84 protein-coding genes, 1 tRNA gene, 5 pseudogenes and 1 riboswitch are annotated in these 86,350 nt (G+C 43.6%); of the genes and pseudogenes, 48 read left to right on the forward strand and 42 right to left on the reverse strand.

What is annotated here, in order from left to right:
* Positions 1–444: transposase (locus tag BLW34_RS05240; protein ID WP_143037872.1), on the forward strand; the 444-nt coding region annotated here is incomplete at its 5' end.
* A gap of 61 nt (positions 445–505) precedes the next feature.
* On the opposite strand, the gene BLW34_RS05245 is transcribed toward BLW34_RS05240, so the two are convergent.
* From BLW34_RS05245 to BLW34_RS05270, 6 genes are all read right to left on the reverse strand, one after another.
* Entirely contained in the window at positions 506–1,240 is a 735-nt protein-coding gene (locus tag BLW34_RS05245) for an ABC transporter ATP-binding protein (protein WP_090576583.1), read from the reverse strand.
* A complete protein-coding gene (locus BLW34_RS05250; RefSeq protein ID WP_090576586.1) occupies positions 1,240–2,397 on the reverse strand; it encodes an efflux RND transporter periplasmic adaptor subunit in 1,158 nt (385 codons plus the stop codon). The genes BLW34_RS05245 and BLW34_RS05250 overlap by 1 nt, the downstream gene beginning before the upstream one ends.
* 95 nt (positions 2,398–2,492) lie before the next feature.
* Complete coding sequence (locus tag BLW34_RS05255; protein WP_090576589.1) at positions 2,493–4,007, reverse strand: M48 family metalloprotease; 1,515 nt, start codon at positions 4,005–4,007, stop codon at positions 2,493–2,495.
* A 345-nt stretch (positions 4,008–4,352) separates the two neighbouring features.
* Positions 4,353–5,729: a phosphomannomutase/phosphoglucomutase gene (locus tag BLW34_RS05260; RefSeq protein WP_090576592.1), complete on the reverse strand. Its 1,377-nt coding sequence runs from the start codon at positions 5,727–5,729 to the stop codon at positions 4,353–4,355.
* Positions 5,730–5,849: 120 nt separating this feature from the next.
* On the reverse strand, positions 5,850–6,053 hold the full coding sequence (locus BLW34_RS05265) for a zinc-finger domain-containing protein (protein ID WP_090540648.1): 204 nt from the start codon (positions 6,051–6,053) through the stop codon (positions 5,850–5,852).
* Positions 6,054–6,074: 21 nt separating this feature from the next.
* On the reverse strand, positions 6,075–6,995 hold the full coding sequence (locus tag BLW34_RS05270) for a branched-chain amino acid transaminase (RefSeq protein WP_090540650.1): 921 nt from the start codon (positions 6,993–6,995) through the stop codon (positions 6,075–6,077).
* Positions 6,996–7,356: 361 nt separating this feature from the next.
* On the opposite strand from BLW34_RS05270, the gene BLW34_RS05275 reads away from it, so the two are divergent.
* Both BLW34_RS05275 and icd read left to right on the forward strand, forming a co-directional pair.
* On the forward strand, positions 7,357–7,875 hold the full coding sequence (locus tag BLW34_RS05275) for a retropepsin-like aspartic protease family protein (RefSeq protein WP_256203604.1): 519 nt from the start codon (positions 7,357–7,359) through the stop codon (positions 7,873–7,875).
* A gap of 90 nt (positions 7,876–7,965) precedes the next feature.
* On the forward strand, positions 7,966–9,216 hold the full coding sequence (icd, locus tag BLW34_RS05280; protein WP_090576595.1) for an NADP-dependent isocitrate dehydrogenase: 1,251 nt from the start codon (positions 7,966–7,968) through the stop codon (positions 9,214–9,216).
* A 150-nt stretch (positions 9,217–9,366) separates the two neighbouring features.
* Here the strand turns inward: icd and BLW34_RS05285 are convergent, their stop codons facing one another.
* Positions 9,367–9,570, reverse strand: coding sequence for a cold-shock protein (locus BLW34_RS05285; protein ID WP_011112285.1), 204 nt, complete (start codon positions 9,568–9,570; stop codon positions 9,367–9,369).
* A gap of 297 nt (positions 9,571–9,867) precedes the next feature.
* On the opposite strand from BLW34_RS05285, the gene clpS reads away from it, so the two are divergent.
* The 5 genes from clpS (at position 9,868) to ribD (ending at position 15,894) form a co-directional block, all read left to right on the forward strand.
* Positions 9,868–10,176, forward strand: a complete 309-nt coding sequence (clpS, locus tag BLW34_RS05290; protein ID WP_090540655.1) for an ATP-dependent Clp protease adapter ClpS — start codon at positions 9,868–9,870, stop codon at positions 10,174–10,176.
* Position 10,177: 1 nt separating this feature from the next.
* Positions 10,178–12,442, forward strand: coding sequence for an ATP-dependent Clp protease ATP-binding subunit ClpA (gene clpA, locus BLW34_RS05295; RefSeq protein ID WP_090576598.1), 2,265 nt, complete (start codon positions 10,178–10,180; stop codon positions 12,440–12,442).
* A 416-nt stretch (positions 12,443–12,858) separates the two neighbouring features.
* Positions 12,859–14,109: a serine hydroxymethyltransferase gene (gene glyA, locus BLW34_RS05300; RefSeq protein WP_090540661.1), complete on the forward strand. Its 1,251-nt coding sequence runs from the start codon at positions 12,859–12,861 to the stop codon at positions 14,107–14,109.
* A 114-nt stretch (positions 14,110–14,223) separates the two neighbouring features.
* A complete protein-coding gene (nrdR, locus tag BLW34_RS05305; RefSeq protein ID WP_090540663.1) occupies positions 14,224–14,679 on the forward strand; it encodes a transcriptional regulator NrdR in 456 nt (151 codons plus the stop codon).
* 87 nt (positions 14,680–14,766) lie between these two features.
* Positions 14,767–15,894, forward strand: a complete 1,128-nt coding sequence (gene ribD, locus BLW34_RS05310; RefSeq protein WP_371263913.1) for a bifunctional diaminohydroxyphosphoribosylaminopyrimidine deaminase/5-amino-6-(5-phosphoribosylamino)uracil reductase RibD — start codon at positions 14,767–14,769, stop codon at positions 15,892–15,894.
* On the opposite strand, the gene BLW34_RS05315 is transcribed toward ribD, so the two are convergent.
* The 3 genes from BLW34_RS05315 to mpl all read right to left on the reverse strand — a co-directional run bounded on the left by BLW34_RS05315 (position 15,891) and on the right by mpl (position 19,306).
* On the reverse strand, positions 15,891–16,430 hold the full coding sequence (locus tag BLW34_RS05315; protein ID WP_090540665.1) for a response regulator transcription factor: 540 nt from the start codon (positions 16,428–16,430) through the stop codon (positions 15,891–15,893). The two genes, ribD and BLW34_RS05315, sit on opposite strands and share 4 nt — an antisense overlap.
* 44 nt (positions 16,431–16,474) lie before the next feature.
* Positions 16,475–17,755: an ATP-binding protein gene (locus BLW34_RS05320; RefSeq protein ID WP_090576601.1), complete on the reverse strand. Its 1,281-nt coding sequence runs from the start codon at positions 17,753–17,755 to the stop codon at positions 16,475–16,477.
* Positions 17,756–17,923: 168 nt separating this feature from the next.
* Entirely contained in the window at positions 17,924–19,306 is a 1,383-nt protein-coding gene (mpl, locus tag BLW34_RS05325) for a UDP-N-acetylmuramate:L-alanyl-gamma-D-glutamyl-meso-diaminopimelate ligase (RefSeq protein ID WP_090576604.1), read from the reverse strand.
* Between the two features lie 553 nt (positions 19,307–19,859).
* Between mpl and BLW34_RS05330 the strand changes: the two genes are divergently transcribed.
* The 4 genes from BLW34_RS05330 (at position 19,860) to BLW34_RS05345 (ending at position 22,309) form a co-directional block, all read left to right on the forward strand.
* A complete protein-coding gene (locus BLW34_RS05330; RefSeq protein ID WP_090576606.1) occupies positions 19,860–21,020 on the forward strand; it encodes an NAD(P)/FAD-dependent oxidoreductase in 1,161 nt (386 codons plus the stop codon).
* Positions 21,021–21,046: 26 nt separating this feature from the next.
* Positions 21,047–21,517, forward strand: a complete 471-nt coding sequence (locus BLW34_RS05335) for an SRPBCC family protein (RefSeq protein WP_090576611.1) — start codon at positions 21,047–21,049, stop codon at positions 21,515–21,517.
* 92 nt (positions 21,518–21,609) lie between these two features.
* Positions 21,610–22,062 (forward strand): PAS domain-containing protein, encoded by a 453-nt coding sequence (locus BLW34_RS05340; RefSeq protein WP_090540678.1) that lies wholly within the window; start codon positions 21,610–21,612, stop codon positions 22,060–22,062.
* A 159-nt stretch (positions 22,063–22,221) separates the two neighbouring features.
* A tRNA-Ser gene (locus tag BLW34_RS05345) sits at positions 22,222–22,309 on the forward strand.
* Positions 22,310–23,011: 702 nt separating this feature from the next.
* Here the strand turns inward: BLW34_RS05345 and BLW34_RS05360 are convergent.
* The 3 genes and pseudogenes from BLW34_RS05360 to BLW34_RS05370 all read right to left on the reverse strand — a co-directional run bounded on the left by BLW34_RS05360 (position 23,012) and on the right by BLW34_RS05370 (position 24,594).
* Positions 23,012–23,569 carry a hypothetical protein gene (locus BLW34_RS05360; protein WP_090576617.1) on the reverse strand — a complete coding sequence of 186 codons (558 nt, stop codon included), beginning with the start codon at positions 23,567–23,569 and terminating at the stop codon, positions 23,012–23,014.
* A gap of 390 nt (positions 23,570–23,959) precedes the next feature.
* Positions 23,960–24,064 (reverse strand): annotated as a pseudogene (locus BLW34_RS16790) (response regulator); the annotation flags it as partial.
* A gap of 83 nt (positions 24,065–24,147) precedes the next feature.
* Positions 24,148–24,594, reverse strand: coding sequence for a phosphate-starvation-inducible PsiE family protein (locus BLW34_RS05370; protein WP_090540679.1), 447 nt, complete (start codon positions 24,592–24,594; stop codon positions 24,148–24,150).
* Positions 24,595–24,908: 314 nt separating this feature from the next.
* Between BLW34_RS05370 and BLW34_RS05375 the strand changes: the two genes are divergently transcribed.
* The 9 genes and pseudogenes from BLW34_RS05375 to BLW34_RS05415 form a co-directional block, all read left to right on the forward strand.
* Positions 24,909–25,631 (forward strand): DUF3450 domain-containing protein, encoded by a 723-nt coding sequence (locus BLW34_RS05375; RefSeq protein ID WP_256203606.1) that lies wholly within the window; start codon positions 24,909–24,911, stop codon positions 25,629–25,631.
* A gap of 14 nt (positions 25,632–25,645) precedes the next feature.
* On the forward strand, positions 25,646–27,145 hold the full coding sequence (locus BLW34_RS05380; protein WP_256203607.1) for a MotA/TolQ/ExbB proton channel family protein: 1,500 nt from the start codon (positions 25,646–25,648) through the stop codon (positions 27,143–27,145).
* A gap of 26 nt (positions 27,146–27,171) precedes the next feature.
* The gene (locus tag BLW34_RS05385; RefSeq protein ID WP_090576770.1) at positions 27,172–27,789 is read left to right on the forward strand and encodes a MotA/TolQ/ExbB proton channel family protein; all 618 of its coding nucleotides are present in this window, start codon (positions 27,172–27,174) and stop codon (positions 27,787–27,789) included.
* A 6-nt stretch (positions 27,790–27,795) separates the two neighbouring features.
* Entirely contained in the window at positions 27,796–28,200 is a 405-nt protein-coding gene (locus BLW34_RS05390) for an ExbD/TolR family protein (RefSeq protein WP_090576625.1), read from the forward strand.
* Positions 28,201–28,207: 7 nt separating this feature from the next.
* A complete protein-coding gene (locus BLW34_RS05395; RefSeq protein WP_090540686.1) occupies positions 28,208–28,846 on the forward strand; it encodes an energy transducer TonB in 639 nt (212 codons plus the stop codon).
* A 27-nt stretch (positions 28,847–28,873) separates the two neighbouring features.
* Positions 28,874–30,043: a tetratricopeptide repeat protein gene (locus BLW34_RS05400; RefSeq protein ID WP_090576628.1), complete on the forward strand. Its 1,170-nt coding sequence runs from the start codon at positions 28,874–28,876 to the stop codon at positions 30,041–30,043.
* 317 nt (positions 30,044–30,360) lie between these two features.
* On the forward strand, positions 30,361–33,564 hold the full coding sequence (locus tag BLW34_RS05405; protein WP_256203608.1) for a TonB-dependent receptor: 3,204 nt from the start codon (positions 30,361–30,363) through the stop codon (positions 33,562–33,564).
* A gap of 241 nt (positions 33,565–33,805) precedes the next feature.
* Positions 33,806–35,407 carry a hypothetical protein gene (locus tag BLW34_RS05410; protein WP_090576631.1) on the forward strand — a complete coding sequence of 534 codons (1,602 nt, stop codon included), beginning with the start codon at positions 33,806–33,808 and terminating at the stop codon, positions 35,405–35,407.
* A gap of 381 nt (positions 35,408–35,788) precedes the next feature.
* A pseudogene (locus BLW34_RS05415) lies at positions 35,789–36,115 on the forward strand (IS5/IS1182 family transposase); the annotation flags it as partial.
* Positions 36,116–36,179: 64 nt separating this feature from the next.
* On the opposite strand, the gene BLW34_RS05420 reads toward BLW34_RS05415, so the two are convergent.
* From BLW34_RS05420 to BLW34_RS05445, 5 genes and pseudogenes are all read right to left on the reverse strand, one after another.
* Positions 36,180–37,196, reverse strand: coding sequence for a glycosyltransferase family 4 protein (locus BLW34_RS05420; RefSeq protein ID WP_090576637.1), 1,017 nt, complete (start codon positions 37,194–37,196; stop codon positions 36,180–36,182).
* Positions 37,193–38,116 (reverse strand): UDP-2,3-diacylglucosamine diphosphatase, encoded by a 924-nt coding sequence (locus BLW34_RS05425; protein ID WP_090576640.1) that lies wholly within the window; start codon positions 38,114–38,116, stop codon positions 37,193–37,195. The genes BLW34_RS05420 and BLW34_RS05425 overlap by 4 nt, the downstream gene beginning before the upstream one ends.
* 2 nt (positions 38,117–38,118) lie before the next feature.
* On the reverse strand, positions 38,119–38,955 hold the full coding sequence (locus BLW34_RS05430; protein WP_090576643.1) for a GNAT family N-acetyltransferase: 837 nt from the start codon (positions 38,953–38,955) through the stop codon (positions 38,119–38,121).
* 562 nt (positions 38,956–39,517) lie between these two features.
* Positions 39,518–40,206 (reverse strand): annotated as a pseudogene (locus BLW34_RS16795) (IS5 family transposase); the annotation flags it as partial.
* 159 nt (positions 40,207–40,365) lie between these two features.
* The gene (locus tag BLW34_RS05445; RefSeq protein WP_090576776.1) at positions 40,366–41,211 is read right to left on the reverse strand and encodes a cytochrome C assembly family protein; all 846 of its coding nucleotides are present in this window, start codon (positions 41,209–41,211) and stop codon (positions 40,366–40,368) included.
* Between the two features lie 122 nt (positions 41,212–41,333).
* Between BLW34_RS05445 and ffh the strand changes: the two genes are divergently transcribed.
* Positions 41,334–42,683, forward strand: a complete 1,350-nt coding sequence (gene ffh / locus BLW34_RS05450) for a signal recognition particle protein (RefSeq protein ID WP_090576649.1) — start codon at positions 41,334–41,336, stop codon at positions 42,681–42,683.
* A 41-nt stretch (positions 42,684–42,724) separates the two neighbouring features.
* Here the strand turns inward: ffh and BLW34_RS05455 are convergent, their stop codons facing one another.
* Genes BLW34_RS05455 through coaBC form a run of 3 tightly spaced genes read right to left on the reverse strand, consistent with a single transcriptional unit; the run spans position 42,725 to position 44,833 of the window.
* Positions 42,725–43,174: a DUF192 domain-containing protein gene (locus tag BLW34_RS05455; protein WP_090576653.1), complete on the reverse strand. Its 450-nt coding sequence runs from the start codon at positions 43,172–43,174 to the stop codon at positions 42,725–42,727.
* Entirely contained in the window at positions 43,168–43,617 is a 450-nt protein-coding gene (dut, locus tag BLW34_RS05460; RefSeq protein ID WP_090576657.1) for a dUTP diphosphatase, read from the reverse strand. The genes BLW34_RS05455 and dut overlap by 7 nt, the downstream gene beginning before the upstream one ends.
* A gap of 10 nt (positions 43,618–43,627) precedes the next feature.
* Positions 43,628–44,833 carry a bifunctional phosphopantothenoylcysteine decarboxylase/phosphopantothenate--cysteine ligase CoaBC gene (gene coaBC, locus BLW34_RS05465; RefSeq protein WP_090576660.1) on the reverse strand — a complete coding sequence of 402 codons (1,206 nt, stop codon included), beginning with the start codon at positions 44,831–44,833 and terminating at the stop codon, positions 43,628–43,630.
* Between the two features lie 150 nt (positions 44,834–44,983).
* Between coaBC and radC the strand changes: the two genes are divergently transcribed.
* From radC to rpmG, 3 genes are all read left to right on the forward strand, one after another.
* Positions 44,984–45,658, forward strand: coding sequence for a RadC family protein (radC, locus tag BLW34_RS05470; protein WP_090540711.1), 675 nt, complete (start codon positions 44,984–44,986; stop codon positions 45,656–45,658).
* Between the two features lie 63 nt (positions 45,659–45,721).
* On the forward strand, positions 45,722–45,958 hold the full coding sequence (gene rpmB, locus BLW34_RS05475) for a 50S ribosomal protein L28 (protein WP_090540713.1): 237 nt from the start codon (positions 45,722–45,724) through the stop codon (positions 45,956–45,958).
* Between the two features lie 45 nt (positions 45,959–46,003).
* Positions 46,004–46,159, forward strand: a complete 156-nt coding sequence (rpmG, locus tag BLW34_RS05480; RefSeq protein WP_090540716.1) for a 50S ribosomal protein L33 — start codon at positions 46,004–46,006, stop codon at positions 46,157–46,159.
* Positions 46,160–46,475: 316 nt separating this feature from the next.
* On the opposite strand, the gene BLW34_RS05485 is transcribed toward rpmG, so the two are convergent.
* Both BLW34_RS05485 and tsaE read right to left on the reverse strand, forming a co-directional pair.
* The gene (locus BLW34_RS05485) at positions 46,476–47,813 is read right to left on the reverse strand and encodes an N-acetylmuramoyl-L-alanine amidase (RefSeq protein ID WP_090576663.1); all 1,338 of its coding nucleotides are present in this window, start codon (positions 47,811–47,813) and stop codon (positions 46,476–46,478) included.
* Entirely contained in the window at positions 47,795–48,283 is a 489-nt protein-coding gene (gene tsaE, locus BLW34_RS05490; RefSeq protein ID WP_256203609.1) for a tRNA (adenosine(37)-N6)-threonylcarbamoyltransferase complex ATPase subunit type 1 TsaE, read from the reverse strand. The genes BLW34_RS05485 and tsaE overlap by 19 nt, the downstream gene beginning before the upstream one ends.
* Here tsaE and queG point away from each other — a divergent pair.
* Positions 48,278–49,360, forward strand: a complete 1,083-nt coding sequence (gene queG, locus BLW34_RS05495) for a tRNA epoxyqueuosine(34) reductase QueG (protein WP_090576666.1) — start codon at positions 48,278–48,280, stop codon at positions 49,358–49,360. The genes tsaE and queG overlap by 6 nt on opposite strands.
* Positions 49,361–49,460: 100 nt before the next feature.
* On the opposite strand, the gene BLW34_RS05500 is transcribed toward queG, so the two are convergent.
* Both BLW34_RS05500 and BLW34_RS05505 read right to left on the reverse strand, forming a co-directional pair.
* A complete protein-coding gene (locus tag BLW34_RS05500) occupies positions 49,461–49,823 on the reverse strand; it encodes an exosortase system-associated protein, TIGR04073 family (RefSeq protein ID WP_090576669.1) in 363 nt (120 codons plus the stop codon).
* A gap of 159 nt (positions 49,824–49,982) precedes the next feature.
* Positions 49,983–51,677 (reverse strand): glutamine--tRNA ligase/YqeY domain fusion protein, encoded by a 1,695-nt coding sequence (locus BLW34_RS05505; RefSeq protein WP_090576673.1) that lies wholly within the window; start codon positions 51,675–51,677, stop codon positions 49,983–49,985.
* A gap of 175 nt (positions 51,678–51,852) precedes the next feature.
* On the opposite strand from BLW34_RS05505, the gene lysS reads away from it, so the two are divergent.
* Positions 51,853–53,367 (forward strand): lysine--tRNA ligase, encoded by a 1,515-nt coding sequence (gene lysS, locus BLW34_RS05510; RefSeq protein ID WP_090576676.1) that lies wholly within the window; start codon positions 51,853–51,855, stop codon positions 53,365–53,367.
* A 665-nt stretch (positions 53,368–54,032) separates the two neighbouring features.
* Positions 54,033–54,179 (forward strand): hypothetical protein, encoded by a 147-nt coding sequence (locus BLW34_RS17340; protein ID WP_371263916.1) that lies wholly within the window; start codon positions 54,033–54,035, stop codon positions 54,177–54,179.
* On the opposite strand, the pseudogene BLW34_RS16800 reads toward BLW34_RS17340, so the two are convergent.
* The 8 genes and pseudogenes from BLW34_RS16800 to BLW34_RS05555 form a co-directional block, all read right to left on the reverse strand.
* Positions 54,121–54,681 (reverse strand): annotated as a pseudogene (locus tag BLW34_RS16800) (transposase); the annotation flags it as partial. The gene BLW34_RS17340 and the pseudogene BLW34_RS16800 sit on opposite strands and share 59 nt — an antisense overlap.
* A 189-nt stretch (positions 54,682–54,870) precedes the next feature.
* The gene (locus tag BLW34_RS05525) at positions 54,871–56,043 is read right to left on the reverse strand and encodes an alkaline phosphatase PhoX (protein ID WP_090576685.1); all 1,173 of its coding nucleotides are present in this window, start codon (positions 56,041–56,043) and stop codon (positions 54,871–54,873) included.
* Positions 56,044–56,055: 12 nt separating this feature from the next.
* On the reverse strand, positions 56,056–56,748 hold the full coding sequence (gene pgl, locus BLW34_RS05530) for a 6-phosphogluconolactonase (protein ID WP_256203612.1): 693 nt from the start codon (positions 56,746–56,748) through the stop codon (positions 56,056–56,058).
* Positions 56,730–57,371 carry an HAD family hydrolase gene (locus BLW34_RS05535; protein WP_090576691.1) on the reverse strand — a complete coding sequence of 214 codons (642 nt, stop codon included), beginning with the start codon at positions 57,369–57,371 and terminating at the stop codon, positions 56,730–56,732. The genes pgl and BLW34_RS05535 overlap by 19 nt, the downstream gene beginning before the upstream one ends.
* Positions 57,372–57,373: 2 nt before the next feature.
* A complete protein-coding gene (locus BLW34_RS05540) occupies positions 57,374–58,318 on the reverse strand; it encodes an NAD-dependent epimerase/dehydratase family protein (protein WP_090576694.1) in 945 nt (314 codons plus the stop codon).
* Positions 58,308–59,246: a phosphoglycerate dehydrogenase gene (locus BLW34_RS05545; RefSeq protein ID WP_090576696.1), complete on the reverse strand. Its 939-nt coding sequence runs from the start codon at positions 59,244–59,246 to the stop codon at positions 58,308–58,310. The genes BLW34_RS05540 and BLW34_RS05545 overlap by 11 nt, the downstream gene beginning before the upstream one ends.
* On the reverse strand, positions 59,243–60,004 hold the full coding sequence (locus BLW34_RS05550) for an HpcH/HpaI aldolase family protein (protein WP_090576699.1): 762 nt from the start codon (positions 60,002–60,004) through the stop codon (positions 59,243–59,245). Before BLW34_RS05550 ends, BLW34_RS05545 begins: the two co-directional genes overlap by 4 nt.
* A 19-nt stretch (positions 60,005–60,023) precedes the next feature.
* Positions 60,024–60,773: a 3-deoxy-manno-octulosonate cytidylyltransferase gene (locus BLW34_RS05555; RefSeq protein ID WP_090576702.1), complete on the reverse strand. Its 750-nt coding sequence runs from the start codon at positions 60,771–60,773 to the stop codon at positions 60,024–60,026.
* Between the two features lie 295 nt (positions 60,774–61,068).
* Here BLW34_RS05555 and BLW34_RS05560 point away from each other — a divergent pair, with 295 nt between their 5' ends.
* The 8 genes from BLW34_RS05560 to BLW34_RS05595 all read left to right on the forward strand — a co-directional run bounded on the left by BLW34_RS05560 (position 61,069) and on the right by BLW34_RS05595 (position 67,973).
* On the forward strand, positions 61,069–62,334 hold the full coding sequence (locus BLW34_RS05560; RefSeq protein ID WP_090576705.1) for a hypothetical protein: 1,266 nt from the start codon (positions 61,069–61,071) through the stop codon (positions 62,332–62,334).
* Positions 62,335–62,377: 43 nt separating this feature from the next.
* Complete coding sequence (locus tag BLW34_RS05565) at positions 62,378–63,181, forward strand: FkbM family methyltransferase (RefSeq protein WP_090576708.1); 804 nt, start codon at positions 62,378–62,380, stop codon at positions 63,179–63,181.
* Positions 63,182–63,219: 38 nt separating this feature from the next.
* On the forward strand, positions 63,220–64,488 hold the full coding sequence (locus tag BLW34_RS05570; protein ID WP_090576711.1) for a hypothetical protein: 1,269 nt from the start codon (positions 63,220–63,222) through the stop codon (positions 64,486–64,488).
* 122 nt (positions 64,489–64,610) lie between these two features.
* Positions 64,611–65,858 carry an O-antigen ligase family protein gene (locus tag BLW34_RS05575; protein ID WP_256203615.1) on the forward strand — a complete coding sequence of 416 codons (1,248 nt, stop codon included), beginning with the start codon at positions 64,611–64,613 and terminating at the stop codon, positions 65,856–65,858.
* A 62-nt stretch (positions 65,859–65,920) separates the two neighbouring features.
* Positions 65,921–66,613 carry an O-methyltransferase gene (locus BLW34_RS05580; RefSeq protein WP_371263914.1) on the forward strand — a complete coding sequence of 231 codons (693 nt, stop codon included), beginning with the start codon at positions 65,921–65,923 and terminating at the stop codon, positions 66,611–66,613.
* Between the two features lie 113 nt (positions 66,614–66,726).
* Positions 66,727–66,984: a DUF2024 family protein gene (locus BLW34_RS05585; protein ID WP_090540748.1), complete on the forward strand. Its 258-nt coding sequence runs from the start codon at positions 66,727–66,729 to the stop codon at positions 66,982–66,984.
* Between the two features lie 49 nt (positions 66,985–67,033).
* Complete coding sequence (locus BLW34_RS05590; RefSeq protein WP_090540750.1) at positions 67,034–67,549, forward strand: invasion associated locus B family protein; 516 nt, start codon at positions 67,034–67,036, stop codon at positions 67,547–67,549.
* A 79-nt stretch (positions 67,550–67,628) separates the two neighbouring features.
* On the forward strand, positions 67,629–67,973 hold the full coding sequence (locus BLW34_RS05595) for an arsenate reductase family protein (protein WP_090576715.1): 345 nt from the start codon (positions 67,629–67,631) through the stop codon (positions 67,971–67,973).
* A gap of 82 nt (positions 67,974–68,055) precedes the next feature.
* Here the strand turns inward: BLW34_RS05595 and rplS are convergent, their stop codons facing one another.
* From rplS to rpsP, 4 genes are read right to left on the reverse strand one after another with little or no spacing between them, the layout of a single operon-like run.
* Positions 68,056–68,442 (reverse strand): 50S ribosomal protein L19, encoded by a 387-nt coding sequence (rplS, locus tag BLW34_RS05600; RefSeq protein ID WP_090576718.1) that lies wholly within the window; start codon positions 68,440–68,442, stop codon positions 68,056–68,058.
* Between the two features lie 26 nt (positions 68,443–68,468).
* Entirely contained in the window at positions 68,469–69,245 is a 777-nt protein-coding gene (gene trmD, locus BLW34_RS05605) for a tRNA (guanosine(37)-N1)-methyltransferase TrmD (protein ID WP_090576720.1), read from the reverse strand.
* A 15-nt stretch (positions 69,246–69,260) separates the two neighbouring features.
* On the reverse strand, positions 69,261–69,833 hold the full coding sequence (gene rimM / locus BLW34_RS05610; protein ID WP_371263915.1) for a ribosome maturation factor RimM: 573 nt from the start codon (positions 69,831–69,833) through the stop codon (positions 69,261–69,263).
* A complete protein-coding gene (rpsP, locus tag BLW34_RS05615; protein WP_090576726.1) occupies positions 69,799–70,065 on the reverse strand; it encodes a 30S ribosomal protein S16 in 267 nt (88 codons plus the stop codon). The genes rimM and rpsP overlap by 35 nt, the downstream gene beginning before the upstream one ends.
* Positions 70,066–70,262: 197 nt before the next feature.
* On the opposite strand from rpsP, the pseudogene BLW34_RS16805 reads away from it, so the two are divergent.
* The 9 genes and pseudogenes from BLW34_RS16805 to BLW34_RS05655 form a co-directional block, all read left to right on the forward strand.
* Positions 70,263–70,514, forward strand: a pseudogene (locus BLW34_RS16805) (4Fe-4S dicluster domain-containing protein); the annotation flags it as partial.
* A 45-nt stretch (positions 70,515–70,559) separates the two neighbouring features.
* Positions 70,560–71,552 (forward strand): (Fe-S)-binding protein, encoded by a 993-nt coding sequence (locus tag BLW34_RS05620; RefSeq protein ID WP_256203616.1) that lies wholly within the window; start codon positions 70,560–70,562, stop codon positions 71,550–71,552.
* A gap of 41 nt (positions 71,553–71,593) precedes the next feature.
* Positions 71,594–72,220: a 2-polyprenyl-3-methyl-6-methoxy-1,4-benzoquinone monooxygenase gene (gene coq7, locus BLW34_RS05625; protein ID WP_090576785.1), complete on the forward strand. Its 627-nt coding sequence runs from the start codon at positions 71,594–71,596 to the stop codon at positions 72,218–72,220.
* Positions 72,221–72,324: 104 nt separating this feature from the next.
* Entirely contained in the window at positions 72,325–72,885 is a 561-nt protein-coding gene (locus tag BLW34_RS05630; RefSeq protein ID WP_090576732.1) for a YqgE/AlgH family protein, read from the forward strand.
* Positions 72,878–73,396, forward strand: coding sequence for a Holliday junction resolvase RuvX (ruvX, locus tag BLW34_RS05635; RefSeq protein WP_090576735.1), 519 nt, complete (start codon positions 72,878–72,880; stop codon positions 73,394–73,396). The genes BLW34_RS05630 and ruvX overlap by 8 nt, the downstream gene beginning before the upstream one ends.
* Complete coding sequence (pyrR, locus tag BLW34_RS05640) at positions 73,383–73,892, forward strand: bifunctional pyr operon transcriptional regulator/uracil phosphoribosyltransferase PyrR (RefSeq protein WP_090576738.1); 510 nt, start codon at positions 73,383–73,385, stop codon at positions 73,890–73,892. The genes ruvX and pyrR overlap by 14 nt, the downstream gene beginning before the upstream one ends.
* Positions 73,889–74,839 (forward strand): aspartate carbamoyltransferase catalytic subunit, encoded by a 951-nt coding sequence (locus BLW34_RS05645; protein WP_090576742.1) that lies wholly within the window; start codon positions 73,889–73,891, stop codon positions 74,837–74,839. Before pyrR ends, BLW34_RS05645 begins: the two co-directional genes overlap by 4 nt.
* 68 nt (positions 74,840–74,907) lie before the next feature.
* A complete protein-coding gene (locus BLW34_RS05650) occupies positions 74,908–76,182 on the forward strand; it encodes a dihydroorotase (protein ID WP_090576788.1) in 1,275 nt (424 codons plus the stop codon).
* Between the two features lie 196 nt (positions 76,183–76,378).
* The gene (locus BLW34_RS05655) at positions 76,379–78,481 is read left to right on the forward strand and encodes a M3 family metallopeptidase (protein ID WP_177165967.1); all 2,103 of its coding nucleotides are present in this window, start codon (positions 76,379–76,381) and stop codon (positions 78,479–78,481) included.
* A gap of 80 nt (positions 78,482–78,561) precedes the next feature.
* Here BLW34_RS05655 and BLW34_RS05660 read toward each other — a convergent pair whose 3' ends face one another.
* Complete coding sequence (locus BLW34_RS05660) at positions 78,562–79,152, reverse strand: PEP-CTERM sorting domain-containing protein (protein WP_090576748.1); 591 nt, start codon at positions 79,150–79,152, stop codon at positions 78,562–78,564.
* Between the two features lie 230 nt (positions 79,153–79,382).
* Positions 79,383–81,227, reverse strand: a complete 1,845-nt coding sequence (locus tag BLW34_RS05665; RefSeq protein ID WP_090576750.1) for a S8 family serine peptidase — start codon at positions 81,225–81,227, stop codon at positions 79,383–79,385.
* 95 nt (positions 81,228–81,322) lie between these two features.
* Positions 81,323–81,404: riboswitch (cyclic di-GMP riboswitch) on the reverse strand.
* 211 nt (positions 81,405–81,615) lie between these two features.
* Here BLW34_RS05665 and BLW34_RS05670 point away from each other — a divergent pair.
* On the forward strand, positions 81,616–82,413 hold the full coding sequence (locus BLW34_RS05670; RefSeq protein WP_090576753.1) for an MlaA family lipoprotein: 798 nt from the start codon (positions 81,616–81,618) through the stop codon (positions 82,411–82,413).
* 104 nt (positions 82,414–82,517) lie between these two features.
* On the opposite strand, the gene htpX is transcribed toward BLW34_RS05670, so the two are convergent.
* Positions 82,518–83,402 carry a protease HtpX gene (gene htpX / locus BLW34_RS05675; RefSeq protein ID WP_090576756.1) on the reverse strand — a complete coding sequence of 295 codons (885 nt, stop codon included), beginning with the start codon at positions 83,400–83,402 and terminating at the stop codon, positions 82,518–82,520.
* Between the two features lie 228 nt (positions 83,403–83,630).
* On the opposite strand from htpX, the gene BLW34_RS05680 reads away from it, so the two are divergent.
* Together BLW34_RS05680 and BLW34_RS05685 are read left to right on the forward strand one after the other, a co-directional pair.
* Positions 83,631–83,798 (forward strand): rubredoxin, encoded by a 168-nt coding sequence (locus BLW34_RS05680; RefSeq protein WP_090540778.1) that lies wholly within the window; start codon positions 83,631–83,633, stop codon positions 83,796–83,798.
* Entirely contained in the window at positions 83,795–84,949 is a 1,155-nt protein-coding gene (locus tag BLW34_RS05685) for an NAD(P)/FAD-dependent oxidoreductase (protein ID WP_090576758.1), read from the forward strand. Before BLW34_RS05680 ends, BLW34_RS05685 begins: the two co-directional genes overlap by 4 nt.
* A gap of 250 nt (positions 84,950–85,199) precedes the next feature.
* Here the strand turns inward: BLW34_RS05685 and BLW34_RS05690 are convergent, their stop codons facing one another.
* Both BLW34_RS05690 and BLW34_RS05695 read right to left on the reverse strand, forming a co-directional pair.
* The gene (locus BLW34_RS05690; protein WP_090576761.1) at positions 85,200–85,811 is read right to left on the reverse strand and encodes an exopolysaccharide biosynthesis protein; all 612 of its coding nucleotides are present in this window, start codon (positions 85,809–85,811) and stop codon (positions 85,200–85,202) included.
* A gap of 242 nt (positions 85,812–86,053) precedes the next feature.
* Positions 86,054–86,350, reverse strand: a 297-nt coding sequence (locus BLW34_RS05695; RefSeq protein WP_143037873.1) for a transposase, incomplete at its 5' end; no start/stop codon positions are given.

An 86,350-nucleotide genomic window follows, 5' to 3' on the forward strand; every position in this document is an offset into this window, starting at 1 on the left:
TTGAAAACACTCAAATGTGCCGTGCGCGTGGTTTGGATCTATCGAAGATCACAATGGGTTGCACTCTTTACCACCGACCTCGATCTCACCGTCGCGCAGATTATCGGATACTACGGCGCACGCTGGAAAATCGAAGCCGGCTTCAAAGAGATCAAGCAGGAAATCGGTAGCTCAAGAAGCCAAACCCGAAACTACCATGCCGTTACCAACTATCTCAACTTCTGCATGATGGCCGCCACCGTAACCTGGATATACGCCGATTACCTTGATAAAACACCGCAGCGTTGTTACGTTGTTAACAATCGAAGTCACTTTGCCTTTTCCGATGTCAGAAAACTGATTACTCAGGCTGCGCTCAATAAAGATTTTATGAGCTTTTGCCCTAAACCAGATAAACCCATACAAAATTCTTTTATCGATGCATTATTGCGTATAGTTGCTTAAGGAAAAATGTAAAGTTTAGATCAAAACGGTGAAACTTCAGATTATTATGAGATGACGTAAATCAAAGGGGGCCTTTGTTTTTATCTTGGATGATGCGGCCATCTTTTAATCGAATCGTGCGGTTGGCATAGGAGGCGATATCATCTTCATGAGTTACCAGGATAATCGTTATGCCCTGACCGCCATTAAGTTGTTTGAATAATGTCATGATTTCATGGCTGGTTTGTGTATCAAGATTGCCAGTTGGTTCATCAGCCAGAATAAGCTGGGGTTGATTAACCAATGCCCGGCTGATTGCGACTCGCTGTTGCTGTCCTCCAGAAAGTTGATTAGGATAATGTAGCGTAAATTGCCCCAGGCCTGTTTGTTGTAATAATGTCAGCGCATGTTCACGGCTTTCGTTGCGGCTCATACCGGCATACAGTAATGGTATTGCCACATTATCCAAGGCTGTCATGCGCTTAAGCAAATTAAAACCCTGAAATACGAAGCCTATGCCGTGATTTCGTACGCGTGCCAGTTCATCATTAGATAGATATGCTACATTGCGGCCAGCTAACCAATAATTGCCACTCGTAGGTGTATCAAGACAACCCAGAATATTCATTAAAGTAGATTTACCTGAGCCAGATTGCCCCATAATGGCAATGAATTCTCCAGAATAAATTTCAAGGTTGATATCAAATAGCACCTGATGGAAAACCGGCTGATTTGCATGGCGATCTAGGCGATAAGCCTTGCACAAATCTTCCGCTCGAATCAATGGTTGATTTGGAATGTTGTCTATGCCCGGCATTAGAACATCCTGAATCTAAAATTGCTCGTAGATGATTCATTTTGTTTTTTACTTGCAGTATCACTGATAATCAACTCATCCCCTTCTTTTAGATCACCTGAAATCATTTCAGTGAAATTTCCATCTGTGATCCCGGTGACAACATTTATCGGTATGGCTGCCTTGTTTCCAAGGCGGTAGAGGAGGGGCTGGTGGGATTGTCTGGCAGAGGATCTGATGGATACAGATATTTCGTTACTTGGCTTATAACGAAGCGCTGCATTAGGTATCCGAAGGACAGCGTTTTTTTGGTTGACGATGAAACGAACATTCGCTGTCATGCCCGGTAATAGAGTTTCATCGTCATTGATGACAGTTGCAACCACGTTGTAGGTAACTACATTTTCCTGGATAGTAGGATTCATGCGTATTTGTTTAACAAAAGCAGTGAATTCTCGTTCCTTAAATGCATCTACCGTAAAAGAGAGTTCCTGATCAGCGTGTATCTGACCAATATCGGCCTCGGCAACGCTGATATTAATTTGCATTTGCCGTAAATCACGGGCGATCTGGAACAAGGTGGGTGTCTGGAAACTAGCCGCAACAGTTTGACCAACATTCACATCGCGTGCGACAACTATCCCGGAAATTGGTGACCGGATAACACTGTAATTCAGATTAGCGCGATCACGTTCAACATTAGCTTTGCTGATAGCTACCTGAGCATGTGCAATATCCAGTTGTTGTTCGATTTCATCCAGAGCTTCATTGGAAATGAATCCTTTTTGTAAAAGAATGCGACTACGAGTAACCTTACTGGTCACATTTTTTAAAGTTGCCTGGGCGCTCTTAAAATTAGCCTCAGATTGTTGTAATTGCGCTTTGAGAAGCGCTGGATCAAGTTCAGCTAATATTTGACTTGTTATTACCTGATCATTGAAGTCTACATATATTTTGGAGACGGTACCTGACACTTGCGTCCCTACATTGACAAGCTCAAGTGGGGTCAGCGTTCCATTTGCCGAAATAATTTGAGCAATGTCTCCACGATCAACTATTCTGGTTCGATACTCTTCTTTTTCAGATGCTAGTTTTTGATTGGTATATCCATAAATTGCCCCAAATACCAGAATGATTAGCAAAATAATCGATTTATTTTTGAGATTAAGGCGTGACATCTGGAGGTGGACCAAGTCTTATTTAAACATGAAGTTATTAAGGTGCCATCATTTAGATGACTGATTTTAAGTATTACAGCAGGGTTTAACTGAAATCACTGCTTTTTCTCACTAGCAGCAGCAAATTCCTTGAGCTGTCTCAGGCGTGCTTCTATACTGGACAATTGATAAAAATTACCATTATCTTTACGTAAAGCAATCTCTAGCTGCTCTATTGCAGCGCGATATTTTCCTTCTTGGACATAGACCTCTGCCTGAGCACGATGTTGGAGCATGTGGTTCCCAAGCGCAGAGTGACATTGTGCTTCCAGCCGATAAAGATTGATGTCATCGTGAATAATTTGTGACTGTTTATTGATGAATTCAAGAGCAGCTTTCGCATTTTGGTGGTTTAGTAAGGCTGTTATATAATCGTAAATCAGTGCGCGGTGTTGGGGGTATGTATTTAATGCAGTTTGGTAAATTTTAAATGCATCTTGAATTTGTTTGTTGGCCAGTTTAACTCGTGCGGCAAGTGCTTCGATCATGGCACCTGATTGTAAATATTCGCTCTCAACCAAGACGGGGTTGCCCAAACTGTGATTCTTGAGTAGGCTGATAGAATGATCAGACTGCATTACTCGGTACAGTTCGTTTAATTCCTTATCTGCACGTTTGTACTGCTTATCGCGCAATAGCGCATAAGTTAGGCCATAGCGTTCCGCAATTTCATTGGCGTAACGTTTATCTTGTAGGCGTGAATTAAATTCCATTACTCTATCTGTAGAGTTCCCCTGGAGGGCTTTTAGCTTAGCTCGAACTAGGTGGAAATCGATGCTGTCAGCAACTTGGCGATAAGATAATTCTCGTGTGCGATTCTCAATATCTGCTATGCGCTCATAAGTAAGCGGGTGCGTTCTCAGATAAGAGGGGGCTCCATTTTCATAATATCGCCCAGCATTTTGTAAACGCTCAAAGAAGGCTGACATTCCATGAGGATCGAATCCTGCTTTATTTAAAATATTAAAACCGATTCGATCCGCTTCCTTTTCATGTTTACGTGTAAAGTTCAGCTGGGATTGAATGGCGCCGGCTTGTGCAGTCGCAAGCACTGCTTGTCCTGCTTGAGGATTCGAGCGAGACGCGAGAATAGCTAAAGCAAGTGCAGCGATGGAAGCAAAAAGGCCAATATATTGCGGTCCAGAAAGCATTCTTGCCAGATGTTTCTGAGTGACGTGAGCAATTTCATGCGCCATAACCCCCGCTAATTCAGATTCACTTTGTGCGGCAATGATCAGACCGCTGTTGAATCCCATAAATCCGCCCGGTAAAGCAAATGCATTGATGGAAGGATCCTGCAGGGCAAAGAACTCGAATGATTGATCGGGTTTTGCTTCATTTGATGATGAAATGAGCCTATTACCTAAATTATTGAGGTAACCTGCTATTTCAGCATCATTCAGATAACTGGGATCTGCGCGAATTTGGCGCATAATCTGCAAACCGATCTGTCGTTCTTGGTGGGTTGTAATTGTGGCTTGTGATATATCGCCAAGATCTGGAAGTTCGTTTGCGAAAATATTTGCAGGAAATAGTAATGATAATACGATAATCAAGTAGTAAAGTTTCATGCCAATTTGATGATTGTTCGCAAATCAAGTTCCCCTATTATGTAGTAACGTATGATTGTTCAGGGGAAAATGATTTCCTTTAGTTGCACCTAGGTTATAGCATGATTCGCCAGCCTGATCGGTTGAGTTGGAGAACAATCTAAAGAATTGTCCTTGCTGTATGATTGAAATAGGAACAGCTTTTCTGGTGAGTGTAATGACAAATGGCCTTACTGGTAGCTTGTAAAAAAATTCTACTCAGGCATCAGCTTAAGAGCTGCTACATTTTTATTTGAAATTACCAGCAGCCACTACCTTTTTTGGTAGTAATTTGCAGTAGGTATATCAATAGGTCTAATCAGATTCTTAGAAAGGTAATATAGCGTCTGGTTTGAACTGCAGAATGATATTACGAAAGTCTTGCTGTATGCGTTGCAGTGCTATCGTATCATCTGCTTCAAAGCGTAAAACTACGACAGGGGTTGTATTCGATGCGCGTATCAGACCGAATCCATCCTTGTATTCAACCCTTAATCCATCAGTGGTGATCACTCGTTCTGGGTTATCGAAGTGTGCATTTTTCTGAAGCTGTTCTATCAATGCGTGATTTTCGCCTTCTTTTAGTTTGATTTGTAATTCTGATGTATTAAGAGCATCTGGGAGAGCATGCAATGTAGCATTAATGTCATCTTGATTGCTTAATAACTCTAATAATCGTGCTGCGGCATAAAGGGCATCGTCAAAGCCATACCAGCGTTCCTTGAAGAAGATGTGGCCGCTCATTTCTCCTGCTAATAGCGCACCTGTTTCTTTCAGTTTTCCCTTAATGAATGAATGCCCGGTTTTCCACATGATCGGCTTACCGCCATGTTGCTCGATCCATGTAACTAAATTGCGCGTGCATTTAACATCGAAGATAATTTGCCCTCCTGGGTTTCTAGTCAATATATCGGCAGCAAATAACATCAGCTGGCGATCGGGATAAATAATACTCCCATCTTTGGTTACCAGGCCAAGTCGATCGCCATCACCATCGAAGGCAAAACCAATTTCTGCATCAGTAGTTTTTAGAGCATAAATGACGTCCTGAAGATTCTTGGGTACTGATGGATCGGGGTGGTGATTGGGAAATGTTCCATCGACTTCACAAAATAGTTCGATCACTTCACAGCCCATATTCCGATAGAGTATTGGCGCAAAAGCTCCAGTTACCCCATTGCCGCAATCGACAACGATTTTTATTGGGCGAGTCAATTTGACATCGCTGATAATACGCTGGAAATAGGTTGGAGTAATAACGTGTGTTTTGTAATTACCCTCGCCATACATCAGGTTGTTGTTTTCTATGCGAATACGTAATGCCTGAATTGTCTCAGCTGCTAACGTTTCGCCACCCAGAACTATCTTCAGGCCATTGTAATCCGGTGGGTTATGACTACCTGTGATCATTACGCCAGTATAGTTGCATAGCTGATGTGCTGCGAAATAAAGCATCGGTGTGGGTACCGCGCCTACATCTATGACTTGAAGGCCACTTTTTTGCAATCCTTTTGTCAATGCTTGTGTCAGGGAAGGACTAGATAGTCTGCCATCCCGGCCTATCGCAATAGAATCGAGTTTGCGCTCACGCGCTTCAGAACCAATGGCGTGACCAATCTTTTCAGCTACGTCATTGGTTAGCACGGTGTCTACGATACCTCGGATATCGTACGCTTTAAAAATTTCGCGTGGAACTTTATTCATGACGTAATAACTTGATGGCTCGGGATATTTAAAAGCAGATCAGAATGAAATTATCTATTCGAATTGACCGCGCTCAGTATTTTAATTGTTAATTGATCAGGAATAGGCTTGTTGATTGATTCAATGATGTTCTGCTTTTGCGCCACCTTTCAAGATGTAACGCGTGCCACAATAAGGGCATAGTGCTTCACCGGTGGCTTCGATGGGTAAAAAAACACGTGGATGACTATTCCATAGGCGCATAGACGATATGGGGCAATGCAAAGGTAAATCGTCATCGGTGATTTCAATTTGTCGCTGATTGAGGGTGGTTGGGTTATTCATGAAATGCTCCATTAAACTAGGTCAAACATGGTGTAGCCAATCGGCATGATTGGTTGCTTTACCGTTGACACAATCGAAAAACAAAGCTTGTAGTCGCTGAGTAATTGGGCCACGTTTACCATTGCCAATGATACGATTATCGAGCTCTCGAATAGGAGTGACCTCTGCCGCTGTTCCTGTAAAGAATGCTTCGTCCGCACAATAAACTTCATCTCTGGTAATGCGTTTTTCAATTACAGGAATATTTATTTCTTGTGCTAGCTCGATTACTGAACTGCGTGTGATGCCTTCAAGGCAAGAGGTCAAATCAGGTGTGTAAAGCTTACCTTGTTTGATGATAAAAATATTTTCTCCAGAGCCCTCAGCAACATACCCATCTACATCCAGGAGTAATGCTTCATGATAGCCATCCTGTGCAACTTCCTGGTGCGCTAAGATGGAATTGGTGTAGGTAGACACTGATTTCGCACGACACATATTAATGTTCACGTGATGGCGGCAAAATGAGGATGTTTTAACACGAATACCATTTTCTAAACTATCTGCTCCTAAATAGGTGCCCCATGGCCAGGCGGCAATTGCGACATGAACAGATAGATTTTTAGCAGATAATCCCATTGCTTCTGGGCCATAAAAAACGATAGGGCGAATATAACCAGATTCAAGATGATTCTGTTTAACTACTTCTTTTTGCGCTTGCATCAGTGTGGCTTTGTCAAAAGGTATAGCCATTCTGAAAATATGCGCTGAATTAAACAGGCGGTCAGTATGTTCAGTTAAACGGAAAATGGCCGGTCCCTTACTTGTTAGATAAGCACGTAAGCCTTCGAATATGCCCATTCCATAATGTAGCGTATGAGTAAGTACATGCGTGGTAGCATCTCGCCAAGGAACCATTTTTCCATCGTACCAGATTACACCATCGCGGTTTGCCATTGACATTAAAGGGCTCCCGATAAAAGTTCAAAAACTACATTCTAGCGTATTTTTTAGCAAGCTATGAAAGCTTGGGCTGATTAACTGGCATTTCTTACTTCATATAAGTCATTAAAACTCTATTTGATAAGTATTACAGATTTCATTATTAATTATGAATAAATCATCTAACTCAATTTTCATTATAGAAATCAAGGAGAATTCTGAAGAGACGAATACCTAAGTAAAAAAGAAAGTAATAGATTTTGATTTAAAATGTAATGTATCTGATGAGTGAGTACACAGGAAATTAATTAGGAATAGGGATCTGCTTATTTTTTATGGTTTTTTTGTTTAGCCGGACTATTTTCAGGAAGTACATGATTTAATGATGCGCAATTATATTCCTTGGGGCTATGTTACTGCGTTGGTGATCTGGGTAATCCTTTTTAGCATAGCCTATTTATTTTTTGAGAACTGGCTAGAACCCAAAATTGCTGTGATTCAAGATAATCGAGCGGGCAGTGAAGTTGTGATCTCTAGATCATGGGATGGACATTATTATGTTCGAGGAGAAATCAATGGTTATCCTGTCGATTTTATGGTAGATACAGGGGCAAGTATGGTTTCTATTAGCTATGATTTGGCGCGCGCTGCAAATTTACCAACTGGCAGGCCCGCAAGTTTCTCGACCGCTGGGGGTAAATTTATGGGTGAGATTGTATCGGGACAAGATATCAAGATAGGCGGTATTTTGGCAAAGGGGCTGAGTATAAGTGTAGGTATGCAAGGAGAAATGGGTTTGCTTGGGCAGAATTTCTTGCGCAGAGTGGAAGTTGTTCAGTCTGGGGACAGAATGGTACTGCGAGTTAGGATTAATCAGGCAAGGATTGGATTGAATGAATAGCAATTAAATGAGTATCTGTCATGAATTTACTCGACCATTCAAGGTTAAATTACAATATATTTTATAACTCACTAGTTTATTGGAGATTCTATGTTTCAACATATAAAAGTGCCCCCTAACGGCAAGAAGATTCTTGTCAATAGTGATCTCTCGTTAGTTATACCTGATCACCCAATTATTCCATTTATTGAGGGAGATGGGATAGGAATCGATATTACACCTGTGATGATAAAAGTTGTCGATGCGGCAGTAAATAAAGCGTATGGCGATAGGCGCAAGATTTTCTGGATGGAGATCTATGCTGGAGAAAAATCAACCAAACTGTATGGTGAGAATGTTTGGTTACCAGATGAGACATTACAGGCTGCAAGAGAATATGTGGTTTCTATCAAGGGCCCTTTGACAACACCGGTAAGCGGCGGAATCCGCTCTATTAATGTAGCACTACGCCAATTGCTTGATTTATATGTCTGCTTGCGTCCTGTTCGTTATTTCGAGGGTGTGCCTAGTCCGGTAAAAAATCCGGAGAAAGTCGATATGGTTATTTTTCGTGAGAATTCAGAAGATATTTACGCAGGGATAGAATGGGAAGCTGAATCTGCATCTGCAAAGAAAGTGATCGACTTCCTGGTAAAAGATATGCAAGTAAAAAGCATTCGCTTTCCTCAATCCTCTGGTATTGGTGTCAAGCCTGTATCAAAGGAAGGAACTGAGCGGTTAGTGCGAAAAGCGATACAGTATGCGATCGACAATAAACGTACATCGGTAACCTTAGTGCATAAGGGTAACATTATGAAATTTACCGAAGGAGCTTTTAAGAATTGGGGTTATAACGTGGCTATGAAAGAATTCGGTGCTGAATTGCTAAATGAAGGGCCATGGATGAAATTACCCAAGGATAAGGGTGGAATTGTAATAAAAGACGTTATCGCCGATGCTTTTCTGCAGCAAATTTTATTGCGCCCTGCTGAGTATGATGTGATTGCTACGCTAAATTTAAACGGTGATTACATTTCCGATGCTCTAGCCGCGCAGGTTGGAGGCATTGGCATCGCGCCTGGAGCGAATTTAAGTGATTCAGTTGCGATATTTGAAGCGACGCATGGTACAGCTCCTAAATATGCTGGTAAAGATCAAGTTAATCCAGGATCAATTATTCTTTCAGCCGAAATGATGTTAAGGCATATTGGCTGGAATGAGGCTGCTGATATGATTATTAAATCAATGGAGAGAACTATCAAAGATAAGATAGTAACTTATGATTTTGCGCGGCAAATGAAAGAAGCAACTGAGGTTACGTGCTCAAAATTTGGAGATGCAATTATAGAAAGAATGAGCTAGAAGAACGAAACAGTGAGTTGTATTTAAATATCTTTCTCCCATCGTCAACTTGAGGCTGGCGATGGGTATTTTCAACGATTAAAGTAAACAGCTAACTTCTATATTGCCAACTGCCTCTTTAAAAGGATAGTCCTTGTGTATTGCAATGTCTTAGGCAGACTGAATGTTTGATGCTTGCTTTCCTTTGGGCCCTTGAGTAACTTCAAAGCTCACTTTCTGGCCTTCCTTGAGAGTTTTAAAACCGGTCATATTGATTGCTGAGAAATGTGCAAATAAATCTTCGCTACCATCATCAGGTGTTATAAAACCAAACCCTTTGGAATCATTGAACCATTTTACTGTACCTGTTGCCATTTTTACTTCCTATAAAAAACTGGGCCGGAAACCCTAAAACTATTTGAATTTCAAGACCGCAAACGGCTCTAACCAGTACTGCAGAGAACTTGAAGCCAAACGCCAGTTGGTGTTTTACGCAAATTTTTGGCTTAAGTCAAGCCATCGTGTAAATTTTAAGATAGTTTTTTTGCTGTGAAGTAAAATGATTCGTTTAAGGCGCTTGAAAATTTTGTCGTAATCGTCAAATATGATAAAGAAGAAATAATTTGTTTTGTTGCTCGTGCTTTTCTTTTTTTAAATTATATTAGGTAAGTCATGGTAACAAAGAATCGTGAAAATGGAGTGCTAGAGGAAAGTAAAAGTAAGATTAAGTTACCCCCCTTATATAAAGTTATGTTATTAAATGATGATTTTACTCCTATGGATTTTGTAGTGATGGTGCTACAAACTTTTTTCTTTATGGATCAAGAAAAAGCAACTCAAATTATGCTTAAGATTCATACTGAAGGGATGGGTGTTTGTGGTATTTATCCCAGTGATATAGCAATGACCAAAGTTCAGCAGGTAAATGAATTTTCTAGACAAAACCAGCACCCATTAATGTGTGTTATGGAGAAAAGCTAACATGATCGCACAAGAATTAGAAGTAAGTTTACATATGGCATTTGTGGAATCACGACAGAAGCGTCATGAATTCATCACAATAGAACATTTACTGCTCGCCTTGCTTGATAATCCTAGTGCAGCAGAAGTGTTGATTGCTTGCGCGATTGATATTGAGGATTTGCGAGTTTTACTTCAGGATCATATTAACCGCCATACTCCTATTGTAAGTGGTAATGGAGAAGTAGACACTCAACCTACGCTCGGTTTTCAACGTGTGATTCAGCGCGCAATACTACATGTTCAATCATCCGGAAAAAAAGAAGTTACCGGTGCCAATGTTTTAGTAGCAATTTTTGGTGAAAAAGACTCTCACGCAGTGTATTTCCTACAGCAGAAGGGTGTAACACGATTAGATGTAGTGAACTATATTTCGCATAAGATCTGTAAAGCGTCACAGAATAATGACTCTAATAAGATTGAAGATGAAAATGATAGCGAGCAACAACAAAATTCTGGTAATTCGCTAGAGAGTTATACTATTAATCTTAACAATTTAGCAATTGCAAATCGAATTGATCCTCTGATTGGACGTGAGAGAGAGGTGGAGCGAGTCATACAAACGTTATGTCGTCGCAGAAAGAACAATCCATTGCTGGTGGGTGAGGCTGGTGTTGGTAAAACAGCTATTGCAGAGGGGTTGGCAAGGCGGATTACTGAAGGTGACGTGCCAGAAGTTCTGACACATCATCAGGTTTATGCTCTAGATATGGGTGCATTGTTAGCTGGCACGAAGTATCGGGGGGATTTTGAGCAGCGTTTCAAGGCAGTACTAAAACAGTTGGTTGATAATCCAAAAGCTATCCTATTTATAGATGAAATTCATACTTTGATCGGTGCAGGTGCCGCATCAGGTGGCACATTGGATGCTTCCAATTTACTAAAACCCATGCTAAGTGCCGGTCGCTTAAAGTGTATTGGAGCTACTACTTATAACGAATATAGAGGAATTTTCGAGAAAGACCATGCATTATCGCGGCGCTTCCAGAAGATTGAAGTTTCTGAGCCGAGTATTGATGAGACAGTGGCTATTCTGCGTGGCCTGAAATCTCGTTATGAAAAGCATCATAATGTCAAATATACTGCGGTAGCGTTAACAGCTGCTGCAGAATTGTCAGCTCGTTTCATTGGTGATCGGCATTTGCCGGACAAAGCAATTGATGTAATTGACGAAGCGGGTGCGGCACAACGTATTTTGCCAAAATCGAAACAGCGTAGAGTTATCGGTAAACATGAGATCGAAGATATTATTGCTAAGATCGCTCGGGTGCCTTCACAAAGTATTTCAAGTGATGATCGTAATAAACTGAAAACGCTCGACCGCGATTTGAAATCTATTGTTTTCGGGCAAGATGCAGCAGTTGATGCGCTTGCAGCGGCTATTAAGATGTCCAGAAGTGGCTTGGGAAATTCGCAAAAACCTATTGGCTCTTTCCTCTTTTCTGGTCCAACAGGGGTAGGGAAAACTGAGGTGGCGCGTCAACTTGCCTATACTCTGGGCGTGCCTTTGCATCGTTTTGATATGTCTGAGTATATGGAACGCCATGCGGTATCAAGGTTGATTGGGGCCCCTCCTGGGTATGTTGGTTTTGAGCAAGGAGGGCTACTGACTGAGACGATTATAAAGCAACCTCACTCAGTCTTGCTGCTTGATGAAATAGAGAAAGCGCATACAGATATATTCAATGTTCTATTGCAAGTAATGGATCATGGTACATTGACAGATAATAACGGGCGTAAGGCAGATTTCCGCAATGTGATTATCATTATGACGACAAACGCAGGGGCTGAGTCATTGACTAAATCCACTATTGGATTTGCCAAGTCTGTCAGAACAGGTGATGAAATGATTGAAATTAAACGCATGTTCACTCCTGAGTTTCGTAACCGATTAGATGCAATGATTTCTTTTGCACCATTGAGCAAAGAAATCATTCTGCGTATTACTGATAAGTTCTTAATGCAATTGGAGGCACAATTACAGGAGAAAAAAGTAGAAGCTGCCTTTACTGATAATTTACGTAACTACCTAGCTGAACATGGATTTGATCCACTTATGGGTGCACGACCAATGGCACGTCTTATACAGGATACGATTCGTAGTGCTTTAGCAGATGAATTACTTTTTGGACGACTCTGCAATGGAGGGAAGGTGACAGTAGATATCAATAGTGATGGAAAGGTCATGCTTCAATTCAATGATAATGAGAGCAAAGTTCTTTGCTGAAGGATTTTCCTGGAAGATGTGTTAAATATTTCTGGAGAATAAATGTGACGCGGAACTGTTTCAGCTAAATTACTTGTTGTTAGAGAAATTACTGAGAGTCAACAGGAATCTCTTGTTGTAACAAAAGTCTGATGCAATATTACCGATAAAGATTATTTGGAGCTACACTGATTTTTATATAAGGTCTTAATTACATTTTTAATGTATTTGTTTGATGGTATTACAAATACTTTTTTGGTGTACTTAAGATCTTATGGTCTTCTTTCTTAGTAATTTTACCTGATGACTAGAGTATTGCAGGTACCCTCAGTTTATGCTCATTACCTTTATGTAGTTTCACTTTGTATGCTGCTACCATTCTAAATGGTAGAATGCATAATTTAAATATCTAAATTTTCCAAAGAGTAAATGCTGTCATGTTTTCCTATAAAAAAACGATAGAAAGTGTCGATCCAGATTTGTGGCAAGCAATTAAAGGTGAGATGCAACGACAGGAAGATCATATTGAATTGATTGCTTCTGAGAACTATGCGAGTCCCGCAGTCCTCCAAGCACAAGGATCAGTTCTTACTAATAAATATGCAGAGGGCTATCCCGGCAAACGTTATTATGGTGGTTGCAAGTATGTCGATAAAGTGGAACAACTTGCTATTGATCGTTTAAAAGCGTTATTTAATGCTGAATATGTCAATGTGCAGCCACATTCTGGTTCCCAGGCTAATGCGGCAGTATATTTATCTGCACTAAAACCTGGTGATACCCTTTTAGGGATGTCTCTTGCACATGGCGGGCATTTAACTCACGGCGCTTCAGTTAATCTGAGTGGTAAGATTTTCAATTCTGTGGCTTATGGACTTGACCCTGAAACTGAAGAAATTAATTACCATGAAGTGGAACGATTGGCGCATGAACATCGACCGAGAATGATTGTTGCTGGCGCTTCCTCTTATGCGCGAGTCATAAATTGGAAACATTTCCGTAAAATAGCAGACGAGGTCGGCGCCTATTTATTTGTAGATATGGCGCATTATGCAGGACTAATTGCTGCTGGCTTTTATCCCAATCCAGTAGGTGTTGCTGATTTTGTCACCAGTACTACCCATAAAACACTGCGCGGTCCACGAGGCGGCGTTATTATGGCCAAGCAGGAGTTTGAGAAAGCGCTTAATTCAGCAGTTTTTCCACAAACCCAGGGTGGCCCGCTCATGCACGTCATAGCAGCCAAGGCAGTGGCTTTTAAAGAGGCAGCTAGTAAGGAGTTCAGAGACTATCAGCAGCGAGTTATCGAGAATGCGCGAGTCATGGCAAAGGTGCTGCAAAATCGTGGCTTGCGCATCGTTTCTGGACACACTGATTGTCATATGTTCTTGGTGGATGTTCGCGCCAAAAATTTGACAGGCAGGGAGGCTGAAGAAGCCTTGGAAGCCGCTCATATAACTGTTAACAAGAATGCTATTCCAAACGATCCTCAGAAACCCTTTGTAACGAGTGGCATACGAATTGGCACGCCAGCAGTAACAACACGTGGTTTCAAAGAAATTGAATCTGAGCAATTGGCAAATTTAGTTGCGGATGTGTTGGACTCTCCGAATGATTCGGCGGTTCTAGCCCGCGTCGCTCAAGATGCGAAGATATTGTGTGCAAAATATCCAGTATATGTAAACTGATATGTTCGAGTAGTTATAGATCTATTGGACTGCTGCTTGATAATATCTATATAGATTTGTTTTGGGATAGTAAAAGAAGCTAATTTAGTTAACCAGTTTAGCTGGTGTTAAATAATGAGATGTCCTTTCTGTAACGCTGAAGATACTAGTGTAATTAATTCTCGCGTCAGTGAAGAGGGGGGGCGTGTTCGTCGACGGCGGCATTGTACAGCTTGTGGCAAGCGCTTCACTACCTATGAAACAGTAGAGCTACGTTTGCCGCAAGTAGTCAAGAAAAATGGTAATCGTGTAGAGTTCAATCGAAATAAGCTTCTCACAAGTTTCTTGCGTGCGCTGCATAAACGCCCCGTTCCAACTGAATATGTGGATGCAGCCATTGATCGTATTGTTCAGAAGCTGCTGAGTTTGGGAGTGCGGGAAATATCTTCGCGTAGTATTGGTGAGCTAGTCATGCAGGAGCTTTATAAGCTTGATAAGGTAGCTTATATACGTTTTGCATCTGTATACAAGAGTTTCAAGGATGTTGGCGACTTTCAGGAAGTAATCAGGGAAGTTCAGAATTTACCTTAAAACTAATCTTGAGAAATGCAAATTTAATTCTTCAAAGATCAAGCACGCTAGTGCTATTAAAGCAGCATACATATTCAGGGCCTGTTTGTGCTCGAAGATTCCCCAATTTTTTCATCAACTGATTACACCTTTATGTCTCAAGCATTAAAGCTTGCGGAAAAGGGTTTATATACAACGAGTCCAAATCCCCGTGTAGGTTGTGTCATTGTTAAAAATAATCGAGTAATAGGCAGTGGGTGGCATGAACGCGCCGGTCAACCTCATGCTGAAATCAATGCGCTGAATTCTGCGGGCGTTGAAACAAAAAATGCTACTGTTTATGTGACATTGGAGCCGTGCAGTCATTATGGGCGTACTCCTCCTTGTGCCCAGGCTCTAATCAATGCGGGTGTGGCTAAGGTCATTATAGCAATGCTGGATCCTAATCCTTTGGTAGCGGGAAGTGGTGTAACAATGTTAAGGCAGGCGGGAATTATAGTGCAGGCCGGTTTGTTAGAGGAGCAAGCAAGGGTGCTCAACATTGGCTTTATTTCTCGCATGATTCGCCATCGACCTTGGGTGAGATTGAAAATTGCTGCAAGTCTGGATGGAAAGACAGCGTTGAAGAATGGCGAGAGTCAATGGATTACCAGCGAAGCAGCCCGTTTGGACGGACATCGATTACGCGCTATTTCTTGTGCAATTTTAACGGGCATTGGTACAGTAAAGAAGGATGATCCGCGATTGACGATTCGCTATATCGAGACATCTCGACAACCATTGCGTGTCGTAATTGATAGCCGACTCGAAATATCAGTCAATGCAAGGCTATTGCAGGGTGAAAAGATATTGATTTTTTCAGCTCAGCGAAATGAAAGCAGAATAAAGTCTCTGGAAGAAAAAGGGGCGGATATAATCATTATGCCGGGTGTTGGCGGCAAAGTAGATCTGACTCAAATGATGGTTAAATTAACCGATTTTGAGATCAACGAAGTGCTTGTAGAGTCAGGGAGTACTTTAGGCGGTGCCATGGTGCAAGAAGGATTAGTCGATGAGCTAGTTATCTATCTTGCGCCTTATGTACTTGGAGACAAAGCACAGGGAATGCTAAGTTTACCAATGCTAACCAAGCTATCCCATAAGCGTAAACTCGAAATAACCGACCTTCGTGTGATTGGAGAAGACATTCGGGTAACCGCGAGATTCTCGAGTATGAATAGCATGACCAACCCCTAAACAGGCTTCTTGGCAAGCTTACGTTGCAGCGTTCTGCGGTGCATGTTTAAAATTCTTGCGGTAACTGAAATATTATTATTATTTTCAGCCAGGATACGATGAATATATTCCCATTCCAATCGTCCAACTGATAGTGGATGTGCGCTTATCGGGACGTCAATATCACCTGTGATACGTTCAAAAGCCGCCATGATGTCATTAACGTCAACTGGTTTGGCTAGATAATGCGTTGCACCAAGCTTGATTGCTTCGACTGCTGTAGCGATACTGGCATAACCAGTCAGCATGACGATACGAGTTCCAGGATCTAATTTTTTTATTTTATTAACGAGTATTAACCCCGACTCATCTGATAGTTTGAGATCAATAATCGCATATTCAGGCATTAGAGATTCAGATTTTTCCAAGGCGGATGCGATGGTGTGGGTGCAAGCGACATCAAATCCTCGTTTTGTCATTGCCTTGGCGAGTACATCGCAGAAAATGGGATCATCATCGACAATGAGTAAACTTGGATGTTCTATACATTCATTCATGAGAGATTCATCTTTTTTTCTGAGCAAGCGTAAGTTATATATAACTAGGTAGCTTTTGATATCAAAGGGAGTGTAACATTTATGCAAGCGCCGCCATCTGGATGATTAAACAAACGTACATTCCCCCCAAAACGTTCAATATTTGCGTTTGCGAGGAATAAGCCGATTCCAAATCCTTGACCAGGTGCTTTATTAGTAAAAAATGCTTCTCCTGCCCGTTGGGCAGCTTCTCCAGTCAGGCCTTCACCATCATCGTGGATTTCTAGATTCAGAGTGTATTGATCCCAATTACTTTTGATTTTGACTTGATCGGTAGAAGCATCCGCAGCATTATTCAGTAAATTCAGAATGGATTGACTCAGTAATTGTGTATTCATGATAAGAGGTGCAGGTTGCGCGCCATGCCACTGATAGCTGAATTTGGTTGAAGGGCGAATGAGCTGCCATTTGTCCAGCACCTGCTTTAGAAAATAATCAACGGACTGACTATTTCCATCTTCTGTTCGTGCTTGTCCTGCATTAACAAGCAGTTGCGTCAGGATCTGCTTGCAGTGAGTGATTTGATTACGCAAGATACGGATATTATTCTGGAACTCTTCGTTCTGAGGATATTCCTGTTGCAGCTCTCCAGCGATGACCGCCATCGTCGACAGAGGGGTACCTAATTCATGAGCTGCACCTGCAGCCAGAGTGCCTAACGCGATGATTTGTTCATTGCGTAATGCTTGTTCTCGTGCTTGCGCAAGATCCTTATCACGATCACGAATGGAAATACTCATTTTGACGACAAACCAGGCAATCAAGATAGTACTCAACACGAAGGTTAACCACATGCCGGAAATATGGAGATTAAACTCCATAAGATGAGCGCTATGATCATCCGAATGGTTATGTGGCAACGGTATGTATTCAAAAAGAAGAATGGTGTAGCAAGTAATTGTGATTCCTGCGATTGCCCAGGTGTAACGCCAAGGAAGGATTGATGCAACAATGGTAAGGGGTAGCAGGTAAAGCGAAATAAATGGATTAGTTGAGCCGCCGCTGAAATAAAGTAATGCAGTTAAAGCAAAAATATCAATTAGCAATTGTGCAAAAAACTCAAGATTCGTAACGGGAAATGTATGATGAAGACGAATCCAGGTAAAAAAATTGAGTAGGGTAAGTATTGCCACGACGATTATCATCTTAGCCCAAGGGACATCCAGTTCAATGACTGAATATGCAAAAGCAAATAGAGTACATTGCATGACAATCGCAATACTTCTTAAAAGAACTAGTCGCTGCAGGTTTTTGCTAAGTGGTGACTGATGGAGAATGTTAAACATGAAGATGGCTCATCTTGTATTTCACGTATTCCTATATAACACTAGCGCAAATTAAAAATTTAGGCTATGTGACAAATTGTCACACCTTTGACTATTTATGCTGCAGATTGCTCAAAAATTGAGACAGGAGAACACGCTGTGATTAATGCTTATTTCGAAAAGCATCTGTCAATGATGATTAGCCAAAGATTTCATTAATTTCTCGTGTATTCCTCCAAAGCCCCCGTTGCTCATAATGAGGATATGATCGCCGGGGCGAGAAGTGATCACAATGGCGTTGATCAACTGCGCCAACTCATAATGTACACTGACCCTTTTTCCTAAGGGGCTGAGCGCCGTTTGTAAATCCCATTCCGCGTGATTGGCATAACCAAAAGTTTGATCTGCGATTTCAAGACTCGCTGCCAGGCTATCTTTCCAAATGCCCATTTTCATCGTGTTGGAACGTGGTTCCAAGACAGCGATGATCCGTGCATTACCTACTTTATGGCGTAAGCCGCTTAATGTTGTTTTAATCGCAGTGGGGTGATGGGCAAAGTCATCATACACTGTGATGCCATTGACTATGCCGCGTATTTCCATTCTTCGCTTGACATTTCTGAACTGTGACAATGCGGTAATTGCGATATCAGGAGGGATGCCGGCATGGCGCGCTGCTGCAATTGCTGCAAGAGCATTCATGAGATTATGTTCTCCCAATAAATCCCATTGCAGTATTCCATGAGATTTTTCTTGGAAAAAAATTTCGATGCTTTGCTCAGTTAACATTCTAGCCTGCCAACCCTCACTTACGCCAAATTTCTCAACGGGTGTCCAGCAGCCCTGAGAAAGTACCTGCCGCAAGTTTTTCTCAAGATCATTGGAAACAATCAATCCATTCTCAGGAATGGTTCTCACCAAATGATGAAATTGCCGTTGAATTGCGGCCAGATCGGGAAAGATATCAGCATGATCAAATTCAAGATTATTCAATACCGCAGTTCTGGGGTGATAATGGATGAATTTGGAGCGCTTGTCGAAAAATGCCGTATCGTACTCATCAGCTTCTATCACAAAAAATGAAGAAGGTTCATGATAATCTGTTTGATGTTTATATTTCCCGCCTAATCGTGCGGAGATCCCAAAATTTTCTGGTATCCCTCCAATGAGGAAGCCAGGGGTCAATCCTCCGTACTCCAATATCCATGCCAACATCGAACTTGTCGTTGTTTTGCCATGAGTGCCTGCGACGGCTAGCACCCACTTGTTTCTCAAAATATATTCTGAAAGCCATTGTGGACCGGAAGTATAGGGCAGATTCCTATTTAGAATTTCCTCCATTAAAGGGTTACCACGGGAAATGGCATTGCCGATCACAAATATGTCTGGATTGAGTTGTATCTGCTGTGGAGAATACCCCTCAATCAATTCGATTCCCTGAGAAACAAGCTGCGTACTCATGGGCGGATAAACATTGGCATCGCAACCTGTGACTCTATGGCCAGATGCGCGCGCCAGCACAGCGAGGCCGCCCATGAATGTACCGCAAATACCGAGGATATGAATATGCACCGTGTACCTTCTTGAAGAAATATTGATGGATTGATTGGTTTGAATGACTAGTTCATTGTCTTGAAGCTTAAATTATACTTGCTAACCTAAGTAGAAAAGATTTTAGCGGATTGCTTTCTAATAGCTAAGAAAGTTTTTATAAAACATATTTTTGAAAGCAATGAAATATTCGTCAATGTGTGGAAAGCGAAATCGGTGATTTTGTCTTACGTCGAGCCGAGGGTGTTTATAGCTATCAATTAGCTGTAGTGGTGAATGATGCCTGAAAAAGGATTACTTATATCGTGCGGGATGCTGATTTACTCTATTCGGCTCCGCATCAGATTTATCTCCAGAAGTTGCTGGAATATGCAGCCCTCGCTATCTACCCTTGCCTGTGGTTATGAATAAGCAAGGAGAAAAGCGCATTCAGAATACATCATGGTCATAATTATTTCATGCTACGCTACCTAAGTGTGATATAAACCACAAAATATCGGTAGGTGATTTAAGCCTTTTTCATGGTGTTCCAATGTCGGTAATAACATCATTTCAGGGAAAATAAGGAGAATGCGTGGCTTTTCTGCCATTTTATGTGCCCGGTCGTAAACAGTTAAAGATTATTATCATAGGCGGAGGTTATGCTGGACTCGCAGCACTGACAACGCTTGTACGATACATGCCAGATGCCGAAGTGACGATTGTCGATCCCAGAACGCATCACCTCAAGATTACGCATCTTCACGAAACGTTCCGGTATCCTTTATCTGATTTGATCGTACCCTTCACGGAACTTGAGCAACGATTTGGCTGCCGCCATATTTGTGCCGAACTCTTGCTTGAGGAAGCGACTCTGCAGCAATGGCAGAACGATAAATGTATAGCATTTGATGATCTTTCACTGCCATTTGATTATCTTCTGGTTGCTTCTGGCGCACCCGCAAGGGATATGGATCGTAATATGGATTGTATCTTTGGGTTGAATGATTTTATGGTAACTGCTGGCTCAGAGCTGCTAGGCAAATATTTGGCTGGGGAAGGTAGCAGGAAAGATCCTATTTCTATTATTGGAGGGGGGGCTACTGGGATACAATTTCTGTTTGAGATCGTACATTTTCTACAACGTCACAAATTTGAAAACAGAGTGCGCTTGATTGAGAGCGGGAATCGGGTGCTCAAACAGTTTCCTGACAGGTTTGCTGACTATGCACAATCCCGTATGGTTGATCTTGAAATCGATTTTTGTCCAGGTACGTATTTTCGGGGGCAGCAGGATAACGTAATTTTGCTGGAAGAAAAGAACACCGGGAGACAGTATGAACTTCCTTCCAGCCTGTCTATACTATTTGCTGGCGAGCAGCAGCAAAATCAGTTTGCTGCCAATGCTTTCGGGCAAATGATTGTTAACCATAGATCATTACCGCATATATTCGTTGCAGGTGATTGTTCAATTTACCAGTCTTTTGGCTCTAATGCGATGACAGCGCAATCAGCGGTGCGTAAAGGAAAGCTCGCGGCCCGGAATATTTTACGGCATTCAGGTCTGCTTAAAATACTTGAGCCTTATATGCATCATGATATAGGTTATGTAGTCAGCCTTGGTTCCGCGGATGCAGTTGGCTGGTTGGCGCTTGAAAATAATGTAGTAACGGGTATTGCGGCTTATGTCATTAAAGAAATTGTAGAGGCGCAATATGATTTACTGTTGACAGGAATAGATACCTATCTGATTTGAGGCATCGATACGCAGGAGGCTGCTGTATGTTTAATTTATTTAACGATAAGCCGGTCGTAGGAAAGGCAAGTACAGTGATTCGTGAGTCTGAAGAGAGCGTATTCAACTTTATTGGTACTGACTTGCTTGCCAATTATCCAAGGTGGTCACCGGAAGTCCGAGAGCTGGAGAAATTGACTGATGGCCCTCTGGGATTGGGAACTTTATGCCGTCAGATACGTATTGATCAAGGGAACCGATCAGAATCCACCTTTAAGGTGGTCATCTTTGAGCCTTGTATGCGCATCCGTTTTGATGGAGTATCGAATCCCTTTCGCTGTGATTATGTATTGGAATCAGCCGATCCGGCGTCTACTCAAATCACGTTCACTTTTGAGCTGCTCAGCCTCGAGTTGCACATGAGACCCTTTGAGAAGCTTATTCGCATAGCTGTTCAGGATGGTGCAGAGAGAACAGTCAGAAACATCAAGAGATTAATAGAGGCCGAATTGATTTGATTAACCCTGTGTTGGCTACTCAGCCACAATTTCTGATAACCTTCGTCTGGATAAATTTTTAATTCATTACTGGAAAAATTTTGGAGAAAAAAATGGATTTTATCGTTGAGAAAGACCCTGGATTGATTCCACAAGTATTGTCCAAAATTCTTGATTCATGTGTTAACGGGGTCACATTGGCCGATCCTGATCTGGAGGATTTGCCGCTCGTTTATGTCAATAAAGCGTTTGAGAAAATAACAGGTTACACGCAACAAGAAACGATAGGGAAAAATTGCCGTTTCCTGCAGGGTACTGATCGTGACCAGAAAGAGCGCTATCAGTTGAGAGAAGCCATTATGAATAAACAGCCAATTGAAATCACACTCAGAAATTACAGAAAAAATGGTGAAATGTTTTATAACCACTTAGTTATTACCCCTCTGTTTGATCCCCACGGCAATATACTTTACTACCTGGGTGTGCAATATGACGTAACACAACTGCGAAACGCTGAAGAAGAAATCAAACGGCTGACTGAGAAACTTGCTGCTTTGACAAAATAGTTAGCACATGTTGCGGGTTATGCTAGTAAAACAGACCTTAAAAAGGTATCATTCCAAGCGGTCTGATTTGTAACATTACTGCATCATCAAATGATGCAGAAGAGAAATGATTTTTTTAGCTGAGGTCATTTGTCCTTGAATCTGTCGTAACTAATTGCTGGAAGCGTGGCCGAGCGGTTTAAGGCACCGGTCTTGAAAACCGGCGACGGGCAACCGTCCGTGAGTTCGAATCTCACCGCTTCCGCCATTTGTACAATAAAATCAATAACTTGTGATGTTCTATTTATTTTGTACCACATAGAAGCCCACAACGGGAAACCGCTTGTGGGCTTTTTGTTTTAGTCAATTCTCCCTCGCGATAGACTACGAAATCGCGTTGAACAACGTGCAAAGGAACAAGAACATGGGTATCAAATGCAATAACACCGACGCACTGATTTAATTCGTCAACACTGTGCATCCGACAGCGAAGTGACGCACCCAACGGCAGAGCAAACGCAAGTCAGCTTTGACGATGGACTTAGGATGAACGTATACACAACCGGAACGGTCAACTTCCAAGGAAAAAGCTTCGAAAATCACACTTCTTCGGACTTGGTGAACGTTATCGAAGCCATTAACCGCCCGAAGCCAGAACCGGCCGGAAGCTAAAAAATCCCGGCGCGAGGGCCGGGCAAAAAGTCCCAATGGCATTGGGATTCAAATGTGAACGCGCGTCGAAGCCTTCGCCGCAAGTTCACGAAGCGCGACGCTATCCGTCATGCGCTTGTAGGTGTCGGAAACCCATTTTTCCATCGTTTCGAATGCATTTCGGGGTTGATGCCGACCAAAAAGCCCGGACTGTGGAAGATGACGGCGGCAACGTCCTTGCTTTCGAGCATCGCGGCGCGCACCTTCGTCGGCCGCTCGGCTGCTTCCCCTGTTCGCGGATGTACGCCCGGATTTCGCTTTAAAGGCTGGCATGGCTGGCACGCGGGGCAAACTCGCGTTCGGTCTGTGCTACGCCGCCGCCGTACAGCAGTTCGGCCCGGCTTTCGATAGCGGTTTTCGCCTTCTGCAAAGCTTCGATGGTGCGCGCGGTCATCACGCCTGCGACTTCGTGCCGCTGAACGCCGTTGCGCGTTTCGTCCTTCAACAGTCGGGCGATGGTATCGATGCCATCGCGCAAGGCAAGGTGGGCATTGGTAATGTCTGGCCCTACGCTGCTATCGAACTTTTCGGGGTCGCCTAGAAAAGCTTTGCGGCCCGTTCCGGTCACAGCCAACAACAGAAAGGGCGATGCGGCTTCGGTTTGAACAAGGCGGTTCGTGTACGACGGGGCAAGGGTGTTCGTTGCTTGGTTCATGGTGAAATTCTTTCGAAGGTTGCGGTATGGAATGCGCCGACACCTGAACAGTTCGCCGTCATCACCCCCCTTACCGCTTCCATTCGAAAGATAAGCCGCCAGCCTTCGCCGCTTTTCGCCTTTACGCTTCGGTGCGGGGGCGTCGTCGTAGCCGTTGCCCACACTATCGGCCTTTGTTACGGGCGAATTCGTGCGGCTTCCCAATCGGCGGACACCGGGACAAGCATCACCTTGGGGGCAAGGATGCCCCGATACGCCCCTAAGAAGGCGTCAGGCACGTTTCCCGGGCCGGGGTGCCGGGGTTTTTAGAGAGAAAGATAGTCATTCGCGAATTGAAGGCTCTATGGCCGCCCCGGTCGCGTCCACAAGGTATTCCACCGCGACGCGGACAACGCGCGGCTTGCCGTGGCGCTTTCGTTCCAGCTTCGCAATACGATTCATCACTGGCATACGCATGTACACTGTGTGTAGTCGGATCAAGTTTCAATTCCTCATCTCAATAATTTCATCCGACATTTCTGGTAAGCGTCAACTTAGCACAGCTTTGATTCAGGCAATCAACTCACGGGGTGAAAAGGGTTTTGTAAGATAATCATCCGCTCCAGCTTCCAGCCCAGAAGTTTTGTCACTTTCCTGAACTTGAGCAGTTAACATAATGAAAGAGAATTATCTCAATGCAGTTCTGAGCCTACTGGATCTGTGTAGATGATTTAATTGCTATGTCTGAATTCCATATAGAGTTAATCAATAGCATCGGGCGAAAAACGTATAGAAACAATACGTAGTAATGTAAGCACTGTAATTACGGTAATGTTTAATCCAACTTCCATCAATGTGTACTCTTTATACCACAGGCCGATTAATTCTCCGATCAGCACTACCAATGCCACATCCAGAATGAAAGTTACCTTTACACGCCCTACTGCCAGATAGGATTGTAATATACGAATGAGTTCAAGCACTGCCAGGATCAATACGATATCAATAATGATATGCTCGGCAACGTTTGCCCATCCATTCTTGAGAACCTGGGACAGATTTAATATTAAGCTGAGAATACCTGCGCCTATCCATACGTAGAGCGCTAACATCAAGATGCCGACAATAAATTGAATGGTACGGGTGTGCCAATCGGTATCAGTTAACAGAAATACTTCCTTTCTTTTAGATATAACTTCATTAATCATTGTTTTACTCCAATTATTGAATTGACAGGATTTTTATCTTAGCGACTCAATATAAAGGTTTCATGACAACCAAGTAGCTTCCCATCTTCGAAATACATACAGGTTCTTTTAGATGCTTCTAGCAGTTATTGTTTGAAGCGCGATGTAACCTGATTGTCAAGAAAATGAAATATTCAACTTGTAATATGCAGACCTCGCTGATGAGGAATCGATTTCAGATTGAATGCTGTCAATTTCGCTTACTCAATTTATTTAACTCATTGGAATTTATGCATAAACATTTTTTTAGAAAAATAATTTCATCTATTGGATTGATGATGATATTGCTTTCTGCTCCTGCGATAGGAAGTAGTTTGGAGAATTTGGCAAAGGCACTGGCCAAGATTAGGGGTGAAGTCGAGACACTCCAGACGCAACTTGATACTGAAAAGGAGAAGCATGGGAGCAAAATATCTGCACTGAATTCACAATTGGTTGATTTGAGTGTTGAGGAGAGAAGGCAAAAGGTGAGTATCGAGAAACTGCAGCATTCAATAGAGAAAATGAACAAGGACGCTAAACAGGCGGAGCAATCAGGTAAAAAACTGGAGCCTGTATTAATGGAGATACTGAATGATTATAAACGCCATCTTGAAACGGGTTTCCCATTCAAGATGGAGGATCGCATTAAGGTTATCAACGATCTGGAGAATAATATTGTTAATCAGTTAATTGATCCTAATAAAGCGGTTAATCAGGCATGGTCCTTAATAGAAGATGAAATCCGCCTGAGTAAGGAAAATGGAATCTACCAGCAGACCATTTTGTTGGATGGAGAAAAAGTATTGGTCGATATTGCAAAACTGGGTACGGTTTTCCTTTTCTTTCAAACCAGAGATAGCCGGGTTGGGATGGCCAAGAAATTGACCAATAGTGGCTGGAAATTTGAGACAGCAGGTGACACTAGTGACATTGAGCGCATCACAAAGTTATTTGATTCATTGAAGAAGCAAATACGTCAAGGTTATTTTGAATTACCTAATCCTCTGAAAATATGAAAAGAAAGCTATTTTTGTTGTTGCTGCTAAATGCACTGGGAAGTTCTGTTTATGCTGCTGAGGATAAAAACACAACTGCTTCCCAGGCTACCGTTGTTTCTGAGCCTGCCGTTAAGCAGAGCAGCTCTTCAGATACAGGCAAATCGCAGAAAAAGGCGGCAAATCAGGAAATCGTTAATTTAGAAACCGCGTATAAGCGCGAATATGCTTTCCTGGAAGCCCAGAAACGGGAGCTGTCTGAGCGTCTAAAAAACTATCAAGCCAGTGCAAGCCGCGAAGAGCAGACGCTCAGTCACAAGATCAGCGCGCTTGAGCGAGGCTCGGTTGAACGCTCAGCCAGAATTGATCAGCTCAACGCGCAATTATCAGAAGCTGAACGTAAAGAAGCTGCTGTCACTGAGCGTAGTGATATCCTGGAGATAACCTACGCACAAGCAGAAGTGACCCTTAAGAATCATGGCATTGAAATCCCTGCATCCATTCAAGATACGCAAGGTAACGATCTGATCAGAATAGGCTATGTGTTTAAACAAGCGCTATCTTTAATTCAGGGGTTGGGTGCAGTCCAGGCAAAATCAGGCAATTTCTTCCTGGAGAATGGTAAACAGGCTCAGGGAACCCTTATTCATTTAGGCAATATCGCGGCCTATGGTGTCAGTGAAGGAGGTAGTGGCAGCTTGGTGCCTGCTGGTGGCGGTGATTTCAAGGTATGGAAGGGCGCGGGTGCAGAAAGCGCAGTTACTTTTAGCAAAAATCAGCAACCTGATCTATTGCAGTTGTTTTTGTTTGAATCACGCACTAATACGGTTGAAGAACCCCCCGAAAAAACAGTCATGAGCATTATTGATTCAGGTGGCCCCATTGGCTGGGTCATCGTGATGCTCGGAATCATTGCTGGATTTCTTATCCTGATTCGTGTTTATTTGCTGCAATCCAACAGCGCCAATACGAAACAGCTTTCTGATCAGATCATCCATCAGCTTGTAGAAGGCGATTTGGATATTGCCAGAAAGAGCTGTGAAGATAATTCGTCTGCAATCAGCCGGGTTTTATCGTACACATTGCGCCATTTGAAAGATGATAGAGATCATATGGAAAGCATTGTTTACGAGGCGATTCTGCAAGAATCTGGGCCGCTGGACCGCTTCGGGCCGGCCATTCTCGTGATTGCTTCGGTGGCGCCGCTGCTTGGTTTGCTGGGAACCGTAACCGGAATGATTGAAACTTTTGACATGATTACCGAGTTTGGCACTGGTGATCCGAAATTGTTATCAGAAGGTATCGCGATAGCGCTGGTGACGACAGAGCTGGGCTTGATTGTTGCCATTCCAGCGTTGTTACTGGGTTCGGTATTGTCTTCCTGGGCGAGGAATATTAAACGTGACATGGAGCATGTCGCGCTCAGAGTTACCAACGTTTTTCTCGGTAGCGGATCAAGTCTGGACGATTTGAGTGTTTCGAGTACGCAGAGCATTCGCAACAATTCTTTGGTGCTGAGTAGTCAGCCAGCTTAAAGAGAATTGCTGAAAGTATGATACCGATGAATATTTCTGAATACATACTGTTAATTAAGGAATTATTTGTTGCTGGCGGAATTGTTATGCCTCCATTGGTGCTTTGCACTTTATTACTTTGGTATGGGGTGGGCTATCGATTCTGGGTCATGAAAGAACCTAAATGGATGAGTGTGCGCGATATGTTCAAGTACTATCAGGAACACACTGATAAGCCTGCCAAAAATATTGTTGCCCGAGCGATGCAGCAAGGCATTGAATTAAGGAAACGCGGAGTCAGGAATCTTCGTCATCACTTGGATGCCGCTTTCTATGAGTATGAGAGAGAAATTGGGAAATTTTCTGTTCTCATTCGTGTGGTTGTTCTCATCTCCCCTCTGCTGGGTTTACTGGGAACCGTGATTGGCATGATCGAAACCTTCGATTCTTTGGCGACGATGACGCTGTTTTCTCAATCTGGCGGTATTGCGGGCGGCATTGCACAAGCCTTGTTTACTACTCAAATGGGTTTAACTGTAGCGATTCCGGGTTTATTAGCACATAGCATCCTCAATAGGAAACAACAACAGATTGAGCAGGATCTTTCTCAAATCAAAGACCTGTTGTGTCATCAAACCCCCACCAAAAAACTTAATGGGAAGTAATCAACTATGAGATGCAAAGAATCCAATGAAGCTGAAGCCACGATTGATATGGCTCCCTTAATCGATATCGTTTTTATTTTATTGATTTTCTTCATGGTAACGACGACTTTCGTCAAAGATATGAAACTGGAGCTGGAGCGGCCTAAGGCAAGTAGCTCTGTTGCCGCTTCGAGTAAGGCAATCCGCTTGTTTATTGACCGTAATGGCGATACTTACATGGATGGTGAATTGGTACGCTTGTGGTCGATACAAAGTAAGTTGCGCGATTTATTGAGCACCTCTTCCAGCAAAGTGATTCTGGTCGTTACCGATGAAGGTGTTCCTGCAGGAAAACTGGTCGAGGTAGTAGATCAGGCACGCCTGGCGGGAGCAGAAAGTGTGGGCGTGGCAACTAAAAAAGAAGCGGGGTGATGCCAATATGGAAACGAATAAATTTAATCAGCACCTGGCAGGATTTGTATCGATGTTATTTGGACTGATTTTGGTTTTCGGTCTGATATTGGTGATGAATCATTATATGGGGCAGATGGAGAAAGCACCGCCGCAAGAAGTAACAGAGATTAGTATGACCAAACAGATCAAGCAAGAACCTAAAAAGGAGATCAAGAAAGTAGAGCCGAAGAAACAAGTGACTCGACATCAAGCGCCAGCGCCTTTTAAAGGGTTTGATACCGCGCTTTCTGGCATTGATCTGGGAATGCTTGGGTTGGATGATGGGCAGGGGAGGGAGTTGGATAATAGCTTATTAGGTAAAACAGGTAATTCGGTGATGACCGCAGAGTTAGTGGATGTTCCGCCGAAACCCATTACAAGAGGGACTTTCAAGTATCCGCCAGCAGCAAAAAAGAAGGGTATTAAAGGCTATGTTCTCTTGTCGGTGCTTGTCGATGTGGATGGTTCGGTCAACCAGGTACAAGTGCTGGAGTCAAATCCATCGGGAATTTTTGATTCGGCTGCTTTGCAAGGTATCCGCGACTGGCAATTCGAGCCAGCAAAATATAAGGGGGAAACTGTCAAGGTATGGGCAAAACAAAAGATTCGCTTCGATTTATCCTGATTCTCCAGCCTGAACTCAATAAATAAAATGAAATACCAGATAGCCAGGCTAGCTCATTATTTCGTGATTATTTTTATCTTGGGCTATTACGCCAGCGTTGTGTGCGCAACCGAGAATAAAGCACAGCCAACAGATTTTATGGAGCTTGCGGCGGTCATGCTAAAAGACGGCCATAGTGATCGTGCTTTATTGGCGTTGCAAAACGTTGATCTGGAGGACAAGAAAACAGATCTGGCAAGATTTTACACGCTGCAGGGTCTGGCTTACATGAATCTGAATGATCTCGTAGCCGCCAAGGACAGCTTGCAGCAGGCTGTTAAGAATGGGCAGAAGGATCAGGTAATCTTTATCTATTTGGCCCAAGTCTATTTCGGGCTCAAAGATTATCAGCAAACGATTCAGGCCATTGTTAAAGCGGGTGATCAGGTCAATAAGGATGCTTCTTTAATCAGCTTAAAAGCGGAATCCTATTGGCTCCTGAAAGAAACTGATGCGTCCATTAATGCCTTAAATGAAGGGCAGAAAATCTTTCCAGGCGATTTCCGTTTCCTTAAGCGTAAAGTTTTTTATTTTGCCGAACTTGGGTTATATCAGGAAGCAGCCAAGCTTGGCAAAGAATACCTTAAGCGATCAAAAGCTGCCGCCACCGATTATATTGCGATCGGGAATGCATTAAGGCTCAGCAAGGAATATCAAGAAGCATTGAATATTCTGGAAATTGCGCGCTTGCAGTTTCCTCATGATGACAGGGTTGCAAAACTGCTTGCGCATACTTATCTGGATCAAGGAAAACTGAATTCGGCGGCATTTATTCTTGAGCAAGCCGCTTTACTGAATCCAGCCTTGCAAGCTGAAGCAGCCGAAATCTACCGGCGTGCGGGGCGTTTTCATAAGGCATTGACGCTCAATGAAAGTATCAGAGATCAAAAAGTAAAATTTAAACAAAGATTATCCATTCTTCTTGCATTAAAGCAGTTTGAGCGTGCCGCCAATATGGAATCCAGCTTATACCGGTCTGGATTATTGGAGGATCAAGAGGTCCGCTATGCGCTGGCGTATGCCTTGTTTTCAAGCCGCCGCTTTCCAGAGGCTAATAAACATCTGGATCACCTAAAGAATGCTGAGCTTTTCAGAAAAGGGACCGAACTTCGCCGCTTAATGGAAGTTTGCAAAACCGAGCCATGGCAATGTACGTAGTTCTATTTCGTGCAATTCAGGAATCCTGCGATGGCTGTCTGGAATCACGATCTGCTATCAGTAAGCTGACAGTCAATCCGGACCAGGAAACGTCATCCTTCGTATTTATGCCCCCTTAGTGCCTACCTAAGACTATTTCCTTAACTTACCAACTGAAACTTTATCCTCACGAGCAATTGAATTGCAGGTGGAGAGGGGTCTTTATACGCCAAATGAACAGTGAATCTAACAAATTTTTCTGGTCTTGTGTTTTGTCGACAATCATGAGTGATCGATATTTTTATGATCTTTTTTGCAAAATACTGCATAAAAATAGATTGAAGCCATGTGTTCTTTCTTTACTGGCGCTGATGGCTGCTGTTCTGCTAAGTCCTGCCGCCTGGGGAGACACTGAAAAGGCTGATTTCTCAATTCACCTGTTCCAGAATGGATTGCCGGTTGCTGACGCTGAGTTGTTTATTAGTAGCGATTCTTTTGAGAAAACGAGTCCGAAAATGATTTTCGATTCCATGCCATCCACTTTTAGCTGGCGAGTGGATGAGGATTCCTCAATTAAGACCAATTCAAATGGCAGTGTAGCCGGGAAATTACCGCCCGGGACTTATCACATGACAATCAAGACAAAAGATCAGAAATTTGCCTTTGATTTGCCGCTACGACCGGCAGAAAATGCACAGATTCTTATCACTTTTTATACGAATAAAAAGAAACCTTTATTGAATATTGAGAGTTCAGTCGCAGGTACAATTGCAGGATCAGATATGCCTGTTGAAGAGATTCGTGATGAGGGTGAAGGAACGATCACTGTACAAGTTTTATCTGCAGAAACAGAAAAGCCGATTAAAGATGTACAAGTCTTTCTGAGTGGATCAAGGCAGAAACTGAGAACCGATGAGAAAGGGCGGGTAACAGCAGCTATTCCTGTAGGCGGTTACAGCGTTTCATTATTGCATAGCGCTTATAGCAGTCAAACACAGGATGATGTGAAGATTGATAAGAGTAAGGATACCCATTTAACCTTCAAATTAACGCCCGCAGGGATTGAGCTGGCAGAGTACGTGGTTCTGGAGCCTTTTTTGGCAGGAACCATCGCTTCTGTTATTGAAGAGCAAAAAACTTCCTCAGCAGTAACAACCATTCTGGGTGCCGAGCAGTTTAGTCGTAGTGGCGACAGTGATGTTGCCAGTGCGTTAAAAAGAGCTTCCGGGCTAACGCTGGTAGGAGGACAATTTGTTTTTATCCGCGGACTGGGTGAGCGTTTTTCTACAACACTTGTCAATGGCGCTGCAATACCCAGCCCGGATGCGACGCGACGCGTTGTACCTTTGGATCTTTTTCCCACCAGTATTCTTGAGAGCGTCATGGTGCAAAAAACATATTCGGCAGATCGCCAGGGAGAATTTGCCGGTGGTACGCTGGAAATGCGCACGCACGGTATTCCGGATGCATTCTTCTTCAATTTTAATGCGCAAATAGGTTTTAATGATAATGCAACTTTTCTTAATGGCTTGACTTACAAGGGAGGGGGAACTGATTTTTTAAGTTATGACGACGGCGCGCGTGCATTACCTGATTCCATTGGAGATGCCACAGAGAACGGTAAAACCATCCAGCCTGCAACTGTTTTTAATCCGGATGGATTTTCACCTGCCGAGATTGAAACGTTTGGTGAAGATTTATCAGGCGTATGGGATGTAACTAAAAATAAACGAGGACCTGATGCCGGCTTTCAGACTTCAGTGGGTGACAGTTTTGCATTGGGCAATTTTAGGCTGGGTTATATGGCTGCAGGAGGATGGAAACAGGAATTCAGGACTCAAAATGAGATCAATCGAGAGTTTGCCGCTAGCGGTAATAGTGATAACAGCTTAAGGTTGACTCGAGATTTTGATGTGCGCCGATCCCTGCAAGAGGTGCAGTTAAATGGTTATTTAGCAACGGAAGCTCAGTACAAAGATAATCATCGATTGTTTACCAAGACCATGTTTCTGCGTCAATCATTTGATGAAGCTAGAATTGATCAAGGTTTTACCGATGCCGAAACAGCTGATATTCGAAGAACGAAACTTAAATTTTTTTCAAACCAATTGTTAATGCAACAAGTGGGGGGTGACCATCGTTTTGATTGGTTGAAAGATTTATCCATTAATTGGTTATATACGCATGCAACTGCAAACAGAGACGAGCCTAAAACGAGGGACTATCGTTATGATGCGGATGCGCAAGGTAACTTTTCCTTCTCTCGCAGGGCGGACAGTAACCAGGTTTTATATGCCGATCTGGAAGATAAAGACCAAAGTTGGCGTATGGATGCAAAACTGCCCTTTCAATTTTTTACAGATTACAAACTCTCACTCGGTAGTGGTTTTATTACCCAGAAAAAAAACAGAGAATCGAGCATACAGCGCTTTAATTATTTTCCGGCTGGGCCGGATGCCAGAAGGCCGGCAGTACTGTCACAACCTTCTCTGGAAGACATTCTTCAGCCAGCCTTCATTGGTACGAATGGATTTCAATTACGCGATGTAACGCGACCTACGGATAGTTATAACGCTTCCCAGGATCTTCTGTCCTATTATGGGAAAATGGATCTGTCGTTATATGACAAAGTTAATTTAACGGGAGGATTACGCTGGGAAGACAATGATCAGTTTGTTGAAACTTTCCAGAATGTAGCTAACGCAAATCAACCCATTATTACCAAAATCAAAAGAATTGATACGTTACCTTCTGCAACGGCAACCTGGTTCATTTCTGATAGACAGCAGTTACGTGCGGGTTTTAGTCAAACGCTATCAAGACCTGATTTTAGGGAATTATCTCCCGCGCCCTTTACAGACATCAGTACGAATCAAGAAACCATTGGAAATCCAGATTTAAAGCAAACGGATATTACAAATTATGATGTACGGTGGGAATATTACCTATCACCCAATGAAAACATACTGGCCAGTTTTTTCTGGAAAGATCTGACCAATCCAATCGAATTAGTCGCTTTGCCGGGAACAGCCGGGCTTAATACATTTCAGAATACCGATAAAGCGACTATTTATGGGTTTGAGTTTGAATGGTTAAAGGGGCTGGGTGTTATACATCGTCATCTGCAGAATTTTTATGTCGGTGGCAATTACACCTGGTCAGATTCAAATGTTGAGCTCAACGCCAAGAATCTTGAAGCGCAAACCACGTCCAAAAGACGCTTGCAAGGGCATTCTTCACAAATTTTTAATTTTCAGATAGGGTATGACAATCCAGCTTGGAAGACGCAAGCTACCCTGCTATACAATATTGCCAGTAAACGGATCGTGGCAGCTGGCGTGCTTGGTGCGCCGGATAAATATGAACAGCCTTTTCATCAACTGGACTTTGTTATTAGCCAGAATTTATATAAAGGGTTGTCAATGCAAGCCACAATGCAGAATTTACTGGATGATGACGTGCTCATTAAGCAAGGCGATGAAGTGACACGCCAGTTCCGCCGCGGGCGTACGTTTAAACTAAACTTCCGTTTTGCTTACTGATGAAGGATGGGAAGTAGTTGTTCATCTGATCCTCGTTTATGCCTTCATAGTGCGCCATCATAAGACATAAACTTCTAACTTTCTGATATCTAGGCCCTGCTGTCCAAGTATCAGCGGTCGTGATGAGAAGCGGTCTAATAAGCAGTGGTATTTTTATATTTTAATGTAATAGTAATATGCTTGTAATGTTGGCTTGTTAGATTTGCGCTACCTTAAATAAAAACTTGGAGGTGGGTGAATCATGCTTAAATTAGACCATATAAAAGGAAAACTAATAACGACATCAGCAGTTCTGTTGAGCGCTGTCGCAATGAATGGATATGCAGCAACAGCGACCTTTGATCCAGCATCAGGTATTGTAGATCTTCCGGTTGTAGAAGTTTTGAATGGCGCATCGTCTTCATTCTATAGTGCTAAATTACAATTGGTTAATGGAAATCAGCTGAAATTAATCGCAGCTGATCCTGTCTCAGCAACACAAGGACAGCGTAACGTTTTTGATTCTAGCACTGCTGCAGTACATGTCCCTTCGATCGCTGTGGGATCAGATAATTTTTACGCTAAATTGAGATTAGTGCCGGGTTCAGGCCCGCTGAGCTTTACACTTGAACAACTCGTCAGTAATGAATTCCAAGGTTGCCCAAGTTTTGCAGTCCCAGGATCTACGCCAGGATCCTGTCTCTTAAGCGGTGAAATTAAAACTGATATTACGCTGACAAAGAATATCAACTGGATTTTATCGGGCGGTGTTTATATCGGTGGCGATAATACTGAAAGTGCAACAATTACTATTAATCCAGGAACCAAAATTTTTGGGCAGCAAGGTGCTGACTATCTGTGGATAAGACGTGGTTCAAAAATTATGGCGGAGGGCACACCCGATAATCCGATTGTAATGTCTGGCTCAGGACAATTGGCGGCTGGCGAATGGGGTGGTCTGGTCATTTCTGGAAATGCACCGGTGAATGGTTGTAATGAAGGTGTGGCTGTTTGTGAAATTCCTAACGAGGCCATTCCTTCTGAGTTTTTTGGCGGTAACAATCCGGCCGACAACAGTGGGGTAATAAAATATGTTCAGATTCTTTTTGCTGGCTTTGCCGTGCGTCCAGATGAGGAGCTCAATGGACTGACATTGAATGGAGTCGGCTCAGGAACGGTCATTGATTTCGTGCATGTTCATGCGGGTCTGGATGATGGTATAGAGATGTTTGGCGGTACTGCTCAGATGAAACATCTGGTATTGACTCATATAGGCGATGATAGTTTGGATTGGGGAAGTGGTTGGACTGGACGTGCACAGTTTGTTGTGGTTTTTCAGTCTCCTAACGATGGTGACCGGGGTATTGAGGCCGACAACAACGAAAAAAATAATAATCTTCTTCCTCGCGCCAAACCGATTCTGTCTAATATGACCTTTATAGGCTCTCCGGTTGCCACTGAAGGTATTCTGCTGCGTCGTGGTACCGGTGCGAATATCTGGAACTCAGTAATCACTGGTTTTCCTACTTGTATAACCATAGATGGGGCGGCCACTTATGAGAATGCTGGTTTTCCAGGGAGTTTGAGTGGCGAATTAACCATGGTCAATTCCTTTGTTCAGTGTGCCAATAACTTTATAGATGGCACGGGTGCTACATTTACTGTAGCTGATTGGTTCTTGTCCCAGTCTGGAAACAGGGCAGAGAATCCTCTCCTGAATAGTGTTTTTCCTGCAGCCGGATCACCGCTGATAGGAGGAGGAGCTGCGGTAAACGATCCTTTCTTTGATTCTGTAGACTATGTCGGTGCATTCAAGGATGCGAATGATGACTGGGTTTCAGAATGGATACACAAGTTTTTCTAAGTGGTTGTGATTTAAAAGGCTTCTTTTTATTTGGGTCTGAGTAAAGAAGTCTCTGATAAAAGTATAAGATAATCCCCGGCTATGCCGGGGTTATTATTTTGGGGTTTCAAAAGAGGCTTGTTTCCGGTGGAGTATGCCAGGTGTGTTAAAGCGCCATAATCCGAATTACCTGATGAATGTCTGCGAAAAAGATCGATTCCGGGATTCCGTTATGAGAGGCAAGTGATGGTCTGGTGAGAGATGCCACTTAAAAACTGCGATACCATTACATCTATCTGGCTGTAATCATAAAGCTACAATTAGGTCTCAGTAAGCTTGCATACCTTGATATGTGCTGAATTTCCTAAGAGCCTGTTCACGATCATGTGAATGTCGTAGACTCTGGGGAGGAAGAAGAGATACCCAAGCGACATTAGCCGAGAGGCATTTGAAGATGTCCGGCCTCTGTTGGAGAGCGTGCGCAAGCAGACAAAGCCAAGGACAGTTGATTTATATGAAGTAAAGTGGAGTGAGCTTAGTCCAGACGGCGCAAGTGCTCTGGAACGGGCTTTAAAAAAATGTAGTTGGCGTGACCCGTACAAAACAGGGGCGCAAATCCTCGACGAGCTTTTGATCGTCGACGCACAAAGTGTAAAAAACACGGATAGTGCTCATGCGAAGGACTACGATGCAGGAAAGAAAGTCTCGGGGATCAAGCGCCACATCAGCCAATACTGGCTCAGTTCTGTTGGCCATTGACACAGGTTCTAAAAATTCTTACATCTAGTTATAGTTATTGCCGGATAGGTACTAAATAATCAGTAAAACTCTTTGCAGCAGTACCCCAGCTAAAGGCCTCAGCTCTTGCGCGCGCTTCCTGCCGGGAAATTTGCAGGGCTTTTAAAACGGCATCATTCAGATCATGTGACATAACCCCTCCTCCACTCTTACCGATGACCTCCAAGGGACCGTCAACAGGATAACAAGCTACGGGCGTGCCTGTTGCCATGGCCTCAAGTAAAACCAACCCAAAGGTGTCCGATTTGCTTGGAAATACAAAAACATCAGCGCTGGCATATAACGTAACTAACTCGCTGCGAGGCAATATTCCGAGCCAATATGCCGCAGGAAAGCGTTGCCTGAGTTGTTTTTCCATTGGCCCTACACCGCAAACTACCTTACTACCGGGGAAATCCATTTCCAAAAATGCTTCAATATTCTTTTCATATGAAATACGACCCACAAATAGTGCCACGGGCCTTGGTAAAGCACCTAAAGTTGGAAACAAAATGGGTTGATCATGGTATCTAAAGAGATCAATATCAACTCCATGCGTCCAAGGTTTGAGATTCTGGAAACCTCGCCTTTGCAAGCCGGATAAAACAGATTGTGTAGGAACCATCACACTTGCTGAAGGTTGATGAAAACGTCTAAGCAGTGCATATCCCCACGAAACAGGAACTTTAGCTGATGCATTAAAGATTTCTGGGAATTTTGTGTGAAATGCAGAGGTAAAAGACCAACCTGATTGCAAGCACAAAGAACGTGCAGCCCAGCCTAGCGGACCTTCAGTAGCAATATGTATTGCCTCAGGCTTAAGCTTCTTCAGAAATTGTGACAAATTCTTTTTAGGCCGAATTGCCAGATCAATTCCTGGATAACCCGGACAAGGGCGAGTACTGAAAAGACCCGGGTGAATGATTTCTACATAATGATCGAGCTTTCTGAGTTCTTTAACCAGTTCTATCAACGTCGTTACCACACCATTAACTTGTGGGTGCCATGCATCACTAATCAGTGCAATTTTCACGCTGGAACCTCATCTTTTTTTTCGATCTTTACCGTAGCTGGAACGCCATCAGCCGAAGTGTCTACAGTTACAATTTGATAATAGCTGTCTGTTTCTCTTTGAAATTGAGGCCAATGGATCAATTCCATTCGCCCGTCAATGTGTTCTACTAATGCAGTAAGGCTCTCGACCCAGTCTCCATCATTACAGTACACAATACCATCGATATCACGCATCTCAGCATGGTGTATATGCCCGCAGATGACACCATCGAGTCCACGACGACGTGCTTCCATAGCAACGGCCTGCTCAAATGAAGTGACATAGCTGACTGCTGTTTTAATTTTGTATTTCAGATACTGTGAAAGCGACCAATAAGGCATACCTAATCGGGCACGGAGGGAACTCAAATAACGATTTAGCTTTAGAGTTAATTCGTAAAGGTTATCTCCGACGTAAGCAAGCCATTTAGCACACTGCACGACTCCATCAAAATAATCACCATGTATTATCCAGAATCTACGACCATCAACAGTCTCATAGATAACTTCATCCGCTACTTCTATACCACCAAAGGAGTGGCCTAAAAACTCACGGGCAAACTCATCGTGATTACCCGGAACATACACCACCTTGCAGCCTTTCCGGACACGGCGCAGTAACTTCTGTATCACATCATTATGAGCTTGAGGCCAATACCAGCGCCGACGTAACTGCCAGCCATCGATAATATCCCCAATCAGATAAAGCTGTTCACTGGGGTAAGCTTTTAAAAAATCCACCAAGGCTTGTGCCTGGCAACCCGGGGTGCCGAGATGGATATCAGAAATAAAAACAGTCCGAACTCTTGGGTTAGTAATTTTTTCTGAGGAATCTTCGTCTTCTGAAATAGAAGCTATAAGATCAGGACTAGCATAAAAATAACCTTTGAGCTTATCCATGACTACCCCAGAAAATGTTTGCGGTAGCGGCTAGATAGATCATCCATTCGCATCAACATGGGCAAATCAGCAGTATTAAAGTTAGGATCCCATGCAGGCGCTCCTAATACCTTAGCACCGATGCGTAAATAACCTTTAAGTAGTGGAGGGGGAGCAATTTTTAATGATTGATCCAGATGGTCGACTGGCAGAGGTAAGTGTGGTCTAACTTGATAATGAATATCCACCCTATACTGATCCCGAATTTGACGCCAAATACTTGCAGCAGCATGTCCTGCACCGATTCGATTGCTGTCACTTGAACCCATATTCATCGGTATGCTAACACAGCCCATCATATGACTTAACTGCTTACGCGCCATAAAGCTAATCAATTCTTTCCACAATGCTTTGATGACAATTCCATCACGATAATCCTTATGCACACAACTTCGGCCTAATTCAGCCATATTCTCTCGTAACGACTGCAAGGAAGTTAGATCAAATTCACCTTCGCTGTAAGTTCTCCCAGCAAGCCTGGCTTGTGCCGGGGTCAGCACACGATAAGTTCCAATGACCTGCCAGGTTTTACGATCTCGCACTAACAAGTGCTCACAAAAATCATCAAAAACATCGATATCATACCCAGGAATATGGGTTGGGAGAGTTGCGCCCATTTCATCAGCAAAAACTTCATATCTCAGCTTCTGAGCTTCACGAACCTCACTTTTATTTTTCGCCCAGGTGGTCACGATATTTGATTTCTTCACCCAATCAGCAGAAAAGTACGAAGCAGGCTCTAGTATTTGAATTATTTTTTGCGGGAAAATATTTAATTGCATATTAAGTGACGTATTCATGTCTAATTCCTTATTATTGTTAGGTTATTGAGCTGCTTGACGCATTAGCTACCTACTATTCTCGGGAAATCTCATGAACTTACTGTGTCGCTTTTATGAAATTACTATGAAAGTTCCATTCATTCTGAGTCTGCTCAATTGCTAACGCAGATCTTCTATTAATATTTAATTTTTAATTTGACAGGAAGTGCGAATTCTTGATCAGGTCTGGGTGGAAGCGACTCAAGGCGGAGTTAGAGTCGTTTCCCCAGTTGATGAGAGTTCCTTCAAATTAAGGAACAGTTTCCGATCTTTGCCATTCTAATAAAACGTTATTTTTTGTGCCGGTGATGGCTAACCAATGGTTGCAGTTAGCACTGCCGTCGTTTTCGGATTGGCTGGCAAGATGCAAAGAGAAGGATTCAAGTACCTTTGTTCATTAGCAATAAGGGTTTATACGTATTTATTTATTCTTATTGAAAAGCTAGTATCAATGTTTGGAGCCTGGCCCCTACTGCAAAGATCTGTTACTTCAGATAAGGAGAGCTGCCATGACAAGTACCAAGCAAGCCTTTTCATCTCATTCTAAGCAGGCAAAAGAGCGTTCGACAACCCAGCGTTGCGGCATGACGGTGAAAGTGTGAAGTTTGCTCCGCTTGGCAATCTGCACCTTGGTTCCGAGTAGCGCCTCTACCGCCTTGGCGAAAGGTTGGCCTGGGTATCCACCCTCGGCCAGAATGCATTGCACTTGCCGCAATTTTACTGCACAGCGTCCGGGCGCAAGAAAAGCGCTCTTACGATCCGTTACCTCAGCAGTTGTGACGGCAATCGCATGGGGAAGTCCTTGTGTATCGACCGCGATGTGGCGCTTGATCCCCGACACTTTCTTTCCTGCATCGTAGCCCTTCGCATGAGCACTATCCGTGTTTTTTACACTTTGTGCGTCGACGATCAAAAAGCTCGTCGAGGATTTACGCCCCTGTTTTGTACGGATCACGCCAACTACATTTTTTTAAGGCCGTTCCAGAGCGCTTGCGCCGTCTGGACCCAGCTCACTCTACTTGGAAAAGTACGCATGTACCGTTCGCCACTTGGGAAACTCACTCGGTAGCATCCGCCATTGGCACCCGCTTTTCAGCAAATACAGCACGCCGCAAAATACTTCTTATAAATCAACCGTCCTTGGCTTCGTCTGCTTGCGCACGCTCTTCAACAGAGGCCGGATATCTTCAAATGCCTCTCGGCTAATATACTTGGGTATCTCTTCCTCATCCCCAGAGCCTACGACATTCACATGATCGTGAACAGGCTCTTAAGAAAACAATATGCAACAAAATTTATGGTATATATAATATGAGAGCTTTAGAGATCTATGCTCTGAATTAACAATGGCTTAAGTATTATTTCGGAGTGATTGAATCGAATTTCTCTTCACCGATCCAGTATAATCTCCAGAACAAATTTACTGCCAATATAGGCAAGTAGGAGAATTATAAAACCGGTCAAAGTCCAACGAATAGCGGTACGTCCTCGCCAACCATAAAATTGCCTTCCTATAAGCAGTGCTGCGAATACACCCCAAGATATAAAACTGAAAAGCGTTTTATGTGAAAATGTAACAGATTGACCAAAAACTTCTTGTGAAAATATTATTCCGCTCAGAAGTGTCATAGTGAGGAGTATGAAACCTGCCCATATAATGCGGAAAAGCATTTTTTCCATGACTAGAAGCGGAGGCAGATTTATCAGCAGCGGTGACATGACTGGGTGATGTAAGCGATACTCTAATATCGCCATGAGGATCGCGTGGAGTGCAGCGATGGTAAATAGGCTATATGCAAGTAGGGCAACCAGCAGGTGCGCCTTGAATGCAGGTAATTCAGTATTGCTAAGAGGATGGAGTGAGGGGAGTATTAAGGGCAGTAACACTGCAATTGCTGCCACAATTGCAATGGGTGCAATCAAATTCTGTAATTCTTTCAGCCGTGAAAAAAAGCCTGAGAACCAGTAAATCAAGACGGTCAGCCATACAATAGATGAGATTGCATTACCCACACCAAAGCTGAGCCCAGTATCTATAAATATAGATTCATAAAGTATGAAACCATGGAGTGTGAGTGGGGCAAGCATGACAAAACGCTCCCACTTGATAATTGATGAAGTGTTTCTGTCAGCACTGGGAGGAAGGGGTTGATTGTTCCATCTGGTACGCCAGAAATGCCATCCAACTAATGCATAAAACAGAAAAGCTGAGATATAAACTAGAATGCTGAGCATTAACATAGCAGATCTAAAAAACGGATTTGTTCAGTCTACCTTGCACTTGTATAAATTCAAAGCGCTATTATTATAATTTTAGGGTGCTATGTCATTAGCACTGAATTTTTTGAGGAATAAATATGTTTGACAATCTAACTCATCGCCTTTCCAACGTCATTAAAACGCTGCGTGGAGAAGCAAGATTAACTGAGAGTAACATACAAGCTGCCATGCGTGAGGTGCGCATGGCATTACTTGAAGCTGATGTTGCTTTACCTGTCATTAAGGATTTTATTGAGCGGGTAAAACAAAAGGCGATCGGGCGGGAGGTAATGGAAAGTCTTTCCCCTGGGCAGGCATTAGTAGGGGTTGTTCATCAAGAGCTAATGGCCATCATGGGAGGGGAGAAAGCAGATCTTAACCTTAGCACTGTACCGCCTGCAGTTATTCTCATGGCTGGTTTGCAAGGTGCGGGAAAAACCACGAGTAGTGGAAAATTAGCCAAATGGTTGATAGATAATAGAAAGAAGAAAGTAATGCTGGTCTCTTGTGATATCTACCGACCTGCCGCTATTGATCAATTAAAGCTGTTGTCCACTCAAGTGGGCGCTGATTTCTTTCCGGTACAAGCAGGTCAAAGACCAGCAGAAATCTGTACCGCTGCATTGGATTATACCCGCAAACATCATCATGACGTAATGATCGTCGACACCGCGGGTCGCTTGGGTATTGATAAAGCGATGATGGATGAGATTACTGAACTTGAAGCGCTACTTAAGCCTATCGAGACACTTTTTGTCGTTGACGCAATGCAAGGGCAAGACGCGGTAAATACTGCAAAAGCATTTGCTGATGCGCTTCCTTTGACAGGCGTTATCCTGACCAAGCTTGATGGAGATGCGCGTGGTGGGGCAGCCTTATCAGTGCGGCATGTAACGGGTAAACCGATTAAGTTTACAGGCGTTGCTGAAAAATTGACTGGCCTGGAGCCATTTTATCCTGATCGTATGGCTTCTCGTATCCTGGGTATGGGTGACGTACTGGGACTGATTGAAGAAGCGCAGCGTAGCGCAGATCAGAAGGAAGCTGAAAAGCTAATGAAAAAAATGAAATCAGGCAAGGGATTCGACCTTGATGATTTCAAGATGCAATTCCAGCAGATGAAAAAGATGGGGGGGATGAGTGCAATGCTGGAAAAACTGCCTCATCAATTGACTCAGGCTGCTCAGAATATGAAGGTGGACGATAAAATAATTAATCGCACTGAAGGGATTATCAATGCCATGACGCGACAAGAACGCGCCAAACCAGAAATTATTAAGGCGTCACGTAAGCGACGCATTGCTGCAGGATCAGGTGTCTCTGTTCAGGAAGTGAATCGTTTACTTGCGCAATTTGAGCAGGCTCGCAAGATGATGAAAATGGTCAATAAAGGTGGAATGGCCAAGATGATGCGAGCAGTAAAAGGAATGTTGCCACAAATGCGCTAGAATCAAGGATGATGTTAAAGAAAAATCTTTTTGTGGTTTGATTATTCTGCTTCAGGTGCTTGTTCGAGTCCCCGTACCTGAATTCCTGTTTTGATATCTTTTTTAGCGAACCAGCCAAGATTCATTTCAAGCGCATATTTTGCTGGCTTGGCTGAATAATGTGGGGTGACTGAGTGCGGGGTCATGTCGGCAACATTGAGAATCACCCCTTTCTCGTCAAGAAACGCCACGCTGAGGGGAATAGAGGTATTGAGCATCCACATACCGTAAATGTTTGTTTTGGGAAACACAAATAGCATGCCGCTGTTTTCATCTAATTGCGAGTGATACATTAGTCCTTGCGCGCGCGCGGTCGGGGTATGAGCTATTTCTGTGTATAGTGTATGCTCTAAAATTTTAAGAGGAATCACTGTGGGTACAGTCGATGTGTCTGAGCTAACCGCTGCTGGCAGCAGAAAAATAGTGATCGCAAGAAATAAGTATCTTAACATTTACCTGTACTTCCAAAACCGCCTTCACCGCGGTCAGTCGGTTGGAAGCTTTCGACTACATTGAAATGAGCTTGCAGGACAGGAACGATAACCAGTTGGGCAATCCGCTCTAGCGGGTTTAGCAGGAAGCCTGTCTGTCCACGATTCCAACAAGAAACAAAAATCTGCCCCTGATAATCCGAATCGATCAATCCAACCAGGTTTCCCAGTACGATTCCGTGTTTGTGACCAAGACCAGAACGAGGCAATACCATTGCAGCCAAGCCCGGATCATTCAAATGAATTGCAATACCAGTTGGGATTAACTGTGTTTCTCCAGGTTGTACTTGAATGGGGTGCTCAGTACAGGCGCGCAGATCTAATCCTGCTGATCCTCGTGTGGCGTAAGCTGGAAGCTGATCCTTTAGACGTAAATCAAGAATTTTGATGTCAATTTTTTTCATACGAAAAGAGTTAGGAATGATGTTTTTTATATAAGGTAGCAATATGCTCGATTAAGCGGCGTGCCTGATCAATTTTAGGTGCTTTAGCTAGCGTATGTTTGCCATTATCATCAAACAGCATCAATGTACTGTCATCTGAACCCATTGCTTCCTGAGCAAAATTTGCGATGAGCAAGGGGAGGTTTTTTTTGTGGCGTTTGATTTCTGCATTTTTATCAATATCCTCTGTTTCAGCGGCAAAACCAACACAGAAGGGTGGATTTGGCAAATTGACTACGTATTGCAAAATATCCGGATTAGGAACGAGATCAAGCACCATATTGTTATCGGTTTTTTTTATTTTTTGTGTGTGACTAATGGCAGGGCGATAGTCTGCAACGGCGGCGACGCTTATAAAAATGTCGTTAAGGGTCACTTCATTTTTGACTGCAGCCAGCATATCGCTTGCACTTGTTATGGGAATAAGCTTTTTAACGGCAGGATAAGTCAAGCAGACCGGGCCCGAGATTAGCGTGACTTCTGCACCCGCCTCAAGCGCAGCATTCGCGATTGCAAAACCCATTTTTCCAGAACTTAAATTGATGATTCCGCGTACTGCGTCAATCGCCTCAAAAGTAGGGCCGGCCGTAATGAGGACCCGTTTTCCTTGCAACAATCTGGGCTGAAAGAAATTCTGTACAACCTCAAAAAGTTCGTGTGGCTCTAACATACGCCCCATTCCTGTTTCACCACAGGCCTGAATGCCATAAGCAGGGCCAAGAATAGTTATATTATCTTTTTTTAGCGTAGTCAGGTTACGCTGTGTTGCGGGATTTCCCAGCATTTGCTGATTCATGGCGGGTGCAATCATTAACGGACAATTACGAGCAAGGCATAGTGTTGAAAGCAGATCATCCGCTAAACCATGCGCAATTTTTGCGATGAAATCAGCGCTTGCGGGCGCGACTAAAATGGCATCGACAGCACGCGATAGATCGATATGCGCCATGCTGTTATTAACACTATCATCCCAAAGTTGTGTGTATACCGGTTTGCTGGTTAATGCTTGTAAAGTGGTTGGTCCTAAAAAATGACGAGCTGACTCAGTCATAACAGTTTGTACTTCAATGCCGCCTTGTACGAGTAGGCGTGCGAGTTCAGCAACCTTATATGCTGCGATACCGCCAGTTATTCCAAGTAACAAACGTCTACTATTCCGAAAATTTATGGCTGCCATAGATGCGCGCTTATTAGCTAAAAACGTGAAATAAAAGATTTAGGTTATGCCAAAACAGATAATATTGATGAACATAATCAATTTACTGGATTGTTACAAAAAATAGCCGTTAATTTGAATATGATGATTTTTTACATGATTCATTAAATAATGGCAATTACAGATTGGCCTGAGTCGGAGCGTCCGCGTGAGAAACTTCTAAGAAAAGGGGCAAGAAGCCTTTCAGATGCTGAGCTATTAGCTATTTTCTTGCGTACCGGTATTGCAGGTAAAAGTGCTGTGGATCTCGCCAGAGAGTTATTAAAGCATTTTGGAGGTCTGACAGAATTATTTCTCGCCGACCAAGACACATTTTGTCAATTACCCGGCATAGGAGTAGCCAAGTATACACAGTTACAGGCTGTTCTGGAAATGGCGCAGCGCGCACTCGGAGAAGAACTGAAAAGTGGTGATGTCATGGATTCACCTCAATCAGTACGCGATTACTTACGCCTTAAACTGGTTGGCAAGGAGCACGAGATTTTTGTCGGTATTTTCCTAGATGCTAGAAACCGCACCATTGCTACTGAGGAATTATTTACGGGTACACTGACTCAGGCTAGTGTTTATCCACGTGAAATAGTCAAGCGCGCATTATATCATAATGCGGCAGCCATGATTTTTGCTCATAATCATCCATCTGGCGTCGCAGAGCCAAGCAAGGCCGATGAAATTCTGACTCAATCCCTGAAACAAGCACTCGCACTTGTAGATATAAAGGTGCTGGATCACTTCATTATTGGTGATAGAGACACGCTTTCGTTTGCTGAACATGGCCTGATTTGAATTGAAGAATCCATTCAAATCAGGATATAATCGCTAGTTTTATAAACCTAGGAGTGCGTAAACATGGCGCGAGTATGTGAAGTGACTGGTAAGAAACCTATGACTGGTCATCATGTTTCCCATGCAAACAACAAAACAAAACGTCGTTTCCTACCAAATTTACAGCATCGTCGATTCTGGGTGGAAAGTGAGAAACGATGGATTAGCTTACGCTTAACCAATGCAGCATTGCGTACTATCGATAAAAATGGGATTGATGCTGTACTTGCCAAAATGCGTTCGCGTGGGGTGAGCGTTTAGCATATAAGGCAAAGATTTTACTTTAAATAGGATGGGAATGTAGTTATGCGTGAAAAAATCAAACTTGAATCTTCAGCAGGGACTGGCCATTTTTATACAACAACTAAAAACAAGCGCGCTAAGCCGGAGAAAATTGAGATCATGAAATATGATCCAGTAGTAAGAAAGCATGTCAAATATAAAGAAACGAAATTAAAATAGCGAAAAAATATTAAGTAACACTCTACTATTTTGGCCTAATTCATAAACGAAAGCTATTTTTCTACTCTGCCAAGAGTGTAATCAAAGACCATAAACCAGCATCGTTGAATGGATTCCTTTTGTCTCTTGGCGAGGGGAATCTGCGAGGCATAAATAACCTAAAATAGACTATGTCGTCTTTAAAATAATACTAGCCTCGCGAGCTATCTTCCATCGCTCATCTTGAAGATCTATGGGGGTTTTCCGTTACCTTTTTTGCATCTATATTTCTATATAGAAGCAGCGATTAATAAAAAAATCTCGTGTGGGGAAGAATTTACTCAGACTGAGCTAACTCAGTATGAGTTGGTATTGGACTGACAGCAAAGTAGCGTTTAATCCCAATGGTAATAGCATTAGCCATCTTATCCTGATACGCTTGACTTCTTAGCTTTTCTTCTTCAGTTGGATTACTAATGAATGCGGTTTCTACCAAGATAGATGGAATGTCGGGTGATTTGAGAACAGCAAATCCTGCTTGTTCTATATTCCTCTTATGTAAATGATTTATGTTGCCAATTGCTGATAGTACGTTACCGGCGAGCTTAATGCTGTCGTTAATAGTCGCATTTAATGATAAATCTATTAAAGTCTTTTTAAGATAATGATCTTTGTTATCAAGCTTAACCCCCCCGATTAAATCGGATTCATTTTCTTTTTTTGCTAGCCAACTTGCTGTCGTGGAAGTTGCGCCATTTTCCGACAATGCATATACAGAAGAGCCACGTGCCTGAAGCCTGGGAACAGCATCTGCATGAATAGATATAAACAAATCGGCATTTGCCTTGCGTGCTTTTGTGCGCCTTACTTCAAGAGGTAAGAAATAATCATCATCACGAATTAATACAGCACGTATATTGGGTTCTTTGTCTATTCTAGCTTTGAGCCTTTTTGCGATGGCCAGGGTTACATCTTTTTCGTGGGTCCCGCTGGGCCCAATTGCGCCAGGATCTTTTCCTCCATGTCCTGCATCAATTGCAACGATGTGAGTTTTTGATGACTTATTGGTGGGCTTACGATCAAAAGTTGTTAGCAATTCTCCTGACTGCTTGTGACTGCCGCTTTTCGTGGGTGCCCTGCTTTCAAATTCTTGCACAAGCGCCATTAATGGATCTTCCTTTTTATGGGATATAGTAGTCTGTTCAGGAGGGTAGATATCCAATACGAGGCGGTGGCCAAATCCATCCATTGGCTCGAGGGTAAACATCCGAGGCACAGCATTGCTTTTTAGTCCTAAAACAAGGCGTACCCCATGTGGTGTAAGGCGTTCTATATGCGCCGCACGAATGAAGGGATCTTTGGTATTAACTTTCCCTGGCAGGCTTTTAAGTGCTGGGGTTAGTGCAACTCCCTCGAAATTCATAATGATTTTTCGAGGATTATCTAGGGTGTCGAGAGTATAGTTGATTGGTATATTAGATTCGAGTGTTAGCCGAGTATATTCTGGGCCTGCCCAGAGACGCGTAGATGTAATCTGTGTACTTGCGATGACACTATTGCTGAATAAGGAAATGAGTATGGAGATTAATGAGAAAAAAGCCAGAAATAGAGTCTGATAGTTCTTAGCTGCAATGATGTTTAAAGTAACCTCATGTTTTACCAGTATTTTAAGCATTTTTTTCCTGTCCTTGTTCCGGCTTGAATCTTGATTTTTCGACCTAACTCATTGAACCGAAAAAGAATCTTTATATCTGCATCTGGCAATAGTTTGTCAGCTTTTTCTGGCCATTCGATCAGGCAAATTGTTTCTGCATTAAAGTAATCACGAAAACCCGCTTCCTCCCATTCAATGGGATCATTGAAACGATAAAAATCAAAGTGATACAAGTATAACCCAGAAAATTTATAGATCTCAACCAGATTATATGTTGGGCTTTTCACTTTTCCTTGATATCCCATCGCACGCAAAATGCCGCGAGTTAATGTGGTTTTCCCTGCACCTAGATCACCATTGAGAAAAACAATTAAGCCAGGATGCAAGATGTTCGCAATTTTCTTACCCAGCGCTAGCGTTGCTGTTTCATCAGCAAGCTGTAAAATGAGAGGTTGCTCTGCGCAAGAGTCAAAAAGAAAAGGATTATGCAAGAAGAGATCTCCATAAATTCATCACTAGATGTTGTCCTGTTAAAACAATCTATCAAGAATTGGGGTAAACAGCTTGGTTTTCAAGATATCCGTATCGCTGATGCTAATGCTGACATGTCTTTAGTTGAAGCAGGACTATCCGCCTGGCTGGATAAAGGCTTTCATGGTGACATGGATTATATGGCAAAACATGGTACTAAACGTACTCGCCCTGCAGAGCTTGTACCTGGGGTATTGCGAGTGATTTCCGTGCGAATGAATTATACACCACCAGCAGCAAAGGAAAGTTGGAGTATTATCCATGATAGTAATAAGGCATTTATTTCACGCTATGCAGTTGGGCGCGATTACCATAAAGTACTGCGTGCGCGACTGCAGAAACTGGCAGACAATATTTCCGAGAAGATAGGCCATTTTAACTATCGTGTTTTTACCGATAGCGCGCCTGTCATGGAAGTAGAGTGGGCAAAAGAATCTGGCCTTGGATGGCGTGGCAAGCATACTTTACTGTTATCCAGAGAAGCAGGCTCATACTTTTTTCTTGGGGAAATGTATACTGATTTGCCGCTACCTGTAGATGATCCCATCGGGAGTTATTGCGGAAGCTGTACTCGATGTATTGATATCTGTCCTACTCAGGCAATTATTGGGCCTTACCAATTGGATGCCAGACGATGTATTTCTTATCTTACTATTGAGCTGAAGGGCAGCATTCCTGAAGTTTTGCGGCCTCTGATCGGTAATCGAGTTTATGGTTGTGATGATTGCCAATTGATCTGCCCTTGGAACAAATTTGCCAAAGTAACACAAGAAGCCGATTTTGCCGTACGTAATGGATTGGATGACGTATCGCTAGTGGAATTGTTTTGCTGGAGTAAGGAAGAGTTCGAATTAAAGCTTGCAGGTAGCCCTATACGCCGAATCGGTTATGAGCAATGGTTGCGTAATCTTGCAGTTGGTTTGGGTAATGCTCCTTCATCTCCAGCGATCATTGAGGCGCTGCAAGCACGCAGCAATGATCCTTCATTATTGGTACGCGAGCATGTGCAATGGGCGCTGCAGCAACATGATAAATAGTTTGTTGCGCTTCCATTGATATTCGTTATAAAAATATTGTAACTGGAAGATTCTTCCAGAATCACCAAGCGTGGACGATTCTGGAAAAATTCGATTTATCCTAGCGCATGCGCCAAGCAGTATAAGTCGTTTCCCTGTTGAAATCATCCCAGATATAGGCGGGATTTACTATGGGGGTAGTTGGAACCAGAAAAGTGGCGATATCGAGTGCTCCGGTTAAGGACCGGCCTAGTGTATGGACAATACCAATAAAGAATCCAGCGGTCATGCCATAGGTAGCCCCTTTATTACGACCGGTAATCATCATGGTTTTTGGAATTTCTACCACTCCAGTCACTGCGTTGGCCACACCATTCGCTAGTTTTTCTCCAACTTTAATGGGGTAATCAGTTGCCATTGCTATAGTTGGGAAAAAGAAAGCTAGTGAGAGTAGCACTAACAGCGATGCGATCGATTTTTTCATTAAGTTCTCCTAAATCAGAATAATACAATAAGTGCATCTACTCAATTCGGGTGTACTGCTCAAGTAACACCATCAAACATGACAATATCACAAGTTATCGTCATTTCTTAAATTAGTTGTTATTGCTTGAATCGTAGATTTCAATTATCGCCAATCTGATTAGCTAATCCGCGCTTCCTTTATTATTTTTTCCCATGTGTCGCGCAAGGTAACAGCCCGATTAAATATCGGTTTTCCTGGTTTTGTGTCGATGCGATCTGCTACGAAGTAGCCATGACGTTCAAATTGGAATCGTTGTTCAGCTTGTGTATCAAGAAGAGAAGGTTCGAGATAAGCGGCTATGATTTGTTTTGAATGCGGATTCAAGTGGGATTTAAAGTCTTTGTTACCCGTGTCGGGATAGGGATGGTTAAACAAGCGATCGTATATTCTTATTTCTGCTGGTTGGGCATGTCTGGCAGATAGCCAATGAATATTTCCCTTGACCTTGCGTGTGTCGGCGCCAGCGGTGCCACTTTTGGTAGCAGGATCGTAAATACAGTGGATTTCTTCTATTTCACCGTGATCGTTCTTCACAACAGAGACACATTTTATGATGTAAGCATAGCGCAAACGAACTTCTGCACCGGGCGAGAGGCGGAAATAGCCTTTGCTGGGAATTTCCATAAAATCGTCCTGCTCGATATAAACAGTTTTAGTAAGGGGTAACATTCGTTTTCCCCACTCTGGTTTTTGCGGATGATTAGGCGCATAACATTCTTCTTCCTGATCTTCAGGAAAATTATCGATCACAAGCTTTAAGGGTTTTAATACTGCAATCCGCCGTAAAGCATGCTCATTGAGATCTTCTCTCAGGCAATCTTCCAAAATAGTCATGTCTATCCACGAATCTGCTTTGCTGATACCGATGCGCTCAGTAAATAGGCGAATGGATTCGGGGGTGTATCCACGACGACGTACGCCTGCCAGGGTATTCATGCGCGGATCATCCCAGCCATCTACAAAATGACCTTCTACTAATTCAATCAATTTGCGTTTGCTCATCACGCAATAAGTGAGATTTAATCGAGCAAACTCGATTTGCTGTGGATGACAGGGAATTTGGCCATCTAATTGATCTAGCACCCAATCATACAGTGGCCGGTGGTCTTCAAATTCTAAGGTACACAGAGAATGGGTAATGCGCTCAAGTGCATCCGATATGCAGTGTGTAAAATCATACATCGGATAGATGCACCACTTATCGCCTGTACGCTGATGATGAATATGGCGAATACGATAAATGACTGGATCGCGCATATTGATATTGGGAGAGGCCATGTCAATCTTGGCGCGTAATACATGGGTACCATCTGGAAATTCGCCAGCGCGCATGCGCCGGAACAAGTCCAGGTTTTCTGCTGCGGAGCGATCGCGGTAGGGACTGTTTTCACCGGGCTGATTCAAGGTGCCGCGTAATTGACGAATTTCATCGGCGGACAGGCTATCCACATACGCTTTTCCTTCTTTTATCAGATATTCAGCAAACTCATATAATTTCTCAAAGTAATCAGATGCATAGTAAATATGCGTCCCCCACTCAAAACCTAACCACTTGACTGAGTCACAGATGGCATCTACGTATTCTTGCGCTTCTTTTTCTGGATTAGTATCGTCAAAACGTAGGTGGCATATACCGCCATAATCGCGTGCAAGACCGAAATTGAGGCAGATGCTTTTAGCATGACCGATGTGTAGGTGGCCATTGGGTTCGGGTGGAAAACGTGTTTCTACTCGCCCATGCCATTTACCTGTACGGTTATCCTCATCAATAATGTTGCGAATGAAATTTGAAGAAATAGGTAATGTACTCACAAATTTGTCTTTCTAATTGGGTTGGGAATGCGATCATCAAAACAACTATAATACAGCTAGCAATATTATAGAGTGTGTTTTGCCAGCCAAGACCAGAATAAATAAATGAAGTAAATGCAGCGCGAAATACATAAAAAGCCCCGAACCTAATATTTATTAAGCAAATTAAATTTTTATGACTCAAGAAACTCAATCTGCTATTTCCCAAGACGAGAACCATATCATTGCAGAACGGCGTACTAAGCTGACCGAGCTACGCAAAATCCGTAATGCTTTTCCCAACGACTTTCGTCGCGATAGCCTGGCTTCAGAATTACACCATCACTATAACTCGTTTACCAAAGAAGTGTTGGAGACAGAACAGGTTGTCGTAAAGGTTGCGGGACGTATGATGTTCAAGCGCATCATGGGTAAAGCAAGCTTTGCCACCATTCAGGATATGAGTGGGCGCATCCAGCTTTATGTATCCAATGACCATACCGGTCAAGCTGTTCATGAAGCTTTCAAGCATTATGATCTGGGCGATATTTTGGGTGCTGAGGGTATTTTATTCAAAACCAAAACTGGCGAGTTGTCCGTGCGAGTGAGCCATTTGCAGTTACTGACGAAATCCTTGCGGCCGCTTCCGGAAAAATTTCATGGCTTAGCTGATCAAGAGCAGAAATACCGCCAGCGTTATCTCGATTTAATTACCAATGAAGATGCCCGCAGGGTTTTTTCCATACGTTCCAAGGTGATTCAGGCTATTCGCGAGTTTTTTGTGGCGAGGAATTATCTCGAAGTAGAAACGCCCATGATGCATACAATTCCGGGTGGCGCAACGGCGCGACCTTTTACTACGCATCATAACGCACTGGATATGGCGCTCTACCTGCGCATCGCACCTGAACTCTACTTGAAACGATTGGTGGTCGGAGGAATGGAGAAAGTTTTTGAAATTAATAGGAATTTCAGGAATGAGGGGATTTCTACCCGGCACAATCCTGAATTCACCATGCTAGAATTTTATGAAGCCTATCAGGATTATGCTTACCTGATGGATTTCACTGAAGCCATGCTACGAGAAGTCGCGATAAAAGTGCTGGGAACGACCCAAATCACCTACCAGGAGCGTCAGATCGATTTATCACAATCGTTTGCAAGAATGACTATTATGCAGGCTATTCAAAGGCATTACCCAGAATATACGACTGCACAGCTTAATGATCGCAATTTTCTGATAAGTAAACTGCAGGAACTGAGTATTGCGTATAACGCAGGGGATGGGATAGGTGGATTGCAGCTTTCCCTATTTGATGAAACGACTGAGCATCTATTATTCCAACCAACTTTCATTGTTGATTATCCGGCAGAAGTATCACCTTTAGCGCGCCGGAATGATCATAATCCAGAAATCACAGATCGTTTTGAGCTTTATATCGCCGGACGTGAAATTGCAAATGGTTTCTCAGAATTGAATGATCCAGAAGATCAGGCAGCGCGTTTTCTGGAGCAGGCTAAAGCTAAGGAAGCGGGCGATGCAGAGGCCATGCATTATGATGCTGATTACATTCGTGCACTGGAATATGGCCTACCTCCAACAGCAGGAGAGGGGATTGGTATCGATAGGTTGATCATGTTACTCACAGATAGTCCCAGTATTCGTGATGTCATCCTGTTTCCTCAATTACGGCAAGAGCAGGAAGAGTGAGTGTTATGTTCTTCTCAGGGTAACAGATGCAACAAGGAGACTTTGTCCAAGTTTTGCATATAGGAGGCTAATATATGGCTGTCGACATGAAATGACGGCGATGGCTATTTAAATATAAATACGAGCTTTCAGACCACGGAAGATTTCTAGTTTAATGACAAAGCCTTGCTGGCAACTGTTAGCTGGCAGGGTAGTTGCGATCGCAATCTTCCGAGTACCGGACCATTTGCAGTTCGTATCTGTGAAGACGATGGAACAAGAAATTCGACAATCGGTTTTCTGCAGCCCAGAGTGCACTGACTCGAGAACCAGGGTGAGAGCGGTATAAACTGATATCGTGAAGTTAATGATAATGATTGGAAACTAGATAGTTGACCCTGAAACACTTCAGAAATTAGTATAGATATTGGCATTAAGGGATACTCAAAGGGTATGAAATTCACCAGAATTGAGTGAGTTAACCCCTCATTTCTGGTGAATTAATGAAGTCAAAGAAGCAAGAATACACCCTCTGCGACGATCTTTTTCGGATGAGACTGGAGCAGATGTTAGACCAGCGCCACGAGCGGTATCGCCTGGCAGGGAAAATTGATTGGTCAATGGTAGAAGAGCGGTTTGAACGGCTGTATTCCGATGAAGGCCGCCCAGCTATTCCGATCCGCCTGATGGTAGGGCTGCACTACCTGAAGCACACTTTCAATGAATCGGATGAAACGGTGGTGAAACGCTGGCCGGCTCACCGTCATGCACTTGCAAGCTTCGCAATAGGGCTTCGATTTCCCAGTCACACTCGGCCAACTGTAAGCCGATGAAGTCGAACATGGCGAGCGCCTGCTTAAGTGCAATCAGGTGTTCGGTGCGCCAGTTGCCTTGCAGGCTTTTGGCAATCTCATCCTCGCTGGCGCGGATGCGCATGTTTCTCATCGCAGCCAATACTTGTCCATCTCGCTCGCCAGCAACGAAGGTGCGCAGAATTTTCTGCCCTGTTTCTCCCGCGACGTCGGAGATGACGTTGGCGAGTTGGATATTCATCTGCGTAAGTGCTTTTTGCATATGCTGCACATGACGTCCTTGAGTTTTCAGGAGCATTCCTCGCTGACGCTACACATCGAATTTACGGCCCGAGACGCTCTTGACGTGGCGTGCGTTGACTAACAGCACGGTGAAGCCGCGTGACTCCAGCAACTCGAACAAGGGAATTCAGTACACACCAGTGGATTCCATAGAAACTGTATCAACGCCGCAGGCGTCGAGCCAGTCAGCCAAGGCATTAAGATCATCCGTGAAGCTCGGAAACTCTCGTACCGGTTCATCATCCCGGTCGGGTTACTCAGCAAACAAAGTGAGAGGCGCTCTGCCAATGTCGATAACGTCACCCATGACCACGCTATTCTGCGGGCACTATGCACCATTGCTATATCGGTCCTCTGCAGCGCCACATCTCACTTTGCCATAATCTAGCTACTTTGTGTTTCTTCGGCACGATTTGCGGCATCCGGCCGATTACTTCGCTATTATCTCAAAGATAATTCCATTTTCATGACGCCCGGTTTTTCCTCTTGGGGAACTGAAATACAAGCGTGATCCATCTGGACTGAAAGCCAGTCCTGCTATTTCGGAGCGGTCATGACCGACAAGCTGGAGCAAAGGTCTGATTGTTCCGTCGGATAGAATAACAATCTGCATATCTCCGTTATCCTCAGCGACAAGTAACTCGCCCGCAGTATTAGTAATAATATTGTCAACACCCGTCAGTATGGGTGAAGCATAGCGTGCTGCGTCGTAAATAATATCAAGGTGGTTATGATGGGTATCATACGCCCATACCTTGTCATCCCCTTTGGTTGTGAAGTATATGATTCCCTGGTGATACCAGATTCCTTCACCGCCATTAAAATGACTGCTTTGCTTGACTTGTTTGCGTGTGACGATAGTTGCTGCATCCGGGTCAGGCAGGCGATGCCAGCGTATTGTTTTCTGCCGATCACCTAGGATTTCTGCCACTTCAAGAAAGCCATCTTCCAGATCAGGGTGACCTGCTGCATTAAGTGAATTGGGGGTATAACGATACAGACAACCATCAGGCTCATCTTCGGTGAGGTAAAGTCGTTTGTTTTTTGTATCGACGGCCACGGCTTCATGTTTGAAACATCCGAGTGCTTTTCTGACTTGAGCTGGTTTTTTTCCAAAGGGATCGCACTCCCAGACACGACCCCGTTCGGTTTCTTCACACGACAACCATGTTTGCCAAGGAGTGGAGCCACCTGCGCAATTAAGATTAGTATTCTTCAGAATAGGATAGGTATCGATCAGTTCTCCTTCATGATCGAAGCGAAGCGCCCCCACCCCTCCAGCGTTATTTTTCATTTCGCTATTGGATACATAAATCCAGCCATCTTCATCAGTAGCAAAGGTAGCACCGCCATCAGGTGCCGCGTGCCAAATATAACCAAACAGGTTTTGTCCTGAATAGGCAACGATTCGAGAGGTATAGCCTTTGGGCAGACGAACTCCGTTCATATCAGGTGCCTGAAGGGAGCCAATTGAGGTGAGGTTTGACATGGCTGCTTTACTGGCGCTGAGAACTAGCAGATTATGGGACAGAGCAGCGCCTAACCCTATGCAGCCATATCGGAGCAGTCTACGACGCTGGAAATCGACAGGGCTATTTTCCATGAGAAATCCTGTTTAATCCATTTCAAAAATAGTGATGGGAGACTGACTCTGTTGCACAAGCTGAACAAATGGAATGGATGGATCAGGATTTTTGATTAACTGATCAAGTAGCTGCCTTTTGGCTATACCGGTAACGACGAGGACAATATGGCGGCTGCGGGCCAGCGCTTGCAGTGTCAGGCTGATGCGCAGGCTGGGCGCGATCGGTGGCTCGACCGCCTGGCATAAATACTGCGTAACTTGATTAGGTGCTGCGCCCGGGAACAAGGATGCAATATGCCCATCTTCTCCCAACCCCAGTACCGTTAGACTGAACGGCCAAGGTAGTTGGGAAAGTCGTTCATGAACCGTAGCCAATGCCTGAGATGGGTGGGAATGCATTGTCTTCAATCCAATAAAGTGCGCTTTCTCCGCCATCTCTTTTAAAAAGCAGTTACGTACGAGCCGTTCATTGGAGGCATCTGCCTGGGTTTCCACCCAACGTTCATCGCTCAATGTAATGTAGATATTTTCCCATGGTAATGTTTGGCGGCTTAGTGCTGGCAGGTAGTCACGCGGGGTTTGTCCACCCGGCACGACCAAACTGGCTGTATTGTTTCGCATCAGCGTATTGCGCAGAATCGAAGCAGCAAAATCAGCGAAAGCAGCAGCTAAAGTATGCATGCTTTCATAGGAGCGACGCTCAATCATGTCGTCAGCGAGCATAAATCAGGAACTATCTTGACATGCTCGGGAAAGGGATTCTCGTCACCTGGCCGAACGCGGCCCAGGAACGCGGTTCTGTTCAGGGTCGCGCCATGATAGTCAGCCATGGCATCGCCAATCATCAGGACTCGCGCGGGAATGAGCGCATAGCTCGCCAATATATCGGCAATCAATGTCTGTTTGGATAGCGGAGAGCCACGCACCTCAGTAAAGTAGTGCGATAGGCCACGGCGTTTAACGATTGTTCTCAGTTCATTTTCTGGTGTGCCAGAAGCGACAAACAAAGGAATTCTTGCGGCTGCTTTTTGAAGCAACATTTCAGCGCCTGCTACAGCCTGGCTTGCGATGACGGCTTCAATGACAAGCTCAGAAAAATGCTGATCAAGCATATGCTCTTCTGCTATTGTCAGGGGGGGCTTGCTCAACAAATGCTGCTGAAAATAACGGAACTTCTGGTAACGGGACATGCCTCCATTTTGTCGATGATAACGCACGACTTCCGTCACGATATGCTCACCATAGGAACGGTACAGTTCGGCAAAAGCCTGGGTCTTGATATCGCCGGATTCGACGATGACTCCATCGAAATCAAAAATAATCGCTTGCCAATCTTTAGTATCCATAGTCAGGCTCTATTGTCAGAGGTGGAAGGTGTGGCGTCGTCATCTTCCTCTGCATGATGGATGTACTGGTGAATTTCTCTCAGACAATCAAGTAACCCCTGACCCAGATCGACGTGCTCATTGAGCACCAATTTGCGGCCGATGCGCGGCTGAAATGCATAAGGAGTGATCTCATAATGGTGTATGATGTTAGCATCCTCAAAATGCAATTCCACCGACCATGGCATAATTTCCGAGATCATGGTCATCACATCCCGAATACGCAGTTTTTCCTGGCCCGTCAGGATCAAGTGCCGGTTGGCAAATTCTGGGGCCAGTACTTGCACGCTCATACGTGCGGCATCTTCGACGTGAATGTATTCGCGGATGGCATTGCCGCTGCCATGGTAAGTAATAGTATGTTTTTGAATAGCTTCATGCAGCATTCGATAAATCCCATTACGCAGATCAGCGCGCCGACCATACAGTGAGCCGTAACGCAGAATGGTATATTCCAATCCATAACGTTCATGATAGGTTTCGGTGAAGCGTTCAGCAGCCTGCTTACTGGCTCGGTAAAATGAGCCAGACTCAGAATAAACATACACGCTGCTGGCAAAGATGAAGCGGCGTGCGCCAGCTAAACGTGCTGCTTCCAGCACATGCATGTTTCCTAATACGTTAATGGTGGCCGTAGCCAGTGGCTTGTCATGGGCTTCGTCAATATCGGCGATGGCAGCAAAATTGTAGACAACCGAAGCACCTTGGGCCGCTTCGATGGCTTGGTTGATATCCATCATATCGCCAACGATCATTTCCTGATCAGGTCTTTGGTGAGGGGAGGGGGTGCGGTCAAACAGGCGAACCCGATAGCCTGCCTCCGACAGGGCATCGGCTACATGGCTACCCAGAAACCCACTGGCACCAAATACGACCGCAATTTCATCCGATGCTGATTTATTTTTCATCCATTAAACCTATGTTGACTAATTCTCGTAATAAATTATCCGCTGCTTCGATTTCCATGCGGTGGCGGGATTCTTTGGCAAGTGAACCGATATGCGACGTTAACGTGATATTGTCGCATTTGAGCAGCGGACCGTGATATGGTTCCTGTTCGAATGCATCGAGTGCTGCACCGCCTAAATGCCCTGAGGCTAGCGCGTCATAAAGGGCTATTTCATCAACCAAGCCTCCACGCGCAGTATTGATAACAATAGCGCCGGTTTTCATACGTGAAAAAGCATTTGCATTCAATAAATGATGTGTATCAGCAGAATAAGGTAAGTGAAGGCTGATAATATCTGCTTCTGTTAACAGTTGTTCCAGGGGCATGAAAGTGACATCTTGCAGGGTTTGTTGCAAAAAGGGATCATGTGCGATTACGGTTGCCTCAAAAGCCTGACATAGCCGTGCAACGCGTCGACCGATATGTCCCATGCCGATAATACCCACTGATTGAGCAGCGAGCAAATGCCCTTGCATACGCGGCCATTCGCCACTGCGCAGCATTCGATCTGTTTGACTTATCTGTCTGAGGGTAGTCAGCATCAGTCCGAGTGTCAGTTCGGCTACTGCCTGGGCAGGCGCCTCAGGGGTATTAGAAACGGCAATGTTGTGTCGTTTGGCGGCGGCCAAATCAACACTATCCAGTCCAGTTCCGCAACGCGAGATGACCTTGAGGCTGTGAGCAGATGCAAAAACACGTTCAGTAAGGGGTTCAATGCCTGCTAGCAGGCCGACCGTGTCTTGATCCAATAAGGTGATGATTTCTTCTTCACTGAGTTTTCGTTTGTGAGGATTGGTTATGACAGCTATCCCTGCTTTGATCAAGCGCTGAATAAACGGATTGTTATGAATATCAAATGAAGAAGTGGAGATAACGACTTTACTCATAGATGGGATTTTATGGTTTGCATATGATTGCGGCACAGCGTATCGAGAATGCGGATATCGAGGCTGTAACCCAGGAAATTGAAACCTGCGTTAATTCGGTGTTGCAGCGCGGACGGATCAGGCTCAATGACATGGATACCCCCGGGTTTGTGTAGGCGACGTCCCGCATCTAATATCTGCTCGATAGCATTTTGTACTTGCGGATGATCGAGTTCGCCTGGCCGCCCCATTGATCCAGACAAGTCATAAGGGCCAATGATATAAGCATCAACCCCTGGAACCGAAAGAATCGAATCGATCTGATGCACCGCATCTACATGCTCGATCATGACGATGATAACTGCATTATCTTTCAACCATTGCCGGTATTCGTGAAAGCGGGCGCCATAGCCTTGCGCACGTGCCAGTCCCACGCCACGTTTTCCTTCTGGAGGATAATAAACGGATTCTACTGCTGCCTGCGCATCTGCGGCGGATTTAATCATGGGCACCATGATGCCCGTTGCGCCTGCATCCATCACGCGCTTAATTTGATCTGGATGATTGGAGGTGAGCCTGACAATTGCGGGACAGTGCAGTCCATCGAGCACCTGCATAATTATCTGTACTTCGCTCAATTCCAGAACACTATGCTCCATATCCAGTACCAGCCAGTCAAAGCCGGCTGAAGCCATGATTTCGGCAATGGCGGGATGTCCGAGCGTGATCCATGAGCCTATAGTCAATTCCGAGCGTGCAAGCTTTTCTTTCAGTTGCATGAAAAATCCTTGAGAATCGTTAATAACTGGCAAGCAATGGATCTGATTCCATTAGTTTGGCGACACGTGCTAGATCTGCTTCCGTATCGACGGCCTGGCTGTTGAATTCAGTCTCTACCATCTTGACTCGGGAACCATGTTCCAGCAGTCGCAACATGTCGATTGACTCAAGTTGCTCCAGTGGAGTCGTCGGTAATTGGGCATAATCGAGCAGGGTGGTGCGTCTAAATGGAATGATGCAAACTTGTTTATAGGCAGAGGTTGAGGCAAAACCCGATTTGGCTAATGTAGGAATCGGCTGGCGCGACATATAGAGTGCATCCCCTCGTTGATTCATAACGACCTTGATGGTATTGACGTCATAGAAATCAGCTTCGTTTTCAATGCGCCGAACAAGGTTGACACAACCTAATTGTGGATCATCATGAAAAGGAGCAACTGCGGTGTCGATCATACGAGGGTGTGTCATGGGCTCATCGCCCTGTACCATCACGATGAGCTGTGCATCTGTGCCAGCGGCAGCTTCTGCGACGCGATCACTCGCGCGCTCATGCTTGTCTGAAGTCATGATGACCGGTGCACCAAAAGCTTCTGCAGCTTGTCGAATTTCTTCATCACAGGTAGCAATATAAGTAGCATTGAGTGCGTTACTCAAAGCCACGCGTTTATAAACATGTTCTAACATGGTTCGCCCAAGCAACTGAGCAATAGGTTTTCCCGGGAAGCGTGATGATCCCATACGTGCAGGGATGATTGCGATCGTTTTCATAACAAAAGAGTGATGGATAATGATCTATTTATAGGTGGTTAATAGGCAGGGCTGGTCGAATCTAGGTTATAAAACTATTTCGTTTGCCCAAAAGGGTTCATTGATGCCGTGCCGAATGCCCAGAAAAAATAAAGCAAGTTAACTGCTTTTTTGGTAAATAAGGAGCTGCGCGTGTAGAATTATTCACCCAAATTTTTCGCATAATTTCCATTGTCTAATTTGCTTTATTTCTAATCTGATTCATAAAACTATAGGCATACTGCTCATTTTAAATGCTGCTAATCATAACACAGGTATGAAAGCTCTCTTTTTTCTTCGTCATTATAACGACATTGATCATATTACTCCCGTCATCTCCAAGTGGATCGATTCGGGTCATAGCTGTGATGTGATTCTGATTGGCGCTACGCGGTTTCGCAATGATTTTCGTATTGCGTTTTTGAGTAAACTTGCAGGTGTCAGAGTCGCGCATATTCGTGAATTATTCTCACCTTTCCAATTTCTCAAGTGGCGATTGCAGATGTTATTGTTGACGGGCAATCTACGTCGCTTGTTTATTGGGCCTTTCATCCGCTTGTTAGCAGATATTTATGATGCTAAGCGGCGTGCGCCGTTGTGGCGAACTACTGCAGAATATTTACTATTGCGTAGCTTTGAGAGTGCCGACAAGGGAGTGGTCGCTTTTGACTGGATTGAAAGAAACTCTGTGATTGCTGTGGAATGGGTTGAAACTGTCATTGCCATGGCACGGGATAGGGGGTTAGGCACGGTTTCGTTGCCACACGGCGATAGCCCGCATGCCAATCAACTGATCCGCCGAGGGGAATGGCGTATTGGGCCCGATCCTCTATTCTCAACGGCACAGATCTTCGATAAGCTGGTGGTTCCCAATGAACTTTGCGCTAAACGCTTTCGACCTTTTCTGGAGGAACGTTCGATCGCCATATTGGGTTCACCACGCTATTGTGAGGAATGGTTAGCCAAACTGGCCAAGCTGATGCCGCCTTCACCCTTAACGCGTGCGGATAGTCGCCTCAAGATAGTCATGTTTCTGAGGAAGGCGAACTTCACAACATTCTGGGAAGAAGTAAATGAAGTCGTGCATATGATTGCCGCGTTTCCAGGTGTGGAGCTCGCAATTAAACCTCACACGCGCAGCGGATGGAAGCAGTCTTTAACCAAAGACAGAGCCCTGAAGCAATTACCGAATGTAACCATCGCAGGAGATGATGTGCATTCTATTCATCTGATGAACTGGGCGGATATTTGTATTGATCTGGCTACCTCGGTGGTATTTGAAGCGGTCAGACTTAAGAAACCAGTATTGGCTGCGGATTATCTGCATGCTGGTCGTTCTGCCATTGCCGTCTATATGCCCGAAACTGAGCTGCGCTGCCGTGATGATGTATATGAAAAAATAGATAAATTTCTTTCAGAGGGTTGTCATGATTTTTATATTGAGGAACACCGCCAATGCTTCTTGAGAGAAATGCTCGATGTATCTGGACCAGATGTATTGCCGCGTTACGTAGCGTTGCTCGAGACAGCTGCGGGGGTATGACTGAAGTGATTAGTAGGATTTTTTTGATGGGGTGAATGTGCTTATGCGATCCTTATGGACTGCAATAAAATATATTTTTTCGGTTAATTTTCTGAAAAACCTGGTAGTGGCTGCTTACTGGGTTAAAGGCGGCTATACCCGTACAAGCGTCAGAGGGCAGTCCATTCTGATCGCAGTAGATCACTGGCGGGTTCTTAAACGGGCAAAGACTTATAATATAAAAGAACCTGATACCTTGGACTGGCTCGATGGTTTTGAACCAGGGTCGTGTTATTTCGATATCGGTGCCAATATAGGCCAGTATTCGCTTTATCCTGCCAAAAAATATGATCGTCAAGTTGAGATATATGCATTCGAGCCACAAAGCAATAATTATTATGCGCTTAATAAAAATATCTTTTATAACAACCTTAAAGATCACATTATTGCCTATTGTATTGCAGTGTCAGGCAAGAGCGAATTTTCCAAATTGTATGTGCCCAAATTTATTCCCGGTGGAAATCGTTCTCAATTTGGAGAGGAGTCCCTTGATGCCATGAAGGTGCCTGCTTCACATGTTCAAGGCATGTTCGGTGTTACATTGGATGATTTATGCGAAAAGTGGGGATTTCCTTATCCAAACTATATGAAGATTGACGTCGATGGGATAGAAATATCTATCCTTAAGGCGGCAGAGAAAGTATTAAATCACCCCAATCTTAAATCAGTGATCATTGAACTGGGTACACCTGCAGAGCAACAAGAAGCGGTCACAATCATGAAACAGGCAGGGCTAGAGTTGAAACAGAAATCAACTAAAAACTGGGGTGAGACCTGTTTTATCTTTGAGAAAAAGAAAATTTCTTGAATCTCTTCTTAAAAATTCTATTAACTTGATTTGTGATCATGAAAGCCCTTTTTTTCCTTCGCCACTATAACGATATCGATCACATTACACCGGTTATTGCTAAATGGGTTGAACGTGGCCATATTTGCGATATTGTCATGATTGGTAAGAAGCGGTTCGATGGGGATTATCGCATCGAGTTTCTGAAAAAACTGGATGGTGTACGGTTTGCCCATCTTCAGGACTTATTATCATTTCCAGAATTTACGAAATGGCGCTTGCAAACGTTATTGCTGGTTAGAAGTTCATATAGTTCTTTTTTGGGCCCACTGGTTAAAGTATTGGCTCAAGTTTATAACGCTAAGCGACGTGAAGCGACTTGGTTGCGCACCGCTCGATATTTACTGGAAAGAAGCTTTTCAGATGTTGGGAAGGGGGTTGTCGTATTTGACTGGATCGAGAGGAATTCAGAAATCTGCGTCGAATGGGTAGAGATTCTGATTGGAATAGCGCGTAACCAAGGGCTTGGAGCCATATCGCTCCCGCACGGTGATAGTCCTCATGCTAGCCAATTGATACGACGTGGCGAATGGCAGCTAAAGCCAGATACGTCATTTTCAGCAGCGGGGATGTTTGATAAAGTCGTTGTGCCCAATGAGTTGTGTGCCAAGCGTTTTCGTCCTTTTATGGATGATCAGAAGCTCATTGTATTAGGTTCACCGCGATACAGTGAAGAGTGGTTGGCTAAATTAGCTACGCTTATGCCTTCTTCACCGTTGGTGCGCTCTGATAGTCAGCTCAAGGTTGTGATTTTCTTGAGAAAAGCCAATTTTACGACTTTCTGGGAAGAAGTGAGTGAAGTAGTGCAGATGATCGCAGCATTTCCAGGTGTAGAATTGGCGATTAAACCTCATACTCGCGGTGGCTGGAAACAATCTTTGACCAAAGACACTGCATTGCGGCGTTTGGCGAATGTAGTCATGATAGAAGATAACATTCATTCCGTGCATTTATTGCAGTGGGCTGACGTTATCATTGATCTGGCTACTTCGGTCGCATATGAAGCCATTAGAGCAGGCAAGCCTGTATTGGCTGCCGATTATTTGCATGCGGGTCGTTCTGCCGCAGCGATGTATATGCCAGAAACTGAGTTGCGTTGCCGTGATGATGTATATGAAAAAATTAATGAGTTTCTTACAAGCGGTTGCCAATCTTATTATGTCGAATTACATCGGCAACGGTTCATAAAGGAAATGCTGGATGTCTCAGGTGCTGAGGTATTATCTCATTATGTGGCATTGTTGGAATCACTGGCTGAAAGAAAATAAATCCTTTACGTTTTATTGATTAAGCTTGTGTCGCATTTTCAATTTCTTTGAGAAAGCCAATTTCCAAAGTATCGAAGTTTTATTCTCTGGAGAAGCTGATTTATTAATGACTGATATTGCAAATGCGTGAAAATAGAATCGGTTTTTTTTCTCTGGAAGGGAGAATGTATACGAACGGTTGGCGCGACCTCTTTGCAAGAGGCGCACTCATCTTCTTCTGTATGGCGCTATGGCAAAAGTGGTCGCTTTTTTATGCCTTCTTTGTTCTGGCAATTGCTTGGATAATTGATGGAGGATTCCAGAAATTCAGCGGACTGATGAAGGAGCCTTTGGTTCTGGGCATACTAATATTTTGTGGCGTAATGGCTCTGGGGTTATTCTGGGGCGACTATTCTGATGCGGCCCAGAATAAATGGAAAAAATATTTCATTCTTCTAACATTTATTCCTTTTCTTTCCTTGTTGAATAAAGAACGATTGCCATGGGTGATAGCGGCTTTTCTGACCGGATGCTTTGGTGTGCTATTAGCAGGTATCTACCAGTGGGCAATTTTAGGGGGGCAGGGGGTGCCGTTTTTTGAGCTCTCATACCTTGCTTTTTCAGCAATGTTGGGAGTTGGAATCATATTGATGGCTTTCATCGGGAGTACCTGCCGGGTAAGGGGGGTAGCAATATTATGTTGGTCTATTGCATTTTTATTGCTTTTTCTCCAGTTTAATCAGAGTGCAAGAGGGTTACTGTTAGCTACGGTATTGGCTCTTTTGCTTTTAATTTTTCTACGTTATCGATCGCAAGGGAAAGTATTTCTTGGTGTTTTAGCTTTAATAATGACTGCGATTCTCTTGTTTGCTATGAGTAGTAATGTTTTTCAGGAAAGATTAGAGCTCGTAGAAAGAGATCTGAATTCGATCTTGCAAGGCAACTATACAACTAGCTTGGGATATCGTCTCGCAATATGGGATGTTGGAATGCATGGCATCGCGGAGCGACCTTTTTTAGGGCACGGAACAGGCATGCCGGAAATATATTTTGAAAAGACCATACCAACCTACAAGAATGGGATATATAAAAATTTGCCGGAGTTTCAAAGAACTTCGCATTACCATAATGACTGGATTGAGATCGGTATGCATGTAGGGGGGCTAGGTATTTTTGCGCTAATCTTTCTGCTGTGGAGTTGGTTCCAAACATTAAAGACCCACAAATTGAGAGTGCTAGGGGCCGTATTGATTTGTTATATATTTCTGGCAGGATTGGCAGATACATTTCTGCTTTACAATAGGATACCGATCATACTGTTAATCGTCACGGCGATTGTGATTTGCTGGCAACGACCAATAACCGGAACACACAATCAGCTAAAAATATAAAAATACGCAGAGTGATCTAATTTTAGTTTAAATTTAGATTCTTTGTGCTTAAGGAAGGGGAGATGATGGCCAATATACAGCCTCCAACAGTTGAAAATCCAGAAATTTTGCTTCCGGTAAATCCTGCGATTGAAAAATATATGCGTAGCCTGGTAAGACAAACTGATCATCCGGTATTGATTGAAATGGAAGCCTTGGCACAACAGAAAAATTTTCCAATTGTTGATCGTTTGGTGGGAATTTCTTTGGAAGTACTGGCAAAAATGATTAGCGCTAAACGTGTGTTTGAGTTTGGAAGTGGTTATGGTTATTCTGCTTACTGGTTTGCTAGAGCAGTGGGCCCTGGGGGAGAGGTGATCTGTACTGATGGTAATGCTGATAATAAGGTGAAAGCAGAGCAATATCTATCTGCAGTCGGTTTATGGGATAGGATAGATTTCCAGGTTGGCTATGCTCAGGAAGTCTTCTTGCAGACTGAAGGTTTGTTTGATATCTGCTACAACGATGTCGACAAAGGTGAGTATCCTAAAGTATGGCAAATGGCAAAAGACCGAATTCGCCCGGGGGGGTTATATATAGCAGATAATGTGCTTTGGCATGGACGAGTTGCGGTAGAAAATTTTACTGACATTGTTTCGGGCTGGACAGAAGCAATCCTCACGCATAATCAGCTGATTTTCAATGATCCTGAGTTTGATGCTTTTATCAATCCAACGCGTGATGGTGTTATTGTGGCACGACGAAAAATGGCATAATAAAAAGTGTGAATAAAAGATCAAAGTGAAATCATTTGAAATCATTTGAAATCATTTGAAATCATTCTATAGTAATTAATTAACTTATTTAATTTTTTCAGAAGGGAGTGTTTATGGAAATTCATGTTTACGATACTTATGTGAAAGCTAAAGATGGGCATATCATGCATTTTGATGTATTTACTTCAGTAAGAGATGAGAAGAAGGCGATTGAATATGCTAAACAATGGCTAGCTTCGATCGGGGAAGGAGATGCAGTCGTTACTAGCAAGGAATGCAGATTCTGTCATAGCCAGGGTGCACCTGCTGATGTTATTGAGGCAATCAACAAAGATGGTTATTTCATATATAAAATGGAAGGCTGTAATTAATAAGGGCAGTGCGAAGGGGATAACCGATAATTTTTAGGATTTTTATATAATGAGACTGACTTTTATAAAGCGATTTACTTTTCTGATTACGCTCATAACGAGCGGATGGGCATATGCAGCTGATCCAAAAGTGATTGGTGAATTTAATGACTGGACTGCTTATGTCTATATGGAAGGTAATAACAAGGTTTGTTATATGGTTAGTAAGCCTAAAAAAGAAGAAGGAAGCTATACCAAGCGAGGTGATGTTTTCGTTCTTGTTACTCACCGGCCTGCAGAAAAAAGTAAAAATGTCTTTAGTTTTGTTGCTGGATATCCATTCAAACAAGGTAGCGAAGTAACGGTGGGTATAGGTAATCAGAATTTCAAGCTTTTTACTCAGAATGAAACAGCCTGGGCACCTGATGAAGCAACTGACAATAAAATAACCAATGCGATTCGTAATGGTAGTTCATTAGTTATCAAAGGGGTGTCTGTACGAGATACAGCAACGACGGATACTTTTGGATTAAAAGGGTCATCTTCTGCCTATGGCGCTATTTCTAAAGAATGTGGTATCAAATAAACATTACTCTAATTAATAAAATTTAGAGTAGTTATTATGTTCTTCTACTGAATTGCTGTTTACAAACAGAAAAAATAATATGAATGACAAAATAACTATTTATCAGAAACCTACTTGTAGTAAATGTAGAGCGGCGCTGACACTACTGAATGAGAGCGGAAAAGAGTTTGATAGCATCAATTATTACGAAAAACCTATGACAATAGAGTTGTTGCGCGAACTCACTCGTAAGTTGAATATGTCAGTACGTGATATTTTGCGTACAGACGAGCCTATGGCCCGTAGTACAGAGTCTGCAACTGATGAGGAATTGTTACAGTTGATGGTGGAGAATCCGGATCTGATTCAACGTCCTATTGTAGTGCGAGGTGATAGGGCGATATTAGGCCGACCGCCAGAGAATGTGAAAAAAATATTGGATTAATAAAGAATAATAGTTGTTTGTCAAATAAAAAAGGCGGTGAAAGCTTGGTGCCGCCTTTACAAATAACTGTAAGAAATAAAGTCTATGCTCCCGTAACGCTGGTTGCTCCGCTACGAGCAGGAAGCTTCTCGCGGATTCTCGCTGATTTACCAGAACGATCTCTCAAATAATAAAGTTTTGCACGACGCACATCACCGCGACGTTTGACTTCGATACCGGAAATCATCGGTGAATAAGTTTGAAAAGTACGCTCGACACCCTCTCCACTGGATATTTTGCGTACAATGAAAGATGAATTAAGGCCGCGATTACGTTTGGCGATGACAACACCTTCATAGGCCTGAATGCGCTTGCGATCACCTTCTACTACATTGACGTTGACTATAACTGTGTCGCCAGGGGAGAAATTCGGGATAACTTTACCAAGGCGTGCTATTTCTTCTCGCTCTAATTGTTCGATTAGATTCATTTTTTTCTCCTAGTATTTTTATGAGGTTAGTTTATTCTAAAATTTGGTGTTCGTTTGAATTCTTCTAATAATTCTTCTTCTTCCTTGGAGATACCTTGTTTGTATTTGAGTTCCAATAAATCAGGTCGTTTTAACCATGTTTTACCTAGAGATTGCTGCAACCGCCAGCGATCTATTTTTGCATGATCTCCTGAAAGTAAAATACTGGGTACGGAATCCCCGCGATATATTTCTGGTCGTGTATATTGAGGAAACTCTAGTAAGTGATTGGAAAATGAATCCTCCCTGGCAGAATTGGGGCTACCGAGTGCACCAGGAATTTGCCGCACTATGCTATCAACTAAAACCATTGCTGCCAGTTCTCCGCCTGAAATGATGTAGTTCCCAATGGAAATTTCTTCGTCTACCTGACGCATGATTATTCGCTCATCAATTCCTTCATAGCGGCCACAAAGTAATATCATTCCTTCTAATTTAGTTAATTGTAAAACTTTCTCATGATCAAGAAGCTTGCCTTGGGGGGAAAGATAGATTACTTTTGTTTCGTTTATTCCTTCTGATAGCTGCCTTATCTTGGCTTGAGTTATCGCCTCATCCAGAGGGGGGGCGAGCATTATCATACCTGGTCCGCCACCATAAGGACTGTCATCTACTGTGCGGTAGTTATCTCTCGCGAAACTGCGTGGATTCCAGGTATGCAATCGAAAAATTTCGTTCTTGCTTGCTCTACCTGTTATGCCATATTTTGTAATGGCATCAAACATTTCGGGAAATAGTGTGATGACATCGATTTCAAATGACAAGATTCTCGTTCCCTGTCAGTAGTCTAGCCCCCAATCAACTGTTATTTTGCGAGCTTCTAAATCTACATCGACAATAACCTGATCAATAAAAGGTATCAATCTCTCTTTCTGGTCTCCTCTCACAGATTGAACCTGCAATACATCGTTGGCTCCCGTTCTTAATAAACCAATAACATTTCCAAATTCTTCGTTCTGTAAATTAAACACACTTGTTCCTATTAAATCCGACCAGTAGTAACCATCTTTGCCATTCTCGGCTAGGTGTGGCAATTGGTCGCGAGGAACTGCAATTTGCATTCCTTTTAATTGTGTTGCCTGGGTTCGATCATGACATCCTTCAAATACAACGACCAATTTGTCATTATAAACATGGTATGACGCAATATTTATTGCGGACCAAGTATCATCACCTTTGCTTAGCCACCATACGGGATGAGCAAGTAGGCTTTCGATATGCTCAGTATAGTGCGATATCTTAACCCAGCCTAGAATGCCAAAAGGGCCTATAACGTGGCCCATAGGCACCATGCATTCAGTTGCGTATTGATTGATATTAGCTTTCTTGTGTAACTTTTTGTTGCGTGCCAAACTGCTTTACCAGTCTTGTTACAGTATTGGATAATTGAGCTCCTTTGGATTGCCAGTGCGTTAGCCGGTCCATCTGGATACGCAGTGCTTCTTCATCTCCAGTTGCTCGTGGATTATAAAAACCGACGCGTTCAATGAATCTGCCATCGCGCCTGCAACGAGAATCTGCAACTACCATATTAAAAAAAGGCCTTTTTTTGGCGCCGCCGCGCGCCAGTCGAATAATAACCATATTTTGATCGCGTATTAACAAATTGAACTTAAAAACATGCAATTCTATGGCAATTTTCTGTAGCTTAGCAAGTTATAAAAATAAAAAATGAAAAACTTATTTGATTAACATGGTCTGAGAGATGTATTTCTGTTTATTTTTCATTTTTGATCTTTGTAGAAGAAATTTAATAACAAGATTATTTAGAGGGAGTAGGCGTGCATACTAAAGATGATTTCCTGGTTAAACCTTCTCGATCTGACTTACTGGCGGAAGCAAATCGATGTGTTTCTTGCGGGCTTTGTCTGCCGCATTGTCCAACATATCGTTTAACATTGTCGGAAGCTGATTCTCCGCGAGGACGTATTGCCATGATCAGTGGAGCTGCAAGCCGGCGTATTCCAATGAATGCACGTTTCACTTTACATATAGATCGGTGTTTGACCTGTCGTGCTTGTGAGGTGGTTTGTCCCAATCATGTAGCCTATGGCCGGCTAATTGATGAGGCGCGCGTCATGATGACAATACCGCCATCAGGCTTAATGAAGGGGGCAGTAGCAAAAAAAAGAAACTGGTTCAGGAGCTTGTTAGAGAGAGTGTTTGTTGATAAATCAAAGCGTTTTGATGTTGTGCGTCCACTTATGTATTTATTCCAGAGAATTGGCTTGCAGGAGAAGTTACAGCAATTAAGTATTGTAAAAGGGACTAGACTTGGGCTGTTACTGTCAAAATTGCCATTGATTCACTTTCCTCTTCATAGGTGGCAAGAAACTTATCCAGCAATTGGAAGGGAGTGTGGAGAAGTGGCCTTATTCCTGGGTTGTGTAGCACGATTAGTCGATATCGAAACGAATATTTCAACAATTTATGTGCTTAACAACCTAGGTTATACAGTGCATGTACCCAACTCACAAACTTGTTGTGGAGCGTTGTACCAGCATAGCGGTCGAATAGCTGAAGCAGCAGATTTAATTCAGCGCAACAAGAAAGCATTCGCTGGTTTGAACATAAAAGCGATTATCAGTACAGCGTCCGGGTGTGGTGCGCATCTGACAGAGTTTTACTCTCAGTATCAGACAGAAAATTTTTCTGCCCCGATAGTTGATATCAACAAATTTCTGGTGGAACAGGATTGGAGCGAAGTCAAAATTACAGCTTTGCCAAAAAAAGTAGTTGTACATGATCCATGTAGTATGCGTAATGTATTGCGTGCTTCAAGTTACCCTTATCGACTGCTGGCGCATATTCCAGGTATTGAACTTATGGAACTTGCCGGAAATAACTTCTGTTGTGGTGCGGCGGGCACCTACTTTCTTGATCAGCCAGAAATCGCAGAATCATTACTGAGCGATAAAATGGCAGCATTAGACAGAGCAGAAGCGAACTATCTAGTGACATCAAATATTGGCTGTTTATTACATTTCACTAGTGGTTTAAGGGATCAAGAGAAAAAATTAGAGGCATTGCATCCGGTAACGTTGCTAGCTCGGCAAATAGGTATACAATGATAAAATAAATGGTTTACTTATACATTATTGGAATTGATGTCGTGCTGAATATAGATAAGTTCATTATTGGTTTTGATAACGCATTACGTACACTGATGGCGCCAGCCCAAACATTACGCGCTGTACCAGGAAAGAATCTGCCAGAAAATGAATTAACTGATGAGGAAAGAAAGGAATCATGCGCATTGATGCGCGTTGATCATGTTGGAGAAATATGTGCGCAGGCTCTTTATCAAGGGCAGGCGATGACCGCACGAAATCAAGAGGTTCAAAATGCATTGGTACAGGCTGCACGTGAGGAAACTGAGCATTTGGCCTGGACAGAACGTCGTATTGCTGAATTAGGTGGTCGTAAAAGCTTGCTTAACCCATTATGGTATGGAGGATCTTTTGCAATTGGCTTGGTGGCGGGAGTGCTCGGTGATAAATGGAGTCTCGGTTTTCTCGCGGAAACAGAGCATCAAGTCGAGGCGCATCTCGCAGAGCATTTGCAGCGGTTACCTCATCAGGATTTGAAAAGTCGCGCTATTGTTGCGCAAATGAAAATTGATGAAGCTTGTCATGCAACGATGGCAATATCACATGGCGGCATGGAGTTGCCATTACCGGTGAAACTGGCTATGAAAATGAGTTCAAAAGTTATGACACAAACGGCATACTGGGTTTGATGAGAAATGTTAGGAAGAAGTGGGAATTAATAATAGTTTTATGTTTCAGATTGATCATATAGTGTGATTTGCGATTTCGCATAAGTAGTAAAGAGGTCTTTATTATGAAAAATATCAACCTGACAGATCATTTTCTGATTGCTATGCCTAATATGGCCGATCCTTTTTTTGCTAAAACCCTTACTTATATTTGTGAGCACAATGAAGACGGGGCGGTAGGGCTCGTTATTAATCGCCCTACAGAATTTACTTTGGATAAATTATTTGAGCAACTTGGTATTCCCTTTGCTGACTCATTGCCAGCAGGGCGATCTGTAATGTTTGGGGGGCCAGTACAGATCGACAGTGGATTTGTGCTGCATCAGCCTGTGGGGAAATGGAAATCTACGTTAGCGGTCAACCAGACAGTAGGGTTGACGTCTTCTGTTGATATTTTAGAGGCTATTGCAAGTTGCGAGGGCCCTGAACAAATGCTGGTTGCATTGGGTTATTCAGGATGGGCACCTGGACAGATCGAGCAAGAATTGATCCAGAATGCCTGGCTAACTGTTCCGGCTTCTTCCGGTATTATTTTTGGAATGTCTTTTGAAGAAAAATTGTCTGCTGCAGCACGGTTGCTGGGAATCAATTTCTCTAATTTATCGAATGAAATCGGGCATGCATAACTCGGATAGCAGTATTCAAACGATATTAAGAATTGGTAGCTTCACACATAGATATGAAAATGGATCGGGAATTGTGGAAAGATTGCCAAGTGGTACAGTGCTGGCTTTTGATTTTGGAAAGAAGCGCATTGGGGTCGCAGTGGGAGAACAGGGGCTGCGGTTAGCCCACCCGCTTACCACCATTCATTGTGAGATGACCAAGCAACGCTTTGAAGCGGTTGCCAAGTTGATTGAAGCCTGGCAGCCCGTGTTACTGGTGGTTGGATTACCAACTCATGCTGACGGGATGGAGCATGAACTCACCCGATTAAGTCAACGATTTGCGCGACGTTTGGAAGGGCGTTTTGGGATTAAATCGGTCCTGGTAGATGAACGCTATACAACTATTACTGCCAGATCTGCACTGGGGGAATTGGGTATTAAAGGAAAGAAACAAAAAACCATGCTGGACCAGATTGCAGCACAACATATCCTGCAATCTTTTTTTGATTGTGACTATGCAACTACCTGATGCTGAGCAATTACTGGCTGATTTAACGGAACAGCTATGCCCTGATATTGATGAGACTGTTGTAATGATAGGCATCCATACGGGGGGTGTATGGGTGGCAAAACGATTGCATCAAGCATTGGGAATCAGTACACCGCTTGGTGTATTGGATATTTCTTTTTATCGGGATGATTACAGCAAGATTGGTCTGCATCCTCAAGTCAAGCCGTCAGATTTGCCCTTTGAGGTTGAAGGGAGTCGTATAATTTTAGTTGATGATGTGCTTTATACGGGAAGGACAATTCGAGCTGCCGTGAATGAGATATTTGATTACGGGCGGCCTGCCTGCATTCATTTGGTTACATTGATTGACCGGGGAGGTAGAGAGCTTCCTATTGCGGCTCAATATGTGGGGGCGGTATTGCCCTTGCCAGCAGATAAAATGCTGGAATTAAGACAGGAAACTGATGGCAAAATGAGTCTCGGCTTGCGCGAAATTTATCTTCCAGAAAAATGAACAGAAACCCGCAGCTCAACAAGCACGGTGAGTTACAACACTTGTTGACCACCGAAGGATTGCCTGTTTCCATTTTGCTGCATATTTTGGATACGGCGGAATCTTTTGCTGGTGTTACTGAGCGGGAAGTCAAAAAAATTCCATTGCTGCGTGGAAAATCAGTTTTCAATCTTTTTTTTGAATCCAGTACCCGAACCCGGACAACCTTTGAGATCGCTGCCAAGAGACTGTCAGCGGATGTGATTAATCTCAACATCGCAGTTTCTGCACAATCCAAGGGTGAGACGTTGCTGGATACAGTCAATAACCTTTCAGCCATGCATGCAGACATGTTTGTAGTTCGGCATTCGCAGAGTGGCGCGGCGCACATGATAGCGAGTCATGTGCACCCAGAGATTCATGTCATCAATGCTGGCGATGGGCGTCATGCTCATCCGACGCAAGCATTGTTGGACATGTTTACCATTCGCCGTTACAAAAAAGATTTTCATAACCTTCGGGTAGCGATCGTTGGGGATATTTTGCATTCAAGGGTGGCGCGCTCGCAAATCCACGCGCTGACTACGTTGGGCGTGCCCGAGGTTCGCGTCATTGCACCCAAGACTTTATTGCCTAGCAAGGTTGAGCGCCTGGGTGTGCATGTTTATCACGATATAGCTCGAGGATTGAAAGATATCGATGTATTGATAATGTTGCGCCTGCAAAATGAGCGTATGTTAGGAGCAAGCTTACCGAGCCCTGAAGAATATTTTAAATATTATGGGCTTACTCAGGAGAAATTATCGCTGGCCAAGCAGGATGCGATAGTCATGCATCCTGGGCCAATGAATCGCGGTGTCGAGATTGATTCGGCGGTAGCTGATGGGAAGCAGTCAGTCATTTTGCCGCAAGTGACATTTGGTATTGCGGTACGGATGGCGGTCATGTCGATTCTTGCCGGAAATTGATGAATTCCTTGAGCTGATATCTTGATTTCGGGCTATTCACGCATAACAGATTGCAGTTACCTATGAATATTAATATTCACATCAAAAATGGACGCCTTATTGATCCAAAAAATGGTATTGATACTGTCAGCGATCTTTATATTGTCAGGGGTAAAGTTGCTTCGCTAGGAGCTATTCCTGCGGGTTTCCAAGACTATCGGGTGATCGATGCTACTGGATTGATTGTGTGTCCAGGTTTGGTCGATTTGTCTGCGCGCTTACGTGAACCCGGGCTTGAATACAAAGCTACCTTGGAATCAGAATTGAAAGCAGCCGTGGCTGGGGGTGTCACTAGTCTAGCTTGCCCGCCTGATACCGATCCGCCGCTGGATGAACCGGGGTTGGTTGAAATGCTCAAGCATCGAACCAAGAGTCTAGATCAGGTGCATGTCTATCCGGTGGGGGCACTGACACAAAAGCTTAAAGGTGAGCGTTTAACGGAAATGGCTGAGTTGCGTGATGCGGGATGCGTTGCCTTCAGTCATGCCGATGCACCTCTAGTTAATTTGCATGTGTTGATGCAAGCGATGCAATATGCGTCGACTTTTGGTTTTAGTGTTTGGTTACGTCCCCAAGAAGTCAGTCTCGCTAACAATGGTGTGGCGCATGCTGGTGAGATTGCAACCCGACTCGGCTTACCGCCCATTCCGGTTTGCGCAGAAACAATTGCTTTGTCGAATATCATTTTGCTAACCCGGGAAACGGGTGTGAAAGTCCATTTATGCCGAATTTCCAGTGCGGAAGGGGTGGCCATGGTGCGTGCTGCCAAGCAACAAGGATTGCCTATCACTTGTGATATAGCAATCAATCATGTCCATCTTACGGAGATGGATATCGGTTTCTTTGATACCAATTGCCATCTTGTTCCACCATTACGAAATTTGCATGATCGAGATGCCCTTTGTGGGGGGCTCATTGATGGCACCATTGATGCCATTTGCTCGGATCATGCACCGGTAGATGATGATGCCAAGTTATTGCCTTTTGGGCAAACTGAGGCGGGTGCTACGGGACTGGAATTATTACTGTCGCTAACATTTAAGTGGGCAACGACCATGAATATCCCGCTGATCAAGGCGTTAAATACGGTTACGCTAGCACCTGCCAGGGTGCTAGGCATAGATGGGGGCCATCTAACTCCTGGCGCACCAGCTGATATATGCATTTTCGATCCGGAAGAATATTGGAAAGTGACTACCTCGACGATTCGAAGTCAGGGTAAGAATACGCCATTCTTGAGCAGGGAATTACCCGGACGGGTAAAATTTACGCTGACCGATGGCAATATTGTGTATGAAGGTTAATTTTCTAGAGAGATGGTAAAACTCGGCAAACGAGATAAAGTGTGGCGGATAACAGTACATGGGTATAGAGAAAAGTGACCGCGACGCATTATCATGATTTTTTACATAGTTTTTAATACTTTTTAATCTAACAAAGGGTGCTACCAATCATATTGTGTTGGCATCCAAAAAATAATTATCTTAAACGAATATCATCATGAATCCTTTACTCGATTTTTCTGGACTGCCTCGTTTTACAGATATTAAGCCGGAGCATATCACGCCCGCAGTGGAAGAATTGCTGCATGATTGCCGGGAGGTGATTGCCAGGGTGCGTGCCGCGACAGCGCTGCCTACTTGGCAGGATTTCGTGCAACCCATGATCGATACAAATGAACGATTGTCACGTGCATGGGGGCAGATATCGCATTTGAACGCCGTAATGAATAGCCCTGAGTTGCGTGAAACTTATAATGCCAATTTGCCAAGTATTACTCAGTATTATGCCGAACTATCGCAAGATCAGGCATTATTCGAGAAGTTCAAGCAATTACAGAATAGTGACGAGTTTGGGGGGCTCAGTCGTGCTCGGAAAAAGATTGTTGAAAATCAGTTACGTGATTTTCGTCTGGGGGGGGCCGAGCTGGCTTCCGAAAAGAAAACACGTTTCATGCGCATTCAGGAGGAATTATCAGCGCTTTCCGCAAAATTTAGCGATAACTTGCTTGATGCGACCAATGATTTTTTCTTATTAATAGAAAATGAAAATAAGCTCTCGGGCATTCCTGGTGATGCACTGCATGCTGCCAAAGAGGCTGCCGAGAAAGATCCGGCTATTTCCATACCCGGCTGGAAATTCACTTTGCATGCACCTTCCTATTTGCCCGTTATGCAATATGCCGATGACCGGGCATTACGTGAGAATATGTATCGTGCCTATGTGACCCGGGCGAGCGAAATTGATAGCCTTGCTCACGGGGCATCCAACTGGGACAATATGCCGCTGATCAATAAGATCCTTCAGTTGCGTCATGAAGAAGCCAAAATGCTGGGGTTCGATTGCTATGCAGAGGTTTCTCTAACGCCTAAAATGGCCGAATCACCCAGGCAAGTGCTGAATTTCCTTGGAGAGCTTGCAGCTAAAGCTCGGCCCTACGCAGAGCGTGATCTGGCTGAGTTGAAGCAGTTTGCTGCAACCAAACTGGGGCTGGAGAAATTGGAATCGTGGGATCTGGCCTATGCCAGTGAAAAGCTGCGGATGGAGCGTTATGCTTTTTCTGATCAGGAAGTCAAACAATATTTTCCTGAAAATAAAGTCTTACCGGGTATGTTCAAACTAGTGGAGGCGCTCTATGGCATTAGCATTACTCAGGTAGCGCCATCACCTGATATTCAATGTTGGCATCCAGATGTAAAATTTTTCGACATTTGTGATGCCAAAGGCGATCTGATTGGTCAATTTTATATCGATCTCTATGCGCGTCCAAGTAAGCGAGGGGGGGCGTGGATGGATGATGCCATTACCCGGCGCCGCATTGAATTGACAGGAACCGAAAAATCAGCGATACAGACACCTGTTGCTTATCTGACTTGCAATTTCTCCGCACCAGTGACGATTGATGGACAGTTACGCCCAGCTTTGTTTACTCACGACGAAGCGATTATATTGTTTCATGAGTTTGGTCATGGCTTACATCATTTATTAACCCAGGTTGAGGATCTCGGGGTTTCAGGAATCAATGGCGTGGAATGGGATGCAGTCGAGTTGCCAAGTCAATTCATGGAGAATTTCTGCTGGGAATGGGATGTACTGAGCCATATGACTGCGCATGTCGATAGCGGTGCGCCATTGCCTCGGGAGCTATTCGATAAAATGCTGGCTGCCAAGAACTTCCAAGGTGGTTTGCAGACGCTGCGTCAGATTGAATTTGCTTTGTTCGACATGCATCTGCATTATGACTTTGACTCCCATGGTGAAAAAACAGTGCTGCAATTACTGGAGGAAATTCGTAGCCAAGTTGCTGTAGTTATTCCGCCTGCATTCAATCGTTTCCCGAGCAGCTTTTCGCATATTTTTGCAGGTGGCTATGCGGCCGGTTATTACAGCTATAAATGGGCGGAAGTTTTGTCTGCTGATGCCTACAGCCTGTTTGAAGAAAATAGTGCCGATCAAGTGGTTAATGCTAAAACTGGGGAGCGGTTCCGGAATGAGATTCTGGCGGTAGGGGGAAGTCGTCCTGCGCTAGAGTCCTTTATTGCTTTTCGCGGTCGTGAGCCGAAAATAGATGCACTATTACGCCACAGTGGCATGGCGGTCTGATAACCCATCAACTTTCATAAAAAAAGCGCCAATTACTTGGCGCTTTTAAAGGTAACCTCAAGTTTTATTTAATTTTTTGATTAAATCCAATTACGGCGACGGGCAAAAACCATGCTCATCAACCCAGCACCCAATAATAATAGGCTGGCAGGCTCTGGCACCTCACTGCCACCACCACCACCACCGCCATTTGTGCCAACATAGTGACTCAATCTTCCAATATTGCAACTATTGGGACTTCCATTGATGCCACAATCGCCCCCAGTCAAATTATTTACTTGATCATTTGACCAGACGAGCTTTGTCAATTCGGCTATGTTTTGAAAAACATAGTGAGTATCTAGTGGTGAGTTATTAGGTACTCCAAATTTCAGCAGAAAGAAACCGGGCTCTTCCGGAGCAACATCGATATACCAAGAATCAGGCCCATTGGACAGAGCAATCAGACTAGGATTAGGTGTATCAATCTTAAAGTCCAAAGTCAAGGTGTTGTCGCCAGTTGCATTTCTGATAAAAGCAAGTTCATCTGCGTCACCAGAGCTAGGCAATTCCAGTGAACCCTGTTTGGCTGAATCTAAAAATGTGTCAATTGTGAAGGCATGAGCAGTCGCTATGCTTAGCGACACTGCGATAATTGATCCCATTACACCGATTACTAATTTTGATTTCATGATTTATTCTTATTCCCTTATATTTGAAAGCAGATTATTTAAGGAATCCTCCTTATATAGAATATAAAGCATGAATCATGCCTGATATGTAATAGTATGAATTTATAAGTATTATTATTGCTGCTTGGAATCGACACGCTTTTTGGTGTAAATATTTCCGACAACAATAAAAAACGCCCGTCGGGGCGTTTTTTATTGTTCAAGTGAAAAATGAGGCTTCTTAATTCTTCTTAATTTTGCACATTAACTGTCTGGCTCGTTTTATTTCCGTCTGAATCAGCCGCTTCCACCGTTACGGACAACCAAGAACCTCGCGGCGCACTTCGCCAGGTATCCCAAGTGTAGCTGAGTGAGTTGCTATGGTTCACAGCGACTTCACTACCGTTAATGAGCAAGCTGATTCGGGTGATTGCTTGGTCATCGTTCGCTGTTGTACTCACTTTCTGTTTGTGGGAGACTTTCATGCCATCAGCCAAGTTGAAGGACGTAATAACTGGTTCGTCCAGATTGTCTTGTGAGGTTGATGACACAGCATTTTTAACGGTTACCGGGACGTTGGTTGAGGTACCTTCATTTCCAGCGGCATCATAAGCGCGTGCGGTAAGATTATAGGTGCCATCGGTAAGTTTTGTGGTATCCCATGCAAAGGAATAGGGTGCTTGACTGTCGGTAATGATTTTCTGGCCATTGACATATAAATCAACCCGAACGACACCTTGGTTGTCGGAATAATTGACATCAATCGCAACGATACCCGATACCTGTTGCCCGCCGGTTGGCGAGGTAATGCTGATAATCGGTGCTTGGCTATCCACGCTGATCTTCGTCCAGGCGGCCTTAACTGCTTTGGCGGCATCAATACGTCCATAACCGTAGTACTGATCATAGCTGATTGTGCCTAGATCAATCGCAGTGGATTTGAGAATTTGATCGATATCTGCGGGCATTAGATTGCTGTTGGCTGACAGCATCAGCGCTGCTGTGGCGGCAACAATCGGGCTGGAAAAGGAAGTGCCCGATACATAGCCGTAACCACCGCCTCGAGTAGTGGTATAAATACTGACACCGGGGGCTGTAAAATCTACGAAAGGTCCATAGCTTGACCAGCTGGCGCGTACGTCGCTGCTGCTGGTGGCGGCAATGGCTAGCAATGAGTCGCTGGCTGCATAGTTGAGATAGCCGCCGGTATTACCAGCAGAAACGACGACAACCCCACCTTTACTACGCATGTAATTCGCGGCCGATTGTACTGTCAAGCTGCCAGCAGCACCAGAATAACTGATGTTGGCAACTTTGGCACCATTATCGGCTGCCCAGCGGATACCGCTTGCCATTGCACTAAAATAGGCATAAGCATTCGCATCTGCGATACGTATCGGCATGATTGAAGCGCTCCAGGCCACGCCTGCGCTACCTGTGCCATTATTGGCCGATGCTGCTGCAACCCCGGCAGTTTTGGTGCCATGGCCATGTACATCAGTAGTATCAGCATTGTTGTTGTAGATATTCCATCCCGGCACCATATTGGCGGCCAGATCGGGGTGGTTGCTGTCTACTCCGGTATCGAGTATAGCGATGGTGATTCCATCTGCGTTGGAAATATCCCAAGCAGTGGGAGCGCCAATTTTTGGCAACGCCCAACTGCTGCTGAATGTAGGATCTGTTACGGTCTGATCGGCAGCAACCAGCATATCTAGTTCAACATTCTTAAATCTCCGATCCTTCTTGAGTTTGTTAAGGACTTTGACTTCATCAACACCATCTGGCAGATCATATATGAGAACGTTCAGTCCTTCTAGCCGATGTTTGGCTTTGATTCCGCCATGTGGCTTGAATGCATTATCGGATTCCTGCTCGGGCAGGCCCGCGCGAGGCAGCACCAATAAACGTCCCTTTGCCCAGCTGGTTACAGGTTCGGTGTCGACTGTTTGAGCTGCAACTGATTTTTTTTCTTCGATTACTTCTGCATGACCTATATCGATAAAGCTTGCTAGAAGAAGAGCAGTTAAGATGATTGATCGAGTAATGAAAGAAATGCTGCCGGGAGTGTAGCGATGATTTTCAGGATTCTGCATAGAGATGCTCCTTGATGGTCAAAATAAAATCAAAATACTGACTCAGGTAACGGAGTAAGCGCTTAATTAAAGAGAAGTGATGCAGTTCTCAAAATTTTGGTAGCCTCACTATCTTTATTTATATAAAGACTGGAAGCTTGGAGTTGCTACCTCGCGATGGGTTAGCCTTTGTCGGTTACTACTGAATTACGGTAGCAATCCGTTGAACTTTAGTTCTGGTATTTGGCTGAAAAACTCTTTGATGAATGAGGGGGTGTTAATAGCTGTGCCCATTTTGAACATGACTAAATTAATTAAGAGAAGGTGAGAGGGCTGCCGGCGAGGATGTTGTCGCGATTACATAATTATGGCAAGATGGCCTGCTCACAAATAAAAACGAATGTAAAAAATGACTTTGTATCGTTATAAATTTCTGGTTTTGATGTTATTGGGGTATATGTTGATTGGGTGTGCCTCGGTTGAGAATAATAAACGAGATCCACTGGAATCAATGAACCGGGCAGTATTTGCATTTAATGAAAAATTTGAAGAAATTATATTCGATCCCGTTGCACGAGGTTATCGAGCAGTTACTCCAGATCCTCTGGAGATGATTATCGGGAATGTTTTCTCAAATTTCAGCGATGTGGTGATTACAGCCAATGCGTTACTACAATTGAAGTTTGATACTGCAGCAGCCAGCGCAGCTCGAGTACTGGTCAACACAACATTCGGTGTATTTGGAATCATAGATATCGCCAGCGACATTAGTGCAGTCAGTGATATTAATATTAATAAGCGTAATGAGGATTTTGGTCAGACGCTCGGTCGTTACGGCATTGGGCCTGGTCCTTATCTCGTATTACCTTTCTTAGGTCCCAGTTCAATACGTGATACTGTGGGAATTGCAGTGGATAGCTCTTTTTTTCATCCGATTTGGTCGATATACCCTGACTTTGATTTTCTGACCGTTCGTTTCCCAACTTCGATGGGATGGGCTGTTGATGCGCGTGCTCAGATGCTGGATACGGATAAAACCCTTGAAGAAGCAGCGCTAGATAAATATGAGTTTGTACGCGACGCCTATCTGCAACGACGGAGAAGTCTGGTCTATGATGGTAAACCACCTCCAGATGAGAGCTTTGAGGCCAATGAAAATGGAGAGGCTGAGGAGGATGAGAACGGGGGAGGTGAGGTGATCAAATAATTCTCAGCAAAAAAGATGAGTTGGTGCAAATGGGGAATTGTTTGTGAGATTACGTTCAGAGTGATAAACAGTAGGATGCGATATATGCATCCTACCTTGTAGCTTTAATGTGTTGCTTCACGTAATGCCGCAATTCGCTCCTCCAGTGGAGGATGTGACATAAATAGGCGGCCAATTTGACTTTTCCGACCTGAGATCCCGAATGCTGCCATTTTGTCTGGTAAATGAGAGGGTTCATACTGCTGTTTCAAGCGCTCCAGTGCAGCAATCATTTTGTTGCGTCCAACCAGCTTTGCGCTCCCTGCATCTGCACGAAATTCACGCTGTCTGCTAAACCACATTACGATGATGCTCGCTAGAATACCCAGCATGATTTCTGCAATGATACTCGTGATCATGTACGCGGGTCCGTGTTCTTCTTCTGTTTTGAAGACAATGCGATCTACTGCATGACCAATAATTCGAGACAAGAAAATTACAAAGGTATTTACCACTCCTTGAATTAGAGCAAGCGTTACCATATCCCCATTGGCTATGTGGCTTACTTCGTGTGCAAGAACGGCTTCGATTTCGTCTTGTTGCATCTTTTGCAGCAACCCTGTGCTCACTGCCACCAACGCCTCATTTCGATTCATACCAGTAGCAAAAGCATTGACATCAGGTGAATCATAGATGGCTATTTCCGGCATACCGATACCAGAAGCCTTGGCTTGTCGGCGCACAGTTTCAACTAGCCAGCCTTCCGTGGCATTGGAAGGGATGTCGATAACGATGGCTCCTGTCATATGTTTTGCACTCCATTTAGACATGGCAAGCGAAATGAGTGAGCCTCCAAAGCCAATGACTGCTGCAAACACGAGTAAGGAATTGTAATTTAATCCACCGCCTTCTGCATCCAGTATACGATCAATGCCCAATATCCTCAGCGTGATACTTAGTACCAATAAAATCGCTAGGTTGGTTGCAATGAATAAAAGAATACGTTTCATAAATAGCTACCTATCAGGTTTTGTTAACGAATAATTTGAATAACCTACAAGACAATGGTTCAATTTCTACCTGTATAGTTTAAATGGAGACTATATTTTATCAAGTATGGAAAAGGAATGGGAGGCAGTAGCAATATCAAAAATAGCTTCCCGTTGAGGTACAATTAAAAGTTATTTGGCAACATCCAGAGAATAGATAGGGACAGAAAATTGGAGTTAGATAAAATAATGAGGAAATTTCAGTGTAAGGTGTGTGGTTTTATTTATGACGAATCAATAGGCGATCCGGAGCATGGCATTCAGGCGGGTACGCGCTGGGAAGATATTCCAGAAAGCTGGGTATGTCCTGATTGTGGGGTTGTCAAGGCTGATTTTGAAATGGTGGAAATCATATGAATCAGCAATCAGTCGTGATCATCGGTAGTGGTCTGGCAGGTTACGCGGTAGCAAGAGAGCTGCGCAAACTGAATACAGAAATTCCAATTACTATGTTATCTGCCGATCATGGAGGGTTTTATTCCAAGCCGATGTTGTCCAATGCGCTGGCGACAGGTAAAACACCTGCATCGCTCTTGAACTCGGATGTAGTACAGATGTCCAGTCAGCTAAATATAACGATACGGCCGTATACTCGCGTCAATAACATTGATCAATCCGGCGGTGCCGTGTTCCTTGAAAATGGAGAGAATTTGTCTTATGGCCAACTTGTGCTGGCTGTGGGGGCTGATCCGATCCGCTTGCCGTTGTCAGGTGATGCGGTAGATGAAGTTTTATCTGTGAATGATTTCGATGATTACCGCCGCTTCCGTGATGCGCTGGATGGTAAAAAAGAAATTGCAATTTTAGGTGCAGGATTGATCGGCTGTGAATTTGCCAATGATCTTGCTGTGGCTGGTTATCAGGTGCATGTAATTGATATCAATTCTCGACCTCTAGGTAGATTACTTCCCGAGGAGGGAGGGAAGTTTCTACAGGATAAGCTAACAGCGGTAGGGATTAGGTTTCATTTAAGTACCAAGATACAGCGAATTGAACGAACCGGAAGTGGTTATCGTTTGGTCTTTGATGAAAATCGAACGGTCGAAGCGGATCTTGTCTTGTCAGCAGTAGGTTTGCGTTCACGTACAAAGCTGGCCAAAGCGGCAGGCATTCATGTTAATCGTGGTGTGGTAACGAATCGATATTTACAGACTCAGAATACAAATATCTTCGCATTGGGTGACTGTGCTGAGATAGAAGGTAAAGTATTGCCATTCGTGATGCCTATTACTCACGCAGCTCGCGCCTTGGCAGCAACTGTGACAGGTACTCCAACAGCTGTTCACTATCCTCCTATGCCAGTATTGGTTAAAACACCGGCCTGTCCCTCCGTGGTATCCCCGCCAGATCCTGCTGTGATAGGCGAGTGGCAGATTGACGCCAATCAAGATGGTATTAAAGCTTTATTTCAGGATACGACAGGCAATCTTCATGGTTTTGCTTTATTGGGTGCAGCAACAAAGGAGAAAAATGCAATTACTTCTCGATTATTACCTGTGCTAGCGTGAGCTTGGCCATTATCGTAACAGATTCAAGTAGTGAATTTTGTAAGAGCAACTACTGGGTTTTGTTTTGGATAGGGAGAAAATAAAAATACCTACCTACCATACATCAATTACTTGACTAGAACCGAACGCATCCCGTGAAATAGCTTGTGCATTAGCTATTGGTGGCTGATAGTATTAGGAGGTTAAGCTGAATATGCTTTTAGGGATTCTTCATATTTGAAATTTGCGTTCGGTACGTATTAATTGACAACTAATAAAAAGATGGCAATGACACTCCCATCCATATAAGTGCAAGAACCACAAGTGTTATTCCTATACCGATAGTGCCAACTATCATACCGACAATAATAGTTAATCCATCTTTATTAAGTAAGCCTAGTGACATGATGAGAATTCCCCACCCAGGAGGGAAATTTGCCAAAGGAATGGGAAGGGCAATAGAAATGGTAAATATAAAGGAGAAGATACCTATGATTCGTTCCCAAGCATGTACGCTGATATAGGTAAGTCTTGGATGCAGATAACTTTCAATCTTGCGTAGCCAGGGCGTTGCTTTTTCAATTAATTTTTCCAGATTTTTTTTGTTAATCTCCTTTTTGCTTATCCATTCAGGCAGCCAAGGAGATTTCATTCCCCACATCATTTGTACTGAGAAAATAAAAAGTGGAATAGAAAAAAAAGTAGTATAGCCAGGTGGGACAGGAATAGGAAGGCAAATGGGTGAAGCGGCAATGGCAAGTAAAATACCAAATCCTCTCTCACGGAGAGAATTTTTGATTTCACCGATACTCATTTTGTCATTAGTATTTTGTACGACTACTAATTGGAGCAATTCAGATGTGTTGCGTTCTTTGTTCTCCATTAATGTTTCCTTGTGATGAAACTAGGGTAATTTTATATAGATAAGCGATGTTGCAGGAAGGATTTTAGTACTTTCCGTAAAGCAAATAGGCTTGAGTAGGTAACCGATTTCCTAATTCAGTTATAACACTGATGTATCCCCACGAATTTACTCTCTCTCCAATGAATCGAAGTAATCTACTAAAAGGGCTTGCGCCTGCTCCAACATTGAGGCGGATAATTCAAAAACGACATAGCGGCGAGCTATTCTGGCGAGAAAAATAACTGAATAGGGTGAACGACCTTGGCCGCTGTTGACCTTAAAATGATGAGCGCGGCAATTAATAACAGGTTGGCTCGGCGTTCGGCTTCAATCCGACTTTCGCTGGTAAAATCCAAACCATAATGCGTACTTTGGGTGTCTCGCAAGCCTTCCTCAATTTGCATACGGCTTCGATAATAATCCACGACTCGCACTGCAGAAAACGCTTTTAGCGAGGGCGATACAACCAGAAGCCAAGGCTCTTTTTCGCGTTTGGCATGTTTACGACGGGCACTGGA

Source organism: Nitrosomonas sp. Nm58, from assembly GCF_900107335.1.
Lineage (GTDB): Bacteria > Pseudomonadota > Gammaproteobacteria > Burkholderiales > Nitrosomonadaceae > Nitrosomonas.

Coding starts and splice junctions, on each gene's coding strand:
- BLW34_RS05245 (WP_090576583.1), bottom strand. CDS start 1,240: ATGCCGGGCATAGACAACATTCCAAATCAACCATTGATTCGAGCGGAA.
- BLW34_RS05250 (WP_090576586.1), bottom strand. CDS start 2,397: ATGTCACGCCTTAATCTCAAAAATAAATCGATTATTTTGCTAATCATT.
- BLW34_RS05255 (WP_090576589.1), bottom strand. CDS start 4,007: ATGAAACTTTACTACTTGATTATCGTATTATCATTACTATTTCCTGCA.
- BLW34_RS05260 (WP_090576592.1), bottom strand. CDS start 5,729: ATGAATAAAGTTCCACGCGAAATTTTTAAAGCGTACGATATCCGAGGT.
- BLW34_RS05265 (WP_090540648.1), bottom strand. CDS start 6,053: ATGAATAACCCAACCACCCTCAATCAGCGACAAATTGAAATCACCGAT.
- BLW34_RS05270 (WP_090540650.1), bottom strand. CDS start 6,995: ATGTCAATGGCAAACCGCGATGGTGTAATCTGGTACGATGGAAAAATG.
- BLW34_RS05275 (WP_256203604.1), top strand. CDS start 7,357: ATGATGCGCAATTATATTCCTTGGGGCTATGTTACTGCGTTGGTGATC.
- icd (WP_090576595.1), top strand. CDS start 7,966: ATGTTTCAACATATAAAAGTGCCCCCTAACGGCAAGAAGATTCTTGTC.
- BLW34_RS05285 (WP_011112285.1), bottom strand. CDS start 9,570: ATGGCAACAGGTACAGTAAAATGGTTCAATGATTCCAAAGGGTTTGGT.
- clpS (WP_090540655.1), top strand. CDS start 9,868: ATGGTAACAAAGAATCGTGAAAATGGAGTGCTAGAGGAAAGTAAAAGT.
- clpA (WP_090576598.1), top strand. CDS start 10,178: ATGATCGCACAAGAATTAGAAGTAAGTTTACATATGGCATTTGTGGAA.
- glyA (WP_090540661.1), top strand. CDS start 12,859: ATGTTTTCCTATAAAAAAACGATAGAAAGTGTCGATCCAGATTTGTGG.
- nrdR (WP_090540663.1), top strand. CDS start 14,224: ATGAGATGTCCTTTCTGTAACGCTGAAGATACTAGTGTAATTAATTCT.
- BLW34_RS05315 (WP_090540665.1), bottom strand. CDS start 16,430: ATGAATGAATGTATAGAACATCCAAGTTTACTCATTGTCGATGATGAT.
- BLW34_RS05320 (WP_090576601.1), bottom strand. CDS start 17,755: ATGTTTAACATTCTCCATCAGTCACCACTTAGCAAAAACCTGCAGCGA.
- BLW34_RS05335 (WP_090576611.1), top strand. CDS start 21,047: ATGTTTAATTTATTTAACGATAAGCCGGTCGTAGGAAAGGCAAGTACA.
- BLW34_RS05340 (WP_090540678.1), top strand. CDS start 21,610: ATGGATTTTATCGTTGAGAAAGACCCTGGATTGATTCCACAAGTATTG.
- BLW34_RS05370 (WP_090540679.1), bottom strand. CDS start 24,594: ATGATTAATGAAGTTATATCTAAAAGAAAGGAAGTATTTCTGTTAACT.
- BLW34_RS05375 (WP_256203606.1), top strand. CDS start 24,909: ATGATGATATTGCTTTCTGCTCCTGCGATAGGAAGTAGTTTGGAGAAT.
- BLW34_RS05385 (WP_090576770.1), top strand. CDS start 27,172: ATGAATATTTCTGAATACATACTGTTAATTAAGGAATTATTTGTTGCT.
- BLW34_RS05390 (WP_090576625.1), top strand. CDS start 27,796: ATGAGATGCAAAGAATCCAATGAAGCTGAAGCCACGATTGATATGGCT.
- BLW34_RS05395 (WP_090540686.1), top strand. CDS start 28,208: ATGGAAACGAATAAATTTAATCAGCACCTGGCAGGATTTGTATCGATG.
- BLW34_RS05400 (WP_090576628.1), top strand. CDS start 28,874: ATGAAATACCAGATAGCCAGGCTAGCTCATTATTTCGTGATTATTTTT.
- BLW34_RS05410 (WP_090576631.1), top strand. CDS start 33,806: ATGCTTAAATTAGACCATATAAAAGGAAAACTAATAACGACATCAGCA.
- BLW34_RS05425 (WP_090576640.1), bottom strand. CDS start 38,116: ATGGATAAGCTCAAAGGTTATTTTTATGCTAGTCCTGATCTTATAGCT.
- BLW34_RS05430 (WP_090576643.1), bottom strand. CDS start 38,955: ATGAATACGTCACTTAATATGCAATTAAATATTTTCCCGCAAAAAATA.
- BLW34_RS05445 (WP_090576776.1), bottom strand. CDS start 41,211: ATGCTCAGCATTCTAGTTTATATCTCAGCTTTTCTGTTTTATGCATTA.
- ffh (WP_090576649.1), top strand. CDS start 41,334: ATGTTTGACAATCTAACTCATCGCCTTTCCAACGTCATTAAAACGCTG.
- BLW34_RS05455 (WP_090576653.1), bottom strand. CDS start 43,174: ATGTTAAGATACTTATTTCTTGCGATCACTATTTTTCTGCTGCCAGCA.
- dut (WP_090576657.1), bottom strand. CDS start 43,617: ATGAAAAAAATTGACATCAAAATTCTTGATTTACGTCTAAAGGATCAG.
- coaBC (WP_090576660.1), bottom strand. CDS start 44,833: ATGGCAGCCATAAATTTTCGGAATAGTAGACGTTTGTTACTTGGAATA.
- radC (WP_090540711.1), top strand. CDS start 44,984: ATGGCAATTACAGATTGGCCTGAGTCGGAGCGTCCGCGTGAGAAACTT.
- rpmB (WP_090540713.1), top strand. CDS start 45,722: ATGGCGCGAGTATGTGAAGTGACTGGTAAGAAACCTATGACTGGTCAT.
- rpmG (WP_090540716.1), top strand. CDS start 46,004: ATGCGTGAAAAAATCAAACTTGAATCTTCAGCAGGGACTGGCCATTTT.
- BLW34_RS05485 (WP_090576663.1), bottom strand. CDS start 47,813: ATGCTTAAAATACTGGTAAAACATGAGGTTACTTTAAACATCATTGCA.
- queG (WP_090576666.1), top strand. CDS start 48,278: ATGCAAGAAGAGATCTCCATAAATTCATCACTAGATGTTGTCCTGTTA.
- BLW34_RS05500 (WP_090576669.1), bottom strand. CDS start 49,823: ATGAAAAAATCGATCGCATCGCTGTTAGTGCTACTCTCACTAGCTTTC.
- lysS (WP_090576676.1), top strand. CDS start 51,853: ATGACTCAAGAAACTCAATCTGCTATTTCCCAAGACGAGAACCATATC.
- BLW34_RS17340 (WP_371263916.1), top strand. CDS start 54,033: ATGGTAGGGCTGCACTACCTGAAGCACACTTTCAATGAATCGGATGAA.
- BLW34_RS05525 (WP_090576685.1), bottom strand. CDS start 56,043: ATGGAAAATAGCCCTGTCGATTTCCAGCGTCGTAGACTGCTCCGATAT.
- pgl (WP_256203612.1), bottom strand. CDS start 56,748: ATGCTCGCTGACGACATGATTGAGCGTCGCTCCTATGAAAGCATGCAT.
- BLW34_RS05535 (WP_090576691.1), bottom strand. CDS start 57,371: ATGGATACTAAAGATTGGCAAGCGATTATTTTTGATTTCGATGGAGTC.
- BLW34_RS05540 (WP_090576694.1), bottom strand. CDS start 58,318: ATGAAAAATAAATCAGCATCGGATGAAATTGCGGTCGTATTTGGTGCC.
- BLW34_RS05545 (WP_090576696.1), bottom strand. CDS start 59,246: ATGAGTAAAGTCGTTATCTCCACTTCTTCATTTGATATTCATAACAAT.
- BLW34_RS05550 (WP_090576699.1), bottom strand. CDS start 60,004: ATGCAACTGAAAGAAAAGCTTGCACGCTCGGAATTGACTATAGGCTCA.
- BLW34_RS05555 (WP_090576702.1), bottom strand. CDS start 60,773: ATGAAAACGATCGCAATCATCCCTGCACGTATGGGATCATCACGCTTC.
- BLW34_RS05560 (WP_090576705.1), top strand. CDS start 61,069: ATGAAAGCTCTCTTTTTTCTTCGTCATTATAACGACATTGATCATATT.
- BLW34_RS05565 (WP_090576708.1), top strand. CDS start 62,378: ATGCGATCCTTATGGACTGCAATAAAATATATTTTTTCGGTTAATTTT.
- BLW34_RS05570 (WP_090576711.1), top strand. CDS start 63,220: ATGAAAGCCCTTTTTTTCCTTCGCCACTATAACGATATCGATCACATT.
- BLW34_RS05575 (WP_256203615.1), top strand. CDS start 64,611: ATGCGTGAAAATAGAATCGGTTTTTTTTCTCTGGAAGGGAGAATGTAT.
- BLW34_RS05580 (WP_371263914.1), top strand. CDS start 65,921: ATGATGGCCAATATACAGCCTCCAACAGTTGAAAATCCAGAAATTTTG.
- BLW34_RS05585 (WP_090540748.1), top strand. CDS start 66,727: ATGGAAATTCATGTTTACGATACTTATGTGAAAGCTAAAGATGGGCAT.
- BLW34_RS05590 (WP_090540750.1), top strand. CDS start 67,034: ATGAGACTGACTTTTATAAAGCGATTTACTTTTCTGATTACGCTCATA.
- BLW34_RS05595 (WP_090576715.1), top strand. CDS start 67,629: ATGAATGACAAAATAACTATTTATCAGAAACCTACTTGTAGTAAATGT.
- rplS (WP_090576718.1), bottom strand. CDS start 68,442: ATGAATCTAATCGAACAATTAGAGCGAGAAGAAATAGCACGCCTTGGT.
- rpsP (WP_090576726.1), bottom strand. CDS start 70,065: ATGGTTATTATTCGACTGGCGCGCGGCGGCGCCAAAAAAAGGCCTTTT.
- BLW34_RS05620 (WP_256203616.1), top strand. CDS start 70,560: ATGATGACAATACCGCCATCAGGCTTAATGAAGGGGGCAGTAGCAAAA.
- BLW34_RS05630 (WP_090576732.1), top strand. CDS start 72,325: ATGAAAAATATCAACCTGACAGATCATTTTCTGATTGCTATGCCTAAT.
- ruvX (WP_090576735.1), top strand. CDS start 72,878: ATGCATAACTCGGATAGCAGTATTCAAACGATATTAAGAATTGGTAGC.
- pyrR (WP_090576738.1), top strand. CDS start 73,383: ATGCAACTACCTGATGCTGAGCAATTACTGGCTGATTTAACGGAACAG.
- BLW34_RS05645 (WP_090576742.1), top strand. CDS start 73,889: ATGAACAGAAACCCGCAGCTCAACAAGCACGGTGAGTTACAACACTTG.
- BLW34_RS05655 (WP_177165967.1), top strand. CDS start 76,379: ATGAATCCTTTACTCGATTTTTCTGGACTGCCTCGTTTTACAGATATT.
- BLW34_RS05660 (WP_090576748.1), bottom strand. CDS start 79,152: ATGAAATCAAAATTAGTAATCGGTGTAATGGGATCAATTATCGCAGTG.
- BLW34_RS05665 (WP_090576750.1), bottom strand. CDS start 81,227: ATGCAGAATCCTGAAAATCATCGCTACACTCCCGGCAGCATTTCTTTC.
- BLW34_RS05670 (WP_090576753.1), top strand. CDS start 81,616: ATGACTTTGTATCGTTATAAATTTCTGGTTTTGATGTTATTGGGGTAT.
- htpX (WP_090576756.1), bottom strand. CDS start 83,402: ATGAAACGTATTCTTTTATTCATTGCAACCAACCTAGCGATTTTATTG.
- BLW34_RS05680 (WP_090540778.1), top strand. CDS start 83,631: ATGAGGAAATTTCAGTGTAAGGTGTGTGGTTTTATTTATGACGAATCA.
- BLW34_RS05685 (WP_090576758.1), top strand. CDS start 83,795: ATGAATCAGCAATCAGTCGTGATCATCGGTAGTGGTCTGGCAGGTTAC.
- BLW34_RS05690 (WP_090576761.1), bottom strand. CDS start 85,811: ATGGAGAACAAAGAACGCAACACATCTGAATTGCTCCAATTAGTAGTC.